Genomic DNA, 113,903 nt, shown 5'->3' with positions numbered 1-113,903 from the left:
CGGCCGGTAGAGCGCCTCGATCTCCCGGCGCAGCGTCGGCGGCACGTCCACCGTCGCGGCCTCGGCCTTGTTGACGGCCTCATAGCTGCGTCGCGCCGTCGAGTAGAGCTTCGGGTAGCGGTGCAGGACGCGCCGCCCGAGCCGCGCGCCGCTCGCCGCTGCGCGCTGCATCACCGGGCTGCGGTACGCCGGAGCGCTGTTGTCGACCGGCACCGCCGCCGGGAGCCGCGCGGGATCGATGCCGAGGCGGCGGCACTGCTCGGCGAGCAGGCCGAGCGGGTCGCGGATCAGGTCGTCGAAGAAGAAGATGTCGCAGCGCCCGTCGTACGCCGACAGCCAGGCGGGCAGCCAGCGGGCGTACTGGCCCCCCCACAGGGCGGTGAAGTTGTTGCCGGCCCGGGTGTCCGCCTCTGCCGGTGACAGCGCCCGGCATCGGTCGACGTAGTCCGGCAACGTCATGTCCGCCGGGATCTGAAGCCTGCCTTGCATGAACTGGAAGAACGAGATCAGTCGGCTCGCCGGCTCCCGCAGGATGATCGCGACCCGCGGATCGCACACTTCCTTGATGGCGGCGGCAGTGCGCTCGCCGCCGTAGAAGTAGTCGGGGGTGCACTCCATGACGACCGGTTGCCCTGTGTAGCGACGGAAGTAGGCCTCGTAGTCGGCCAGCGGGGCTAGGGGCTCGCCGTAGCGAACCGCCTGGAAGTAGCGCGTCTCCTTCGTCGACGAGGCGAGAACCTGCGGGTGCTTCGACAGCGTGTTGAACACCGTCGTCGTCCCGGCGCGACTCACCCCGACCACGACGAAGTTCGGAAGCACTGTGACAGTGTGACGCCATGCGCGAGCGGGTCGTCGTGGTGATCCCCGCGTTCGACGAGGAGCAGCGGATCGGCGCGACGGTCGCCGCCGCGCTGACGATCCCCGGGGTGGCCGCCGTCGTTGTCGCAGACGACGGTTCGCGTGATCGCACGTCCGCCGTTGCCGGCGATGCGGGGGCCAACGTCGTGCGGCTCTCGCGCAACAAGGGCAAGGCTGCGGCGATGGTCGCGGGGGCGGACGCGGCCCGCGCCGCCGGCTACGCGGCCGCGCCGTTGCTGTTTCTCGACGCCGACCTCGAGGACACCGCCGCGGCGGCGGCCCCGCTCGCTGAGCCGGTCATCGCCGACCGCGCCGACATGACCATCGCCGTGCTACCTCCGGCACCCGGCGGAGGCCACGGTTTCGTGGTGCGGCTGGCGAGCACCGGCATCCAGCGGGCGACCGGATGGACGCCCACCCAACCGCTGTCCGGGCAACGCTGCATCAGCCGGGAGCTCTTCGACGCCGTGCAGCCGCTCGCGCGCGGCTTCGGGGTCGAGACCGGGTTGACCATCGACGCGCTGCGCCGAGGTGCTCGGGTCGTGGAGTGTCCGGTCCCGATCGCGCATCGGGTGACCGGCACCAGCCTGCGCCACCAGGTTCATCGGGCGCGGCAGTACCGCGACGTCTGGCTCGCGCTCGCGGCGCGGCGGATTCGGCGGGCCTGAACCGATTCGACCCGCTCGCCGTGATGGCGGGCATGAAGCCAACTCGATGGGCCGCCCTCGCCGCTGGCCTCGTCATCACCGGTACGACCGCTACCACGGTCGTCACCCTCGAATCCACGGCTGCTGCCGCGGGCAACGTCACGGTCAAGACCGCGAAGGTCTCGCCGTACGGCACCGTCCTGACGACCAGCAACGGCCGCACCCTCTACGTCTACAGCCACGACCCGAAGGGCAAGAGCGTCTGCAACGGCACGTGCGCCACGGAATGGCCGCCGCTGACCGTCGCGAAGGGGCACAAGGCCACCGGCGTGTCCGGGCTGAGCACCATCCGGCGCTCCGACGGCCGGCTGCAGGTCGCCTTCGACGGGCACGCGCTGTATCGCTTCGCCGGCGACACTGCCGCGGGCCAGGTGCGCGGTCAGAAGGTCGACGGTGACTGGTTCGTCGAGACGACGTCGGGTCCTAGCCACGCCAGCCCGGCGAAGCCGAAGCCGACTCCGACGGCGACGAAGAGCTCGCCGCCCAGCGGCGGCGGGTACGGCTACTGACGGTCAGGAAGCGGCCGAGTCCGCTCGGCGGGCGAGCCGGCGCCAACCGCGTCGCTCGCGCCGCCGGGTGCGGCTCGCGCCGAACTCGAGGGTGAGCATCGCGACCGCCACCGGCAGCACGTCGCGAAGCCGCAGCATCACGTAGCGCTGCTCGCCGAGGGCGTGGAACTTGCGCAGGTAGCGGTAGAGCGACTCGAGCCGGATCATCGGGTCCAGTCGGTGCGCGGCCCAGTAGCCGACGCGGTCGAGGCCGCGCTCGGGCTTGGCTTCGAAGAGCTCCGGGAACGCCGCGAAACACAGCGAGACCCGCCGCGCGCCGTGCGCCTTCGCCCACTCGATCATGTCGAACGCGATCCGCTCGTCGACGCCGTTCGGCGCCCCGGGCACCCGCCAGGGCAGGTCCTGGGAGATCTCGCGGCCGCGGTCGGCTGTCGCGAACCGCTGGAAGCCGACGACGCGACGGTCGGCGTCGAAGGCGACCACGATCTTGGTCCCGACATGCTGCTCCTCGAGCAACCCGTCGAGGATCATCGAGAACCCGCGGTGGGGGTTGCGCTTGCTGTTCTCGACGAGGTTGAGCAGCGTCGCCCGCAGCTGCGGCGGAAGCTCGGTCTCGTCGTAGATCTCGGTAGTGACACCGAAGTTGTGGGTGCGCTGCACCGCTTGGCGCAGGTTGCGGAAGGCGCGGCCGGTCAGCGTGAACGTCTCCGGGTCGATGACCACGTCGCGGCCGATCGGTACCGCGCGCAATCCTTGCTGCTCGCGCCAGAAGGAGGCCCACGTCTCGCCGGCGCCGAGCACTCCGACCCGCCAGCCGTTGGCGTTGGCCGTCGCGAGGTAGGCCTCGGCCGCCGCACGTTGCGACTGTGCCGGTCCGACCGGGTCCCCGGAGGCAACCGCGACGCCGAGCCGGACCCGGTAGGCGATCGCGGCCTGCCCGTCGTCGGAGAAGATGTAGGACTTGTCGAGCCGTTGCGCGAACGGCGCCAGGCAGTCGTCGGCCGTCCGGTTGACGAGGTCGACGATCCGGCGCCGCTGGTCGGCGGTGCTCGGTGGCGAGGGCGGCGCCCACAACGCGGCGAGCGCGGCCCCGACCAGCATCAGCTGCGCCGCGGCGTGGTCGCCGCGCGAGTCGGTCAGCCAGGCGAGCACGAGCAGCCCGACACCGAGCAACAGGTGCCGAACGACCGGAGGTCGGCCGAGTGCGAGACCGCGACCGACGACCGCGAGCGCGAGGCCCTCGGCGAGCTGGCCGTGGTCGCGGACGTGGTTGCCGTGGACCGCCAGGACCACGCCGACCAGGGCGATGCCGATGCCGACCCAGCTCAGCTGCTCCGGGTACGCCGGAACGGTGCGCACCTCGCGATGCGCGGGTGCCTGTGGTGCGACGGACTTGGGCCGGCCGAACACCGCGATCCCTCCAAGTCCCCTCGAACCGTTGACGAACGGTTTCATCCCCAGGCTAGTCGTGAGTACTGACAATCCCGAGCATTAAGGTGCAGCGATGATCCTGATCTTGGGGCGCGGGCGCGTCCATGCCGACCAGCGCGACGCGGCCCTCGCTGCCGCGGCAGCCATGAGTGCGGCCAGTACGGCGGAGGCCGGCTGTCTCGAGTACAGCTTCTGGGTCTCACCGGAGGACCCGAACTCGATCGGGCTGGTCGAGCGCTGGGAGGACGACGAGGCACTGACGGCGCACATGTCGGCGCCGCACATGGCCACCTTCATCGCAGCGATCGGCCCGGCACTCGACGGCGGCATGGACGTCGTGCGCCACGACGTGTCGAAGTCGGGCCCGCTCTTCTAGCTCGTCGGCACCCAGTTGCCGTGGAACCCCTGCGGCACTCGCGCGGGCAGGTGAACGGACGCGACGTCCTCGAGCGTGGCGGCGTCGAGCAGGACGAGGTCGCTACGGTCTGCTGCGCGGTCGTATACGAACCCCATCAGCACGCCGTCGTCTTCGGCGGCGTCGGCACCTGAAGGCACGAACACGAACTCGCTGGTCTGCCGGCCGTGCCCGAAGTCGCGCGCTCGGGTGGACCCCGACGTGAGGTCGTGCTTGATGACGCGCCCTTCTTCGCCCGGGTCACCGACTCCCACGCTGTACCCGTAACGGTGCCGGCGGCCGGTGAGCCGTTCGTCGATGCGCGGGAACTCCTGCGGCCGGTCGTCCAACCTGGACTCGAGCACCTTGCGGGCAGCGGCGTCGACGGTCCAGCGTTCGAGCGTCGGGACGCCCTCATCCGGCCCGCTGTGGTTGAGGTCGAACATCTTCGGGTGGCGTACGACGTCGAGGACCAGGTCGTGCCCGTCTTCGTAGGCGTTCAGCGCATGGAACACGTAGCAGGGATCGACGTCGTACCAACGAAGGTCGGACCCGTCGCCCTCCCGCGAGAAGACGCCGATCCGCGCGGGGTAGCGCGGGTCCCACCGATACGGGAACGAGGCCGCCGAGTAGCGCGACCCGCTGCCACTCGTGCGCATCATCGTCTTGGCGAGACCTTCGGGAATGGCGTGCCGTCCGACGATCGCCGCCATGCTTGCGCGCGCCGGCAGCCGCATGGGGGCGGGAACTGCGCTCGTGCCGGTCCTGATTTCGAAGCCGACCGGGAGGTCGTAGAGCACCACATAGTGCTCGGTCAGCGAGAAGTCGTGCATCATCGGCGCGCCGTGCACCTCGATGTCGAGACTCTTGCGGACCTTCGCGTCGGTGCCGATCACGGTGTAGCGGACCTTGTTGCCCCAGGCCCAGAAGTAAGACACCGCATGCAGCTCGCCGGTGACCGGGTCTCGGTGCGGATGTGCGGTGTAGCCACCGTCGAGCGTCCCGTCGAAGTCACATGGCCCGACCGTGTCGAGGTCGTCGGTCAGCTCGTACGGTCGCGGCCCCGCCTCGACGAGTGCGAAAGTGCGCCCGGCGTGGCCGATCACGTTGGTGTTCGCTGCCATGTCAAACCCGGCATGCAGCGGGCCCGGCCGACGCGGCTCGCCGAGCGCATCGGCGACGTCGCCGGACCGTACGTAGCGGTTGCGGTACCACTGCGCCTTGCCGTCACGCAGTCGCAGCCCGTGCACCATGCCGTCGCCGAGGAACCAGTGGTAGTTGTCGGGATCGGCGGGGTGAATCGGGTTCGGGCCGATCCGCAGGTAGCGGCCGTCGAGATGCGCGGGAAGCGCACCCGTCACCGGCAGGTCGAAGGCCGTGCTCTCCTCACGAACCGGAGCGAAGTTGGCCTCGAGGTACTGGTTCGACATGCCACGCCTCCCACATCTCCATAACGCCGTTATGGAGAGGTATAACGCTGTTATGGGAAGATGGCAAGTGTGACGCCGAGCACAGCCGCCGAGCCGGACGCCCGCTCCCGCCTGATCGAGGCCGCTGCGCGGCTGCTCGCCGACGGCGGGCCGGCCGCGCTGTCGACCCGTCGGCTCGCGGCGGAGGTTGGCACCTCGACAATGGCCGTCTACACGCACTTCGGCGGGCTGCCCGAGCTGGTTCGCGCAGTGGTGCGGGAGGGTTTCGCCCGCCTTGCAGACCATATGGCCGCGGTGCCCGAGACCGACGACCCGTTGCTCGACCTCGCCGCACTCGGCGAGGCCTACCGCGCGAATGCGCTCGACAACCCGCACCTCTACGCGGTCATGTTCGGTAGCGCGTCACTCGGCGGATACCGGCTGCACGACGACGAGCTCGATGAGGGCCACTACACCTTCGACGTCCTCGTCGCGGCGACCCAGCGCGCGATCGACGCGGGCATCTTCCGAGCCGGTGACGCCGAGGCGTTCGCCGCGCAGCTCTGGAGCGCGACCCACGGTTTCGTGATGCTCGAGCTTGCGGGCTACTTCGCAAGCGATCGCGAACCGGACGCGGTGGACGACATTCTGCACCCGATGCTGGCCGGCATCGTCACCGCGTTCTTCGCCTAGCTCTTCTGTGCGGCCAGTAGCTTGTCGATCTCGTCCTCGATCCAGCGGCAGGTGTCGTCGTAGGTCAACGTCAGTTCGCCGAGGATCGCGGTCGCCGGGTCCTTGTCCTGCTGCATCACCCCGAGCAGCAGATGCTCCGTACCGATGTAGTTGTGACCCATCCGCAGCGCCTGGCGAAGCGCCAGCTCCAGTGTCTTCTTCGCGTCGCGGCCGAAGCGAACGCTGGCGCGGGCCTTTCGGGTACTGCGCTTCTGCGTCGCGAGGATGCGGTCGCGTACCGCGTCGAGCTCGAGGCCGCTGCCGGCCTTGATCGCCAGGGCCGCTATTCCTTGTGGTTCGGTCAGCAATCCGAGCACGAGGTGGGTGTTGGTCACCTCGCTGTGGCCGAGCGTGGCAGCCTGCTGCTTGGCGACCTGTACGACGTTGCGGGCGCGGATCGTGAACCGGGACAGCGGGCCACGGTCGGGAAAGTCGGGATCCTCGGTATCGCGGGGGACGAAGCGCTTCTGGGCTGCCTGCTTCGTGACGCCCATGTGCGCGCCGATCTCGGTCCACGAGGCGCCGGCCCGACGGGCCTGGTCGACGAAGTGGCCGACCAGGTGGTCAGCGACCTCGCCGACGTGTGCGGACGTGGCGGCGGCGTCCTGGAGGTGCTGGAGGGCGTCCCCATCAGGGTGCTGCGCGATCACGTGGTCGATCAGGTCGTCGAGTCGGATCGGCAAGTCGGGCATGCGTCAACCCTAGGTTGACGAGTGGGCCTCGTCAACCCTGAGTTGACGAGAGGCCGCGGGCTCAGTCGATGCGCTCCAGCGCGGCGGTGAAGAACGTGAAGTAGCGCCAGCGCAGCTGTTCCCCGTCGCGCCATCGCCGGATCTCGACGCCGTCGAGGCCCTTCGGCCGCAGGACGAGCACGCTGTCCTCGAAGGAGGCGGCTACCGAGATCCGGGTCGTGAAGTCGGCCTGCATCACGTCGTTCACGCCGTTGTCGTACGTGCCGTCGGTGTACATGTCGTGGATGATGCCGGCCGAGGTGATGACGACCCGGTTGCCGGCCTGCTCGATCCGTTCGACGTACCCCTCGATCGGGTTCGTCGTCAGCTCGACACCGGCGTCGTCCGTGACGCTCACCACCCGCCAGAGCCCGCGCAGGTCGGGGAGCCCGGCCGCGATGGGCTCGTCGCAGCCGGCGAGGATCGGTGGCGGCATCTCGCCGTGCCAGCCGCCGGGCGGGGTAAAGGCCTTGGGGATGTCCGTGACAGCAACCACGTGCCGACCCTCCTTGACACCGCCACCGTAGAAACTGTCATACTTACTGTCAATACTGCGTGAGGAGCAATGTGACCACCTCGTCGGCGGAGCTCGACGGTCGGCGCGCGCGCCGCGGTCGAAACCGCGAGACGGTGGTCGATGCCCTGCTCGAGCTGTTCCGCGAGGGCGACCTGAACCCCTCGGTCGCCACCGTCGCCGAGCGGTCGGGCATCTCGCTGCGTTCGGTGTTCCGCTACTTCGACGACCTCGACGAGATGGGCCGCATCGCCATCCAGCGGCATCTGGACAGCGTGGGCTTCATGTTCGACCTGCCCGAGCTCGGCAAGGGCTCGCGATCCGAGCGGATCGATGCGCTGGTGGGGCAACGGTCGGCGCTCTACGAGCGAGTCGCGCCGGTGGTGCGCGCCGCCATGATCCGGGCGCCGTTCCAGCCGGTGATCTCCGAAGCGCTGGTCGCGCGGCGCGCTCTGCTGCGCGAGCAGCTGCAGCGCCAGTTCGCGCCCGAGCTCGCGACGTTGCCCGACGACGAGCAGGCGCTCGTCGTGTCCGGCGCCGACGGGATCGCCTCGTTCGAGGTGATGGAGCTGTTGCGCGTCGATCAGAAGCTGTCGACGGCCAAGGCCGTCGCCGTGGTCCGCACCTCGCTGGACCGCCTGCTGCCGAAAGGGGAGTAACGGTGAAGGTTGTACGCACGCCCGACGAGGCGTTCGAGGGTCTGCCGGACTACTCGTTCGCTCCGCACTACGCGGAGGTGGCCGACGGCGACGGCGGCACGTTGCGGATGCACTACCTCGATGAGGGCCCGGCCGACGGGCAGGTCGTCGTCCTCATGCACGGCGAGCCGTCGTGGTGCTTCCTTTACCGCACGATGATCCCGGTCCTGGTCGAGCGCGGCTTCCGCTGCATCGCGCCGGACCTGGTCGGGTTCGGGCGTTCCGACAAGCCGACCGAGCGCGACGACTACACCTACGCCCGGCACGTGGAGTGGATCCGCAGCCTGCTGTTCGACCACATCGGCATCAGCAACGCGACGTTCTTCGGCCAGGACTGGGGTGGCCTGATCGGCCTGCGCGTCGTCGCGGAGAACCCGGATCGCTTCGCGCGAGTCGCGATCGGCAACACCGGCCTGCCGACGGGTGACGCCAAGATCACCGAGGCGTTCCTCAACTGGCGTCGCTTCTCGCAGGAGACGCCGAACTTCGACGTCGGCTTCATCATCAGCACCGCGACGGTGAACCCGCCGGCCCCGGAGGTGCTCGCGGCGTACAACGCGCCGTTCCCCGACGACACCTACAAGGCCGGCGCCCGGGTGTTCCCGACGCTCGTGCCGATCACGCCGGACGACCCTGCATCAGCCGCGAACCGCGCCGCGTGGGAGGTCTTCGCGAAGTGGGACAAGCCGATGGTGATGCTGTTCAGCGACAGCGACCCGATCACGAAGGGCAGCGACCGGCTGTTCCTGGAGAAGGTTCCCGGGACGGCGGGCCAGCCGCACCGCACGATCGAGGCGGCCGGCCACTTCCTGCAGGAGGACAAGGGCCCCGAGCTGGCCACGGCGATCGCCGACTTCATCGACGCGAATCCGGCGTGAAGCTACCGGCTGTTGGCGACCGCGCGTAGGAAGTCGCCGAGCTGGGGCTTGAGTACGACGACGTAGCGGTCGGCGTCGGTTGTCGCCGCCTCGGTCGCGGCCCGGATCGCTTCGGCGGACACGTCCGCCGGAAGCAGGTCCCACCGGGCTTCGGCCCAGGTGCGGTCGTCGCCGATGGCTACGCCTTCGACGTCGAAGGTGGCGATCCGGCGGGCACCCGGGATCTCGACCTCGGGGGCGTCGGCGTCCGCGACGAACTGCAGGAGCATCTGCGACTCGGGCGTGGTGTCGGTGTCGACGAGTGAGCGGTCGACGGTGTCCGGCTGCGGGAACGTCGCCGAGACGATCGTGAACTTCATGCCCGCGTCCTTGTGGACGTGGGCCTCCTGGAACTCCGGCGTCATGTTCATCTCGACCAGCGCGTTGCGGTACGGGTAACGGACGATCGCCACCCGGTCCCACTTGTGGTCGGTGCCGGCCGGCTGGTCCACGACGATCGCCACGATCACGAGCTCGGCCCCGATCGCGGCGATCGGACCGAGCGGGCTGTAGAGGTTGTCCGCCTCCCACCCGGTCAGCGTGGTCTCCCGGCCGTCGGCGTACTCCGCCCGCTCGCGGTAGCTCATCAGGTTGAGCGCCCACATCGGCTCGTCCTTCGGGGCGTCGGCCCACGTCGCGATGTAGGGCAGGTTGAGCGTGCCGTACCGCGCGTGTGGCGCGTGAACGACGTCGTTGGGGGCTGCGCCCTCGGCCATCAGACGGACTCCTTCTTCTCAGTTCCGGCGAGCTTGGCGGCGACTTGCCGCAGCATCTCCTGGGCGACCATCGGGCCGGCGTTCTGGTTCTGGCCGGTCACGAGGTTGCCGTCGACCACCCAGTGGTTGGCGAACGGGTCGCGGAAGCGATGAGTGGACTCGAACTCGGCGCCCCGCTTGCGTAGTTCGGTTTCGGGGTGAAACGGCGTCGAGGAGATGCCGAGCTCACGGACCTGCTTGTCGGTGACCGCGCTGATCTTTCGCCCTTGCACCAGTGGTGCACCGTTCGGCGCCAGCGCGTTGACCAGGCCGAGTGGGCCGTGGCAGATCCCGCCGATGACGAGGTCTGCGGCCGCGGCCGCCGTCACCGCGTCGCCGAGCTCCTCCGAGGTCGCGAAGTCGAACGCCGCGCCCCACCCGCCGGCGAGGTAGATCAGGTCGTAGTCGTCGATGGGTACGTCGCCGACCGGCAGCGACTCGTCGACCTTGCGCCGCAGCTCGTCGTCGGCGAGGAACCGGTCGTCGGCCGCGCACCGGATGACCGGTTTCAACGACAGCGGGTCGACCGGGATCGTGCCGCCGCGCGGGCTTGCCACGTCGACGTCCATCCCGGCGTCGAGAAAGGCGTAGTAGGGGACGGTGAGCTCGGAGGCGAACACCCCGGTCGCCTTGCCGACGTCCAGGACACCGTGGTTGGTGGCGACGACGAGCGCGCGACGGCGTGGCAGGTGGAAGTGCTCCGTGGCGCGCAGCTCCGGGTGCATCCCGACACGACGGACGAGTCGGCGCAGCGCCCGGGCCGGCAGTGGTGGCCGCTTGGCAGCCGGGGACGGGTTGCGCGCGACATAAGGCCACGGGTTGTTGCGCTCCGGTACCCGTGCCGCCCGCTCCTCCTTGAGCCGGGTCTGCAGGTGCTCGAAGATCGCCCGGCACTTGTCATCGCCGGCACGGTTCTGCGCCTCGGTCGGATCCTCGTCGAGGTCGTAGAGCTCCCACTCGTCGGGTAGCGGCTCCCGGCGGTAGGCGTTGCCGCCGATCCCGTTTGCGGCCAGGTGGGCGATGCCGGGGCTGGTCCACGTCGCCGGATCGTCGAAGGTCCGCACCAGCTTCCAGAGATGACCGCCGCCGCGCTGGGCGTCGCTGGCGTCGACCCTTGCCACGACGCCTTCGAAGTTCGAGCCGGTGTGGGCGGCGACCTGGATGCGAAGCGGGACGGGCGGGTTCGCCTTGCGGCGAAGCCGCCGCGCCAGGCCGGACAGCCCCGAGTCGCCTTCGAGCATGTTGTCGCGGGTCAACAGGTAGACGGCGCGCTTCGCCGCCTCGCCGGTCGGGGCGCCGTCGACGATGGGCATCAGGTTCGTGCCGGGAAGCTCGTGCACCTCGCTGAAGTCGCGGCGCAGCTTCTTGGCGACCGCCGCTTCGTCGATGCCGGCTGCCGCGAGCAGGGTGGGCACCAGATCGACGTGCGAGCTCGGCGCGGTGACACTTCGCGCGACGGTCGTCTTCTCGCCGCCGACGCGCGCGATGAACATCGGGATCCGCGTCGCCTCGTCGTAGAGGTTGAACCACTTCTGGTGCAGCCCGCCGTGGGCGCCGAGCAGCTCGCCGTGGTCGGCGGTCCGGACGAGGACGGTGTCGCCGGTCAGCTGCTCGTCGATCGCCCGGCGTACCCGCTCGAGCGGTTTGTCGACCTCGGCGTGCAGCCGGTAGTAGAGGTTGCGGTACTCCTGGGCTCCCTTGGTGTAGATCCGCTCGATGGCCGCGGGCGGCCCATACCCGGACGGGTACGCCGCACGGTAGCCGGCCTGCGCGGCCGGTTTGCCGGCCAGGTCCTCGTGCGCAGTGGGCGCCTCCGGCACGTCGGGCGGGTCCAGCGGCGAGGCCTTCAGCGGGCTGCGGCGGCCGCGCCACGCGGGGTACAGCACGATGTCGTGCGGGTTGACGAAGCTCGCGACGAGCAGAAACGGGCGCGCCGCCGCCGCGTCGCCGGACCGGCGGCGGTCGTACCGATCGGTGAGCCACGCGATGACCCGGTCGGCGAGCAGCGGGTCGCGGCGCACGCCCGAGTCGGCGAGACCGGCGCCGTGCGGTTCGGGCCCCACCCAGCCGGAGAACCCGTACGGCGCGAGCGGGTCCTCGTCGAGGTAGCGCTGCACCGCTTCGGGGATGACCCGGCCGTCGGCGCGGTTGGTGGCCAGCGGCTTGCCTCGTTCGAGGATGTCGGCGTGGCTGATGTGCCACTTGCCGTCGTAGTGGGTGTCGTAGCCCGCGGCACGGAACCAGTTGCCGAGCGTCGGCACCTCGCCCGCGGGCAGCCAGCGCATCCGCGAGTCGTCGGCGGCCTTGCCGAGCCCGTCGGTCTGCGTGACGCCGTGCAGGTCGGGATAGTGGCCGGTGAACATCGTGGGGCGGCTCGGGACGCAGGCGAGCGAACCGGTGTAGTGCCGTTCGAAGCTCACCGCGTTCTCGCGGAACCACTTCGTGCTCGGCAGGTGCGCGTCGCGCCAGGCCAGCAGCTCGTCGGTCTCGTACGGCGGGACCGCTCGCTCCTCGTCGGTGAGCAGGATGATGACGTCGGGCTTCGTGCTCACTTCGACCCCTCCTCGACCCGTGCGGCGAGACCGCCGAGCATCTGCTTCGCGGCGCGCGCCAGCTGGCGCGACAGGGCGCGCCCGACGATCCGGCTGACCGGGTTCGGCCGTGACGTGATGACGGTGGAGACCGTCGTCTTGGTCTGCCCGCCGGACTCGGCGAGCTGCCACGTCGTCACGACGCTGCCCGCGATCGGGGGCAGCCCGTCGAGGGTGTAGGACAGCAGCTCGCCGGGGCGCCAGTCCACGACCGTCTCGAGCAGCGTGATCCGCCCGGTCTGGACGCGGCGTACCGCGCCGATCCCTTGCCGGGCCGCGGTGGTGGCTACCGAGTGGTCGACGTTGGGCGCCCACGACGCGATCGCCGGGAAGTCGGCGAGGACCGCCCACACCTCAGCGGCCGGAGCCGCGATCTTCCGTGAGCGCTTCGGCATGTCTACACCTCCACCCGGAGCAGGTCGTCGCCGAGCACGATCCTGCCCGAGAAGTGCGCGGCGGCGCGCCCCCTCCACTCGGGCTCGTCGGCCGGCGTCAGCGCCGGGACGTAGTGGGTGAGCACCAGGGTCGCCGCCCCAGCACGCGCCGCCGTCTGCGCCGCCTGCTCGACGGAGGAGTGATAGTCGGTCACGTCCTTGAGTCGCTGCAACGGAACCGTCTCGATCACGTCGGACCGCACCGCGGTGTGGACGACGGCGTCGGCGCCGGCGCACAACGCGTCGAGTGAGGCGCACGGGACGGTGTCGCCGGCGAGCACCACCGAACGGCCCCCGTGGTCCACCCGGAAGCCGATGCTCGGCTCGACCGGACGATGGTCGGTCGGCGCGGCGCTGACCGTGACCTCGGCAGTGCTGAAGCAGATGCCGTCGGTGGTCTCGCGGACGTCCACCGGCGGCTGCCAGGTCAGGTCGGCGTGGTGGGCGAGCCGGTAGCCGATGTCGTGGCCGAGCATCGCGAGGATCCCGCCGACGACGTCGCGGGTGCCGGGAGGTCCGATCACGGTGAGCGGCGAGGGCGTGAAGCTGGTCACCCACCGAGAGGTGATCACGTCGTTGAGGTCGGTGATGTGGTCGCTGTGCAAATGCGTCAGCAGCACGGCATCGATCACCGCCGCTGAGACGCCAACCGCGGCGGCTCTCATCAGCACGCCGCGGCCGGCGTCGACCAGGAGCCGGGTGTCTCCCGCGACGACCAGCGTCGACGGACCGGCACGTTCGGGGTCGGGCAGCGGGCTGCCGGTCCCCAGAAGCACAACCTCGATGACGTCCCCCTAGCGGAGTGGATGAGAACTAGACGGCGGGCGGTGGCCCGCTGCGTACTGACCGGAACCGGCCCACGCCCATCTCCGTCACCTCGCGGCGGCGGTCGGTGAACGAGAACCAGGCGGTCGCGACGACGAGCGCGACGAGCAGGCCAATCGCGCGGGCTCGCTCTCGTCCGTCGTCCGGCCGGCTCGCGGCCTCGACCACCACAGCGGGTGCCGACGAGGCGATCACCGGCGCCGGCGCGGTCGGGGTGATCGCACCTTGCGACGGCAGCGGGACCGCCGGCGCGGTCACGGCCGGCGGCGGTGACGGCCCCGTTGTGAGGGTCGGGGTCGGCGCCGGTGCAACGGGCGAGGTCGACGACTGCGGCAAAGTGAAGTCGAGCAGGCTGAGGGTGTCCTTGCCGGGCGCCGAGAACACCAGCCGCTCCAGCCCGAGGCTGCCGGGCAGGATGACGACTGAGAGCGTCCGACTGTTCGTCAGCAGCCGACTGATCCCGGGGAAGACGATCGCCTTGCCGCCGTCACCGATCTGACCGACTGTCGATCGATGGTCGCAGTCGTACTTCGGTGCGGCGCTGGCCGGCTGCTGGCCGCCAGGCTTGAACGACGCCGCGGGGCAGGCAATGGGGGTCACCCCGCTCGGCAGATGCGAGTCGATCGCCGCGGTCGAGAACCCGGTCAGATGCAGGGTCAGGCTGCCGGGCGTCGCACCGGCGGGAAGGCGGAACTGCAACGCGGTGTACGCCGTCACCTCACGGAGGGTTGGGATCGGCAGTGAGATCGGCAGGAGCGCAGTGTTGATCGTCAGGCCCTCGACGACCAGGTCGGACTTGCTGACGCCGGGCATCGGCGCGCCGGGGGTGAGTGAGCTCGGTCTCGTGGCGTCGTACCACGCCGCCTTGTCCGGGGCGATCGAGATCGGGAGCGGACCCTGCGGCCTCGTGACCGAGCCGGCGGACAGTGCGCCGGCCGAGACCACACCGAGCAACGAGACCCCGACCGCGACCGCGGCGAGCACGAGGCGCCTCATGTCGCGGCCGCCGCGGCGGGTACGGATCCGGACCGGTTGCGTGTGGCGTCGTTGCTGCCGAGATAGCTCGCGACGACCTGCGGATCGCGCAGCACGTCCTCCGGGCGGCCGCCGGCGATCACCCGCCCCTGCTCGAGGGCGAGCAGGCGGTCGCTGACGGCGCAGATCAACGGCATGTCGTGCTCGATGACGAGCAGCGAGCAGTCCGCCTCGTCGCGGATCCGCAGCAGCATCGGGCCGAGCGCCTCGGTCTCTCGCTGGGCGATGCCACTGCTCGGCTCGTCGAGCAACAGGACGACCGGGTCGTAGGCCAGTGCCATGGCGATGTCGACCATCCGGCGAGTTCCTGTCGAGAGCTCGCGCACCAGCTTGTCGCGGTAGGCGCCGAGAGAGAGCAGCTCGACCAGATCGCTGACCGTCCAGGCGATGTGGCGTTCCAGGTCGGCGACGTCGGGCATGCCGAGCGCGGCGGCGAGGTGGTCGTGGATCTCCAGATGCCGCTCGAGCGACGCGGCGATGTTCTCGGCGACCGAAAGGCTCGGGAAGATCCGCGCGTCCTGGAACGACCGGCCGAGCCCGAGCCGGCCGCGCGCGTCCGGGCCGGTGGCGGTCACGTCTTGGCCGGCGAACCAGACCCGGCCGCTCGTCGGGCGAAGGAAACCGCTGACAAGGTCGAAGCAGGTGGTCTTGCCCGCGCCGTTCGGCCCGATCAGGCCGAGGATCTCGCCCTCGGCGAGGCTGAACGAGACCGAGTCGACGGCGCGTACGCCGCCGAAGGACACCGACAGGTCGGTGACGCGCAACACGTCCGCCTTGGCCTCGGCGCGGACCTTGATCGGCGGCGTGGTCGACGGCCTCGGCTTGGCGGTCGCCGGCCCGTCGTTGGCCGCTGCCAGGAAGACCGATCGCACGATGTCGTCACGCTCGACGAGCTCGGCAGTCGGTCCGCAGAAGCGCACCTCGCCCTTCTCCATGAAGTAGGCGCGTTCGGCAATGGTGAGGGCCACGTTGACCGACTGCTCGACCAGGACCACCGTGGTGCCGCCTTCGTTGACCTCGCGGACCACGTCGAGCAACCGTTCGACGATGGTGGGCGCGAGCCCGAGCGACAGCTCGTCGATGATCAGCAGGCTCGGCCGCGTGATGAACGCCATCCCGACTGCCAGCTGCTGCGCCTCACCGCCGGAAAGGTTCCCGGCGAGGGTGTCCCAGCGGTTGCGCAGGTTGGGGAACCATTCGAGCACCTTCGCCTGCGCCTGGTCGCCGGCCGCCAGGTGCTCCTTGCTGCGGATCCAGCGGGCGGCCCGGAAGTGGTCGGCGACCGTGACGGTCGGGAAGATGCCCTTGCCGCCCGGGACCTGCGAGATGCCGCTTCGCGCTCGGGTGACCGGACTGAGGGTGGTGATGTCGCGACCGTCGAAGGTGATGGTGCCTTGCGAGGGCATGGTCAGCCCGCTGATGGCACGCAACAGCGTCGACTTGCCGGCGCCGTTGGTCCCCAGCAGCGCGAGAATCTCGCCGCGCCTGATGTGCATGTCGACGCCGAAGAGGACCTGGACGCCGTCGTAGCCGACGTCGAGGTCGCGGCAGACCAGCAGTGCGTCCTCGGTCGGCTCGTCCACGTGGAACCGGTGCGCCTCGGCGGAGTGCTCGGCCGCCGCGCGGTCGGCCTGCAGGCTCGGCAGCTCGATGGCCCGGCGGCCCGCCACCCAGCGCAGGTAGCGATCGCGCAACGCCGTACCGGTCGAGGCGATGCCGCCGGGGAAGAACGACAGCACCAGCAGTACGCCGCTGGACAGCCCGAGCTCGTCCATGTAGCTCACCAGCGAGCCGAGCCGGATGTGGTCGAGCCACCCGAACAGCGACCCACCGAAGAAGTTGAGCGACTCGTAGGCGAGGGCGCCGAGCACCGCGCCGTAGGGGCTCGCGATGCCACCGACCGTCGCGAACACGAACACGTCGATCGACAGCTGCATCGGGAACGTGGTCGAGTCGATCGCCGACACCTGATAGGCGAGCAGCGCCCCGCCGACCGCGGCCATCGCACCGGCGATGGCGAACGCGGCGATCTTGGTCCGGGCGGCGTTGACCCCGAGTGCCTGCGCCTCGCGGATGTTGTCGCGCTGCGCGATGAACACCCGCCCGGAGCGGGTGGACCGCAGCCGGACCATGGCGGCGATGAACAACAGCAGGATGCCCAGGCACAGGTAGTAGAAGACGCGGTCGGTCGCAAACGACGTGGCGCTGGTGTCCCACCGGCCGAACAGGACCGGGCGGTCGATGCTTTGGGTGTCGCCGGGCAGCAGCCAGCCGAAGTACCGGGAGTCGAGCACGAGGTACTGCACGCCGGCGGCGAACGCGAGGGTGACAACCGCCAGGAAGAGCCCGGGCAGCCGCAGCGCCGGGATACCGATCAGCGTGGCGATGATCGCTCCGACGGCGGCGGCGACGAACAGCGTGACGAAGAAGTCCGCGTGGGCGTGCGTGGCAAGACCGCCAGCGACGGCCGCGCCGACCCCGGCGATCCCGAACTGCCCCAACGAGAGCTGCCCGGCCCAGCCGGTCAGCGGCGTGAGTGACAGCGCGACGATTGCGTAGATCACGACCTGTTCGAGGTCGCCCAGCCGCGACGATCCGACGATCTCCGGCCCGAGGACGGCCAGTACGGCGGCGGCGACCTTGAGCCCGCGGCCACTCCACATGACCTCGGGCACCCGTCGCAGCTGGAGCGGGACGGGGCGGGACTCCGCGAAGGTCTGGAAGCTCGAGATGCCGCTGTCGAAGGCCCGCGACGCCTGCCGGCGGCCGAGCAGCGCGACGAGCACGATGGGCAGGACGAGCACGGCGGGCAGGTAGGCGTTGTTCGTCGAGTAGAACGCGGCCCGGTCGAGGATGCCGAGGCCGATGCCGGCGATCAGCGCGGTCGGGATGTCGTCGAAGTTCGCGATGACGGCGGCGGCGAGCGGGAACAGCAACAGTTCCGGGTCGATGTCGGCGCCGAGCGACTGCCCCACGACGGCGATCTTCAAAAACGCCGACGCGGCGGACAGCAGACCCGCGATCACCCAGACGAGCACCGCCATTCGCCGTACCGGGATCCCGAGCAGCGAGGCGCGGTCGGCGTTGTCGGCGCTGGCCCGCACTCCCAGTCCGGTCCGGGTGAGCCGGAAGAACAAACCCAGGCCGACCGTCACCGCCAGCGCGACGACGATGATCGCGATGTAGTCCCCGGACAGGACGACCTGCCCGACCGAGAAGTGCCAATGGCTGAACGGCGTCGTCAGCTGCGTGGCACCCAGCACCGTGCTGCCGAACAGCGACGGCAGGACGACCTCGCCGATCGCGAGGATCTGGCCCACCCCGATCGTCGCGACGGTGAGCACCAGGCGGGACTTGTTGTTGAACCGCCGCAGCAGGGTGCGCTGCGCGATCATTCCGAGCAGCCCGCCGGCGCCGAGCGCGGCCACCACCCCGACGAGGTAGGGCAGGTGGGCCTGCTGGATGACGAGCAGCCCGAGCACCGCGGCGCTGCCGCCGAGCGAGGACGCGGCGAAGTTGATGATGCGCTGCGCCCGGTAGACGAGGATCAGTCCGAACGCCGGGAGGGCGAACAGCAATCCGAAGATCGCGCCTTCGACGAGGTTGCCGAACGGCACGCCATGCGGGGCGGGCAGGAAGCCGAGCTCGGTACGCCGGTGGCCCCAGCCGAAGACGAGCTCGGCGGCGAGCGCGATGACCGGGACGGCGAGCACCCGGACCAGCCAGACCTGTGCGGTCTGGCTGCGCGAGTGGGCCGGCGAGCTCAAGAGCGACCGGGGATCTTGAACGTGCCGGTCGGCAGCTGCCCGAGCGCGTATCGCTTGCCGCCGTTGAGCGACACGTAAGTGCCCGCCTTGCCGTTCACGGGGGAGTGCCGGGCGGGATCCCAGTAGATGATGCGGGCATCCGAGACTCCGGTGAAGTCGTCCGGACCGAACTTGATCAGCGCGTGGTTGGGCGAACCACCGAGCGGTGGCAGGCTGAGCACGCCGCTTTCGAAGTTGACCGCGGTCAGGTGCGGACCGGCTTGCTGAAGCCCCGCGGCGAGCACGCTGAAGAAGCCCTGGATGTTGGCGGCGCTGATGAACGGCGCGTCCGAGCCGTGCGTGCTGCGGTAGACCGCGCCTGAGTCGTAGCTGGAGATGGCCGCCATGTTCGGCAGGTCGCCGAGGCCGAACGCGTTCTTCCACTGCTGCGCGTTGTAGAGCTGGGCGAGCGAGTCGAAGTCGAGGTAGGCCGAACCGACGACGACGTTCTCGGGGAAGTAGCCCTGATCGGTGAGCTGCGGCGTCAGGTAGACCGGGAACACCGGATCGGTGAAGTACAGCAGCGTGGTGATGCCGTTCTGCTTCGCCTGTGAGGCGAGCGTCGTGCTCTGCACGACCGCCTCCCCGGTGTCGGGCGAGTAGCTCTTCACCGTGGCGCCGCCGCCGTGGTCGCAGGAGTTGATGATCGCCGCCAGGTGCTCGGCCACTTGCAGGTGCTCGGGGGTGTCCTCGGTGAGGATCTCGGCGGAGCGTGGCTTGTCCCGCAGGCTCGCCTCGCCGGCGTACACCGCGTCGCGGTTGGCCAGCTCCTTGCAGTACCACTCCCCGGTGAGCTCGGCCTGGGTGTCGCCGTCCATGTCGTAGTCGAAGTGGTAGGGCGCCTGGCTGGTGCTGAAGCTCTGCGGCATGTTCATGCCGCCGAGGTTGGTGACGTGGAGCTGGCTCAGCTCGGACTGGAAGCCGGGAGCAGTGATGTTGCGCGGGAAGATCACAGCGAACGGGTGGTACCGGGCGACGATCGTCTGGGCGTCCTGGCGGAAGCACGAGTCGCTCGGCGGTGAGGCCTGGCAGGACTGGCTGACGTAGTCGTCGACGTGGATCCTGCGGCCCCACAGCTCGTACTTGGAGTTGATGAACTGCGTCGCGCGCGCGATGTAGTCGTTGACCTGAGCGACGCTGGGCGCCAAGCCCGCGGGGCCGAGGATGGCGTTGAGCGCCAGGCTCTGCTTGGGCTGGTAGTAGACGATCTCGATCGTGGTGGCGGTGACTCCAGGGGCGGTTGCGCCGCCGTTGTTGCCGCTGAAGGTCGGCTGGCAGGGCGGGGCGGAGGCGAAGCCCGCGACCGCGAACTGCCGGCCGTCGACGCAGTGGGCGGTGCTGCCCGCCGGCGTCGTACCGCTCGCGGTCTGTCCCGGGCTCGGAGTGGCAGTCGTGCCCGGACCGGCAGCGCTGCCCTTGCCGTGGTTGCCGTTGGGCGCCGAGGGGGCGCTTGCCGACGAGGTCGGTACGACGCCGGCGGGCGGGACCGGCACATCGGTGCTCACCGTGCCGGGAGCGGCGCCGTTGTAGGAGACGGTCGAGCTGGACGGGCTCTTCGACGGCGCGACGATGATGAGCAGCAGCAGCGCCGCGGCGACGATCAGTGCCGGTGCGTACCTGCGGATGGGCACTGTTGCTCGATTCACGCCGTGCCTCGATCCACGCTGGCCTCGCTTCGTGCTCGTCGGGTCGGGCGCCCTTGAACTTTTGTCGTTCTTAGTGTCAATATATCGGCGCAGGTGTCAAGGGCCATGGAGGACCACGTGCCGGTTCACGAGGATTTCGACGGGGTGCTCGCCGACACCCACGTGGACTCGACCCCGTCGTACCCGAAGCGGTCGGCCCCCGTCGGGGCGCCGAACGTGGTCATGATCGTGCTCGACGACACCGGCTTCGCACAGCTCGGTTGCTACGGCTCCTCCATCGACACCCCCAACATCGACCGCTTGGCGGCAGGCGGCCTGCGCTACTCGAACTTCCACGTCACCCCGTTGTGCTCGCCGACCCGCGCCGCCCTGCTCACCGGCCGCAACCACCACACCGTCGGCATGCGGTCGGTGGCGAACTTCAACACCGGGTTCCCGCAGATGACGGGCAAGATCTCGCCTCGGGCGGCGACGATCGCCGAGGTGTTGCGCGACGAGGGCTACGCCACGTTCGCGGTCGGCAAGTGGCACCTGTGCCCGGCGCTGGACTGCTCCGCCGCGGGACCGATGGACGCATGGCCGTGCCAGCGGGGCTTCGACCGGTTCTACGGCTTCCTCGAGGGCGAGACCGACCAGTTCAACCCGGACCTGTTCTACGACAACCATCGGGTCAGCCCCCCGGCGACGCCCGACGAGGGCTACCACCTGTCGGAGGACCTGGTCGATCGGGCGTCGGGATTCATCCACGACTCCGTGTCGGTGCGTCCGGACCGGCCGTTCTTCCTCTACCTGGCGTTCGGGGCGACGCACGCGCCGCACCAGGCGCCGCCGGAGTACCTCGCGAAGTACCGCGGCAAGTTCGACGCCGGCTGGGACGTGGCCCGCGACCAATGGTTCGCCCGGCAGCTGGAGATGGGCCTGGTGCCGGCTGGCACCGACCTCGCCCCCCGCAATCCGGGCGTCGAGCCGTGGGACTCCTTGCCGGAGGTCCAGCGGCGGCTCGCGGCGCGAATGCAGGAGGCGTTCGCCGCGTTCCTCGACCACACCGACGTACAGATCGGGCGGCTGCTCGCCGACCTCGACGCGCTCGGGCTGACCGACGACACGCTGATCATGCTGGTGTCCGACAACGGCGCATCCCAGGAGGGCGGACCGTACGGCGTGATGCACGAGATGAAGTTCTTCAACTTCATGCTCGAGACGCCGGAAGAGGCGATCGGTCGCATCGACGACATCGGTGGCCCGAACTCCCACGCCAACTATCCGTGGGGCTGGGCGCAGGCCGGCAACACGCCGTTCAAGTGGTACAAGCAGAACACCCACGAAGGCGGCGTGCACGTTCCGTTCATCGTGAGCTGGCCCGGCCACATCGCCGACCCGGGCGGCATCCGGCAGCAGTTCCATCACGCGGTGGACGTCGCGCCGACGGTGTACGACGCGATCGGGATCACACCGCCTTCGACGTACCGCGGCTACGACCAGCTCCCGATCGCGGGCAGCTCGATGCGCTACTCCTTCGACGCGGCGGACGCGCCCACGCCGCGGACCGCGCAGTACTTCGAGATGAACGGTCATCGCGGCATCTGGCAGGGCGAGTGGAAGGCGGTCACCCGCCACACCCAGAACGTGCCCTACGACGAGGACCCGTGGGAGCTCTACAAGGTGTGCGACGACTTCTCCGAGTGCCACGATCTCGCGGGTACCGAGCCGGACAAGCTCGCCGAGATGGTGTCGCTGTGGTGGGACCAGGCACGCGAGCACGGCGTGCTGCCCCTCGACGACCGCACGATCGAGCTGTTCATGACCAGGTACGACGACAACTCTCCGCACCCGACGTCGCGGCGCTACGTCTACCGGCCGCCGATGTCCCCGCTGCCGGCCCAGGCCGGCGCGACGCTGGCCGGCAACCGGTTCGCGATGACGGCGACGATCACCCGAGCCGCCGGGGACGACGGGGTGCTCCTTGCGACGGGGACCGCGAACGCCGGGCTGTCGTGGTTCGTCGAAGACGATCGACTCGTCCTCGACTACAACGGTTTCGGCGACCACACGGTCTGCGTCTCCGACACGCAGCTGCCGGTGGGTGACTGCCAGGTCGGGCTGCGCTTCACCCGTGACGGCGGGGCGGGAGACTTCGAGCTGCTGATCGGCGACATCGTGGCGGGAAGCTGCCACGTGCCGATGGCGATGCGGATCATGTCGAGCATCGGTCACAGCATCGGCTTCGACCACGGCTCGCCGGTGAGCCCGCGCTACGCCAGTCCGAACGCGTTCGCAGGAACCATCCACCGGATCGAGATCGAGACCGGCAAGCTCAGCAGGTTCGACGCCGAGGTCGCCGCCGCGGAGGCGATGTCGCGCCAGTAGTGCGATGCGGATGGCACATGCGAGCTACAGCGGCACCGAAGGCACATGCGCTCTACGGTTCGTCGTAGCCGTCGACGACGTACATGTTGGCCTCGGCGGCGCCTTCGCGAACCTTGCGGGCCGCCGCGTACGCCGCACCGTGGTACCAGTCGACCGCCGCCTGGCGAGTGGGGAACTCGATGACCACCGTGCGACTCGGCGGCGCGTTCCCTTCGAGTACCTCGGACTCGCCCCCACGCACGATCAGCCGGCCGCCGGCGGCGGAGATGCTCGCCGCTGACAGAGGCTTGTACTTGTCGTACTGCTCCGGATCGGTCACGCGACCCTGGTAGATGACGTAAGCGGGCATGCCCGCATCCTGTCAGGCGCGACAGCGGACAGCCGAGCTGCGGGTCGGGCCGTACGTCGCGCTGTCGGCCGCGTCGATCGAGCGGGATCCGCCGACAAGTCACCCGTGATCTGCGTCCTGCCCGGAAACGGTGGGTACGGAAGAACTCATGGACCGCATCAAAGGAACCGTGAAGCAGGTAGTCGGGGCGGTGACCGGCAACGCTCAGCTCGAGCACGAAGGCCGGTTGCATCGCGAGAAGGCCGACGCGGCAGCGGAGGCGGCACGGCGTAGCGAACAAGCCGAGCGCGCCAGCGCAGCTGCAGAGCTTGCCGAACGCGAGCAGGCGCTCGACGCGGAGCGCAAGCGACTGGCCGCGGAGACCGCTGCGGACCGGCGCGAGCAGGCCGCCGAGCAGGAGCGGCGCGACGCTGAGCGAAGCGCCGACGAGGCGGCGCAGCGGCAGGCGGCGGCAGCCGAGCGCTCCGCTCAGGCCCAGCAGCAAGCTGCCGCGGCTGAGCAGCAGCAGGCGGCCCGCGAGCGCGCCGCCGAGGAACGTCGAGCCGCAAACCTTGCCGCGAAGGCCGACGAGGCCGAACGCGTCGCGAACTCGCTGGACGCTCTCAACGACGAGGAGACCTCATGACCCTCATGAACCACGCCAAGCACGTTCCCGGCGCGCTGTCACGCGCGTACTTCACTGCACTGCGGCTGCCGCTGCACCTCGCCGAGCGCGCCGCAGGGCAGGCCGGCAACGACCAGTGGCCACCGTCGATGGCGGTGGAGGGACTGCAGGCCAAGGTGGAGTCGATCGTGGGGGCCATCACTCGCGACGAGTCACTGAGCCGCAGCGCCGACCTTCGTTACGCGAAGCTCGCGAAGCTGCGCGACGCGGCCGTCCTCGAGACCGAAGCAGAGCTGACCCGGGAACGCGCGGCTGACAAGCTGGAGCAGCGCCGGGAGGATGCGGCGAGACGCCGGTCGGCCGCCGCCCAGCAGGCCGAGAAGCAGAAGGCCGCCGCGCAACGCCGGGCTGAGCAACGCAAACAGGAGGCGAGCCGGAAGGCCGCGGACAAGGTCGCCGCGTCACGCGCCGCAAAGGTGAAGGGCGACGAGGTGATTGAGCGACAGGAGCGGGCGGCCAAGCTGCAAGTGCTCGCGAACGAGGAGCAGGCGCTCCAGCGCGAGAAGGAGGCAGTCGACGCCGAGGCGGCCGTCGAGCGGATCGATGAGGCCATCGATGCCAGCAGGGAGTCACGCGCCGCGGGCTCCTAGCGGGCCACGGACGGCGCCCGGGTGATGCCCGGGACGGTCACTCGTGCCTGGGGTGAGGCAGGCTGTACGTCGTGGCGGTCCGACTTCGTGACGCGATGGGTCGGCTGCCGGCCTATGTCGCGGGTCGCAAGGCGCCGGGCGCGGTCGTCCTTGCCAGCAACGAGTCGCCGTACGGGCTGCTGCCGGCGGTTGCCGCGACGATCGACGGGATCACCGCTGGCGTCAGTCGCTACCCGGACATGTCGGCGACCGCCCTGGTCGACGCCATCGCCGGCTATCACGGCGTCTCACCCGATCAGGTCGCGGTAGGGGCGGGCAGCGTGGAGGTGGTCGGCCAGATCGCCTCCGCCGTCGTCGACCCGGGGGACGAAGTCGTGTACGGCTGGCGCGCGTTCGAGGCCTACCCGATCATCACCACGATCGCCGGCGGGCAGTCGGTGCAGATCCCGCTTCGTGCGCACGTCCACGACCTCGACGCCATGTCCGAGGCGATCACGGATCGCACCAAGCTGGTCATCGTCTGCAATCCGAACAACCCGACGGGCACCGCGGTCGGCACCGAGCTGACGGCGTTCGTCGACCGGGTTCCGGACGACGTGCTCGTGGTGGTCGACGAGGCCTACCACCATTACACCGATCCGGATGTCGTGCCTGATGCGCTCGTCGTCTTGCGTGACCGGCCCAACGTGGTCGTCACGCGCACCTTCTCCAAGGCGTTCGCCCTCGCCGGGCTGCGGGTCGGCTATTGCATCGGTGCAGCGGACGTCGTGCAGGCGGTGCGCAAGACCCAGATCCCGTTCAGTGTCAGCGCACTCGCCCAGCAGTGCGCGATCGCGGCGCTCGGCGATGAGGCCGTCGTCGCCCGGCGGGCCGCCATGACCATCGCCGAACGCGACCGGGTCGCCGCCTCGCTGCGCGACGCCGGCTTCGACGTGCCGCCGTCCCAAGCGAACTTCGTGTGGCTCCCCATCACGAACGCCGCCGCAGCCTTCGCGGAGCACTGTGCGGGCGGGGGAGTGCTGGTACGCCCGTTCGCCGGTGACGGGGTGCGGGTCACCATCGGTCTTCCCGAGGAAAACGACCGCTTCCTGGCGCTCGCCGGCACGTGGGCGCAGGCCCACCCGTCCTGATCGGCGCCTCGATGCGGGTTCGGTCCGGCGGGCTGGTCGGCGCCGTCGCAGCGTTGGCCGGCGTCGGGCTGCTGCTCACCGTGCCCACCATCGTGGTGAGTGGTGTGGACGCCGGAGCTCGAGCGGTCGCGGCCGTCGCGGCGGTGGCGCTCACCGGCCTGCTGGGTCGGATCTTCTTCGTCGGGCTGCGCCTCGACCCGACGAAGATGACGGTGTACGAGGTGTTGTCGACCCACCGGTTCGAGCGCGCCGACGTGCTCGGCCTCGCCGTGGAGCGGGTTGCCAGAGGCCGGTGGCAACGGATCGTCCTGGTGTGCGCCGACGGCCGCATCGTCCCGGCCAGCTGGACGATCGCCGGCGTGCGCGACGACGCGTGGGTGGCTCGCGCGGTGCCGCTCGGGTACGGCTTCGGCGAGACCCAACAACGGGTCGCCGCGACGCTCGCCGAGCAGAACCGGCTCGCCGCGGAGGCCGGCCTGCCGTTGGCCACCCGTGACCCGGGACTGACGCCGGCGACGGTGTCCCCGGTCGCGGACGGCCCGGCGCGGCAGTGGCTCGGGTGGGAGACCGGATTCGTCGTCGCCGCCATGGCGCTGCCGGGCATCGCGGCGGCGGTGACGATCCTCGCCCAGCACATCGGGGGAGTCAGCGATCTCGACGAGTTCGACCTGCCCCTCGCGCACCACCCCGGCATCAGCCTCGTGCTGCTCATCTTCGGATACCTCACGACGGGCCTCGTGGTGCCGATCGCGCTGTTGCAGCTCGCGCGTAGCGGCCAGCCGCCCGCGACGCTCGGCCTGCAACGCAGCGGTCTGGGGCGTGACGCGGTCAACGCGGTCGGGCTGCTGGCCGCGTCGTGGATCCTCACCGGCATCGTCGTGGCGCTGCTCTCGATCGGCGGCAGCGGCAAGTTCACCAACACCGCGTCCGACTCGCACGTCCCGGCGTACTACTTGGTCTACGCCGTCCTGCTGTCGGCCACCACGGCGATCAACGAGGAAGTCATCGTCAACGGCTACTTCCTGACGCGGCTGTCACAGCTCGGATGGAGTCGTTGGCCGGCGTTCGCACTGAGCTTCGCAGTGCGCGAGTCCTACCACGTGTACTACGGGGTCGCGTTCCTTGCGACGATGCCACTCGGCTACCTCGTGACCCGCTCGTTCCAGAAGCGAGGTCGGCTCGGGCGAGCGATCTTCACGCACTTCGGCTTCGACGTGGTCTCGCTCTCGATCGCCGTACTGACCTCGTAGTAGCGCGTCAGCTCACCTTCGCCAACGCGGTGAGGTAGACCTCGCTGCCCACGTCCAGCGCGAGCTCGTGCACCTGGTTGCGGGTGAGCTGGACCGTGATCGGCTCGCCGCCGTCCGACGGCGAGGCGACGACACGAGTCTCGAACCCCAGTGAGATCACCCGCTCCAGCCTGGCTCGCTGGCCGCCCGCTTCCGCCTTGGTAGACACATGGATGTCGTGGGGGCGGACCAGCCGCCCGCCGAGGGTCGTGACCGGTCCGAGGAAGCCCATGACGAAGTCGTTGGCCGGCCGGTCGTAGAGGTCTTCCGGCGTCCCCGCCTGCTCGATCCGGCCGTGGTTGACGACGATGATCCGGTCGGCGATCTCCATCGCCTCCTCTTGGTCGTGCGTGACGAAGATCGTGGTCGTGTGCACCTCGTCGTGGAGCCGGCGCAGCCAGTCTCGCAGCTCCTGGCGCACCTTCACGTCGAGCGCGCCGAACGGCTCGTCCAGCAGCAGCAGGCCGGGCTCGACGGCGAGCGCGCGGGCGAGAGCCATGCGCTGCCGTTGCCCGCCGGACAGCTCAGAGGGGTAGCGCGCGGCGAACCCGTCGAGGTGCACCAGCGCGAGCAGCTCGGCGACGCGTGCCTTGATCCGATCCTTGGGCGCCTTCTGGATCTTCAGCCCGAACGCCACGTTCTCCCACACCGTCATGTGGGTGAACGCCGCGTAGTGCTGGAAGACGAAACCGATCCCGCGCTGCCGGGCCGGCACGTTCGTGACGTCGACGTCGTCGATCTCGACGTGGCCGCTGTCCGCGGTCTCGAGCCCGGCGATGATCCGAAGCAGCGTCGACTTGCCGCCGCCGGATGGGCCCAGCACCGCCGTCAGATGGCCCGGCTCGATCTGGACGCTGACGTGGTCGAGCGCATGAAAGTCCCCGAAGGACTTGCTGACGTCGCTGACCTTGATGCTCATGAAGCGTCCTCCGACGTGCGGTGTCGGCGCGCGCTGAGCGTGGTCATGCCGACGAGGATGAGAAGCGAGATCACCGCGAGCAGCAGGCCCGCGCTGTACGCCGCTTGCGGGTCGAGCTGGTTGACCCGGTTGTTCACGTAGAGCGGCAGCGTGAGGCTTCGTCCCACGATGTTGCTCGAGACGATGTTGACCGCGCCGTACTCGCCGAGCGAGCGGGCAACCGTCAGGATCGTGCCGTAGACGACCGCCCAGCGGATGGCCGGCAGCGTCACGCGGAAGAACGCCTGTAGCTGCGAGGCGCCGAGCACCGCCGCCGCTTGTTCCTGCTCGGTGCCGAGCTCCTCGAGGACCGGCACCACTTCCCGTACCACGAACGGCAGGCTCACGAAGATCGTGGCGATCGTCATTGCCTTCCAGGTGAACAGCACCGGGATGCCGTGCGAGAACAGGTAGGTCCCGATCCAGCCAGTCCGGCTGTAGAGGACGAAGACCGCGAGCCCGACGACCACCGGGGACATCGCGAAGGGCAGGTTGATCAGTGCGTCGACCAGCCAAGGCAGCGGCATCCGGCGTCGGGCGAGCAGCCAGCCCGTGGCGACCCCGAACACGATGTTGACGGGGACGGCGATCAGCGTGATCAGCAGCGAGAGCTTCAGTGCGGAGGTCGCGTCCGGGCTCGACAGCGCGTCCCACACCGGAGACACGCCGTGCTGGAAGGTGCGGTAGCCGACCATGACGACGGGCGCGACCAGCAGTGCGGCGAGGTAGAGCAGCACCGAGTAGCGCAGCAGGTACTTAGCCATGCCGGGCCGCGTTCCGTCTCGTGACCAGGCCCGTCACGACGAAGATCACCAACGCCATTGCCAGCAGTACGACGCCGATCGCGGCGGCTTGTTGCGGCACGCCGTTCTCGACGTCTTGGAAGATGACCTGCGAGGCGATCTCGCTGCGCGGCAGGTTGCCGGAGATCAGCACGACCGAGCCGAACTCGCCGAGCGCTCGGGCGAACGCCAGCGAGGCTCCGGTCAGGGTTGCCGGCAGGATCGCCGGAAGGATGATGCGCCGGAACACGGTCCACGGCTTCGCGCCCAGACACGCAGCGGCGTCCTCGACGTCGCGCTCCAGTGTCAGCAGGACGGGCTGCACCGCGCGCGTGACGAACGGCAAGGTGACGAACAACAGCGCGAAGAGCACCGCGATCCGGGTGCCCTCGACGTTGACGCCGACCGGGCTGTCGGGCCCGTAGAGGCTCAGCAGCACCAGTCCGGCGACGATCGTGGGAAGAGCGAACGGCAGGTCGATCAGCGCGTTCACGACCCGCTTGCCCGGGAAGTCGTCTCGCACGAGCACCCAGGCCAGCGCGACGCCCGTCACCGCATCCACCGCGGCCGCGGCGAGTGCGACGAGCACCGTGAACTCCAGCACCGATCGGGTGTGCGCCTGCGTGATGCTCGACCAGAAGGTGTGGTGCGCCGACTGGCTGATGACGGCCGCGACGGGCAGGCCGACGAGCAGTGACAGGTACAGCATCGACAGCCCGGGGCCCACCCCCGCCGCGACCGGTCGCAGGAGCGAACGGCGGCGGGGATGGGCCTTCGCGCTGAAGGAGTTGCCCGGAAGTGCGGCCTCAGCCACTCGCGCCGTCACCGAGATCGTTGAGAATCTTGGTGATCGAGCCGTCGGTCGAGTCGAAGAACTGGTCGTTCACCTTTGTCCAGCCCCCCAGCGAGTCGATGGTGAACAGGCCGGGCGGGGTCGGGAACGTCTTCTTGTCGAGGTCGGCGGCCACCACCGGGCGGTAGCCCTCGGAGGCGAAGATCTTCTGGCCGGCGTCGGAGTAGAGGAAGTCGACGAACGCCTTGTCCAGCGTCGGGTTCTTGGCCTCGCTGGTCACCGCGATCGGGTTCTCGATCAGGATCGTGTCCGGCGGCGTCACGTACTGCACCGCGTCGCCCGCCTGCTCTGCCTCGATGGCCTCGTTCTCGTAGCCGATCAGCACGTCACCCGTCCCGCCGACGAATGCTGCCGTCGCGTCGGAGCCACTGTCCGGCAGCGAAACGGTGTGCTGGAGCAGCTCCTTGACGAAGGCGAGCGCCTGGTCCGGCGTCTTGCCCTCCTTGAGCTCCGCGCCGTACGCGGCCATCAGGTTCCAGCACGCGCTGCCCGAGCTCAGCGGGTTCGGCGTGACGACCTTGACGCCGGGCTTGATGAGGTCGTCCCAGTTGGTGATGTGCAGGGGGTTGCCCTTGCGCACGATCAGCGTGGCGACCGAGTCGGTGATGATGCCCTTGTACTGGTTCGCGTCCCAGTCCGCAGGCACCAGGCCTGCGGCCACCAGCTTGTCCATGTCCGAGCTGCGGGAGAACTCCACGACGTCGGCCGGCTGGCCGCTTTCCACGGCACGCTCCTGGGTGCCCGACGCGCCGTAGGAGCCGTTGAGCTTGACTCCGGCACCGGCCCCCGTGGCGTTGAACGCCGGGAGCAGCTTGTCGTACGCCTTCTGCGGCGTCGAGTACGCGACCAGGTTGATGGTGCCGCCGCCACTCGAGGAGCTCGTACCGCCCGATGAGGAGCTGCCGCACGCCGCGGTCAAGCCCAGTGCGGCGACCGTTGCGAGACTGGCGGCGATCCGCTTGTTTGTGGTCACGTTGTGCCGTTGCCTTCCAGTGAGTCTGAATAGAGACGACTTATCCAATAAACACAACCATCTTGATCAAGAAAAAATCGGTTGTCAAGTCGAGTGCGGCGTACGGCGTGCCGCGCGGCCGGGGATAATCGCCCGGCCATGCGCTTTCGGGTCGTTGCCGCGCTCGTCACCGTCGGGTTGGTGGCCGCGTCGCCCCTCTATGCCAACGCGTGGCCTGCCGCGAAGCACGAGCGCGTTCCGCACGTCGGCCGGCTCACCACGGGCGCTCAGCTCGTCCGGCTGGCGAACGTCTTCGCCGGAACCGACACCACCCTCGCCGACCAGCACACGGGAGGCAGCGCCGGCAACATGAGCCCGGCCGCGACCGCTCCGTTCGGGATGCTGTCGTGGGGCCCGCGGACCAGTCCGGACTCGGTCGCGTTCGGCGCCGGATACACCTACTCCGACACCAAGATCGTCGGCTTCGACCTGAACCGGTTTCAAGGCGGCGGGTGCACCGGCTTCGGTGACGTCCCGATCATGCCGACGACGGCGACGATCTCCTCCAGCCCGGCGCGCCTGCTCAGCGCGGCGACGGATCCGGTCCTGACGGCGTCGTTCGACCACGCCCACGAGTCAGCGTCACCGGGGCGCTACTCGGTCACGTTGAACCCGGGCACCACCAAGGCCATCCGCGTCGACCTGGGAGCGGCAACGAGGGCCGGGGCGGGCAGGTTCAGCTTCCCGCGATCGGCATCGACCGGCACGCTCGTCGTCAACGCCGGCGGCAGTCAGACCCCGGACACCGCGGCCGCCGTCCGCATCCTGCCGGCCCGCCACAGCGTGGACATCACGGTGCGTGGGGGACGCTTCTGCGAGCAGCCCGTCGGCGACACCCTGCATGTCGTGCTCCGGTTCGACCGAGCGTTCGGGTCGTTCGGCGTGTGGCAACGGCAAGGCTTCCGGGAGGGCGGCACCCACGCCAGCAGCCGCGCTGCCACCGGCCTCGGCGACGTGCCCGGCGCCGGCATCCCGCCGCTGCCCGACTCACTCAGCGCGACGGCGCAGGCCGGCGCGGTGCTGCGGTTCCCGCTTCGCGCCGACCGCAGCGTCGGCGTTCGGGTCGGCATGTCCTACGTCGGCATGGCCGGGGCGCGCGCGGCACTCACCCGAGAAGTCGCCGGCCGGTCGGTCGCCGACGTGCAGGCCGCGACCGCGCGCCACTGGGCTGAGCTCATGAACCGGATCCGGGTCGCCGGCGGCGCACCCGTCGACCGCCGGATGCTTGCCACAACGCTGTACCAGTCGCTGCTTTCGCCGCAGGTCATCAGCGACGTCGACGGCCGCTACCCGGGGATCGACGGCCTGGTCCATCGCGCGCACGGCTGGACCGCGTTCAGCCAGATGAGCCTGTGGGACGAGTACCGCACCCATGCTCAGCTGCTCGCCGTCCTCGCCCCGCGCCAGGCCGCCGGCATGGCGCGGACGTTGATCGCCGACTGGCGCAGCGCCGGCTTCCTGCCGCGATGGCCGGTCGTCGGCGGCAGCCCGGACATCATGGTCGGTGACCCGGCCGTGCCGTTCCTCGCCGACCTCGAGGCGTACGGGGTGACCGGCTTCAGCCGGCGTGCCGCCGTGGCCGCCGCCGTACACGGCGCAGCGAGCAACGGTGTCGACGACGAGTCACCGCGGATGCTCGCCGGCGTCCTGGACCCGGAAACCCTCGCGGGTGGCTACTACGCCGAGCGCCCGGCGAACCCCGCCTACCTCGCGCTGCACTACGTGCCGGCCGAGCTCGACGCCTCGACCAACACGACCGGCGGCATCGAGTTCCTCGCCAGTCCCGACCTGGTGTGGGGGAGCGCTTCGACCTCGTTGGAGTACGCCACCGCCGACTTCGCCACGTCCCGGCTTGCGCGCGCGGCGCACGAGCCGGGGATCGCCGGCCGGTTCCAGTCACGAGCCGGCTGGTGGCGCGAGGACTTCGACCGGGCGGACGGCTACGTCGAGCCACGCAGCCTGTCCGGGGTGTTCCTGCCCATCGGCAAGACCGGACCGGCGCCCGGCTTCGTCGAGGGAGACGCCAGCCAGTACACCTTCATGGTCCCGTTCGACGTGGCAGGCGTGGAGCAGGCGCTCGGCGGGCCCGCCGCGATGGTGAACCGGCTCGACGCGCTGTTCACGAAGCTCAACGCAGGACCGAGCTCGCCGTACGCGTTCCTCGGCAACGAACCGGGCCTCGACACTCCGTACGAATACCTCTGGGCCGGCCGCCCGGATCTCGCCGAGTCGGTCGTGCACCGTGCGATGGACGAGATGTACGCGCCCACGCCGGACGGCTACCCGGGCAACACCGACGGCGGCACCATGACCTCCTGGTGGGTCTGGAACGCGATCGGGCTCTACCCCGTCATACCCGGCGACGACGTGATGACGGTCGGTGCGCCTCGCTTCTCGCGGGTCGTCATCGTGCTGCCGCGCGGCCGGTCGCTGACGGTCCTCGCGCCGGGCGCCAGCCGGAACACGCCGTACGTCGCATCCGCTGAGCTGGACGGTTCCGCTCTGCGCCGGGCGTGGCTGCACTTCGCGGCGATCCGCCGAGGGGCGACCCTTCGGATCGCGACGGCGACCGCTCCCGGCACCTGGGCCGACCGGCCGGCCGACGCGCCCCCGTCGTACTCCTAGCGGCTTGCCGGGGTGGGCGGGCCGCGATGGGTCGCCCAGGCGAAAACCTGGGCAACACCCATAAAATGGGATCACTCGGTTGAGCCTCCAGCCGGTCGGTCCAGTCCAAGCCAAGCCGTCGTCGGCGGCGTGTTCCAGGCGGAGTGTGGGGTGAGCAACGCAGCAGGGCTGCCGCCCGTGGCGGGCCGGGCCGTGCTCCTCGTCGAGGACGACCTCGGCGACGCGGTGCTGGTGAAGGAGCTGCTCTCCGACACCGACCCGGCCATCCACATCGAGAGCGTCGCCAAGCTCGAAGCGGCCTTGGCGGCGCTGCCCGGCGACTTCGACTGTGTGCTGTTCGACCTCGGGCTGCCCGACGCGACCGGGCTGGGTGCCTTGCGTGCCGTGCTCGACGCCGCGCCGGACCTGCCGGTGATCGTGCTGACCGGGCTGGCCCAGGAAGACAGCGGGCTGGCCGCGGTGTCGATCGGTGCGCAGGACTACCTGATCAAAGGGCAGGTCGACGGTCAGCTGCTGCGGCGGTCGATCCAGTACTCCGTCGAGCGCAAGCGCGCCGAGCAGCAGCTGCGCCGGCTGCACGCCTCGGAGCTGCGCGCCGCCGAGAACGAGCGGCTGCAGTGGGGGTTGCTGCCGCTGCCGATCGTCGACGACAAGCGACTCATGGTCGTGACGCGCTACCAGCCCGGCCATGAAGGGGTGCTCGGCGGTGACTTCTTCGACGTGGTCGAGACCGAGGACGGCCGGCTGCACATCATGGTCGGCGATGTCTCGGGTCACGACATCGACGAGGCCGCCCTCGGGGTCGCGTTGCGCATCGCCTGGCGCACACTCGTGCTGGCTGCGACGAGCGACGCCGACGTCCTGCCGATCCTCGACGCGGTGGTGGCGAGTGAACGCCGCAATGACGAGACGTTCGCGACCTTGTGCACGGCGGTGATCGAACCGGACCGCCGCCACGGTTCGTTCCACCTCGCCGGTCATCCGGCGCCGTTGATGCTCGGTTCGCCCGTCTCGCAGCTACCCGCGGACCGCGTCGGCGCGCCCCTGGGGCTGATCCCGGACTCGCGATGGGAGCGGCGCACGTTCGAGCTGCCCGAGAACTGGCGGCTGATGCTGTTCACCGACGGGCTGGTCGAAGGCCGGACCGGTGAGGGCAGCGACCGGCTCGGCGTCGAACGCCTGCTCACCGTCGCCGAGGAGTGTCACGACTTCGACAGCACGCCCCTGCTGGTCGACCACATGATCGCCAGTGCCCAGCGACTCAACGGCGCCCCGCTCGTCGACGACGTCGCGGTCGTGGTGGTCGAGTGCCGAGCCTGAGCACCTGGTCGCTGCGACGTCGCCTCGCCGTCGCAAGCGTTACCGGAGCGCTCGTGCTCCTCGTCGTCGTGGCGATCGCCGCCGCGCTACTCGTCGCCGTCCGGTCCCAGCAGCGTCTGGTGATCGATCGCTATTTCCGGGCGGTGACCCTCACCAACGCGCGCTTCGTCGACCAGGTCGACGCGGAGACCGCCGTACGCGGTTACGCGCTGACCCACGACCCCGCCACCTTGCAGCCGCTGGACAGCCTGCGGTCCGCGTCGTACGCCGCCGACGAGCGCACGGTCACCAGGCTGGTCCATGGCGACGGCGCCACGATCAGGGCGCTGGGGGCATGGGATGCGGCCAGCAACCGCTGGTACGACGAGTGGGCCGAGCCGGCCATCAGCCAGATCGGCACCGACCCTGGTGCCGTTCTCTCGCGGGCGACCGTGCTGCGCGGGAAGCAGCTCTTCGACATCGTCAGGTCGGCGTACCGCACCTTCTCCGACCGGCTGGTGGCGAAGCGGCAAGCCGCCAGCCACCGGCTGACGACGCTGACCACTCTGCTGTTCGTCGCGGTGGCGTTCGCGGTCGTGATGGTGCTGCTCGCAGCGGGGGCAGCGTGGATTGCGCTGCGGCGCTGGGTGCTCGACCCGCTGTCCGGACTTGCCGGGGAGACCCGGCTGGTCCAGGCCGGCGAGCTCGACCACGAGGTCCGCGTCAGCGGCCCGCGCGAGATCCTCGCCGTGGCCGGCGACGTCGAGAACATGCGGCGCGAGCTCGTCGCGCACCTGGCACAGGTCGAGCAAGCGAGGGTCGAGCTCGAACGCGCCGGCGCCGAGCTGGTGACGCGCGCCGAGGAGCTGGCGCGCTCCAACCGGGATCTCGAACAGTTCGCCTACGTCGCCTCTCACGACCTCCAGGAGCCGCTGCGCAAGGTCGCGAGCTTCTGCCAGCTGCTCGAGCAGCGCTACCAGGGCCAGCTCGACGAGCGCGCCCACTCCTACATCGCATTCGCAGTCGACGGCGCGAAGCGGATGCAGCAGCTCATCAACGACCTGCTCGCGTTCTCCCGAGTGGGCCGATCCAGCGCACCGTTCGCCGACGTGGACCTGGGCTGGGCTCTCGACACCGCTGTGCAGAACCTGTCGGAGACGATCGCCGAGGCCAACGCCGAGATCGTGCGCGAGCCGCTGCCCACCGTCCCGGGTGATCCCGCGCTGCTGACGCAGCTGTTCGCGAACCTGATCGGCAACTCGGTGAAGTTCCGCGGCGAGGTGCCGCTTCGGATCACCATCACCGCGACGCGCCGCAGGCAGGTGTGGGAGCTGTGCTGTGCCGACAACGGGATCGGGATCGATCCGCAGTACGCCGATCGCATCTTCGTGATCTTCCAGCGGTTGCACGGCAAGGACGAGTACGCCGGCACCGGCATCGGGTTGTCGCTGTGCAAGCGCATCGTCGAACACCACGGCGGCACCATCTGGCTCGACCGCGACCACGTCGGGGGCGCGGCGTTCCGCTGGACGCTGCCTGTCGTCGACCGTCGCGTCGCACCCGCACCCCTGTACACCCCGTCCCACCCGGAGGCATCGTGATTCGCGAGGTGCTCGGCACCATCGACGTCCTGCTCGTCGAGGACGATCCCGGCGACGTCGCGATCACCCGCGAGGCGTTCGAGGAGAACAAGGTTCAAAACCGGCTCCACGTCGTCACCAACGGCGTCGAGGCGATGGCGTTCCTGCGCAAGGAGGGCCGCCACGCCGATGCGCCGACGCCGGATCTCGTGCTGCTCGACCTCAACCTGCCGAGGATGGACGGGCGCGAGGTGCTCGCCGCGATCAAGGCGGACGAGGGCTTGCGGAGCATTCCGGTCGTTGTGCTGACGACGTCGGAGAGCGCCGAAGACGTCTCGACGAGCTACTCGCTGCACGCCAACGCCTACGTGACGAAGCCGGTCGACTTCGAGCGGTTCCTCGCGGTGGTCCGCCAGATCGACGACTTCTTCGTGTCCGTGGTGCGGCTGCCGGGCCGCTGACCGGACGGGTGTGCGGGGCGGCGGCCGTCTGCTCGACCGCCGTCCCTTCGCCCGCCCGGCGAGCGGGCAGGCAACGGCTAGTTTTCCCGCTTGCCGCCGTTTGACTCGGCGATCGAGCGGGCGAGATCCCGCAGCTTGATGTTCATCCGCTGTGAGGCCGTCCGGAGCTGGTCGAAGGCTTCGTCGGCGGTGAGGTCGGACTGCGCCATGAGGATCCCCATCGCCTGTCCGATCAGCCCACGGGTCTCGAGGGCGGCGGTCAGCTGGGCCTCGCGCTGTGAGGCGTCGAGCAGTACACCGGTGACCGCGGAGAGCAGCATGGCGACCTGCATGTCGGCGCCGTCGAACGCGTCCGGTCCTGCGGCGTACATGTTCAGCGCGCCGAGTGCACGCGGCGGATCACCGACGACGAGCCGGCAGGCGAGCAGGCTGAAGATGCCCACTTCCGCCGCCGTCCGGCGGGAGAACTCGGGCCAGCGCGGGTCCTTCGAGGTGTCCGCGGTGTAGACCAGCGGCTCGCGCTCGGTCGCGGCGACCCAGCATGGACCCTGCTGGGTGTCGTACTGGATCCGGTCCACCTGCTCTGCTCGCGGGTCGTTCGCTCCGCGAGTGCGGATGCCGGAAGCGACCAGCTCCGACACGCTGCAGAACTCGCAGCCGTCGATCATCGTGCACGCGACGGCGGCGACGCGGCGCATCGTCTCGTCGACGTCGTCGGAGACCTCGAGCAACGCGACGCTCTCCTGGAACGCCGCATCGATCTCGCTCGGCGCCGCGGCTGTGCTGGGGTCGGTCACTGATCGCCTCTCGCAGGTGAGTACGAGGGCCGACGGCTTGACCCGGGTTGCGCTGTCATGACTCGCCGCTCCTGACGAATCGCTGCCGAGACTAATCGAGCCCCTCAGTCATTCCCGGCTGTAGCGCAGATACAGCAATCCGTTGCGGGTGAGCACGTGCCGCAGCTCCAACCGGGTGGGTGCCGTCAAGGACGACGTCGGCTGCGGCGTCGTCGGCTGCAGCCCGGTGAGGAAGGGCGAGACGGTCAGGCACATGTCGCCCACGAGCTCGGCATCGATCAGTGTCGAGAGCAGGAACGGGCCGCCTTCGCAGAGCACCCGCGGGAGGCCCGCCTCGCGGAGCCCGTCGATGATCCGTGCGGGCTCGATCGCCGTGTCGCCCGCGACGAGCACGTCGCCGAGCTCGCCCAGCGCCGGCTGTGCGGTGGCGGTCTGCTCGGTGGTGATGATCACCGGCCGGGCCTCGCCCGCGAAGATGCGCAGCTCCGGTGACAGGGCGCCGCGGGCGGTCACGACCGCGAGCCGGGGCAGCGGATCGTGGCCGGCGGCCCGGCGCTTCGCCTGGAGCTCCTCGGACAGCTTCACCGGGCCGTAGTGCTCGGCGGCCACCGTCGCCGACCCGACCAGAACGACGTCGGCGTATGAACGCAGGTGGCCGAGCAGCACCTGGTCGGCGGGGTCGGTGACCGGCTTCGTGCGGCCGTTGAACGCGGCACCACCGTCGAGTGTGGTGATCATGTTCGCCCGCACCCCGACGTACGGCTCGCCGTAGTAGCGATCGAGCTCGTCGACGTCCTCCGGCAGCAGCGGGATCGCCACGAGCTCGCTCATGCGCCGGGCACCAGCGTCGCGCTCACTCTGCGACGGTAACCGACCCGCTGGATGGGGATGACTAGGGCAAACCCACCCGAGTTGGCCATGGCTCTCGCCGAGGGTGGGGCTGAATACTGGGCAGGTGATGACGACGCGCGCTCGGTTGTGCCTGCTGCTCGGCGTGCTGGCGGCGACGGTCGCGGTGGTGCCGGAGTCCTTCGCTTCGACGCCGACCGCATCGGCCGCTACCCCCGATGTGCTGGTGATCGACGGGCCCGGCGGGGTCGGGGAGAAGGTCGTCGGCGCGCCAGGGGTGAGCGCGGTGTTGCCGCGGCTGAACACGCCGTACGGAATCGCAGCCGATCGCGGCGGCGACGTGTTCGTCGCCGACATGGGCAACAGCCGCATCGTGGAGATCGCGGCCACGGGGGCCGAGTCGGTCATCTCACCGACCGTCGACGGCAAAAATCTCGACCAGCCGTGCGGCGTTGCGGTCGACGCCGCAGGGGACCTGTTCATCGCGGACACGTTCAACAGTCGGGTGGTCGAGGTGCCGGCACACGGGGTGCCGTCAGCGCTCGACCCGAAGGTCGCCGGCAAGCGGCTGCGCAGGCCGCGCGGGGTTGCGGTGGACGGCGCCGGCGACTTGTTCGTCGCCGACACGGCCCACAGCCGGGTGGTCGAGGTGCCGCGGCACGGCAAGCCGAAGGTGATCGACACCACGGTGGCCGGCGCAGGCTTGCTTCACCCGGCAGGTGTGGTCGTTGCGCGCGACGGGACCCTGTATGTCTCGGACCAGGGTCACCAGCGCGTCGTGGCGGTGACGGGTGGCGCGGCGGTCGCCGCGTACGACCCCACGGTTCACGGCAACTCGCTGCTGCGCCCGCTCGGCCTCGCTCTCGATTCGGCCGGGGACCTGTTCATCGCCGACTCCGGCCACAGCCGGGTCGTCGAGCTGCCCGTGTCAGGCCAGCCGCGTGCGATACACGCCACGGTCGCCGGCTCCCGGCTGCTCGACGACGAAGGCGTCGCCGTGGACGGCGGGGGAGACGTGTACGTCGCCCAACCGGCCATCGTCAACTACACGCAGCTGGACGTCGGCCGCATCGTCGAGATCCCTTCCCATGGCACGCCGCACGCGATCGGCCCAGCGGTCGCCGGCTTCGGGGTGTACCCGGACGGAGTCGCGGTTGACGCGGCCGGCGCCCTGTTCGTCGCTGACGCGTATCGCGCCCGGGTCGTCGAACTACCCGCCAGTGGTGGCGCGCCGGCGGTTGTGTACCCGACCTCGGACAGCGACCCGGTCGTCAGCCGCGACATCGCCGTCGACTCGTCCGGCAACTTGTTCGTCGCCGACCCGCCCGACAAGGGCGTGCTGGAGGTGCCGGTCGGCGGCGGGTCGCCGAAGCTGATCGCACCCAGAGTCGACGGCGCCGCTCTCAACGATCCGGAGGAAGCGGCGGTCGACGCCGCAGGCGACGTCTTCATCTCCGAGTACCGCCACGCCCGCGTCATCGAGGTCCCCGTCGGTGGTGCACCGCGGGTGATCGAGCCGACAGTGAACGGCGAACCGATCGGCAAGCCCTACAGCATCGCGTCGGACGCGGCCGGTGACCTCTATCTCGCCGACACCTCGCACCACCGGGTCGTGGAGGTGGCCTCCGACGGCGTCGCCAGGGCGATCGACCCCGTCGTGAACGGCAAGCGGTTCGACTTCGTGGCCGGACTTGCCGTCGACGCGCACGGCAACGTCTTCGTGGCCGACACTCGCGACTACCAGGGCAAAGGCAACGACCGCGTCGTGGAGATCCCCGCGCACGGCAGCGCGACGGTCGTCGCCGCCGGGTCGGACGCCGCCGCGTGGACCACTCCGTACGACCTCGCGGTGCTACCCGCCGGATAGCCGGCCCAGCGTCGGACGATCACAACGACAGGCGCGCCACGATCTCGTCCCAGAGCTGCTGGTAGGCCGCGGTCGCCGGGGAGCTCGCGGCGTACGACGCAACTGGGCGCCGACGCTGGCCCATCCGCTCGATCGTGGCGCTCAGCGGAACGACGGTCTCCGCGATGTCGCCATAGCTGCCGTGGACCAGCTCGATCACGTCACGGTGCAAGGCTCTGCGGCGGTCGACCATCGACAGGAACGCGAGGATTCGTGCACTGCCGCCGCATTCGGAGACCAGGTCGACGAGCTGGTCGAGGGTGCGCATCGACAGCGGTGAGGGCACGATCGGCGTCAGGACCAGATCCGCGGCGCGGACGACGTTGGTCGACAGCAGGGTCAACCCGGGCGGGCAGTCGAGGACCGCGACGTCGTAGGCGTCTCGGACCTCAGCCAGCGCCTTGCTGACCCGCTGCTCACTCTTCTTCGCGGCCGCGAGGTCGAGATCCGTCGCGGCGTAGGAGCCGCTGGCCGGCAGCACGTCGAGGAGGTCGTCTGCCGTCGCCCGGATCGCCGCGGCCACCTCGCTCTTGCCTTGGAGCAGCTTCCGGCTGCCGCCTTTCACCTTCGGCTTGGTGCGCAGCAGGTAGCTGGCCGCCGCCTGCGGATCGAGGTCCCACAGCAGGGTGCGCCGACCGCTGCCGGCGGCGAGCCAGGCGAGGTTGACGGCCGCCGACGTCTTGCCGACCCCGCCCTTCACCGAATAGCTCGCGATGACCTTCACGACGGGGGATGGTCGCACGGCTGGGTTAACGATCTTGCCGGTTCGGCCGTCTGAGAGGGTGTCGCCCGTGTCCGAGCGCGAACCCGCTGTCCTTGCCCATGCGCGCGCCACGGTGCTCCCGACCGGCGCCGGCCTCGACGCGGACGGTGTCCTCGCGTGCCTGCGGCTGCCGGATGAACAGGTCCCGGCACTGCTCGAGCTCGCCCACGAGGTGCGGCAGCGCTGGTGCGGCGAGGCCGTCGAGGTCGAGGGCATCGTCAGCGTCAAGACCGGTGGTTGTCCCGAGGACTGCCACTTCTGCTCGCAGTCGGGTCGCTTCGAGACCCCGGTTCGGGCGGCGCGGCTCGACGTGACGGAGCTGGTTCGCGCGGCGCGCGAGACCCGCGACACCGGTGCGACCGAGTTCTGCATCGTCGCCGCGGTGCGCGGCCCCGACCAGCGGCTGCTCGACGACGTGCAGGCCGCGATCGAGGCCATCCGTGCGGACGGCAACGACGTACAGATCGCGTGCTCGCTCGGCATCCTGACCAGCGACGACGTCGACCGTCTGGTCGGGATGGGAGTGCATCGCTACAACCACAACCTGGAGACCGCTCGGTCGTTCTTCGGCTCGGTCGTGACGACCCACACGTGGGAGGAGCGGCGGGCCACCCTCGAGCTGGTGCGTGGCGCCGGGATGGAGGTCTGCTGCGGCGCGATCGTCGGGATGGGCGAGTCGCTCGAGCAGCGGGCGGAGCTGGCGAGCCAGCTGGCCGATGTGGCGCCCGACGAGGTGCCGTTGAACTTCCTCGACCCGCGACCGGGCACCCCGTTCGCCGACCTGCCGGTGCTCTCGGCGACGGACGCGCTGCGAGCGGTCGGCGCGTTCCGGCTGGCCCTGCCGTCGACGATCCTTCGGTTCGCCGGTGGCCGTGAGGTCACGCTCGGTGACCTCGGCACCCGCGACGGGCTGCTCGGTGGGGTCAACGCGGTCATCGTCGGCAACTACCTGACGACGCTCGGCCGGCCCCCCGCCGCCGACCTCGCGCTGCTCGAGGAGCTGCGGATGCCGATCAAGACCCTCACCTCCGCCCTGTAGCGCTCGCTGGTCCGGGATGCGCTGCACCGGCTGCGGGAAGGAGCTCGCCGACGACGTCCACGATCGTTGCCGGCGCCGAGCGCCGTACGAACCGCCGCGGTTCTGCGCGTTGTGCGGCCGGCGGATGGTGGTCCAGGTGACGCCGTTGTCCTACACCGCGACCTGCTCGGTCCACGGGGAGACCAGCCCTGACCCTCGGCGCGACAGGCCGGACTGAGTCCCCCGAACGGTCCCCGACATCCGCCGCCGTACGTGCCATGATGCGGCCACCGGCGCAGGCACCCACGCTGCTCCCGACGCCGGACCTGCGCAGGGCATGCTGCCGCTTCCCCCGGTGGTGGACGGGAGGGTGCGGTGAAGCGTCGACCGCTACGCGCCGCTTCGCTGTGGGGTGGCTTCGCGGCCTTGCTCCTGGCGCTTCCGGCGCCCGCGGCCGCTGCACCGGCCAGGCCGCTGCACCTGCCGCCCCGGATCTCGATCGAGCTGCCCGGCCGGCTCGGGACCATCACCGTGCCGCTCGGTCATCACGCGGCGCCGCAAGCGCGTCGGGACGGCTCGGCTGCCGCGCCGAAGGGTGTAAGGACCGCGGCATCGCCCGGACGTGTGCGACGGCAGCCGCGAGCCCTCACCGGTCCGGTTGCGGTCACCGCACCCGGACTGATCTCGGTGGTGCCGGTCGGTCCGTTGCCGTCGGCGCTTCGCCCGCGGGTTGCCGCGGCGGCACCACGTCCCGTCGCGCGCAGCGCCGGTGGCTCGCCGTCGCCCGACACGCCGGCGCCGCCACTCGGCTTCTGGTTCGCGGTGGTGCTGGTGGTGTTGGTCTTCGGGTCGACGTCGTACCTGATCGGCGACCGCCGGCGCTACAACGTCGCGGTGTCGATCACGAACCGGTAGCGCACGTTGCTGTCCACGACGCGGTCGTAGGCCTCGTCGATCCGATCGGCCGAGATCGTCTCGATCTGCGCGCCGATCCCGTGGTCGCCGCAGAAGTCGAGCATCTCCTGGGTCTCGCGCATGCCGCCGATGCCTGATCCGGCGAGCCGGCGCCGGTTGGTCATCAGGTTGTAGAACCGCACCGGCATCGGTTCCGGCGGTGCGCCGACATTGACCATCGTGCCGTCGAGACGCAGCAGTGACAGATAGGCGTCGAGCGGCAGCGGCGCGGAGACCGTGTTGACGATCAGATCGAAGCTCTTCTCGAGGTCCTTCAGTGCCGAGAGGTCTCGGGTCGCTACGTAGTCGCTCGCGCCGAACGCCAGACCGTCGGCTTTCTTCGCGTCGGTCTGCGAGAGGACGGTCACGTCGGCGCCGAGGGCACTGGCGATCTTCACCCCCATGTGGCCGAGACCGCCGAGGCCGACGATCGCGACCCGCTTGCCCGGCCCGGCCTCCCAGTGCCGAAGCGGCGAGTAGAGCGTGATGCCGGCGCACAGCAGCGGCGCGGCGACGTCCAGCTCGAGGGAGTCCGGGATCTTGGCGACGAAGTGCTCGTCGACCACGATGTGGCTCGAGTACCCGCCCGCGGTGGGTCGGCCGTAGCGGTCGATGGCGTTGTAGGTGCCGGTGTTGCCGGGCACGCAGTACTGCTCTTCGCCGACCCGGCAGTTCTCGCACTCGCGGCAGGAGTCGACCATGCAGCCGACGCCGACGCGATCGCCGACCGCGTGCTTGGTCACCTGGTCGCCGACGGCGTCGACGACTCCGGCGATCTCGTGCCCCGGCACGAGCGGGAACGTGATCTTGCCCCACTCCTCGCGCGCCGTGTGGATGTCGGAGTGGCAGATGCCGGCGTACGCGATCGCGATCACCACGTCGTGGGGGCCGGGATCACGCCGCTCGATCGTCGTACGTTCGAACGGAGCTTTCGGTCCGGGCGTCGCCCACGCCGTCACAGTGCTCATGCTGGTTACGCTACGCGCGATGACCGGACCGTTCGACGGCGTACGCGTCGTTGAAGTCGCCGCCTGGACGTTCGTGCCGGGAGCGGGGGCAATCATGGCCGACCTCGGTGCCGACGTGATCAAGGTCGAGCCGCCGGCCGGTGATCCGCAGCGCGGACTGATGAACCTGTTGAACACCGCCGAGGGCGGGCCCAACCCCTTCATCGAGATCCCCAACCGAGGCAAGCGCAGCGTCACGCTGGACCTGCAGAGCGAGGGCGGACGCGAGCTGCTCTACCGGCTGGTCGAGACCGCCGATGTCTTCCTGACCAGCTACCTGCCCAAGCTGCGTGAGCGCCTGCAGATCGACGTCGACGACCTGCGCGCCGTCAACCCTCGGCTGGTCTACGTGCGCGGGTCGGGGTGGGGGAGCACCGGGCCCAAGGTCGACGTCGGTGGGTACGACGCGGCGGCGGCGTGGGCCGGCGGCGGCGCGATGTACAAGCTGACCGAGGCAAATGCCGAAAGCCCCGCCATGCAACCGGCCGCGTTCTACGACCTACAGGGCTCCAGCTACATCGCGGGCGCGGTCGCGATGGCGTTGTTCAAGCGCGAACGCACCGGCGGAGGAGCGGTGGTCGACGTGTCGCTGCTCAACACGGGAATGTGGTCGATGAGCCCGGACATCGTCGCCGCGCCCTACACCGGCGAGCTGTTCCGCGCCGACCGCAAGAACGCCGCCAACCCGATCGCGAGCTTCTACCGGACCTCCGACGACCGCTGGATCTCGCTGGTCTGTCTACAGGCGGATCGGTTCTGGGCAGAGCTGTGCGGGCTGATGGGACGCTCGGACCTCGCAGACGACCCGCGGTACGTCGACATGGCCGCGCGCTACCGCAACCGTCGCGAATGTGTCGCCGAGCTCGACGCGATCTTCGCCGGCAAGACCGTCGAGGAGTGGCGTGAGGCGCTCGCGAACTTCAGCGGCGTGTGGTCGGCGGCACAGACGTTCGAGGAGCTTCACGCCGACGAACAGGTCGCCGCCAACCAGTACCTCTCGGAGCTCACCGCCTCAGACGGCCGGACGTTTCGCGTGGTGGCGCCGCCGTACCAGTTCGACGGCCAACCGTCGTCGTCCGGGCGTGCCGCCCCCGAGCTCGGCCAGCACACCGAAGAGGTCCTCCTGGACGCCGGCCTCGACTGGGACCAGATCACGACCTACCGGGATTCCGGCGCCCTCGGCTGAGGCGACGCGCGTCAGTCGGCTACCGCGAGGGCCAGTGTCGCTGCAGCCTCCAAGAGCGGGCCGAAGTGATTCATCCCTCGACAGAGCCGAACTTCGGCCTGCGGCATGCGCTCGAGGATTCGCCTGAGGTTCGGCAGCGGCTCCCAGTCGTCGGCCGTGCCGTGCATCGCAACGACGGGACAGGCGATCGATCGCGGATCGACCTCGAGCGGGGTCGGCCAGCTCAACAGGTCGTCGACCAGCCCCTCGGCGCTGATCCGCAGCCCCTCCGCGATTTCGGCGATGAGTGCTCCGCTGAGCCATGGCTGCGCCACGAATGCGCGCTCGGCCTCCGACAGCGTCGCGAGCGACGGCCAGAACCGACCGACGACGTCGTCGAGCATTGCCCTTCGGTAGGCCTCGCAGCCGGCAACCAGTTCGGCGGTGCGCCCGAGGCGCGCCACCGGGACGAGCGCGAGCTGGTCGGGCTGCATCGTCGCGATCGCGGCATCGTCGTCGTAGGGGAGCTGCGCGGAAACGAGCAGCACGCGGGTGACCCGCTCGGGTGCTGACGCCGCGAGTGTGAGGCCGTAGGTGCCTCCGGCCGACACCGCCATCAGCGAGAACTGGGCGAGGCCGAAATGGTCCGCGACGGCGAGCGCATCGCGACTGCGGGCGATCCGGTCTCCTGGAACGGCGTCGGTCCGGCCCCATCCGGGCCGATCGAAACTGATGAGGCGTATCCCGGCTTGCGCGAGGGCGTCATCGGGAAACAGTCGTTGCTCGAGGCGGCTGCTCGGCATCCCGTGCAGGTAGAGGACGGCACGTCCGTCCGCGGGACCACGCGCCAGGTACGTGACCTGCCGGCCGTCCCCGGCCTCGATCGTGCCTTCGACCTCTGCGCTCACGCAGTCTCCGACGTTGGCCCAGACGCTAGCGTGGCTGGCGTGGGCGGTCGGCGGGTTTCCGGCGGTGTGGTGCACCCGCTACCCGCCGATCTGCGCACTGCGTTGCTCGCCAATCCCGCGGCGCTCGAACTGTGGAATGCGTGTACGCCGCTCGGCCGCAACGAGTTCATTTGCTGGGTCGAGGAGGCCAAGCAGCAGAAGACCCGGGAGCGCCGGATCCGCCGTACCCAGGAAGAGCTCGAGGACGGCATGAAGCGCCCGTGCTGCTGGCCGGGCTGCAAGCACCGGGTGCATAACGGCAAGGCCGATCCGCTAGCGATCGTCGGCGAGTAGCTCGCGGAGGGTTTCGATCAGCGCCATCGGCTGGTCGAACATCGCGTGGTGGCCGGCGCCGGGCAGCTCGACGACGGTGATGCCGTCCGGGTGCAACTCGTCGATCCGCTTCGCCATCGCCGCGTCGCACATGCCGTGCTCGCAGCGGACCAGCGTCAACGGCGCCTTCAGCTGCGGGATCAAATCGCGCACCCAACCGCGCTGGCCGAACAGCCCCGGGTCGAACTTCCAGGTCCAGCCACCGTCGACCTGATGCAGCGACTCGAGCGCGACGTGCTGCTCGACGTAGGGAAGGTTCCCGTCCTGCGCGGGGACGGTCCGGAACTTCGAAACCGCGACCTCGAGGGACGGGTAGATCTTCGTCGGCGGGCGCGCCGCGATGGGCGCTTCTTCGGGAGGCGCTTCAGTCAGCGGCGAGTCGATGGCGATGATCGCCCGCACCGCGTCCGGCTCGAGGACGCCGGCAAACACCGACACCCACCCGCCCATGCTGTGGCCGATGAACAGCGCCGGGTCGAGCCCTTCGGCGCGGACCGCCCCGACCACCTCGCGCGCCCAGTCCGAGCGGTCGTACTCCGCCTTCCACGCGCTGTCGCCGTGTCCGCTGAGGTCGGCCGCGATGACCCGGTAGCCGTCGGCGAGCTGCGGCGCGACGTGGTCCCACCACCCGGAGTGCGCCGCGCCGCCGTGCAGCAGGGCGATGCCGGGTGCGCCCTTCGGGCCCCACGCCCGGTAGTGGATCCGGGCGCCCTTGACCTCGACGTCGTGGTGCTCCGGCCGCTGAGCGATCGCGTCGGTGAACCAGCGTGGCGCAGTCACTGAGGAGCTAGTCGCTCGACGGCAGCGGCTTCGACTCTTTGGTGACGAGGGGTACGCCGTTGCCGGTTAGGGTCCCGTCGCCGCCCTTGGTCACCAGCAGTTCGAGGGTGCCGTCGGCGTCGTCGGTCGTGTAGCGCTTGCCGAGCAGGGTGCCTTCGTCGAGGCCGGGGGCCGGCGTAGCGCCCTCGGGTACGTCGGTGCCCAGCTCGACCATCGGCGAGCCACCGCAGGAGAGCTCGAGGTCGTCGGCGGGCACGCGTACGACGATGACCTCGGTGGTGCAGACCTGGCTGCGCAGCCGCTGTCCTGACTTGAGTGGCACTTGCTGCTCCTCATGGGTGACCGCCGCGGTGGCGGTACTACGGGCTCGTAGTGAATCGGTGTCTGTGTGATGATGCCATCTGATGACTGCTACTGATACCCCCGCCCGGATCCCGCTCGTCGACTACCTCGTGCTGGATCCGCAGCCGCATCTCGTCGCGCAGGAGTGCACCCACTGCGGCGCTCGGTACTTCGACCATCGCGACGCCTGTGCGAGCTGCTTCGAGGCCGACTTCACGGTTGTCGACGTGGCGACGACAGGCGAGGTCACGGCTTTCACGATCGTGTCCTACGCCCCGCCCGGGGTGGAGGCGCCGTTCGTCGCCGCGGTGATCGACTGCGACGGCACCCCGGTCCGCGGCAACCTGCGTGACGTACCACCTGACCCCGAGCACGTGACGCTCGGCATGAAGGTCGCGCTCACGACGTACTCACTCGGCACCGACAGCGCGGGAACCGAGGCAGTCGGCTTCGGGTTCGCGCCCGCGTAAGGAGACAACGATGGCTAGCGGCGACGTCTGGATCCTCGGGATCACGATGACCAAGTTCGGCAAGCACCCCGAGATCGACTCGGTCGGGCTTGCCGCGCAGGCGGCGCGCGGCGCGCTGGCTGACGGCGGGGTGTCGATGCGCGACATCGGCGTGCTCGCCGCCGGCAACCTGATGGGCGGCGGCGCCCTCGGCCAGCAGCTGCAGAAGCAGATCGGTCAGACCGGCATGCCCGTCTACAACGTCGCGAACGCCTGCGCGACCGGCGCGACCGCGCTGCGCACCGCGATCATGGCGATCAAGGCGGGCGAGGTGGAGATGGGTCTCGCGGTGGGCGTCGAGAAGCTGTCGGGCGCCGGCCTGCTCGGCGTACGCGGCGGCAAGGAGCAGGGCGACACCTGGCAGCCGTCCGGTCGGCAGGGCGCGATCATGGGTCTCGACGGCCGGGTCGGCACCGAGAACATGCCCGGCACCTTCGCCCAGATCGGGATGGAGTACGGCCACAAGTACGGCGGCGTCAGCTTCGAGCTCTTCGCGCGCATCAGCGAGAAGAACCACATGCACTCGACGCTGAACCCGCTCGCCGCCTACAACAAGGCGATGTCGCTCGAGCAGATCATGGGCGACATGATGATCGCCTACCCGAACACCCGACCGATGTGCTCGGCGAACTGTGACGGGGCGGCGGCGGCGGTCGTGGTCAGCGACGAGAAGCTGAAGACGCTGTCGAGCGAGCAGCAGGCGCGGGCGATCCGGATCGCGGCGTCCGTCCTCACGACCGATCCGTACGAGTCCGGCTGCCAGGTGCTGCCGAACGTCAACACACTGACCCGCAACGCAGCGAAGCAGGCGTATGAAAAGGCCGGCATCGGGCCGGAGGACCTCGACCTGGTCGAGCTCCACGACTGCTTCGCGACCGCAGAGCTGGTGCACTACGACAACCTGATGCTCTGTAGCGAAGGCAACGCGGTCGACTTCTTCGAATCGGGCGCCGCGCACCGTACCGGCTCGACGCCGGTCAACGTGTCGGGCGGGCTGCAGTCGAAGGGTCACCCGATTGCTGCGACCGGGATCGCCAACGTGTGGGAGATCTGCCATCACCTGCGCGGTGAGGCCGGCGATCGCCAGATCGAAGGTGCCCGGCTCGGGCTGGCGCACGTCATCGGACTCGGTTCGGCGTGCGGCGTACACATCCTCGAGAAGGTCGCCGCCTGACCCGCGGCGCTGCGCCTTTCAACCGACATGGAGCTCGCCCTCTCGCCGGATGACCGTGCCTTCCAGCAGGCCGCGCGCGAGTGGGTGACGGCGAACTACCCGCGCGAGCCCCGCCCGAACGACGGTCCGGCGATGCGCGAGTTCGACCTCGAGTGGCAGCGCCGGCAGTGGGCCGGAGGCTGGGCCGGCGTCGCCTGGCCGACGGAGTACCAGGGCCGTGGCCTGCCGCTGCTCCACCAGCTGATCTGGTTGGAGGAGTGCGCGCGCATCGGCGCGCCCGACATCGACTCGCGGTTCGTCGCCATCAACCACGCCGGGCCGACGCTGATTGCCAACGGCACCGACGAGCAGAGGGCGTTCCACCTGCCGAAGATCCTGCGCGGTGAGGTGCTGTGGTGCCAGGGGTTCTCGGAGCCGCAGGCCGGATCCGACCTCGCTTCGCTGCGCACCACCGCCGTCGTAGACGGCGATGACCTGGTCGTCAACGGCCAGAAGCTCTGGACCAGCTTCGCCGACCTCGCGGACTTCCAGGAGCTGCTGGTCCGCACCGACCCGGCGGCGCCGAAGCACCGCGGCCTGACCTGGGTGATCTGCGACATGCGACTACCCGGCATCACGATCCGGCCCATCAAGACCCTCGACGGGCTCAGCCACTTCTGCGAGGTCTTCTACGACGACGTACGGATCCCGTTGCGAAACGTCGTCGGTGCGGTCAACGACGGGTGGCGGGTCGCGATGTCGACGCTGTCGTTCGAGCGGGGTACGGCGTTCACCCATGGCCAGGTCCAGCTCGCCTCGATCGCCGCGCTGCTCGCGTCCTACCTTGCCCGCTCCGACGCCGCGACTGCCCGTCCGGAGCTGGCCGAGCAGCTGGTAACGGCGCGGGCCGAGATCGCGGCGCTGCGGGCGCTGACCTATCTCAACGCGATGCGCAACGCGGATCAGCCGGTCCCGGGTCCGGAAGGGTCGTTGGTGAAGCTCGCCTACACCGAGCTGCGGCAGCGGCTGATGCGGCTCGCGTTGGAGATCGTCGGTCCAGGGTCTCAGCTGCCCGGCATCACCACCGCGACGTGGGACGAGGACTATCTGTTCTCCTACACCGAGACGATTGCCGGCGGGACGTCGGACATCCAGCGCAACATCATCGGCGAGCGCGTGCTCGGTCTGCCGAGGTCGTAGCCGTGGATCTGTTGCTGTCGGACGACCAACGTTCGATCGTTGCCTCGGTCGCCGAGATGCTCGACGACCTGATGCCGCTCGCCGCGGTGCGCAAGGTGCTCGACGGCGACCAGGCGCCGCTCGATGCACTCTGGCGCGCCGCCGCCGACGCGGGGTGGTTCGGGCTGGGTCTCGCGGAGGAGTACGGCGGGGCCGGCTTCGACCTGGTCGACGAGGCGCTGTTGTTCAAGGAGCTCGGTCGGCGCGTCGTACCCGGCCCGTTCCTCGCCACCGTCCTGGCCGCGCGGGCCGCCGCGATCGGCGGGTCGGTCGACCTCGCCGCCGCGCTGCTGTCCGGCGAGCGTCGAGCGGGCCTCGCGATCGGGCGCGACGCGGAGGTCAGGTTGGTAGGTGCCTGCGACGTCGACTACTTGTTGCACGTCGACGCCCATGAGGTCGCGCTGTTTCCCGCGGCCGCGGCTGAGGAGCGGGCGCCGGTCGCCGGTCTCGACGAGCTGACCCCGCGCGAGACGGCACGACTGACGGGCGCTGCGAGCGTGTCGGTCACCGGCGCCGTCGATCCCGTCGCGAGTCGCGGGGCGGTCCTGGTCAGCGCGATGCTGTCCGGGATCGCAGATGCCGCACGCGACCTCTCGGTCGGGTACGCGAAGACGCGTGAGCAGTTCGGCGCGCCGATCGGCTCCTTCCAGGCCGTGAAGCATCGTTGCGCCGACTTGGCAGTCGCCGCGGCCCTGGCCGACTCTCAGCTGACCTTCGCCGCGCTGAGCGTCACCGAATCGGCGCCCGATGCGGCGTACCAGGTCGCTGCGGCGCGGGTCGTCGCCGAGCGAGCCGCACTCGGCAACATCCGCGAGGCGATCCAGATCTACGGCGGCATCGGAGTCACCTGGGAGTGCGACGCGCACCTCTACTTGAAGCGGGTGCACGCGTTGCGTGAGCTCTACGGCGGTGAGGCCGGCCAACGCGCCGCGCTCCTCGCGAGCGCGAATCCGCCGGAGGGCGAACCTGAGAGCCACCTGTGACAACGCCACCACGCCGACGCGTAGCGTGGCGGGGTGAGCGAGGAGGTCGTCGAGGCGGAAGAAGCGCCTGCTCCTGAGAAGGCGGACAAGCACCGTCCGTTCTGGAAGGAGCTGCCGGTCCTCGTCGTGATCGCGCTGGGCCTCGCGCTGCTGATCAAGTCCTTCTTCTTCCAGGCGTTCTACATCCCGTCGGCGTCAATGGAGAACACGCTTCAGGGCGGCACGCCGACGTGCAACGACTGTGGGACCAGTCCAGGCCACCCGTTCGACCGCGTGCTGGTCGACAAGCTCATTTACGACTTCCGGTCTCCGCACCGCGGCGAGATCATTGTCTTCAAAGGTCCGCCCGGCTGGCCGCCGGAGACGACGTCGACGTCGTCGAGCAACCCGATCCTGCGGGCGTTCCGCGACGTCGGGACTTGGATCGGATTGACCCCGTCGAGCAGCGACAACGACTTCATCAAGCGCGTCATCGGGGTAGGTGGCGACACCGTCGCCTGTTACGGCGGCCAGCTCACCGTCAACGGCCACACCCTCGACGAGCCGTACCTGTTCCCCGGGTCCAACGAGTGCAGCGGGGACGAGTTCAACGGGCGCAGCGTGGTGGTCCCCAAAGGCCAGCTGTTCGTCATGGGTGACCACCGCGACGACTCCTCCGACTCGCGGGTGAACGGCACGGTGCCGGTGAGCGACGTGGTCGGCAAGGCGTCGTTCGTGATCTGGCCGATCTCGGACTGGAAGCACCTCGGCGTACCGTCGACCTTCCACCAGGCCGGCCTCGACGCCGGAGCCGCGACGGCGCTGTCCGGCGCCCTGCTCGTGCCGCGGCGGCGCCGCCGGCGCCCGCGCAACTAGCCGCCCGCTGCACGAAGTAGCACACAACGCGCTTCGTTTTGCGCGAGTTCTGCCGCGGTGTCCGGTTCCGGTGGGTAGTTGTGTGCTACTTCGAACACCGTGGGGGCTAGGTGGGGGGTGGGCGGAAGCCGCGCGACAGGGCGCGCAGCGCCTCGTCGAGGTACGTCGTCAAGTCGGCGTCGGCACGTGCCAGCCACACGTCGTACGCCGCGCGGCAGGCGGCCAGCGTCGCCCGTCCGACCGCGAGGGGTTGCAGCGAGTCCGGGGGCAAGCCCAGCCGGAGCGCCGCGAACTCGCAGACCGCGCGCTCCCAGGCGTCGTAGTGCACGGCGGCGCTCGCCTGCAGGTCGGGGTCCGATCCGATCAGCCGCATCCGGGTGCGCAGCTCGGGCACGTCCTCGGCGCGGTAGCGGTTGACGCTGATCACGACCTGGCGGATCGCCGTCATGAGCGGCGTCTTCGCGGGCAGCCGAGCGAAAGCCTCGCGCAACGCGTCGACCTCGTTGTCGAAGTCGTGCCACAACACCGCGGTCTTGGACTCGAAGTAGCGGAAGAACGTTCGTTTGCTGACTCCCGCGCCCGCCGCGATCTGCTCCACGGAGGTCTGCGCGTAGCCGTGCGTCGCGAACAGCTCCAGGGCGACCAGCTCGAGCTCTCGCGCACTGGTCGCGCTCGGCCGGCCGGCGGGCATGCGGTTGATTCTGACACCGAGTGCCGATATTGTCCCGGCACCGACGAAGAGAGGGCGAAGCCATGACGCCGACCGCGACCGACACCGCAGCCAACGAGACCGTCGAGACCGATTCCGCAGCGGAGCAGGTCGTCACCGAGGACGTGCTCGTCGAAGACGTCTCGATCGACGGCATGTGCGGTGTCTACTAAGCCGTTCGACCTCGACGCGGCCTGGGAGCTCCATCCCAGCGTCGCCGTCAGGCCGGAGCGCTTCGGCGCGCTGCTCTACCACTTCGGCACCCGTCGGCTGTCCTTCCTGAAGACGCCGACCCTGCTCGACGCGGTCCAGCGCCTCGACGCCGCCGAGACCGCGCGTGCCGCGCTGGCCGGGGCCGGGGTGAGCGCCGAGCAGCGCCCGGCGTACGAACGCGCGCTCGCCGGCCTTGCCTCGACCGACATGATCCGTGAACGGTCGCGCGCGTGACGATGACGCTGCTCGACGAGTTCGAGCTCGGCTTGGATGCGCCGATCTGCCTGACGTGGGAGCTGACCTACGCCTGCAACCTCGCGTGCACGCACTGCCTGTCCAGCTCAGGGCGGCGCGATCCGCGGGAGCTGAGTACGGCGGAGTGCAAGGCGCTGATCGACACCTTCGAGCAGATGCAGATCTTCTACGTCAACATCGGCGGGGGCGAGCCGACCGTCCGCAGTGACTTCTGGGAGCTCGTCGACTACGCCACCGCGCATCACGTCGGCGTGAAGTTCTCGACCAACGGGATCAAGATCACGCCGGCGATCGCCCGGCGGTTGGCTGCCAGCGACTACGTCGACGTACAGATCTCCATCGATGGCGCAACGGCGGAGGTCAACGACGCGGTGCGCGGCCCGGGTTCGTTCGCCACCGCGATGCGGGCGATGGACAACCTCCACGCCGCCGGCATGCGTGGCTTCAAGATCTCGGTCGTGATGACCCGGCACAACGTCGGACAGCTCGACGCCTTCAAGGCGATCGCCGACCGGTACGACGCGCAGCTGCGGATCACGCGGCTGCGTCCGGCCGGCCGCGGCGCCGACACCTGGCACGAGCTGCACCCGCTGCCCGAGCAGCAGCGCGAGCTCTACGACTGGCTCGTGGCCAACGGTGAAGGCGTGCTGACCGGCGACTCGTTCTTCCACCTCAGTGCGTACGGCGAGGCGCTGCCGGGGCTCAACCTCTGTGGCGCCGGTCGCGTCGTCTGCCTGGTGGATCCGGTCGGCGACGTCTACGCCTGCCCGTTTGCCATCCACGAGCAGTTCCGCGCCGGCAACATCCGCGACGACGGCGGGTTCGCCGCCATCTGGCGCGGCTCCGACCTGTTCCGTGAGCTGCGCAGCCCGCAGACCGGCGGGGCGTGCACCAAGTGCTCGTCGTACGACGCGTGTCGCGGCGGCTGCATGGCGGCGAAGTTCTTCACCGGCCTGCCCCTCGACGGACCTGACCCCGAGTGCGTCAAGGGACACGGCGCGCTGCCGCTGGCTGCGGTGGTGGCGGGCAGCACACCGCGGCCGTCGCCGGACCACTCTCGCCCGGTGCCGATCTCGATCGGTCGCCGTCCTGATCGGGCCTGCGACACCAGCCCACTCGGCTGACGATGAACCGCCTTGCCGACCTGACCTGGCCGGAGCTCGACGCCTCGCGTCGCCTGCTCGTGGTGCCGGTCGGTTCCACCGAGCAACACGGCCCGCACCTGCCGTTCGGCACCGACACCGAGATCGCGATTGCGCTCAGCGATCGGCTCGCCGCTCGCCGCGTCGATGCCGTCGTCGCCCCCGCCCTGCCCTACGGCTCGAGCGGTGAGCACGCCGGCTTCCCGGGAACGCTGTCGATCGGCCAGGCGACGCTCGAAGCGGTCATCGTCGAACTGGTCCGCTCGGCCGCTCTGACCTTCGACGCGATCGTCTTCGTCTGCGGACACGGCGGGAACGCGGAGGCGTTGACCAGGGCCGTCGCCCGGATGCGCGATGAGGGCCACGACCTGCTCGTCTTCTTCCCCCGATGGGAGGGCGACGCGCACGCCGGCCGTACCGAGACCTCGCTCATGCTCGCCGTCGCTCACGAGTCGGTGCGGGGAGAGCGGGCCGAACCGGGCGACACCCGAGACCTCGCCGCGTTGCTGCCCTCGCTGCGATCGGGCGGGGTGCGCGCTGTCAGCCCGAACGGCGTGCTCGGCGACCCTCGGGGTGCAACGGCGTCAGCCGGTCACGCGCTGCTCGACGCGGCGCTCGCCGACCTGGTCGAGCAGGTCGATCGGTGGCGCTCGTGAGCCCGGACCCGCGCGTCGCGCTCGTCACCGGCGCCGCCCGGGGAATCGGCGCCGCCACCACCCGCGCGCTGCTGGCCGCGGGATGGTCGGTCGTCGCCGTCGACGTCACGGAGGACATTGCCGGGCTGCCGTATCAGCTGGCCCGCGCAGCAGATCTGGCCGCGGTGGTCGACGCCGGCCCGGCCGACCGGGTTGCGTCCTGCGTCGCCGACGTCCGGGACCCGACTGCGCTGGCTGCCGCGGTGGCGTTCGCCGAGCAGCGGTACGGCGGGCTCGACGCCGCGATCGCCTGTGCCGGCGCGATCGCCGGCGGCGTCGAGCAGCGCGACCTGGCGATCGAGGCAGAGCGGGCGCTGATCGAGGTCAACCTGGGCGGCGTGCTCAACCTGGCTCGCGTCGCGGTTCCCGCGTTGTTGCGCCGACCCGAGCCACGCGCCGGCCGCTTCGTGGCGGTCGCCTCGGCGGCCGCGACCGAAGGGCTCGAGAAGCTCGCGGCGTACTGCGCGTCGAAGGCCGGGGTGACCGGGTTGATCCGCTCGCTCGCCAGCGAGCTCGGACCCCGCGGCATCACGGTCAACGGGGTGAGTCCGGGATCGACCCGGACCGCCATGCTCGACGAGAGCGCGCGGCTCTACGACCTCATCGACGTGGAGGTGTTCGCGAATCAGCAGCCGCTGCGTCGGCTCATCGAGCCCGAGGAGGTCGCCGCGGTGATCGCGTTCCTCGCGAGCACCGCCAGCAGCGCCGTCACGGGCGCGGTGATCCCGGTCGACGGCGGGTTCGCCCTGTGAGCAGCGCGCCGATCCCGGCGTCGGTCGGCGTCGCGCTGGATCGCGACACCCACGAGCTCGCCGGCGGCCGGCTGGTCGGCGGTACGCCGCGGCGGTTGTTGCGGCTGTCGGCGTCGGGCCAGCTCGCCCTCGCCGAGCTCCGTAGCGGGGTCGTCAGCTCGCCGAGCGCCGGCCAGCTCGCCAGACGGCTCACCGACGCCGGCCTGGCCCACCCTCGTCCGGGCACGCACGTGGGCACGCGCGACGTCACCGTCGTCGTCCCGGTACGCGACCGCCACGAGCAGCTGGCGCGCTGCCTTCGATCCCTCGCAGGCGCGACGTGCGTCGTCGTCGACGACGGCTCCAGCGATCCCGCCTTGATCGCCGACCTCGCGGGCCAGTACGGCGCGCGGCTGGTGCGGCGGGCCTCGGCCGGCGGCCCGTCCGCCGCGCGCAACGACGGCATCGCGGGTGTCGAGACCGATCTGGTGGCCTTCCTCGACAGCGACTGCGTCGCGAGCACCGGGTGGCTCGACCGGCTCGCCGGGCACTTCGCGGACCCGCTTGTCGGTGCGGTCGCGCCGCGCGTCCTGCCGGCGAGCAGAGGTACGTCGAGGCGCTACCGCGACGCGGTCGGCCTGCACGATCTCGGGTCGCGGGAGGCGCGAGTGCGCCCGCTCGGCCGGGTGGGTTTCGTGCCCACCGCGGCGCTCGTGGTGCGCCGCGCCGCGCTGGCGGCGATCGGCGGATTCGATTCGGCGCTGCGTTACGGCGAGGACGTGGACCTGGTGTGGCGCCTCGACGAGGCGGGCTGGCGGGTCCGCTACGACCCGGCCGTCGAAATCGCCCATGACGAGCCCGCGGGCTGGGCGGGACGGTTGGCGCGCCGCTTCCGCTACGGCACCGCCGCCGCGCCGCTGGCCAAGCGACACCCGGACGTCGCCGGCCATCTGGTCGTCGCGCCGTGGCCCCTCGCCGCCGTCGCGGGGACGCTCGCCGGCCGTCCGGTGGTTGCAGCGGCGGCTGGGGCGGTCACGCTGCGAACGACGCGGCGGGCGCTGGCCCGCGCCGGCGCAAAAGAGCTCTCGGCGACCGGGCAGGCGGCGAGCGCGCTCGCCGGCACCTGGCGCGGGGTGAGCCGCTACTGCGCTCAGTTCGGCGTACCGCTCATCGCCGTCGCGGCGTGGCGGTCCGGCTCGCGGCAGCGCGCCGCGCTGGCTGCGCTCGTCGTTGCCGCTCCGGTCGCCGACTGGTTCACCAGCCGGCCGGGCGTGGGAGTCGGGCGCTACGTGGCCGGGCGCGTCGCCGACGACGCGGCGTACGGCGTCGGCGTCTACGCGGGATGCCTCGAGGAACGGACGGCGGCACCGTTGCGCGTCGTCAGGGCACGACGAGCAGGGGAGCGGGGCGCACGATGAGCAACACCTGGTTCGAGACCGTCGCGGAGGCTCAGCGCCGGGCGAAGAAGCGACTGCCACCGTCGGTCTACGGTGCACTGGTCGCCGGCTCCGAGCGTGGCGTGACGCTGTTCGACAACGAAGCGGCCTTCGCCGAGCTCGGCTTCGCGCCGCACGTCGCCGGCCTGCAGGCCGAACGTGACCTGTCCACCACGGTGCAAGGGCAGCCGATCTCGTTCCCGGTGATGATCTCGCCGACCGGGGTTCAGGCGGTCCACCCCGACGGCGAGGTCGCGGTGGCGCGCGCCGCGGCGGCACGCGGGACCGCGATGGGGCTGAGCTCGTTCGCCAGCAAGCCGATCGAGGAGGTTGTCGCCGCCAACCCGCAGACCTTCTTCCAGATGTACTGGTCGGGGTCCAAGGACCAGATGCTGGCGCGGCTCGACCGGGCGCGGTCCGCCGGCGCGGTCGGGGTGATCGTGACGTTGGACTGGTCGTTCTCCAACGGCCGTGACTGGGGCAGTCCGGCAATCCCGGAGAAGGTCGACTTCCGCACCGCGCTGCGCCACGGTCCAGAGTCGCTGCGCCATCCGCGCTGGCTGTGGTCGTTCGTGAAGGCACGAAAGCTGCCGGACCTCAGTGTGCCCAACCTCGCCGAGCGTCCGGGCGAGCCCGGACCGACGTTCTTCGGCGCGTACGGCGAGTGGATGCAGACCCCGCTGCCCACCTGGGACGACGTCGCCTGGCTGGCCCGGGAATGGGGCGGGCAGTTCCTGCTCAAGGGCGTCGGGAGGCTGGACGACGCACGTCGCGCGGTGGACGCCGGCGTCACCGGCATCTCGGTGTCCAACCACGGCGGCAACAACCTGGACAGCACGCCGGCGAGCATCCGGCTGCTTCCGGCAATCGCGCAAGCCGTCGGCAAGGACGTCGAGGTCGTCCTCGACGGCGGGGTACGGCGCGGCAGCGACGTCGTCAAGGCGCTGGCACTCGGCGCCCGCGCGGTGATGATCGGCCGCGCCTACCTGTGGGGTCTCGCCGCCAACGGGCAGGCCGGCGTGGAGAACGTGCTCGACATCCTGCGCGGCGGTGTCGACTCCGCCCTACTCGGCCTCGGCCACCGGTCGGTGCGCGACCTCAGCCGTGACGACGTGGTCATGCCCGACGGCTTCACACGCACCGCCGGGTCGTCAAACCCTCGCTGAGCAACGGCGAGCGCATCCTGATGTTCAGATCGGTGCGTGCGAACCACCATCGCCCTTGACCCTGACGTGATGGCGGCGCTGGACAACATCCGTCGTTCGACCGGCGAGGGCATCAGCGAGGCGGTCAACCGGTTGGTCCGGGCCGGGCTCACGCGGCCGGCGTCGACCGAGTCGTACCAGCATCGGGCAAGCGACATCGGGCTGAAGGTCAATGTCCACAACGTCGGCGAGGTGCTCGCGCTGCTCGACGAGGCCTCGTCGTGACGTCGGACACCGACTTTGCGCGCTTTCCCGGCCTGTCGACCTACAACCCACTCGCGTGAGCGGCGGTCCTACTTGGGGGCGAAACGTTGCCCCGCGTCGAGGCGGATCGTCCCGGCGTTGAGCATTGGGTTCTCGACGATCGCGACGGCAAGCCGGCCGTACTCCTCGGGTCGACCCATCCGCTTCGGGAACGCCGCGTCCTTGGTCAGCACGTCGGCGAACTCGTCGGGGATGCCCGCGGTGATGCCGGTCGAGAACAGGCTCGGCGCGATGGCGGTCACCCGGATGCCCTGGCTGCCGAGGTCGCGCGCCATGGTGAACGTCATGCCGACGATGCCCGACTTGGCCGCGGCGTAGGCGACCTGGCCGATCTGGCCTTCGAAGGCCGCGATCGACGCGGTGTTGATGATCACCCCTCGCTCGCCGTCCTCGGGCTCGTTCGTCGACATGTACCGGGCCTGCAACCGGTTCAGGTTGAACGTGGCGATCAGGTTCAGCTCGATCACGTGACGGAAGTCCGCCAGCGGGTGCGGACCGTCCTTGCCGAGCGTGCGCTTGGCGATGCCACCGCCTGCGGTGTTGACCGAGATGTGCAAGCCGCCGAGCGCCTCATGCGCGGCGGCGAGGGCCTGCTCGACGTTGTTCTCGTCCATCACGTCAACCGCGTGGAAGGTGCCCCCGAGACTGTCGGCGACTTCCTGGCCGGCTGAGGTGGGCAGGTCGAGGATCGCGACGGACGCGCCCTTCGCCTTGAGCTGCTCCGCCGAAGCGCGGGCCATGCCCGACGCGCCACCGACGATGACGGCCTTCTTGCCGCTGATCTCCACGAGTGTTTCCCGTCCCCTTCGACTTCGTATCGAGCTCGGTTGGTTACTTGATGAGCGGGTCGCGCGGCAGGCCGAGGATGCGCTCGGCGATCTGGTTGCGCTTGATCTCGGAGGTGCCGCCCGCGATGGTCATCGCGCGCTGCATCAACACCATGTACGCCGGGATGCGCCGCGGCTCGTCCATGAACAGCAGATCCGGGCCGGACAGCTCCCCGAGGATGCCGGCCGCGTCGAGGCCGAGCTCGGAGAGCACCAGCTTCGTGACGGCGCCTTCTGGGCCGGGTCCGCCGCCGGCGACCGCGCGGCTGGCGCTGCGCAGGTTCAGCTGGCTCATCGCGGTCTGGGTGGCGATGTAGCGGCCGATCCGCTGGGTGCCGCCGGGCAGCTTGTCGGGCTTCGCGTCGTAGGCGGGGATCAGCGCTTCGCCCGGGAACGTCATCGCGCCCGTGCCGCCGCCGATGCTCACACTCTCGTTGCCGAGCGTGGCGCGAGCGACGGTCCAGCCGCCGTTGATCGGCCCGACGACGTCGGCGTCGGGCACGAAGACGTCGTTGAAGAAGACCTCGTTGAACTCCGACTCGCCGGGGATCATCCGCAGCGGCCGGACCTCGACGCCCGGCGCGTGCATGTCGATCACCATCGTCGTGATGCCGTCGTGCTTGGGCACGTCCGGATCGGTGCGCACGGTCGCCAGACCGAACGCCGCCAGGTGCGCGCCGGACGTCCAGACCTTCTGCCCGTTGACGATCCAGCCGCCCTCCGCCCGAGTGGCCTTCGTGCGTACGCCGGCGGCATCCGAGCCGGCACCCGGCTCACTGAACAGCTGGCACCAGATCAGGTCCTGGCGCAGCGCGGGTGGGACCCAGCGCGCGACCTGCTCCTCGGTGGCGTGCTGGATCAACGTGAGGATGACCCACGCCGTGATGCCGTAGTTCGGTCGCTGGATCCTGGCTGCACCGAACTCCTGCTCGATGACGATCTGCTCGACCGCGCCGGCGTCGAGGCCCCACGGCTTGGGCCAGTGCGGCATGAGGTAGCCGGTCTCGATGAGGCGCGCCAGCTGCTCTTTGGTGTCGAGGCCCTTGATCGAGTCGGCGACGGCTCGCACGTCGGCGCGGATCTGCTCCGCCTCCGGTGGCAGCGCGATGGTGCGCTCGCGCTTGACGCCGTCGCGAGTCAGCGCGACGGCGTCGGCGGCCGCGTCGTCGGCGGACAGGAACGCCCCGATCGCGGTGCCGCGGCGCAGGAACAAATGCAGGTCGTGCTCCCAGGTGAACCCGATCCCGCCGTGGACCTGGATGCTGAGGTTGGCGCACAGGTACGCCGCCGGTGCTGCCAGCGTCGCCGCCGCTGCGGCAGCGATCCGCGCCTGGTCGCCGCCAGTGGCAGCCGCGCGCGCGGCGTCCCACACCGCAGCGGTGGCGAGCTCGGTTGCGACGAGCATGTTCGCGCAGTGGTGCTTGACGCCTTGGAATGTCGCGATGGGACGGCCGAACTGCTCGCGCACCTTGGCGTACTCCGCACCGAGCTCGGTGCAGGTCCGCGCGACGCCGACCGCCTCTGCCGACAGGATCACGCGGGCCAGCTCGAGCAACGTCCTCGCGGCCCCGGGCAGCACGGTCGCCTCGGCGCCGTCCAACGTGGCGACCGCCGAGCGACGGGAAGGGTCGAGGTTGCGCGGGAACTCCAGCGAGACGCCAGGGCCGGACGCGTCGAGCACCAGAACGTCCTCGCCGGCGCTGACCAGGAGCACTCCGGGCGTGCCGCCGGCGAGCACCGCCGCGACCGTTCCGGAGGCTTTGCCGTCGTCGTCGACCGTCACCTCACTCGACAGCGCGATCGCCGCCGTGCGTGACCCGTCGGCGAGACCGGGAAGCAGGGACTGCGTCAGCTCACCGCCCCCTGCGGCGGCGATCAGGGCGCTGGCGACCACCGTCGGCACGAACGGGCCGGGCGTGACCGCCGCGCCGAGCTCCTCGACGACGACGACGAGCTCTTCGAGGGTGTAGCCGGCTCCGCCGTACTCCTCCGGCAGGTGCAGCCCGAGCCAGCCGAGAGCGGCGAGCTCGGACCAGAACGCCGGGAGCGGTTCCGCGTCCGCTTCCAGCAGGGCGCGGGCGGCGCCTCGCGCGTCGCTCTTGCGCAGGAAGTCCGCAGCGGTCTCGGCGAGCGCGCGGTGGTCGTCGGTGACGGCAATCGACATGCCGAGAACATTAGCGCCAGCAGAAAGGCCAGTTACCTGCGCCTGCGCAGGTAACTGGCCTTTGCCAGAACGGGAGGAGCTCAGTAGCGGATCAGGCCTCGCAGGTTCACGCCGTCGCGCATGTCCTGGTAGCCCTGGTTGACGTCGTCGAGCTTGTACTCGTTGGTGATCAGCTCGTCGAGCTTGAGCTTGCCCTCCTTGTACAGGCGCAGTAGCCGCGGGATGTCGCGACGCGGGTTCGAACCGCCGAAGATCGACCCGACGAGCTCCTTCTGCATGAGGGTCAGCTCGAACAGGCTCATCGTCACGTCCGTCGCCTCGATCGAGGCAACCGCGGTGACGACGCAGCGGCCGCCCTTCGACACCAGCGAGAGCACCGAGGCGATCATCGAGCCCTCGGCGACGCCGGTGGTGATGATCGCCTTCTCCGCCATCGCGCCCCACGTGATCTCGCCGACCAGCGCGAAGGCCTCCTCGACGCTCGAGGCGGTGTGGGTCGCGCCGAACTTCAGCGCCTCGTCGCGCTTGAACTGCACCGGGTCGACCGCCACGATGTGGCGCGCTCCGGCCATCGCGGCGCCCTGGATGGCGTTGATCCCGATGCCGCCGATGCCGACGATGACGACGGTCTCGCCGGGCTGGACGTTGGCGCGGTAGACCGCGGAGCCCCAGCCGGTCGTGACGCCGCAGCCGACGAGCGCGGCCTTGTCGACCGGGATGTCGTCGTCGAGCTTCACGCAGGAGGCCTCGTTGACGATCGTGTGCGTTGCGAAGGTGCCGAGGCAACACATCGTGCCGATGTCGGTGCCGTCCTTCGCGAGGTGGTGACGGGCGACCAGCCCGTCGATCTGGCGGCCGACGATGAGGTACTGACCGAGGTCACACAGGCTCTGCTTGCCCGTGGAGCACGACGGGCAGCGCCCGCACGACGGGATGAAGGAGAACACGACGCTGTCACCGGGCTTCACGCTCTGGACGTTCTTGCCCACCTCGAGCACCGTGCCGGCGCCCTCGTGACCGCCGATGATCGGGTACTGCGGGAAGCCGAGGAGCTCGTTCATCTCCTTGGGCATCTTCATGTCACCGGTGACGAGGTGCTCGTCGGAGTGGCACAGGCCGCTGGCTACCAGCTCGACCACGACCTCGTTGGGGCCCGGGTCGTCGAGGGTGATGTCCTCGATCTGCCACGGCTGGTGGGTGTCCCACAGAACGGCTGCTCTGGCGTCCATGGATCGGGCCTCTTTCTGTCGATGAGCCGGTCGCTTCGCCGAGCCTAACGCTCGACCGGAAGCGGCGTAAGGGGGTCTCCGGGCGGAATCGACCCGCAGTTGCCCTTGAACGGAATGCCGTTGAACCGGCCCTGGAAGAACGCGGCGCTCTGCGGGTCGAAGTAGATGCCCGCGGCCTCGTGGCCGGCGCCGTATCGCCGGAACTCGACCGCCACCCCATCGCGGCAGTACTCGCGGGCGAGCGTCTCCACGTCCGCGGTGCGCATCACGCCGTCACCGAAGCCGTCGATGTCGCCGATCCCCATCAGCAGCGGCACCAGCGGATGTCCCGGAGCGCGGCCCATGATCTGGTCGTTGAAGATCCGGGCGAGGCCAGGGACGGCGAACGGGTCGCGGTAGCGGGCCCGGAACAGCTTGGCCATCGTCAGCCCGGGGTAGCGGCCGAAGTCCTCGGTGATGCACGTGTCGCTTTCGGCGTGCACGAGCTTCTTGCCGTACGGCGACAGGTAGCGCTGCAACGGATAGTGGTACGCCCGCGCCAGGCCGAGCAGGATGCCCGGCATCGATGCGCCGAACACTGCGTCGCCGCTGACGTAGGAGAACAGGTGCGCGTAGTCGACCGGGATGCCGCCTTCGGCCACCGCCGACAGCGTGAGCTCCGGGGCGTAGCTCGGCGCGAGCTCGCTTGCCCAGTCTGCGGCGACGGCGCCGCCGGAGTAGCCGGAGAGCGCGACCTGTGTCGTTGTGCCGAGCCCGAGCACCGACTCGGTCGCGCGTATCGCGTCGAGGGTCGACTGACCGGACTCGCGCCCCGCCATCCAGTGCAGGTGAGGTCCTTCGAAGTCGGGCACGGTGACGATCCAGCCGTTCGCGACGTAGAAGGCGATGAGCAGCTCTTCCTCGGTGGCCTGGCTGTCGGTGGCGGGACCGGCGTCACCGCCGGTGAGCGTGTTGCTCGGGTCGCACTTCGCGCCGAGCCCGTCGTAGAAGGACAGGTAGCCGACGATGCGCGGCAGCACTCCGGACAGCGGCGACGGCGCGATGACGGTCGTGACGTCGGCCTCGGGGTGACCGAGCTGGTCGGTCGTTCGATACGTCACCCGGGTCGCGGTGACCGGCGTCGCCGCCGGTCCGAGGGACACGTGAACCGGTTCGGTCGCGAGGACCGCGCCCGGCGCGAGGTCGGCCGGCGGCGCGCCCTGCGCCGATGCGCCGCTGGGGCCGAAGACCGCCAGCGCGACGACCAGGAAGACGCCGACCGCCTTCCGGCCCGTGCTCACCTCCGCGATCATGCACGAATCAACCGTGCCGCGGCCGAGAACCGTCGTTTTCTGACTTGGTGAAGCGCTCCCGCCCGCGCCTTTCGCTGGTTGTGGATGTCCCGTCGCGGCGAAGCCGATCGAAGCGCAGGCTTTCCTACCGTGCGCAAGATTCCGCAGTCGCTGGCGCGTGCGCCCTTCACCTCGGCGATGGCGCGACGGGAAGGCGTGACCGCGCGTCAGCTTCAGGCGGCGCGGTTCCGCCGACTGTTCCACGGCGTGTACGTCGACGCCCGACTCACTGTCACGCAACAGGTCTTGGCGCAGGCTGTGTCGCTCGTGCTACCGGCCGGTGCCGTCGTCGCAGGAACGACGGCGGCGCTGCTGCATGGCGCGGACGTTCGTCGTTGCGGATACGACAGCGTCGAGGTCGTCGTACCTCGGGACGACCAAGTGCGACGGGTGGGCGTCAGGGCTCGCGCGGCGCTACTCGAAGCGGGCGACGTCACGACGGTGCGCGGGATCGCATGTCTTTCGCCGGTGCGCGTGGCGTTCGACCTTGCGCGGCAGCGCCGTCTCGTCGATGCGGTCGTCGGAGTGGACGCCATGTGCAATCGCGGTGGATGCGCACTGCCTGAGCTCGAGGCATATGTGGCGGGTCGTTCGGGCTGGCGTGGCGTCCGGTATGCGCGCGAGGCGCTGCTGTACGCCGAGCCGCTGAGTGAGTCCGTGATGGAGACGAAGCAGCGGATGGCTCTCGTGCAGGCTGGGTTGCCTCGACCGCGCGCACAGGTCGACCTCTTCGATGACGACGGGTTCCGCGTCGCTCGCCTCGACCACGGCTATGAGCGGTGGAAGGTCGGACTCGACTACGACGGCGAGGTTCACCGCGAGCGATGGCGCTACGACCTGGAGCGGCAGGAACGAATCCGAGACCTGGGCTGGTGGCATCGCCGCTACACATCGATCCACGCAGCTGCCGACTGGCGCCAGTTGATCAGACAGGTCGGCGAGGCTCTCGTGGCCGCGGGCTGGCGGCCCTGACGAGTGCCCAAACGGTCACAGATCAACCAGTTGGGTTCGGTCGACCGGTTGATTCGCGACTGGTCGCGGCGGCACTGGTAGGACCTGATAGGCAGTAGCTGTGCCGCCTTCTGAGCCGTCGGGTTTCCTCGCCCGTCCCGACTACCGCGTCGACCTGCTCCGCCGTCGAAACCTCGTGACCGTGCGCTCGGGCGATCGGGTCATCGCACGCACGACCGAACCGCTGCTGGTCGACGAGCAGGACCACGGCGTCGTGTTCTACATCCCGGACGCCGACGTGGACTTCACGCAGCTCACGGCGACCGACGACACCTCCCGGTGCCCCTACAAGGGGCAGGCGTCGTACTGGCGGCTGACCGACGGCGACGAGCCGGTCGCCTGGGCCTATCGCGACCCGTACCCGCAGGTGGCGTTGATCGCCGGTTACGTCGCGTTCTACCAGGACCGGCTCAGCGTCGAGATCGGTGTCGCGACGCCGGCGGTGGTGGGCTACCCGTCCTAGCTGACCTAGCCGCGGGCCGCAGCGCTAGCGCTTCGAGCGGACCGCGCGCCAGATGCTCAGCGCCCCGAGCGCGACGAGCGCGACCGGCGGAAGCCACCATGTGGCTTTGCCCGCGTGGCCGAGCAGGTAGGTGACGGCGATGGTGACGACGATGCCCAGCGCCAGCGGCACGTCGTCGCCAGCGACGAACTCCACGACCGCGGCGCCGAACGCACGCAGCCGCCTCAACCGGTCGCTCCAGCGGTACGGCGGGAGGCGGACGCCGGCAGCGATCGCAGGGCAGCGACCGCGACCGCCGACACCGCCAGCACCAGGGGGACCATGACCAGCACGGCGGCGTCGCCGCCCGGCCATGATCCGTGTGCGCCTTCGGTGGCCCAGAACAGCCCGAAGCTCGTGAGCATCACGCCAACGGCGAACTTCATCGTGTTCTCGGGCACCCGGGTCAGCGGGCCTCGCACCGCCGCTCCGGTCGCCGCGACGACCGCGACGGCCACCGCTGCCGAGACTCCGGCGAGGGGTGTGTCGTGGTCGTTCGCGCCGAAGGTCAGCACGATGACGACGATCTCGAGGCCTTCGAGCAGGACGCCTTTGAAGGACAACGTGAACGCCGCCCAGTCCTCGATTCCCCAACGGGCCGTCGTCGACAGCGTCGAGGCGGTGGCGAGCTCCCGCTCGTAGATCGCCGCCTCGTCGTGCAGGTCCATGAAGCCGCCCGCTCGCAGGATCGCCTTGCGCAGCCACTGCACGCCGAACAGGAGCAGCGCGGTGCCGACGAACAGGCGCAGCCCGCTCAGCGGGATGCGCGAGACCGCCGGACCGAGCGCCGCGATCGTCGCCGCGAGCCCTGCCACCGCGACCCCGGCTCCGGTCAGCGAGGACCGCCAGTCGCGTGCCACGCCGGCGGCCAGCACGATGGTGGTCGCCTCGACTGCCTCGACCGACGTCGCCAGGAAGACCGAGCCGAACAGGGGCGCCGGGTTCACGAGGACCTGTCTACCGCGCGGCGCACCTTGCGGCGCGGCTCACGCCGCGATGTCGGCGAACGCCGGCAGGTCGATGGCAGGTCGAAGCGGCGGCAGCGCCTCGAGCCGGCGACGGCGCACCCGTCGGCCGATCTGATGCGTGGCGTAGGCCGTGGCGCCGAGCGGGATCGGCATCCAGTACGCGATCGCGCGCCACGTCAGCACCCCGAGCGCGACGGCCACCCGCGAAGATCCGCCCGCGATCATCGCCGGGATCATCAGCCCCTCGCTGAGGCCCAGCCCGCTCGGCGTGATCGGCAGCCAGGTGCCGAAGCACGCGATGCCGAAGGCGACGGCGAGTGCCTCCAAGCCGACGTGGGCGCCGCAGGCCCGCAGCGAAGCCCACAGCGCCAGCGCGTCGAGCGACCAGTTCGCCGCCGACCAGCCCGCTACCGACAGCAGCCGTCGAGGCTCGCGGGTGGCGTTGCGCACCGGTGCTTCCAGGTGCGCGCCGTAGAAGCTGCCGGCCCGGTCCGCGACCGCAGCTCCCAGCCAGGGCAGGCGTCGTACGCCGCGGTCGAGCCGGCGTCGTGCTCCTGGTCGGCGGATCGCGACGCAGGCCAGGAACATGGCGGTGACCAGCGTTGCGGCGAGGCTGATCAGCGGAACGCTCCACGGTGTGAAACCGCTGACCACTCCGCCCGCGACGAGCCCGCCGAGAAGCAGCGTGTAGAGCGTCACGGCCGAGGCGAGTCCTTGGGCGAACTTGGTGAACGCGGCGTCGCCGCCGGGCACTCCCTCGTCGACGAGCATCCGCCAGGCCAGCGCCGTGCCCGCGGCCCCGCCGTCGGGCACACAGTGGCCCAACGCGATCGCGCTGAGGTCGACGCACACGATCTTCGGGTACGCCGGCCGGACCGAGCGCGCGAGCATCGTGCGGGTGGCGAAGGTGTACGCCGCGAGCGACCCGAGCTCGGCGCACAGCGCGACCGGCAGCCAGGAGTTGTCGACGTCGAGCAGCTGCCGTAGCGATCCGGCGGAGCCGCGCAGCTGAGGCACCACCAGGAGCCAGACCGCGACCGCGAGCGCGGCGAGCTGGGCGGCGGTGCGGATCGGTCGGCTGCGCATCGGCCCTGCCTAGTCGGTGGCGGTCTCGACCGCCGCCACACCCGGAAGGTGTGGATGCGGCAGGTGCGGATGCGGCGCGTGCGGATGGGCGTGGTGTGGCCGGCTCGTGACCGCGTCGCGTTCGCGGCGGGCGAGGACGGCAACCAGCGTCGTCATCACGACGGCGAGCACCATCCAGACCGGCCAGGTGCCGAAACCCAGCCCGCCGGCGCTCTTGGGATAGTCGGCCCAGTCGGCGAACGAGGCGCCGAGCGGGCGGGTGATCACGTACGCGGACCAGAACGTGAAGATCGGGTTCGCGCCGAACCGGTAGGCGATGGCGGGAATCGCGATCACGCCGAGGAACATCAGGCCGGAGGAGAAGAACCCGAGCTTGAGATCGGTCGCGGTCCAGTCGCCGGTGGCGGTGCCGAGCGCGAAGGTGGCGAGCACCGTCGCCCAGTAGAAGCGCTCCCGCCGCCGGCTGTCGATCGTGTGGATCGACAGGGTGTGCTCGTTCACCCACCACCGCCAGAACACCAGCGCCAGCACGACCGCGTAGAACGCCGTCGTGTAGCCGTAGGGGATCCCCAGGAACTGGTGCAGCGAGTCGGCCCCCATCGTGCCGAACGTGGCGACCATCGCGATCGCGAACCAGTACGCCGCCGTCTGGTAGGCCCTGGTGCGGAACTGGATGCGCAGCGCGACGATCAGCGCCGCCAGCGAGGCGATGGCCCCCAGCGCCGGCCAGACCAGGCCGTTGCCGCCGTCGAGCCAGTCGGCGAGGGCCTCACCCATCGCGGTGCTCGTCACCTTGATCACCCAGAACAGCACTGTGATCTGCGGGACCTTCACGGCGAGCGGTGCCGGCGCGTCGCCTTCGAACACGGCGGACAGGGCGTGGGTCAGGCGGCGGCGCATCAGTGCGATTCCTCTCGGTGGTCGCTGCGTCGGGTCGGCCTCACTTGCCAGCCCCCAGTGCAGCAGTCGAATGGGCGGTCCAGTCGACGCCTACGTGAAGCACAAGAAAACCTGTGGTGACAGCGATCCCCGCGGTGAGCCCGATGACGGCGAGGCGAAGGGCTCCACCGGGCACGTGCTGACGGCCGCCGACGCGGCTCACGTGGCGCAACGCCGGAAGCACCCGCGCGAGCAGGTGCGGCCCGGCCAGCGAGATCCAGGCGATGGCGGCGATCTGGTGAAGGGTGAGCGGGCTGATGCCGAAACCCGCGACCGCCGTGAAAGGCTGGTGCGCCCCGCGGCCGATGAAGGCAAGGGCCAGGCCGGTCCCGAGCAGCGCGAGACTGCTGACGATGACGAGCGGCGCCAGGAGCCGAAGCGCCAGGGGTGGCTTCCCTGCCGAGACGTACGGGTGGCAGCCGCGGTAGAAGCGCGTCATGCGCCACCCGGTGGTCGCGAGCTTCAACAGCACCAGCGGCACGAGGACGCCGCCGACGAACAGGTGGACGCTGATCAGGCTGCCCAGGGCCAGCAGCGTGACGCCCTGCAGCGCCACCAGGCCGAGAATCAGCAAGCCGGTCCAGGCGGTCAGCCGCGCGTTGCCCGCCGGGTTCGCGTCCACGTTGTGACGCTAGGGACCGACCGGGCGGATCGTCGTCGGCCTCCCGGCGTATCTGGAGCACGCCGCCTACATCGCAGGTCTCATTCGCCGCTGGCCCGCAATGCCTACCGTTGATGCGTGGCGGGGAAGGACGATCAGGCGTCGATCGAGCGCGCCTGGCCGCTGGATGAGATGTGGGCGCCGCTCGCCCTCGTGCTGCGCTTCGCCGCCCGGCACCCGCTGCTGAGCAACCTCGCCGAGGTCCTCATCATCGACCTCGCCAGCGCGATCCCGCTCTTCGACGGCGACGAGAACCGCTGGTGGGTGTGGGTGCTCGACCAGCTGCTGATCGTGCCGCTGCTGGCGCGCCGGCGGGCGCCGAACTCCGTCTTCCTGGTGCTGAGCGCGCTCGCGTTCGTGCAGTGGCTCGCGCACGTGCCGCTCGCGGCGGACGTCAGTCTGCTCGTCGCGCTCTACACGGTTGCCGCTCGACGCAGCCGGCGGGAGGCCCTGGCCGCCTCCGCGATCCTCGAGGTCGGTGTCGTGTTGGCCTCGACCCGGTTCGTGCCCGCCAGCGACGGTCTCGCTGGCTCCTTGATCTTCCTTACCGGCCTGGTGACGGCGGCCCTGTTCGGCGGGGTGGCGTGGCGTAGCCACGTCGCTCACCTCGACGCGGTCGTGGACCGCGCGGCGCAGCTGGAGCGGGAACGCGATCAGCAGGCGCGCCTCGCGGTCATCGCGGAGCGCACCCGGATCGCCCGCGAGATGCACGACATCGTCGCGCACAGCCTGTCGGTCGTGGTCGCGCTCTCGGATGGCGCGGCGCTGACCAACCAGAGCGATCCGGCGGAGGCGACCGAGGCGATGCGGCAAGCCTCCGAGGTGGGCCGGCAGGCGCTGTCCGAGATGCGGCGCCTGCTCGGCGTGCTGCGCGACGACAGCGACGACGCGCCGTTGGCGCCGCAGCCCGGCCTGGCCGAGATCGGTGGTCTCATCGACCAGGTCCGCGCGGTCGGGCTGTCGGCCGACATCAGTACGGCGGGCGACCCGCGCCCGCTGCCGCCGACCGAGGACGCTGCGGCGTACCGGATCGTGCAGGAGAGCCTGACCAACGCGCTCAAGCATGCGAGGGAGGCCACCCGGGTCGACGTCGCGCTCGAGTGGACGGCCGGCCTGCTGCGGGTCGAGGTGTGTGACGACGGCAGGGGCAGTGAGCCCACCGGCGGCGCCGGTCACGGCCTGGTCGGGATGTCGGAACGCGTCGCGATCTTCGGCGGCGGGATCGAGGCGGGTCCGCTGCCCGGCCGGGGCTGGCGGGTGTCGGCGTGGCTTCCGCTGCCGGCCACGGCGCCGTGACGATCCGGGTCCTGATTGCCGACGACCAGCCGCTGATGCGGACCGGGTTCCGGATGATCCTGCACGCCACGGACGACATACGCGTCGTCGGCGAGGCCAGCGACGGCAGCGCGGCCGCGACGGCGGCGGCGGAGCTCGAGCCGGACGTCGTCTTGATGGACGTCCGCATGCCGGGGACGGACGGGATCGAAGGCACCCGCCGGATCGTCGCCGAGGTGCCGGGCAGTCGGGTCCTGATCCTCACGACGTTCGACCTCGACGAGTACGCCTTCACCGCGTTGCGCGCCGGGGCGAGCGGCTTCCTGCTCAAGGACGTCCCGCCGGACCAGCTGGTGGAGGCGATCCGGGCAGTGGCGTCCGGGGACGCGGTCGTCTCGCCGCGCGTCACGCGCCAGCTGTTGGACCGCTACGCCCCGTCGTTGCCGGCTGGCGCGGATGGGGGGCCGATGGTCCACCCGTTGCTGGCGAAGCTGACCGATCGCGAGGGAGAGGTACTGCTCGCGCTCGCGCGTGGCCTGTCCAACGCGGAGATCGCGGATCTGCTCGTGCTGTCGGAGAAGACCGTCAAGACGCACGTGACGCGGATCCTCGCCAAGCTCGGCCTGCGCGACCGGGTGCAAGCGGTGGTGCTGGCGTACGAGCAGAGGCTGGTGTTGCCGGGGATGCAGGAGGGGTGACGCGCCGGGGACGTTTTTCGGCTTACATTTGCCGCCCGGCTCCCGCGCTGGAGATGATGGGGCTCTTCCCCCCTATTGGCTGGGCCAAACGGCCACGCAGGAGGAGGTTCGGGGCGGTGCGTGAGTCAGCGATTCGCTTGAGCGACGCGCATCAGGTGGACGGCCCGATGTGGCGGATGCGCACCGAGGACGACGTCCGGGCCGCGGCGGTGATCGCCTGCATCACCGGTCCGGGTCACGACTGGATGTCCCGCTTCATGCGCCGGTCGCGTTGCCGCCGTTGTGGGGTCAGCAAGTAGCACTGCCGCGAGGGGTGGCGTGCTCAGCACACCAGGTCGTGGTCGACGCCGCGGCTGATCCACTGCGCCAGCAGTGCCCGGCCCCCGGTGATGGAGTGCGCCAGGCAGTTCTCGCTGGCGTGAGCGCGGCTGCCGGCTCCGCCGCCCCACACGGGGATCGTCGAGAACGACCGGGTGTCACCGGTGATCTCCCACCACCACACCGTCTCGGTGTAGATGCCGACCGCGACGTGTGGCTTCGAACGAAGTGCACGCAGCGCGCCCCTGATCACCGCGATGTTGGCGGCCACCCCCTTCGCGCCGTACCCCCAGGTGTTGTCGACCTCGACGTCGAGCCACCACCGGCCCGCCCCTGAGGCGCCGATCGACCGTACGTAGTCCCAGGCGTTCGCGGCCGCCTCGAACCCGTAGTCGTAGGCGCAGCCGACGTTGTACTTCGCGTGAGGCAGGCAGGTCTTCGGTCCGCCGAGGTTCCAGTGCGAGCTGCGGTGACCCGGGTCGGCGAGGTTCATGTAGTACTCGGGGCGGTAGGCCAGGCTGCTCGCCCAGGCGTACTCGGCGGCCAGGCAGGGCGAGGCGTAGTACGGCCGGCCCGCCGTGGTCGCGATGACTCCGAAGGCGGCGTTCGTCCCGAGCGTCGACGCGCACGAGGCGTCACCGACGTCGCGCCCGACGGCCCCGCTGACCGGGCCTCCTGACGGCACGCGGGCGAGTGTCGGTACGCCGGGCCCCGACCCGACCACACCGCCGATCAGAGCCGCCGCGATGACCCGCAGGATCGTCGACCACAACGTGAGCACGCCATCCGACGCTACCGCCGGCTACCGGGAGCACCCGGGGATGAGGTCGGTGGTGAGCAGGACGTGTCCGAGCGCGTTCCACGCATCGCCGTAGTACGTCGGGTATGCGGCGGCGACGCGGGCCGCGTCGTCCAGCAGGGCGTCGGCGGCGGTCTGCTGCCCCGCGGAGATCGCCGCCGCCGCCGCGGCGACCAGGCTCAGCGGCGAACGGTCGGAGTCCGCTGGCGCGCCGTCGAGGTTGCGGCTCAGTGCTCCGCTGTGTGCCGTGGGCGCGATCAGCCGCCACCATCGGGCGTCGAGGGCGTGGGTGGTTGTCGAGCATGCCGCCCACACGACGGCGCGCAACCCGTCGTCACCGGAGGCCGGTGGTGAGCCGGTCTGCGGTGCCGGCTCATCCGTCGCCGCGGTGCCGCCGCCGAGCCGTGCCCAGTCGGGCGGTAGCCGCCGGCCGCCGTCGGCGAGCTGCGCGAGGTGGGTGGCATCCGCGGCAGGCAGATCGTCCCAGCGATGGTCGTGGGTGAGGGCGGCGAGCGCGACGTCAGCGGGAAACGTCCAGTAGCCGGGTTCGACCCGGACTGGTGACCCAGGACGCATCGCCCACGGCCCCGCGGCGAGGGTCGGTCGGCCCTCGTCGTCGTAGCCGATCTCGGAGTTCGCAACCGCCGTCGCGACCCGGCGCGCCGCCGTCACGTCGCCGGGGACCGACCAGTGCTCACCGGCGAGGTCCAGCGCCCATGCGATCTGGGTGTCGGCGTCGGCCGCCGGTTCGCGGTCCGCGAGGTGTCCGCCCTGCCAGTGGTAGCCGAACAGGCCGTCGGGCTGCTGGAGGTGGATGCGGGTCCAGTGCCAGATCCGGGCGAACGTGGCGCGCTCGTCCGTCGCGAAGGCGAGCAGCAACGCATAACCCTGCCCTTCGCTGACCGTGTCGCCGCCCTGGTCGCGGCGGATGACCCGACCGGCCGGGTCGACGTAGTCGCTGAGGAACCGCTCGGCGTATCGGGTCGCTGCGGACTGCGCCGCCGACCCGTGCGCCTGCGCCGTACCGCCGCAGCCCGACAACACGGCCGCACCGGCGAGCGCGGCTGCGCCGGCTGCCGCGAGCAGCCCGGTGTGGCGGCGCCGCATCAGCTCGGGGCGTCGACCGTCGGCCGCTGGAACGCGCGGGTCGCCGTCTGGTCCGGGTCGCTGGGCTCGGCGGCGGCGGCTTCGACGACCTCCGCGGGAAGCACGTGGTCGGCAAGTCCGAGGGTGGCCAGCACTTCCTGCACCCGCCGCAGCTCGGCGACCACGGCGTCGCGACGCGTGGTCATGTCGGCGAGCTCCCGTTCGCAGCTGTCCCGTTCGGCCTCGCGGTGCCGGCCCGCTTCGGCCACCATCGCTTCGGCCTCCGAACGTGCTTGCGCTCGAACCGAGTCCGCCTCCTCGGTGGCCAGCCGCAGGATCTCGCTGATTCGCTCGCCGAGACCCTCGTACGGCTCGCCGGAGCGGCGCTGGTTGCGCCGGTCGATCGCCAGCCGCAGCTCGTCGGTGACGCGTTCGTTGCGTTCGATGAGGTCTGCCATCGCCGCTTCCGCGCGCTGAGCACGCTGTTCGGCGTCGGCAAGGAAGTCCCCGAGCCGGGCGACGTAGTCGTCGACCTGGCCACGGTCGTAGCCACGCATCGCCGGAGCGAACTCGGGAGACCCGGGGTTCGGTCCGTGAACGTCGAGCTTGGGCAGGACGGGGGTCGTCATGTGGCTCTCCTCGCTGTCGGAGTCGTCGCTGGGAGGACGCGGTAGATGGCGATCCGATCCGGGCCGGTGCCGAAGCTCGCGACCTGTCGGGAGTGCGCGAGCGCGCGGCGCGCCAGTTCGTATCGCGGCGCCGGGCTCTGCCGGAGCCCGGCGCGGATGATGGGGCTGGACACGACGTAGCCGAAGTCGCGGTAGTCGTGGATTCGCCGGCGTACCGACGGATCGAGGTTGTCGACGTAGTCGAGCTTGTAGAACCAGATGACCTGGTTCTGCGGGAAGTCGTGGGTCACCAGGTCGGCCCACATCGTGTCGTCGACGAGCACGTCACTGCCGAAGCCGCCCGTTCTGGCGTCGATCGCGGGCCGGGCGTTCGTCTCGAGCCAGTGCTCCGCGTCGACGGTCGGGGTGGTCTGGTCGACCGCCGCGAGCGCCGAGTCGCCGTGCAGCCACTGCGGCACGGTCGTCGCGGCGAGCGCGACCGAGGCCGCGATCACGACGCCACGCCCCGCGAGCCGCAGGCGCCGCTCCCGCCCCGCGTTGGGACGGATCGGGACCGGTGGCCGGTCGCGCAACGCCGTCCAGCCCGCATCCGCGGCTGCGGCGGCGGCAAGCGCGGCGAACGGCAGCAGCGCGATGACGTACGGCTGGGGCAGATAGCCCGGGCGAAGACCCGCCACGAGCAGCACCACCACCACGGCGCCGACCGCTCGCAGCCGTCGCACCGCAAGACAACCGGCCGCGCCGATCACGCCCAGCAGCAGCAGCCAGCCGTCGAGGGACAGCCACTGGTCGAGCAGGATCCGCGAGGCGCTGCCCGCACTCAGTGCGCTGCCGGTCGAAGGGCGGGACAAGAACTGCCATTTCAGCGCTTGGACCAGCGAGACGTGGCCAGGGCCGGGCAGCAGCTCGCCGCGCAGCACTGCCATCAGCGGGTAGAGCAGCGCGACCAGGATCCCCGACGCGCACAACCCGACGAGGCAGAAGGATCGGGTCCGCCGGTCGGTGTGCTGCCAGGCGAGCAGCAGCATGCCGGGCAGGAGCAGGATCATCGTCTCCTTGCTCAGCACGCCGACCGCGAACAGTGCGCCGGCCGCGGTGTGAGCCCACAGGGAACGCCGCGGCGTCGCGACGAGGACGAAGGCGGCAAGCACCCAGGGGAGCGCGATGTTGTCGAGGTAGACCATCCGCGAGTACCCGACGGCAAGGGGCGAGAGCGCCCACATCCCGACGGCGACGGCCGACCACAGTCGGCGTACCTCGAGCCGTCGGGCCAGCACGTAGATGAGCCCGGCGTCGACGACCGCGTACCCGACCATCATCTTGCGGACCGCGATGACGTGCAGGCCGGCGGAGTGGAAGGTCCCCGTGAGCCAGGTGTAGGCGGCGATCTGGATCCAGCCGAACGGCGGATGGTCGTACCAGTAGGTGTACGGCGCGAGGCTGTGCTTGACCTGGACCGCCCAGGCCTCCGCGACGTAGGTCCCCTCGTCGTCGGCCAGAGCCGGGCCGTGCGCCAGCCCCCACAGCCGGACCGCCGCGACGACGACCAGGAGCGGTACGACGATCGCCAGGCTCTTGCGATGGCGCCACAGCCACGCCTGCAATCGGGCGCGGCTGCTGCGCCAGCTGCCGATCGGGTCGCGCGGCGGATCGACCGGAAGCGCGAGCTTGCGGCGCTGTTCGGGTGAGAAAGCGAGCAGGTCGGCGCTCATGACGCGGCTGCGGCCGAGCTGGCCAGGTGGGCGCCGCTGTGGGCGGTTTTCTCCCAGCCACGGTCGCCGGTCGACTCGCGGACGACCGCACGCAACGCGGCGTAGCCGAGCAGCAGTTGGTAGACCGGCGTCCCGACGACGAGCGTCAGATAGTCACGGATCCGGGCGCGCACGTAGTACGCGCGGCAGAACTCGCGGAGCCCGGCGATCTCGAAGCAGATCATGGCGACGGTCGGGATCGCGGGGACGAAGGTCGTGAGCGCCACGACCAACGGCACCCGGGCGAACAGCGCGAAGGCGATGGACGCCGGCACGCAGATCCCCGCGAACGCCTGCAAGAACGGCTGGGCCAGCGTGAAGCGCGCGAGCAGGCGCTGCCGGCCGGTTGGCAGCTCGCGCCAGATGCCCTTGCGCAGCACCTGAAGGAAACCCTGGTTCCAGCGGGTGCGCTGCTTCACGAGGGCGGTCATCGAGTGCGGCGTCTCTTCCCGGGTCACCAGGTGCGGGTCGTACGCAACCGCGATCCGGGCGCCGAGCGCCGACAGCCGCACGCCGAGCTCACAGTCCTCGGCGAGGCAGTCCTCGTCCCAGCCGCCCACCGCCTTCAGCAGGTCCGCGCGGACGAACACCGTGTTGCCGCCCAGCGGGATGAACCCATGACGGGCGTGCAGGTGCAGACGAGAGCGGAACCAGAAGAAGTACTCGAGGCAGTTGCGCAGCGAGAACCACGACGAGCGGAAGTCGAGCAGCTGGACGCCGCCCTGTACGACGTGGGCGTCCTCCCGGCGGAAGGCCGTGTCCACCACGCGCAGCAGCCGCGGGTCGACGTCGTCCTCTGCGTCGAACACGCCGATCACGCTGCCCCGGCAGTGGGGCAGCGCCGTGTTGAGCGCCTTCGGCTTGTTCTTCGGCTCGTTGTGGTCGACGACGACGCTGATCAGACCGCCGGAGCGCGCCGCCGCCGCTCGCGCGACCTGCTCCGTCGCCGGGTCGTCGTGGCCGACGATGGCGATCACCTCGAAGTCCGGATGAGCGAGCTGGGTCAGCCGGTTCAGCGTGTTCGCGAGCACGGCTTCCTCGTGGCGAGCCGGCACGAGCAACGAGAACGACAGCCGCGGCGGGTCCGGGCGTCTTTCGAACTCGGTGTCGCTCATGGCCAGCGGCGTACGCCAGGCGTGCAGCATCCACCAGACCGTCGCCGCCGCGACGCTGGTGAGGGTGGCGGAGATGACAAGGAGCAGCGCCGAGAGCAGAAGGGGCACGATTCCTAGGTCGCCCCGAGGCGCCAGCCGAAACGCGCGCCGTCGGCGGCGGTAACCCGAGTGACGAACCAAGTCACCGGGTCACCGCTCACCCTCGGATGGGTCAACCCGGCCCGGGACCGCCGTGCTTCTTGGCTTGTCCGGGCGGCACGTGAGCCGGCGGGGGCGGTGCGGGCTGGGGATGGCCGGCCGGCGCCTGCGGCTTGGCCGCGACGTGCCTGGCCGGCGCCGGCGTGCGGGAGACCTCGACCGTCACCTTTGTGCCGCGCGGTACGTGACCGGTGGGGGCGAGCCCGACGACGGTCTGCCGGGCGCCGTGGCCGGCGAAGTGCGGGACTGGTACCAGCCCGAGCCGGTGGAGTTCGCGGCGCACCTTGGCCCAGTCGTGGCCGAGGTACCGGAACGGTCGGACGTCGGGTCCGCTCGCTGCGATGTGGTGGGCGGTGTCGGTCGCGGCGGGAGCGCCCGTGACCGACGCGGCGGTGGGCGGCGCGCCGTTCGGACCGCCTACGATCGCCGCCACGATGAGGAGCAGGGCCGCCAGGCCGCCGGCGGGCAGCAGCACGCCGGGCCGGATGGCCGCGGACCGGCTGTCCCGGAAGTCGTGGCCGCGCACCCAGTCGTGGCGGGTGAGCACCCGGGTCCTGATCGGCCTGGTGATGCCGGGGTCCGCCGCGGCGGCGGCCACGACGGGCATCGGCGCCGTCTCCGGCAGGGGACCGTTGTCGGACAGTGCCGCGACGACCTCCGCAGCGCGCGGCCGGTCCGCAGGCGCCTTGGCGAGCATGCGCGTGACCAGGCTTGCCAGCGCCGAAGGGACCGTCGGCGGCAGCGGCGGCACGGGTTCGCGCAGGTGGGCGAGCGCCACGGCGACATCGGACGCGGCGTCGAACGGCACGGCGCCGGACAGGCACTGGAAGGCGACGACGCCGAGGGAGTACACGTCGCTCGCGGCTGTTGCACCCCGGCCGTCGGCCTGTTCCGGGGAGATGTAGCGCGCCGTACCGAGGATGAGGTCGGTCGCGGTCAACGCGACGGCGTCAGCGGCGCGCGCGATCCCGAAGTCGAGCACGGTGACCGCCCCGGCCCCGTCGACCATCAGGTTCGCCGGCTTGATGTCGCGGTGAATGATGCCCTGCTCGTGCGCGGCGGCTAGGGCTGACGCGGTCTGCTGGATGATCGAGGTCGTCAGCGCCACTGACAGCGGGCCATCGTTCAGCACGCTGGACAGCGGCCGACCCTCGACGAGCTCCATCACGATGAACGCGTCACACCCGCCGTCCGGCGCCGGTGACTCGCAGACGTCGTGCAGCCGGACGACGTGCGGACTGCGGATCGCGGCGGTGGCGCGCGCTTCCAGGCGCAGCCGCTGGCGAAACGTCGGGTCGTCGGCGTACTCAGGGCGAATGAGCTTGATGGCGACGTCTCGCCCGAGCCGCTCGTCACGGGCACGCCAGACCACGCCCATGCCACCGGTCGCGATGCGCTCGGTGAGCTGGTAGCGATCCGCGAGCCGATCCCGCGTTGCCGAAGTCACGAAACTCCTTCTGCTGGCTGGCGCAATGCCTACCCGGCTGACTGGCTGGCTAACGATTCGGTGTCGGTGAAGTCGGGCAAATCCCCTGACGTGACGGCGGGGACTCTCAGAACGCAGTCGGGCGCCGAGGCGGAGCTGCGCGACGGTCTCACGGTGGGGCGCGCCGCTGACGCGGCGCTGCGCATCGAGGACGACTCGGTCAGCCGCGAGCACGCCGTCGTCCGCCGCGCCCAGACGTCGTGGACGATCAGCGACTGCGGCAGCCGCAACGGGACGATGCTCAACGGGACTCGGATCCCGATGTTCGTCGACTGCCCGTTGCGCGACGGCGACCGGCTGGAGTTCGGGGCTGTGGCGGCCACCGTCGTGCTGACGGCTGACGAGGTCGTCGACGAGACGAAGGCGATGTCGCTGAGCAGTGTCCGCGATGCGGTCGCCGCCGCGGACAGCCTCTCGCCCTACCAGCTCCAGGTGGTCCGCTGCCTTGCCGAGCCGTGGGTGCGCGGCAGTGAGCCGGCGACGAATGCCGAGATCGCGGCGGCGTTGGGAACGCCGCTCGCGGTCGACGCCATCAAGGCGGCGCTTCGCCGCGCGTACGTCAAGACCGGGCTGGCCGACGTGCCGACACACACCAAACGCCGGGAGCTGTGCCGGGTGGCTCAGGACCGCCGTTGGCTCTAGGGCGAACCGGCCGTGGTCAGGCCTCGGATCGGCGTGCCATCGCCGCCGCCGCGCCGACAAGGACGACCGTCCCCGCGATCTCCACGACCGTGGTCCACTGCGTCTCCCACGAGCTGAAGCCGGGGATGGCGAAGCCGAACAACCCGCCGTGGTGGTACTTCGCGATGAGGAAGCCGATGAACGTGCCGGCCAGCAGGGCGGCGTTCGCGAGGACGGCAAGGAGGTTGCGCATCACCAGCAGCGCCACGGCGCCGACGAAGCACAGGATCCACTGGACGAGGAACAAGGCGTTCATGTGGCCGGTCGTGATGTGCCGGTAGAAGTGGTCCCAGAGGTAGAGGTGGATCGCTCCTGAGGCGACGGTCAACCCGGCGGCGAGTGCGCAGAGCGCGAGGACCGGCGTCGAGCGGTGGGCAGCGAACACGTCAGCTCCCTGATGGGATTCGAAGGAACGGCTGGATGAGCTGGTTGCCGACCAGCCGGAAGTAGCGGGGGTGGTCGGTTGCTTGTTCGACCGCGACCGGGCGCCCGGCCAGCCCCGTCGGGGGGACCGGCGCGTCCAGGTCAGGGAAGATCGCGCGTCCGGACATCCGATCCCACCAGGTGAAGATGGTGCCGAGGTTGACGTCGAGCCGGCCCGACGTGCGGTGGTGCACGCGGTGGTAGGTCGGGCTGATGATCGCGCTTCCCAGCCGTCCGTAGCTCCAGCGCACGTTGGCGTGGGGGAGCGCCCCGAAGCAGGCGAACGCGGTGAGCAGCTCCGCCGGGGTGGCGGCGTTGCCGGCGAGGACGAGGACGGGGACAGCGGTGATGATGAAGCCGAAGTGGACCAGCGGACTCGTCCGGAACGTCGTCAGGATCGACAGCTCCTCCTGCGAGTGGTGCACCTCGTGCAGCCGCCACAGCGCGTTGAGGCGATGGCTTCCGTAGTGGGCGAGCCAGTCGAAGGCGTCGATGCCGATGATGGCGAGAACCACGAACAGCGCCCGCGGCACCGCGGGCACCCGCGGGATGACCAGCCACGGTGCGTGCCGCGCCAGCAACGAGGAGAAGCCGGTACCCGCCAGGACCATGATCGGCACGCCGATCAGAGCGTGTACGCCGAAATACATCGCGTCGACGACGTGGCCGCGGGCCAGTGCAGCCCGCGGCTGGGCGGGCCAGCGCCGTTCGATGGCGAAGACGACGAGCACGAAGCCGAGGACCACCGGACCGGCGAGCTGGAACTCCGCCGTACGCACCTGGCGCAGCGGGCCCCAGGGGGCGAGGGCCCGCCAGCCTTCGTGGCACAGCCAGGCGGTGAGGGCGGCCACGACGACGGTCGGCAGGTAGATGCCGCGCAGCCAGGTCGCCCGGGGCAAGCCGAGCGCGCGGGGCGCGACCAGCTGCTCCGTTGCCATACCCGACCTCACGTCGACGACGGCCTGCCGGTTCACCTGAACCGCGACGCGGCTGCGTCGCGAAGCGGGACGCCCGTCAGGCGGCGCGGAACAGCCGCACGTCTCCGCTGACCGTCTTGCCGCGTACGACGACGGTCGGGCCGGTCGCCGCGCCACGGGATCCGGACAGCGGCACCTCGGAGCTGAGGGTCCCGGACGCGGTGACCGCGTCGACGTCCACGTTCGTCCCGTGAGCGATGCCGACCTCCACGTCGCCGGAGACGCTCTGCACGTCCACGCGGCCGTCGCGCACCGACCCGATGCTGACGTGGCCGGAGACCGACTTGGCGGACACGGATCCGCCGACGGCCTCTGCGATGACGTTGCCCGACACGCTGTGGGCGGTCAGGTCGCCACCGACCTTCGCCAGCCGCACGTGGCTGCTGACCGTCTTGACGGTGGCGTCGCCGACGATCTCCCCGCCGGCTCGGAACTCGCCGGCCGCCGACTGGGCGCTGACCCGGTCGAACGTTCCGTCCAGAACCGTCTCGCCCGCTGCGCTGGCCAGCTCCAGCCGGCTGCGGTGCGGCACGGTCACTCGCACCCGCACCGGTTCGCCGTGGCGATGGCTGAAGCCGCCGAACAGCTTGCGTTGCATCTGGACCGCGATCCGGTCGCCGTCCTGCTCGATGCTCATCGCGTCGAGCACACGTTGCGGGCCCGCGATCTCGACCGTGGACTCGGCGGCGTCGACGCTGGTGACCTCGATGTCGCCGTAGTGCAGTCGCACCGTCAGCCGCACCGGGCCGGTCGTGGAAAACGTCTTGTCGATCATGGATTCGCCTTTCAGGTCTAGGCGCGGCCGTAGCCGGTCAGCCGCCGGCTGCCGGTGGCTGCGGGTCTGGGTTCCACGGCCTTCGTGAGGGTCTGGACGAGCCAGGTGTTGACGGAGACGCCGGCCCCCGACGCCGCCTCGTCGAGCTGCGCTTTCAGCCGCTCCGGCAGTCGCAGGGTGATGCGGGCGTCGAAGGCCTCGTCGGTCGCCGGCTCCGCGGTGGTGATCGCCGGTACGTAGACGAGCTCTGGTTCGCTGCCGACGATGCGGACTTCCACCCCACCGTCGGGCAGCTGCCCCGACAGCTCGAGGGCGGCCTCGCCCAGCGCCTCTTGCAGCCGCCGAGCCAGCGCGGGCTCGAGGGCGAACCCGAGAAGCTCAGCGGCTCGCACCATGGCCTCGTCGCCGCCGACCGCGGCGATGCGGTCGAGATCCTCCCGGATCAGCTGGACATAGCCGTCGATCTGCATGACGACACTTTGACATCAAAGTGATGTCATCGTCAAGTCACACTGGCGTCAACGGCGTCACATCGTCAACCGAGGCCGGTGGTTCCTGGCGAAGGTAACGACGGCGGCGGCGACGGGTGCCGCTCGTTGCCGAACACGTCGGAGCCGAACGGCCACAGCCCGGGCTGTGCCGCGAAGCCCAGGTGGCCCTTGCCGTCGAGACCGCCCGACACCGATCCCGCGGTGAGCGGCGTCGTGTCATTGCCGGCGGCAACGTCGAAGATGTCCTCCATCGTGCGCAGCCAGCTGTAGTGGTTGTAGTGGACCGTGCTGCTCGTGTTGGCCTTGACCGCCGGACCGATCAACAGGCTGCCGACGCGTCCTCCGCCCGGCGTCGGGTTGAACGGGTCGAACAGCGGGTCGGCGGTCCTGCCGTCGGCGACGGCGCCGGGGGCGAGGCCGCCCTGCTCGCCCGAGAGGATGATCTGGGTTGCGCGACCGGTGAGCACGATCGGCTTACCGGTCGAGTCGACGAGCTGGAACGAGCCCTGGACGACCGGACCGGCCGGCGACGTGGGAAACAGCGGCCCGGTGTCGGTGACCGGACCGACGAAGGCAGTCGTGGTGCCCAACGGGCTGGGCGAGTCGACGGTGTCGGTCACGACGCGGCCGACATCCTTCGCGGTGATCGCGTCGTCGCTGATCGTCGACGATCCGGGCTCGCCGTCGACGGAGTGCGTCGCCGGCCCGGGCGAGGTGGTGCGGTCGATGAACGCGTTGTCGCCCGGGCCCGGGTAGAGCTGGTAGCCGGTGGCCGGGTCACGCGCCAGCGGGGTCATCGGTCCGGTCGGTTCGTAGCGGTGGTTGCGCCCGGCGATGTTCTCCCCGGCCAGGTCTGCCGCTTCGCCTTGCGAGTAGTTGGGCTGGTCGCCCGCGGTGCGCTTGAAGGCGTTCGCGTTGTTGAAGCTGTTCCCGCTGTAGGTGAACGGCGGGGTCGCTTCGTCGAAGGTGATGTCGATCAGCCCGCCGTCGGCAAAGGCGGGCGATGCCTCGATGAGCGGGATGTAGTACTCGAGGAACAGGTCGGTGGCGAACAGTCCGCCGGTGTAGTTCACCGGGGTGGTCGTCTCCGGTTGGTACTGCGAGGCGCCTGCGGGCGCGTAGTTCGGCGCCCCGTCGATCGTGAAGGCGCCCGAGAGGTTGTTGCCCTGGCAGACCTGGTCGTGGCCGTCGCTGCACGCGTCCGGGCTGATCCACGAGAACGCCGGGGTCGTCGACTCCTGCTGCAGGTCGTGTTCGAGGCCGGAGCTGGGACTGTCCAGATTGGCGATGTGGTTGCCGTCGCAGTTGGTGCCGCCGTTGGACGGTTCGTTGAGCGGTGGGTACGACGTACCGCCTGCGGTCCCACCGGTCAGCGAGTGGAACCAGGGGAACGGGAAGTGGCTTGCGACGTACTCGTCGTTCGGCTGCGCGGCCGTGAAGCTCGTGACGTCCCCGGAAGGGGCGGCGAGATCGGTCGGATCGGTGTCGGGGTTGTTCGAAGCGCCGCCGGGGTAGCCGCACCCGGTCACCTGCTCGCGGTCCGCGACGTTGCCGAGGTCCTGCGCGTAGCCCTTCCAGGTCACGCCGGCCGCGTTCAGCTGGTTGAACAGCGTGGGCACGTCGAGGGGATAGACGCAGCCGTTCGTGGTGGCGGCCGCGGACGTCTCTGGCGCGTTCGGCCCGGGCTTGGAGATCACTTGGCCGTAGTTGACCCCTGGGGTGGTCACGATGCCGTCGCGCCCCGAGTCGTCGATCCCGTTGTCCGACCCGATGTCGCTCGCCGGGCCGGCACAGTCGTTCTGGGTGTCCGGTTGCGGTGCCTGGCCGGACACCAGCGAGATGTAGTCATCCATCGCGAAGTGACCGGTGGCGTAGTAGTCCTTCACGAGGACGCCCTGCGCCCGCAGCGTCTTGGACAGGTAGGTGTTGTCGTTCAGTCCGGTGAACGCCGCAGCGAAGGACTTGTCGGAGAGCACGATCATCCAGACGTGCTTGATCTCTCCCGGTGACAGGCCGGTGGTCGTGACGGTCGCCGCCGCGTCCGACGCCGGGACGACGGCGAGCGAGGTGGCGAGCGCGCCGGCGAGGACGGCGAGCGCGGCAATCACACGCCGAAGCGCGGGGCGATGCATCTGGGATCTTCCCGTCCTACGTCAGGTGAACAGACCTCTGGCGTACCAGTCTCGCCGGTCGGCGACGCCGGGGAGTGCGAAGAAGTAGCCGCCACCCACCGGGGACACGTAGTCGACCATCGGCTCGCCCACCAGACGCGCCTGTACCGCTTCGAACTGGGTGCGGACGTTGCGCTGGAAGCAGTTGAACACCAACCCGACGTCGAGGTTGCCGTTGAGGTCGACGCCGCGGTCGTAGTTGTACCCGCGTCGCAGGATGCGGGAGTACTCGGTCGCCGCCGTCCGCGGGTTCGCCAGCCGGATGTGGGCGTCGAGCGGGATCACTGCGCCGTTCGGGTCATCCCGGTAGTTGGGGACGTCCGTCTCCGATGTGCCGTCCAGCGGCGCGCCACTGATCCGGTTGCGCCCGATCATTCCTTGCTGTTCTTCGAGGCCGACGCGGTCCCAGAACTCGATGAACTGCTTGATGATCCGGATGACGTGATAGCTGCCGCCGGCCGCCCAAGCCGGCTCGTTGCCGTCGGCTTGCGTCCAGAGCAACGCCTTTGCGACTGCCGCGTCCGCGACGTCCGGGTTGGCGATTCCGTCTTTGAACCCGAAGTGGTTGCGCGGTACGCCGGAGGGCCGCGGCGGTGAGATGAAGCCGTCGATCCGCCACCGCAGCTGCATGCCGCCACGGGTGTGCTTGGCGATGTCGCGCAGTGCGTGCAGCGCGGTGTCCTGGCTTCCCGCGCAGATCTGCAGGAGCAGGTCGCCGCCGGTCTGGGCGGGGTCCAGGTCGTCGTTCGGGAACGGACGCATCGGGGTGAGGTGCACCGGCTTGCGGCCCGCGATGCCGTAACGGCTGTCGAACAGCGAGGGGCCGAACCCGACGGTGACCGTGAGACCGTCAGCGGGCAGCTTCGGTCCGAGCGTGCCGCTGTCGGATGGCGGAGCGTTCCTGCCCAGGTTGTGCGGACGACCCCCGGTGGTGAGCAGCCGGGCCCGGTCGGTCAGCGTCTTCAGCAGGTCGACGAGATCCGCCCGGCGCTCGGCCGTCACGTCGAAGGCGGCGAAGCACGCGGCCGGCGGCGGCGGTGTGGTGATGCCGGCCTGGTGGGGTCCGTGGAACGGCACCGCGGCCATCGTCGCGGCCGGGCCACCCAGCCGGTTGTAGTCGGGCGTGCCGTCGCTTTCCAGGTTCGGGCCACCGATCGGCAGCGGGTTCGCCGAGCCTTCCCGCCTGAGGTTGAAGCCCGCAGCGAGCGCTCCGAGCCCGGATCCGGCGAGGAAGTGGCGTCGGTCGAGCGCCATCAGCCCTCCAGCAGCTCGGGGATGACCGCCAACGTCTCATCGGCGGCGCCCGCGGCGGAGTTCACCCGTTCGCGCTCCGAGCGAGGGAGCGCGCGAATCGCGACCCAGTGCCCGCCGCGTTTCCCGTGCGCGGCAACGGTGGCGAGCCGGTTCAGCTGCCGGCGCGCCCTTGCGACCAGGCCGGGCGAGCGCGCGTCGATCTTCGGCGCCAGCAGCGTCAGTACTTCGCGGGTGGCGTCGACGTCAGCAATGACGCTCGCCAGAGCGGTGCCGCTGCCGTACTCGTCGTCACCGCTGAGGGTGTCGCGCACCGCGTCTTCGACGATTTCGTGGCTGCGCAGCACGAAGTCGTTCACCCCAGTCGGGTCGGAAGCGATCGCACGGGCGAGCGAAAGTCGCGAAAGCTGCCGGACGTAGCCCTCGAGGCGAACCGCGTCGGCGTGTGCCGCGCTCACGTTGTGGCCGCGCCACAGGTCGACCTCGATGCGATGAAAGCCCGTGAAGGAGGGGTCGTGGACGCCACGGGCATGACCGGCCGCCGTACCGTCGATGTGCTGACCGAGCTCGCCGAACACTCCGTAGGCGCTGTCGTCCTGTCCGATCCGAAGCCAGGTGAGCCGCGCGGTCAGCCAAGCGTCCTTCGCGGCGGCGGCGTCGTGCCCGGCCAGATCGCCGGCCAGCCGCGCGACCTCCGGGACGAGCTCGTCGATCCGCGCGTGGACGTAACGCCGGTATTTCGCGAGCGCCGGAAACAGCTGGTTCGCCGGCAGCGGTGCGTACGGGTGCTTGGCGGCAGTGTGGTCCGCGCCGGGACCGGCCGACGCCAGCGGCGCGCCAACGGCGGCGAAGGTCGTACTGAAGGTCGCGCTCGCCGTGAGGACAACTGCGGCCAAACGCGCCTTCACGAGCGCTGACCATACGACACAATCCGAGGCCGTGAAGGCGATCCGGCTGGCCGTCCTCGTCGCGCTCGCAGCCGCCGTCGGACTGGCTCCCCGTGCGGTCGCCGGCCCGGAAGCGACCGCGGCCGGTCCCGCGAACGCGATCCGAGCCGGCCACGCCCGGTTCGAGGTGCTGACCCCCACGATGGTGCGGCTCGAGTACTCGCCGGACGGCCGCTTCGAGAACGCCCCGACGATGGTCGCGCAGGACCGGACGCCGATCGGCGCCTACACCTCCTCGGTCTCGGGTGGCGTCCTCACCATCCGGACGGCCGCGCTCGTCCTGCGCTACCGCATCGCCGGTGGCCAGCTGTCCCCGTCCGACCTGTCCATCGTCCCGAAAGCCGGCGGTTGGGCTGCCCGACCGTCCTGGTCGGACCCGGCCGGCCGCGGCAACCTCGGCGGCTGGGTCCGCGGTCTGGACGACGACGCCGGGCCGGTGCCGCTCCATCCGGGTCTGCTCACCCGCGCCGGCTGGTACCTGCTCGACGACACCACCGATGCGCTGCTCACCGCGAGGCCACCGGGCTACGCGACGCGACCGCTCCAGGCGGACTACCAGGACGGCTACTTCTTCGGCTACGGGCACGACTATGCCCGCGGCCTGTCGGACCTACGGACGCTGAGCGGGCCGGCGCCCTTGCTGCCGCGCTCGGCGTTCGGCGTCTGGTTCTCGCGCTACTTCCCTTACTCCGCCGCCGACTACAAGACGCTGCTCGCGCAGTTCCGCCGGAACCGGGTCCCGCTCGACACGCTGTCGATCGACACCGACTGGAAGCGGCAGCTCAGCCCGCTGGCGCCGGTCCTGGCGGGCGCGGTCGTGGGCAGTGGCCGGGCGTTCTCCTGGAACGGCTGGGAGTGGAACCGGTCGCTGTTCCCGCATCCCGCGCAGTTCCTTCGGTGGCTGCACCGGCAAGGCGTCGACGTGGCGCTCAACATCCATCCGTCGATCGACAGCACCGACCCGAAGTACGCCGCGACGGTGGCACGGACCGGTCCGCTGAAGATCGATCCCGGCTGCACGCTCACCCAGATCGACCCGCTCGGGCAGTGCCACGTGTTCGACCTGACCCAGCAGCGCCAGATCGCCGCCTACCTCGGGTTGCAGGCCGCTGTGCTCGCCGACGGTGTCGACGAGTGGTGGCTGGACTGGTGCTGCGACGCGACCGTGGCCGGCGTCGGCGGCCTGACGCCGGACACCTGGTTCAACTCCCTCGAAACCGGCCAGCTGGGCAAGCGTGGCGACCGGTGGCTGGTGCTGTCGCGGGTGGGCGGATCGCATCAAGGCGATGATCCGGTCGCCGGCCCGGGGCCCGGCATCTTCGCCGAGCACCGTTACGCCATCCACTTCACGGGTGACACCTGTGCCACCTGGGCGATGCTCGGGTTCGAAGCGAAGTTGACCACTGAAGAGGGCAACGTCGGTCTGCCGTACGTGTCCGACGACATCGGCAGCTTCAACGGCGCGCCGGTGCACAAGATGTGCGGAGCGACCGCCGGCGGATCCGGAGCCGTCGACAACCCGACGATGTACGCGCGCTGGGTGCAGCTCGGAGCGTTCCAGCCGATCCTGCGGCTGCACTCGAACCACGGCGCCCGGCTGCCGTGGGAGTACCCGCAGCCGGCCCGCCGCGCCGCCGCCGACGCGTTGCGGCTGCGCGAGCAGCTGGTCCCGTACCTCTATACCGTCGCGCGCGAGGCCTATGACAGCGGGTTGCCGATCGACCGGGCGCTCTATCTGAGCTGGCCGAACGCCCCCGCCGCCTACCGGCACCCGGGCGAGTACACGGTCGGCAGCGACGTCCTGGTCCGTCCGGTGAGCGCCGCGGGTGACCCGGCGCAGGCGACGGTCTGGTTCCCGCCCGGCAGGTGGGTCGACTACTTCAGCGGGCGGACGTTCACCGGACCGTCGACCCGCCGCCTGTCGGTGCCGCTCGACCGGATCCCGATCTTCGTCCGCGACGGCGCGACGATCGTCACTCAACCGCCCGCGACGCACACCCCGGAGGGTCCGCGCGACCGTCTCGTGCTGACGACGTACGGCGGTGCGGAGTGGTCCACGTCGCTCTACGACGACGCCGGGTCCGGCTTCGGCTACCAGCACGGCGCCTACACCTGGACGCCGGTCACGCACGACGTCGTCGGCCGCCGGCAGTCGTTGACGATCGGCCCGGCCGAGGGTGGCTTCACGGGCGAGCTCGGCCATCGGGCGTGGACCGTCGAGTTCCGCGACATCGCGCCGCCGAGCCGGGTGACGGTCGACGGCCAACTGGTGCCGTGGCGCTACGTGCCGGTCACTCGCACTCTCACGCTTCGTACGGGGGAGCACAGCACGTCGCAACCGCTGCGGGTGGTGGTGACCCCTAGGCGGGGGCGCTCGTCCTGACCGAGTCGGCCGGCTCGTAGGCCAGGATCGAATGGTCGTAACCGCGCAGCGTCACCTCGGCCGCGACCTTCCAGCAGCTGCGTTCGGTCCCGGCGCGGGTGATGACTTCCTCGCTGGCGAGCACCCGGCCGAGTCGCTGCTTGGCCTCGGTGGTCAGGCGCGACGCTTCGTTGACCGGCGAGCCCATCACCGTGTACTCGTAACGCTGCTCGGCGCCGACGTTGCCCGCGACCGCGGTCCCCGCGGACACCCCGATTGCGGCGTCGAGCGCGGGCTCGACCATGGACAGTGCCAGCAGCTCGCGGCGCAAGGTGCGTGCCGCACGAAGCGCATGTTGGGCGTAGTCGTCGGTCGACGCCGGAGCGCCGAAGACGCACAGCGCGCCGTCGCCTTCGAACTTGTTGACCCAGCCGCCCTCGTCGCTGACCACTCTGACGATCGTGGCGAACAGCCGGTTCAGGATCGCGACGACCTGTTCCGGGGCGCGGGTCTGGGCGAGCTGCGTCGATCCGATCACGTCGACGAACACCACGCCGACCTCGCGCCGCTCGCCACCGAGCGCGACGGTTCCCTGTGCCAACGCGCGGCGAGCGACCTCGTCCCCGACGTGACGGCCGAACAGGTCGTGCAAGGTCGCGCGCTCGCGAAGCCCGGCGACCATGCGGTTGAAGCCCGCCTGCACCATGCCGACCTCGCCGCCGTCGTTGACCGGAAGGCTGACATCGAGCTGCCCGCGCCCGACCCGGTCGACCGCGTCGCGCAGGTCGAGCAGCGGCGTCATGAGCGATCGGCTCACCTCATAGAGCATCAAGGTGCCGACCGCGAAGCCGGCGGCGATGATGAAGCCGATGTCGAGGCGGCTCGGCGGTTGGTTGCCGGGCCGGCCGAGCACGGTGAGCGCGATCAGGAGCAGGAAGACGTCGGCGCCGACCATCCAGGCGAGGACCAGCTTGGTTCGTACGCCGGGCCCGATCGGTCGCTCGGGGGCGTCGCCGGCCAGGGCGAGCGCAACCGCAGGCCGCATCGTCCACTCGACGATCAGATAGGTCAGCCCACAGGTCGTGAACCCGCCGAGCAGGATCGACAGCGACAGGCACACCGTGAAGCGCCACGGGTGGTGGCCGGACGCGGCAAGCGCGCCCCACACCACGGCCGCGGTCACCCAGACGTACAAGCTGCCGCGAGCGACTCGCCAGGGGAACCACAGCACCATCCGCTGGTCCCGCACGGTTGCCTGCCGGCCGGACATGAGCCAGTCCAGCGACCGGCGCAATCCCTCCTTGCACTGCGAGTAGCCCAGCGGGGTGCTCACCGCGAAGAAAAGCGCGAACACGATGAAGTCGCTGGGCTGGACGCCGCGCTGACCGCGGATGCCCGCGGCGGTGAGCGCGCCGGAGACGAACGCGAGTACCGCGCCGATGAGGTTCGCCAGTGGCACGCGGACCCGCAACCGCTGGATCAGGCTGTGCTTCAGCTCACCGGCAGACGTGCTCGGCACCGTCATGGGTGAAGCGTAGGAACGCGGTGACCCGCTGCGCTACGAGATGTGAGCGGGCTCACGTTGTCCCGCGGCGATCGCGGTGCAGTTGCGGCCGCGGCCTTTCGCGGCGTACAGCGCCTGGTCGGCCTGCCGGGCGGCCTCGACGCCGCCGCCGTCACCGACCCCTGCGATACCCGCCGAGAAGGTGACCCCGGGATGGTGCACGGCCCAGCGGTCGCGCAGCCGTTGTACGACGACGGCGGCATCGGCCGGGGTGGTTGCCGGGAGCAGCACCAGGATCTCCTCGCCGCCGTAGCGGACCGCCACGTCCTGGACGCGCAGCGACGCGCGGACCGCCTGGCCCAGGTCGGCAAGGGTCCGGTCGCCTGCGGCGTGACCCCGGTCGTCGTTGAGCTGCTTGAAGTGGTCGATGTCGAGGAACGCGATCGCATCGCCGGCCCGGGCGCCGCCGAGCAGGTCGTCGAGGCCGTGCCGGTTGAGCAGCCCGGTGAGCGCGTCACGCGTCGCCTGCACGGCGAGCAGACCCTTGTCGCGATCCCGTTCGGCGCTGAACCGGCTCAACAGCTCGGCGAGCAGGATCCACAAGCTCACGGCGACCGGCAATCGGGCGACGACGTCGTGGGTGATGGGCCGGTTCAGCTCGAGCCAGCCCGCGGCGGCCAGCGGCACGAGCGCGAGTCCGGTCCACGGCGGTTGGGTGAGCCCGATGTAGACGAAGGCGAGCACGAACAGCCCGCCGAGTGCAGGAGCGAGTCCGGTCGTGAGGATGCCAGCGATCCCGAGCCCCACCAGTCCCGCGATCACCGGCCAGAGCTGGGCGAACCGTGATCTGGTGCCGAACGCGACGACGCCGCCGAGCGTCAAGGCGGTGCACACGGCAGCGGACGCGACCAACCTCCCGATCTCGTGGACGCCCGGAGCGAGGATGCCGAGGGAGACGGCGGAGATGACGACGCCGGCGGCGAAGAACTCGAACCACAGCCGCAGATGGCGCGCCGACCGCCACAGCTCCTTCACCCTTCGAGTGTCGGCTGTTCGCGACCGTCGCTGGACGCGGCACCCGGCGTCAGATTTCGGGTGATTCCCGGACAACCCCGCGCCGACGGGCATCGGCGGGCCGCTGTCTAGCTCCGGAAGTGGCCGACCACCTCGCCGGCCACGAGCTGGAGGGTGTCGGTGCTGGCGCGGTCGTGGGTCATGAACACGAACGACGAGAACCCCCGGTCGACGAGCTGACCGACGCGATCGACGATCGCGTCCGGTGTGCCGATGAACCCGCCGTCGTCGAGTCCGAACCCGGGGCCGCCGAAGCGGCGTCGCCCGACCTCGATCGCGGCGTCCAGGCCGTCGGCGGCGGCGGTGACCAGGACCGCCTCGACCGATCGCGTGATCTCGGCGGGATCCCGGCCGATCCGCTCGCACTCGGCGTCGAGGACGGCGCTGAGCTCGTCGAGCTTGTCGAGGGCGTACGTCGGGACGTTCCACACGTCGGCGTAGCGGGCGACCAGGGGCAGCGTCAGCTTCGGTCCGGCACCGCCGATGTGGATCGGTGGCCGCGGCTGCTGGACCGCAGCGGGCAGGTTCGGCAGGTCGTCGACGGTGTAGTGCTTGCCGGCGAACGAGGTGCGCGGCGAGGCGAACATCCGGGTGATGATCTCCAGCGCCTCGCCGAGCCGTTCCGAGCGCTCCGCGGTCGTACCCCAGGCCAGGCCCGCCTGGTGATGCTCTGCTTCGTACGAGCCGCTGCCGATCCCGAACTCGACCCGTCCCCCCGAGAGCACGTCGAGGCTGGTCGCCATCTTGGCGAGCACAGCGGGGTGGCGGAAGTTGTTGCAGCTGACCAGATGCCCGACCCGCAGTGTCGTCGTCTTGGCGAGCAGCACGCTGGCGAGGGTCCAGGCCTCGTAGGCATCGGCATCCGGGAAGCCTGGCCCGTAGAGATGGTCGAACAGCCACAGCGCGTGGAAGCCGAGCCGCTCGCAGTCCAGGGCTCGCTCAACCAAGTCGTCGGGGCTCATCGCCAGCTGGGGGACGTAGATCCCGAACGTCACGGTGCTGATGACGGCCATCCTTGCGCCGTAGGCATCGGCTGTGCCGTCGGGTCCAGGTCCGGGTCCAGCTCCACGCCGAGTCCGTTGAACACCATGGCGAGGCAGGAGTAGGTCCCGACGACGAACAGCAGCTCGATCACGGCTCTCGCGTCCAGCGCCTCAGTCAGCCGTTGCCAGGTCGCATCGTCGACCCGATGAGTGGTCAGCAGCAGCTCGGTCGCCTCCAGGACGTCGGCTTCGAGGCTCGACCATCCGGGGTCGGTCCCGTCGACGATGGCCTCGACCTCCCGCTCGGTCACGCCGTAGCGCTGCGAGAGCTTCACGTGCTGGACCCACTCATAAGGGGCTCGGGTGTGCCACGCCACCCGGAGCACGGCGAGCTCGCGAAGCCGCGGGTCGAGGACCGGCTCCCAGAGCAGCTGACCGTTGAAGTTGAGGAAGGCCGCCGCGAGCTGCGGATGGTGCAGCATGCTGCTGATCCCGTTGGCCAGCCGCGGCGCGTCGGGTTCGGCTGACAGGAAGCGTTCCGCCGCGGCCGCCGGCATCGCGGCGCGCACCGCGGCGGCCTCGGCCTCGCCCCACTGGTCCTTGGGGACCGGCTCGAGCCGGGGCATCAGAGGTACCAGCCGCCGTTGACGTTGAGGGCTTGGCCGGTGATGTAGCCGGCCTCCTCGGAGCACAGGAAGACCGCTGCCGCGGCGATGTCCTGCGGCGTGCCGGCGCGGCGTACCGGCGTCTGCTTCGCAATCAGGTTCACGTCGGGCAGGTCGCCCTTGTCCTCGGCGCGGCGCACCATCGGGGTGTCGATGAAGCCGGGCGGGATCGTGTTGACGGTGATGCCTTCAGGGGCGAGCTCGACCGCCAGGGCCTTCGTGATGCCGATGACCCCACCCTTCGAGGCGACGTAGTGGGCCATCCGTTTCGCCCCGCTCTGCGCGCTCGACGAGGAGATCGTCACGATGCGGCCCCACTGACCGGCGAGCATGTCCGGGACCGCCGCCTGGAGGCAGTGAAACGTGCCGGTGAGGTTGACCGCGATCATGCGCTCCCACTGCGCGGCGCTGATGTCGGTGAACGAGCAGAACTCGTCCAGGCCCGCGCTCGTCACGAGGATCTCGATGGGGCCGAGCTGGTCGCGGACCGACTGGTAGGCCGCGTCGACCGCGGCCCGGTCGGCGACGTCGGCGGCAAGCCCGATCGCTCGGCCGCCGTCGGCCACGATCGCGGCGGCTGCGGCTTGCGCCGCCTCGCCCGAGAGGTCGACGACCGCCACCCGGTCCCCACGCGCGGCCAGCTGCCGGGAGATCTCCAAGCCCATGCCGGACGCGCCGCCCGTAACCACCGCAACCCTGCTCAACGACGTTCCTTCCGTTCGAGTGCGCAGCCGAGTATCGCCTAGACCCGGCGGTCTGCAATAGCGACTCTCGCTACTGAGAACGCGATTACCGCAACCGCCGTGATGGCGATATAACTGGGCCGGTGCGCATCGGTCTGATGGTCGGTCCAGATCCGGGGCGATACCGCGAGGCCGTCGCAAAGATCGAGTCGGATGCGATTGCCGCCGAGCAGGCCGGGTTCGCGTCTGCGTGGGTGGCCCAGCCGCCCGATGACTTCGACGCGCTGACCGCGGTGACGCTGATGGGCAGGGTCACCACCCGGATCGAGCTCGGGACGGCGGTGCTGCCGATCCAGACCCGCCACCCGATTGCGATGGCACACCAGGCGCTGTCTACCCAGGCGGTCTGTGAAGGCCGGCTCACGTTGGGTATCGGGCCCTCACATCACTGGGTCATCGAGGACATGCTCGGGCTGTCCTACGACAAGCCCGCCCGGCTCGTCCGTAGTTATCTCGAGGTGCTCGACGTCGCCTTTGCCGGTCCCGGACCGGTCGACGTGGAGAACGAGCACTTCAGGGTGCACAACCCGTTGGCGGTCAGCGACATCACGCCGACCCCGATCCTGCTCGCCGCCCTTGCGCCGGTGATGCTGAAGATCGCCGGTGAGCGCACCGACGGCACGATCCTGTGGATGGCCGACGACCGCACCATCGGCGATCACATCGCGCCGACCATCACCACAGCGGCGGAGCAGGCCGGCCGGCCGGCGCCGCGGATCGTCGCCGGCGTGCCGGTCACCCTGTGCCGGACCGACGAGGTCGAGGGCGCTCGCGAATGGGCGCGGCGTGCGATGAGCCACTCCGAGTACTCGCCCAACTACGAGCGCTTGCTCGAGCACGGCGATGCGAAGGACGCGGGTGAGTTCCTCGTCGCGGGCGACGAAGGCGCGATCCGCAAGCGGCTCGAGCAGTACCGGGACGCCGGGGTCACCGACTTCTCGGTGCGGCTGCTGCCGTACGGCAAGACCCGAGAGGCCCGCATCGAGTCGCGCGACCGGACGACGGCGTTCCTCGCGTCGCTGTGCCCCGAGCTCTGAGGCGGCGACGATGCATCTCGACCACGTCGTCGTCTTCGTCGCGGACGCCTCGCGGAGCCTGGCGTTCTACCGCGACGGGCTCGGCCTGCAGACGGTCCTCGACCGGGAGTTCGACGGCCCGTGGCCGGAGATGTTCGGCGGCGTCAGCTCGCGGCGTCTGCACGCGATGATCCTCGGTGATCCCGAGCACCCGGACCGCGGCCAGGTCGAGCTGCTGACTCTCGCCGACCCGGTCGCGCCGGGGCCCGGGCCTGCGCCGATCGCGACCGGCACCGTCATGCTCTCCTTCATGGTCGACCTCGCAGCTGTCCTGCCACGGCTGGAAGCCGCCGGCGGGACCGACGTACGACATGCGACGTTGCGCAACGGCGTCAAGGTCGTCACTGTGCGCGACCCGGACGGTGTCGTAGTGGAGCTGCTGAACGTCCCGGCGCCGTGAACGGTCCGCTCGCCGGGCTGCGGGTCATCGAGGTCGGCCACGTGCTCGCCGGCCCGTACGCGACGATGCTGCTCGCCGATCTGGGCGCCGACGTCATCAAGGTCGAGACCGACTCGGGTGATGTCTCCCGCGGGGTGGGCTCGCAGTACGTGGACGGCCACAACGTCTACTTCGCGAGCATCAACCGCAACAAGCGCAGCGTGCATATCGACCTCACGACCCCAGCCGGCAACCGTCAGCTGCATCGGTTGGTGGGCAAGGCGGATGCTGTGCTGGCCAACCTTCGCCCGTCTGCGATTCGCAAGCTCGGGCTCACCTTCGACGATCTGCGCGAGACGAACCCGAAGATCGTGTGCGTCGCGCTGACCGGCTACGGCCTCGACGGACCGGAGGCGGACTGGCCGGTCTTCGACTACCTCGTGCAGGCAGGCGTCGGTCTCGCGGCGATGAGCGGGGAGCCGGACGGGCCGCCGATGCTTCCCGGCTACACCGCTGCGGACAACTCCTCGGCGATCATGGCGGCGCTCGGCCTGCTCGCGAAGGTGCGTGAGGCTGACGTCAGCGGCGTCGGTGGGCAGGTCGACGTCTCGATGTTCGAGACGATGTTGAGTCAGCTCAACTACAAGGCGGCGGCGTACCTCAATGGCGGGGTGGTGCCGACCAGGCAGCCGTCGGGTGGCCACAACTTCTACGTGCCGGCGCAGCTGTTCCCGACTGCGCACGGCTACCTTGCGATGTTCGTCACCCACGACGAGTTCTGGCGGCGAGTGTGTGCCGAGCTCGGTCGCCCGGAGTGGGCGACCGACGCCCGGTTCGCCACGATGCACGCGCGGCACGAGAACCGGGCGGAGCTGGTCGGTCTGCTCACCGCTCGGCTGGCGGCGGCGAGCGCGGCCGATTGGGAGGCGCGGCTGCGGCCGAGCGGACTGCCGGTCGCCGCTGTGGTCGGCCTCGATGTCGCCCTCGACAGCGAGCACGTCGCGCGGCGCGGGATGATCGTCGAGATCCCGGCCGGGGAAAGCTCGCTGCGCCTGGTACGCAGCCCGATTCACACCGACTCGGCTCGGGCGGCCTACTTGCCGCCGCCTCGGCTGCACGAGCACACCGACGAGCTGCTGGGGGAGTGATGAGCCGACGACTGCGAGTGGTGCAGTGGGCGACCGGCAACATCGGCACGCGGGCCGCGCTACAGGTGCTGCGGGACCCGCGACTGGAGCTGGTCGGGATGCTGGTCTACGACCCGTCGAAGGCGGGCCGAGACGTCGGTGAGATCTGCGGCCAGGAGCCGACCGGCGTTGCGGCCACCGCCGACAAGCGCGCGGTCATCGAGCTGGACGCCGACTGCGTGCTCTACATGCCGCGGGCGGCCGAGCTCGACGACGTCGTCGCGATGCTCGAGCGGGGCACGAACGTCGTCACGACGTGCGGCGACTTCCAGGCCGGCGGCCGTGCGCTTTCCGTGGAGGCGCGACAACGAATCGATGCGGCCTGCGCGCGGGGCAACACCTCGATCTACGCGACCGGGAGCAGTCCGGGCTTCATCACTGACGCGCTGCCGCTCGCGTTGCTGTCGCTGCAGTGCCGGGTCGATCGGATCGAGATCGAGGAGTACGCGAACCTCTCCGAGCGGAACTCGCCGCACCTGCTGTTCGAGCAGATGGGCTACGCCCGGCCGATGACGACGCCGGACCCGCGTCGCGCGGCCCACCTGTTGACGCAGTTCGGACCGCCACTCGAGGAGCTAGCCGAGCATGCCGGGAAGCGGGTCGACGACTGGTCGGCGTACGGCGAGCTGGCCGCAGCCACCCGCGATCTGACGATCGCGGCGGGGCCGATCCCGGCCGGCACCGTGGCGGCGCAGCGGACCGTGATTTCGGGGTCGAGCGCGGGCGAGGAGGTCGTGCGCTTCACCGCGACCTGGTACTGCTCGACCGACCTCGATCCCCGTTGGGACCTGCTCGCGACCGGGTGGCGGGTGCGGACGTACGGCGACGCCCCGCTGAACGTCAGCCTCGAGTTCCCGTTCGCCGTCGAAGACCTCGGCGCGCACACGCCCGGGTACACCGCCAACCGCCCGGTCAACGCGATCCCCTACGTGGTCGCGGCGGTCCCGGGGATCCTCGAGACCACAGACCTCCCACCGCTGACCCCCGCAGGAGATTGAGAGAAACGGCGGTCGAGTGGATCAGCCGTACATGCTTCCGGACAGGAAGCCGACCACCGGGGCTGCCGGCTCGAACGACTCGACGACGCCGGAGGCGAAGTAGCCCGCGTCGGTCACCATCGTGATGCCGGTGACGCCGGCCGCCGCGTCGCTGCACAGGAAGACCAGCGGGTAGGCCTGCTCGAGGGGAGTCGACGCTGCGATGCCGGTCTCGTCGCGGTAGTCCTGGCCGAAACCGAGCCACATGTCGGCGTTGGCGCGCGCCAGCGGAGTGTCCGTCGGGCCGGGCATGATCGCGTTGATCCGGATGCCCTTCTTGAGCATCGGGAAGGCCTGCTGCGCGACGTAGGTGTTGATCGCGAGCTTCGAGAACATGTAGTCGGCCTTGCCGTTGTCCTGCGCCCACTTCGTCGCCTCGTCGAAGTCGGTGATCGCCAGGAACTCCTTGGTGATGGCGAGGTTGTTCTGCCAGCCGAAGCCGGCGGCCGAGGAGATGAAGCCGATGGCGGCGCCCTTGCCGACGTAGCCCTTGTCGATCGCGCGGTCGACCAGGTGACGGTGGCCGATGAAGTTGATCCGCTCGATGCCGGGCGTGCCGTCGGCCACGCCGGCGCACTCGAACAGCGCGTGCAGCGGTCCGCCGCACTCGTCGATGGCGGACTCGATCGAGGCCTTGTCGGACAGGTCGAGGCGGATGAACTTCACGCCGTCGACGTCGACGTCGGCGCGGTCCATGACCACGACCTCAGCACCGGCGTCCTTGACGACCTGTACGACGGCGGCACCCATGCCGGTCGCACCACCCACGACGAGCACCCGCTTGCCGTCGTACCGGAAGGCGTCGAACAGTCCCATCTCTTCCTGCTTCCTGAGTCGGTTGGTGGTTGTGAGGTTAGGAGGTGATCACCGGCAGGGTCTCCCAACCACGGACCGTCGAGGTCCGAGCCTGGACCGCCCGGTCGTAGTCGACGTCCCACGTCGGGAACCGCTTGAGCACCTCGTCGAGCGCGATGCGTCCTTCGAGGCGGGCGAGGGAGGCCCCGAGGCAGAAGTGCACGCCGTAGCCGAAGGTGAGGTGCCGCTCGATCTTGCGGTGGATGTCGAAGGCGTCGGCGTGGGGGAACTTGCGCTCGTCGCGGTTCGCCGAGGCGGTGAGCAGAAGTACGACGTTGCCCGCCGGCACGGTCTGGCCGTAGTGCTCGACGTCCTTCGTGACGTATCGCGCCTGCACCGGTGACGGCGCCTCGTAGCGCAGCAGCTCCTCGATCGCGTTGGGGATGAGGTCAGGGTTCGCGACCAGCTCGGCGCGCTGATCCGGGTGCTCGGCGAGCACCTTCCCGGTCCACCCGATCAGCCGGGTGGTGGTCTCGTTGCCGGCCGCCGCGATCAGGTTGATGTAGCCGAGCAGCTCGTCGCGGTTCAGCTTGCGCATCGTGCCGTCGACGTCTTCGAACTCTGCGTTCAGCATCTCGGTCATCAGGTCGTCGGAGGGGTTCTTGGCCCGCCACTCGACGTAGTCCTCGAACATCTTCGCCATCGCCATCGGGTCGATCGCGTCGGCGCTGGGCTTGCCGTCCTCACTGATGCGCAGGCTCGCGTCGATGGCTTCGCGGATGGCCACCTGGTCCTGCTCCGGGATGCCGAGCAGGTATCCGATCGTGCGCATCGGCATCTCCGCGCCGAGGTTCGCGATGAAGTCGAACCCGCCGGCGCCGACCATCGGATCGAGCGCCCGGGCGCAGAACTCACGGATCTTCGGCTCGAGCTCGGCGATCTTCTTGGGACGGAAGACCCGAGACAGCATCGCGCGGTGCACGTCGTGGTCCGGCGGGTCTTCGAAGATGATCGATCCCGGCGGGATCGGGAAGTCCATCTTGATCAGCTCGAGCAGCGTGCCCTTGCTGGAGATGTAGGTCTTCCAGTCCGACGAGCAGCTCTCGACGTCAGCCCAGCGGCTGAGCGCGTAGAAGTCGTGCTTGTCGTTGTAGTACAGCGGCTTCTCGTCGCGCAGCCGCTTCCATACCGGGTACGGATCGGTGTCGATGTCGAAGTCGTACGGGTCGTAGTAGACGTCGGAGTCGGCGAGCGTCATCTGACCTCTTCAAAGGGTTGCTGCGGTTGGCATTTCGTACGGGCTCGAAGCATTCTTGCGCGAGTCATTCTTACACCGTGTGAGAGGAACATTCTCACAGACGGTAAGACTGATCTCCGGTGAGACGGTGCCGGACCTACGGCGGAGTGCGGAGCACATGACGATTCCTGAGCTGCTGGCGAGGACGGCCGAGCGGTACGGCGACGCGACCGCGGTGGTCGACGCTGACGAGACCCTCACTTATCACGAGCTGCGCCAGCAGTCGCAGGCGTTCGCGGCGGCACTGGTGGGCGCCGGTTTCGCGCCGGGGGAGCGCGCCGCGATCTGGATGCCGAACAGCGCCCGCTGGATCGTCGCGGTGCTCGGGATCTGGCAAGCCGGCGGAGTGCTGGTGCCGATCAACACCCGCTTCAAGGGCGGCGAGGCCGCTGATATCCTCACGCGCAGCGAAGCGAAGGCGTTGGTCACCGTCACCGACTTTCTCGGCACCGACTACCTGGCGATGCTCGACGACGCGGGGTTCGCCTCGGCCCACCTCGGTCATCGCATCGTGGCGAGCGGTGAGGTGCCGAGTGCTGCGCTCGCCTGGGCGGAGTTCCACGCGGGTGGCGACGGGGCGTCGAGCGCCGAGGTGGGCCGCCGTTGCGCTGCCCTCACCGACGACGACCCGTCGGACATCCTGTTCACGTCGGGCACGACCGGGCGGGCGAAGGGCGTGGTGCAGACCCACGGCCGGACGCTGCGGGTCGCCGCGGACTGGGTGGACATGACCGGGCTGTCGGCCGGTGACCGCTACCTCATGGTCAACCCGTACTTCCACATGTTCGGCCTGAAGGCCGGCATTCTCGCGAGCATCACCGCAGGCGCGACGATGTACCCCGAACCGGTCTTCGACGTCGACCGGGTGCTGTCCCGGGTGGCACGCGAGCAGATCACGGTGCTCCCCGGCGCGCCGACGATCTACCAGTCGCTGCTCGACCACCCGGACCGGGCTACGCATGACCTGTCCTCGCTGCGAGTGGCGGTGACCGGCTCTGCCGACATCCCGGTCAAGCTCATCGAGCGGATCTACGACGAGCTGCCGTTCCGGATCGTCGTGTCGGGATACGGCCTGACGGAGGCCGGCACGGCCAGCGGCACGGGTCCCGACGACAGCCCCGAGGTCGTGGCCACGACCGTCGGGCGGGCGAGGCCGGGGTTCGAGATCCGGCTGGTCGACGCGACCGGTTCCGACGTGCCGGTCGGCGAGTCCGGCGAGATCCTGCTGCGAGGTCCGAGCGTGATGTCGCACTACCTCGACGACCCGGCGGCGACGTCCGCGGCGCTGTCAGCCGACGGCTGGCTGCGGACCGGCGACGTCGGGACGATGGACGCCGACGGGCTGCTTCGCATCGTTGGCCGGGCGAAGGACATGTTCATCGTCGGCGGCTTCAACGCCTACCCGGCCGAGATCGAGAACCTGATACTGGCCCATCCCGCCATCCACTCGGTCGCCGTGATCGGCATCCCTGACGAGCGGCTCGGCGAGGTCGGCATGGCCTTCGTCGTACTTCACGAAGGCGCGTCGGTGACGCCGGACGAGCTCATCGCCTGGAGCCGCGACCACATGGCGAACTACAAGGCGCCGCGTCGCGTCGAGATCCTCGACGCGCTGCCGCTGAACGCCACCGGCAAGGTGATGAAGGAGGACCTCCGGGCTCGTGCCGCCGGCAGCTGACGGTGCTCACCTTCAGCCGGGACGGGCGGTCAGGATCCGGGCGGCTTGCTCGGTGATGGCGATCGTGTGCTCGGAGTGCGCCGTGTTGGAACCGTCGGCCGAACGCAGCGTCCAGCCGTCGGGGTCGACGACCAGCTCATCGGTGCCGCGGGCCCACCACGGTTCGAGGGCGAACGTCATGCCGGGCCGAAGCACCAAGCCGCGGCCGGGCCGTCCGTCGTTCGGGACGTGCGGATCCTCGTGCATGGTCTGCCCGAGCCCATGACCGCCGAAGTCGAGGTTGACGCGGTATCCCGCGGCGGCGGCAACGGCGCCGATTGCGGCCGAGATGTCCCCGAGGCGGTTGCCGGGCACGGCGGCGGCGATGCCGGCATCGAGCGCTCGCTGCGTCGAGTCGATCAGCGCCAGGTCGGCCGGGTCGCCGGCCCCGCCGACGACGACGGTCAGGGCTGAGTCCGCCACCCAGCCGTCGATCGAGACCGCGAAGTCCAGGCTGAGCAGATCCCCGGCGCGGAGCACGTAGTCGCGCGGCAGGCCGTGCAGCACCGCGTCGTTGACCGACAGGCAGATCACGTTGCGAAACGGGCCGCGCCCGAACGACGGGGCGTAGTCCCAGTAGCAGGACACCGCGCCCCGATCGGCGATCAGTCGCCGGGCGTGGTGCTCGAGATCCATCAGGTTCACCCCGGGCTCGGCCTGGTCGGCGAGCGTCTGGAGCGTTTCGCCGACGAAGCGTCCGGTAACCGCCATCTTGTCGATCTCGGCGGCGGTCTTGCACTCGATCATCGGGACCCCTGTCGGTACTCGGCCGGTCGAAGGCGAGCGTAGGGTCGAAACCCGTGGCGAGCGCGCCGGGTGTGTGGCCAGCGGATGCGCCGTGTCCCGACGCCGACTACCGCGACACCTTCGTCGCGCCGTGCGCCAACGCCGCCGACCGCACCGGCGAGCAGTGGATGCGCGAGTGTCTGGAAGGCGCGCCGTTGCTGCTCCGGAGCTTCGTCGCGATCGGCTGGCGGCTGGTCCTCGGGTTCGAGCCGAGCCGCAGTGACGCCATCTTGGGCTGGCCCATCGTGGGCTCGGCGCCGGAGTACGTCCTGCTCGAGCAACAGTCCCGGCTGTTCCACGCCGCGCTCCTGCTCGACGTGGGCCAGGACCGGCTGGTCTGGGCGACGAGAGTCGTTTACCGGGCCAGAGCGGCCAAACCGATGTGGGCCGTCGTCAAGATCGTGCACCGCAGCATCTCGCCGTACCTGCTGAAACGGGCAGCCCGGCGGCACGCTCGCTGAACCGCCTGCTCCCGGAGCTGCGTAATGGATCTTGTGACGGTGGCGACGCGTGACCCGGTGGTCGCCGGCAGCGCCGACTACACGGACGTGTTCACCGCGGTTGCACTCGATGCGTTGAGCCGGAGCCCGCAGGACTGGGCACGGCTCGTGCTCGAAGGCGCGTCACTGCCGATGCGGGTGTTCCTTCGCGTGGGCTGGCGCTGGGGGCTCGGCTTCCCGTTGACGGGAACCGACTCGATCCTCGGCTGGCCGGTGGTCGCCGAGCTTCCGGGGCAGGTGACGCTGGCACAGCAGTCGTGGTTGTTCGGTGTCGCGCTGTTGATGTGCACGACCGACGGCGAGCTCAGCTGGACGACGAGCGTCACCTACCGATCACGAATCTCTCCGGTGGTGTGGGGGATGGTCGGCCCGATCCACCGCCGCTTCGCACCCCGCGCACTGCGCCGCGCGGCCTGCTAGTCCCGGCCCTCGCCGCGGGCACGGGCCAGGATGCCGCGGGCGATCACGATGCGCTGGATCTCGTTCGTGCCCTCACCGATGATCATGAGCGGAGCGTCACGGTAGTAGCGCTCGACGGGCAGCTCGGTGGTGTAGCCCACGCCACCATGGATGCGCATCGCCTCGGTCGCCAGCTCGAACGCCGTCTCACTCGCGAACAGCTTCGCCATGCCGGCCTCGACGTCCGTGCGGAGCCCGGCCATCCGTCGTTCGGCCGCGCTCCTCGTCAACAGCCGCGACGCCTCGAGCTTGGTCGCCATGTCGGCGATCTTGAGCTGGATCGCCTGGTGCTCGCCGATCGGCTTGCCCATCGTCGTACGCAGCTGGGCATAGGAGACGGCCGCGTCGAACGCGGCTCGGGCGACGCCGACGGCTCGGGCGGCGATGTTGATGCGACCGACCTCGAGGACACCGAGCATCTGCGGCAGGCCACGGCCGGGCGTGCCGACCAGGTTCGCGGCCGGGATCCGATGGTCGGCGTAGGACATCTCGACCGTTTCGATGCCCTTGTAGCCGAGCTTGCCGACGTGCTTGCTCACCGAGATGCCCTGGTAGGAGGCACCCGGCTCCTTCTCGACGATGAACGAGCTGATGCCCTCCGGGGTGCGCGCGGCGAGGATGACCAGCGAGGCGCGCTCGCCGTTCGTCACCCACGCCTTCGTCCCGTTGATGACGTAGTCGTCGCCGTCGGGCTCGGCGCGACAGGTCAAGGACCTGGTGTCGGTGCCGGCGTCCGGCTCGGACAGGGACAGCGCCCCTCGCTTCTCACCGCTTGCCAGGGCCGGCAGCCACTTCTGCCGCTGCTCGTCGTTGCCGTGCACCACGAGCATCGTGGCGAGCATGGTGTGGGTGTTGATGACCCCCGACAGGCTCATCCAGCCGTAGGAGAGCTCCTCGATCACGCCGATGTAGGTCAGCAGGTCGAGGCCGAGTCCGCCGTACTCCTCCGGGATCGTGATCCCGAACAGCCCGAGCTCGCGCATCTGGTCGACGATCGCCGCGGGGTACTCGTCGGCATGCTCGAGCGCCGAGGCGTGCGGGGTCACCTCACGCGCGACGAACCGCCGGACGTTGTCGACGATCTCCCGGCGTACGTCTTCAGGCGTCTCGTTCACGGGCGGAACGATAGCGCCGACGGGTGTGATCGAACCCCGGCGTTGACCGCGATTCCGTTTTTGAGAACAATGTTTCCGTGCCGACGTCGTCCCTGTTGCACGACGGCCTGCGGGCAGCCGCGACGAGGTACGGAGACCGCGACGCGCTGCTTGCCGGCGACCTTCGCTTCTCCTATCGCGATCTCGAGGAGACCAGCGACGCGCTGGCGGCTGGTTACGCGCTGCGCATCGCGCCCGGCGACCGCGTCGCGCTGATGATGACGAACCGTCCTGAGTTCGTGGTCGTCTGCAACGCCGTCAGCAAGCTCGGTGCCGCCTGCGTGCTGCTCAGCCCGGCGTGGAAGCAGCGCGAGGTCGACCACGCGCTTGCGATCACCGGTGCCCGGCTCGCGTTCGCGGACGGCCCCGCCATCGAGCTGTTGCGCGGTCGGCTGGCGGCAGACGCCGTGGTCGACGTCGACGGCGCCGACTACGCCGCGGCGCTCGCCGCGAAGGCGACGCGCCCGCTGGTCGCCGTCGACCCGAGTGACGAGGCGGTGCTCGTGTTCAGCTCCGGCACGACCGGGCTACCGAAGGCGGTCCGCCACACCCACGCCTCGATGACCCACGCGATCGATCACTGGATCGAGGCGCTCGGCCTCACCGAGGCGGACCGGTTCCAGGTGGCGACCCCGCCGTCACACATCCTCGGTCTGCTCAATCTCGTGACGGCGGCGGCGGCCGGTGCCACGGTGCGGTTGCATCCGCGGTTCGACCTCGACGAGATTCTTCATCGCATCGAGCGCGAACGGATGACTCTGGAGATGGCGGTTGCACCGATCGCTCTCGCGATGGCCAACCACCCGACGATCGAGGACTACGACCTGTCGTCGTTGCGCTACATCATGTGGGGCGCAACGCCGGTCACCCCGAGCGTCGCGGAGGCGGTCACCAAGCGCACCGGCGTGCGGTGGCTGCCGGCGTACGGCGCAAGCGAGCTGCCGGTCATCACCTGCAACCCGGTCGGGCGCCCCGAGGACTGGCGTCTGGACTCGGCGGGGCTGCCGCCGAAGGGCGTCGAGCTGCGGGTGGTCGACCTCGACAGCGGCGCGCCGCTGCCGGCCGGCGAGACCGGCGAGATCCAGGTGCGTAGCGCATCGGTGATGGCCGGCTACCTGCCCGACGAGGACTCCGCGGCCGCCTTCGACGGCGAGTGGTATCGCACCGGGGACGTCGGATGGCTCGAGGCCGACGGGTGGGTGCACTTGACGGATCGCTCCAAGGAGATGATCAAGGTCAACGGCTTCCAGGTCGCGCCGGCCGAGCTCGAGGCGGTACTGCACGGCCACGCGGCTGTGCTCGACTGCGCGGTCTTCGGCGTCACGGACGCGGCCGCCGGGGAGCGTCCGGTTGCCGCCGTCGTCCTCGACCCGTCGGCGAGTGTGACGACGGAGGAGCTGCGTCAGCTGGTCGTCGCCTCGCTCGCCACCTACAAGCACCCGAGAACGGTGATCGAGGTCGACGCGATCCCGAGGTTGCCATCGGGAAAGGTGCTGCGTCGTGCCCTCGCCGCCCGGTGGGACGACGCCACCGACGCGCTGCGATCCGAATGACGGCGGACCGGTAACGCATGGACGTCCGCCTCTCCGACGAGCAGCGCGCGCTGCGCGACGCCGCTGCCTCGGTCGTCACCAGGCTCGGTCCTGGTTCCGTCGCCGACCTCGACGACCGAACCCGCGTGGAGCGCCTCGACGCCGCGATCGCCGCCGCCGGGTGGCGCGAGCTGCGGGCGGCCGAAGCGGACGGGTCGCCGGTCGCGTCGGCGGTCGAGGTCGCTCTCGTCGCCGAGGAGCTCGCACGTGGCCCGGCGGACGTCGCCTACCTCGGTCCGGTGCTCGCCGCCGAGCTGCGGCGGCTGGCGGGTGCGCCCGCGGCCACCGCTGCCGAGACGATCGCGTTGCGACCGGACCTCGCCGAGCTCGCCCGGGCGGGCGGCGGCGCGACGGCGATCGACACGGCCGGTGCGCGCCGGGTCCTCCTGGTCGAACCGGATGTGTCGGATACCGGACAGCTTCGAGTCGTTGCGCTTCCCCTCGCCGGTGATGCGCCAGACGCTGTGGATCTCAGCCGCAAAGCCCAGGCGGTTGACCCAGTAGATGGCGAGACCGAGCCGGCCGGGGGGGTAACGGACGACGCCCTTGTCCGTTTTGCCGCGCTCGGTCTCGCCATGACAGCTGCCGACCTGGTCGGTGCGATGCGAGGCGCGATCGACCTCGCATGCGGCTACGCCGCCACTCGGCGCCAGTACGACGTCGCGGTCGGTTCCTTCCAGGCGGTGCAGCACCTGCTCGCAGACGCCTACGTCGCGATGGAGGGCTCGCGCAGCGCCGCGTTGCACGCGGCCTGGGCGGTCGATGCGCTCGAGCCCGGGGCGGCGCTCGCCGCGGCAGCATCGGCCAAGGCGTACTGCGCGCGAGCGGCGCGTGCGGCGTGCGAGACCGCGATCCAGGTGCACGGCGGCATCGGCAACACCTGGGAGTGCAAGGCGCACCTGTATCTGCGCCGGGCGCTGCTGTCGAGCGAGCTGTTCGGCGGGGTGGGTCTGAGCTTGCAACGGGTTCTCGACCACGAACTGGGGGCCGGCGTTGGACTTCGGTGACTCGCCGGCCGAGGCGGCGTTTCGTGCTCGGCTGCGCGCCTGGCTGGTCGACAACACACCGGACCTTCCCGCCTCGTCGACGTCGGACGAGTACTGGGCGGGGCAGGCGGACTGGCACCGCGCGCTCTACGTGGCCGGGTTCTTCGGCCTGTCGTGGCCGAAGGAGATCGGTGGCCACGAGCTCCCTACGACCTACGACGTCATCGTCGACGACGAGCTGGCGGCGGCCGGTGCGCCGCCGCGTCCGAGCCTGGGCTACCTCGTGCAGGGGATCTGGCATCACGGCAGCGAGGACATCCGCCGGCGGCTGCTGCCCGGCATCGTGGACGGCTCCGACCGCTGGTGCCAGGGCTTCAGCGAGCCCGAAGCGGGCTCGGACCTGGCCTCGCTGCGTACGACGGCGACGCCCGGCGAGGACGGCGACTACGTCATCAACGGCCACAAGGTCTGGACCAGCTACTCCGACGTGGCCGACTGGTGTCTCGTGCTCGCGCGCACCGACGCGAGCGTTGCGAAGCACAAAGGGATCTCGGCGTTCCGCGTCTCGATGCGCCAGCCGGGTGTGCAACAGCGGCCGTTGAAGATGATCAACGGCATCACCCGCGAGTTCGGTGAGGTCCACTTCGACAACGCCCATGCCGCCGCCGCCGACATGATCGGCGCCCCCGGCGAGGGCTGGCGTCTGGCCATGACGGTCGTGAGCCACGAGCGCGAGCCCGGCGAGCTCGGCTACGTCGCGCGCTACCGCAAGTCGGTGCGACAGCTGGCACAACGGGCCGCCGAAGCTCCGGATCGCGTTCGCAGCGACCAGCTCGAGCAGCTCGCATGGGCAATCGTCGAGTCGCAGATGCTGCGATCGCACGTCTGCCGCCGGCTCTCGGACCGGCTGGACGGAATCACCCACGGGCCGGAAGGGTCGGTCGACAAGCTGCTGATGACGCAGGTCGAGCAGACTGTCGGTCACGCGGCGCTCGCGCTCGGTGGCAGTGATGACACCTGGCTCAAGCTCTACCTTTACAGCCGCGCCCAGAGCGTCATGGGCGGGACCGCACAGATCCAGCGCAACCTCGTCGCGACCAGAATCCTGGGGCTACCGGCATCGTGAAAGTGGACAAGGCATGAGCAGCAGCTACTCGGTACCCGAGGCGATCCAGGTCGAGCTCGATGGTCCGATCCGCGTCGTACGCCTCAACCGGCCGGACCACCTCAACGCCACCAACCACGAGCTGCACGAGGGCCTCGCGCACCTCTGGCCGCAGATCGACGCCGACGCCGACGCGCGCGCGGTCGTGCTCACCGGCAACGGCCGGGCGTTCTCGGCGGGCGGCGACTTCGGCTACATCGACGAGCTCGTCCGCGACGAGGCGCTGCGCAAGATCAGCCTCACCCACGGCCGGATGATCGTCACCGGCATGGCGGGCTGCCGGGTCCCGATCATCGCGGCGGTCAATGGCCCGGCGGTCGGCCTGGGATGCAGCCTGGTCGCGTTGTCCGACGTCGCGTTCATGGCGCGCAGCGCGCACCTCGCGGACCCGCACGTGCTGCTCGGTCTGGTTGCGGCTGACGGCGGACCGATCACCTGGCCGCTGATGACGAGCCTCATGCTCGCCAAGGAGTACGCGCTCACCGGGGAGCGCATCCCGTCCGAGCGTGCTGCCGCGATCGGCCTGGTCAACCACGTCGTCGACGACGACGCCGTCATGACCGAGGCGATGGCGTGCGCCAAGAAGATCGCCAAGCTGCCCAAGCAGGCCGTCGAGGACACCCGCAAGGTGATCAACCTGCACCTCCAGCGCGCCGTGTTGGCGACGATCGACTACGCACTCACCGCCGAGCACCGCTCCTTCGACAGCCCGGAGCTGCGTGCGAATCTTGACCGCATGCGCGACAAGCCCACGCCGCAGTGAGCCGATGGAACCTGCGCAGCGTCCCGACGGACCTGCGCGCCCACTACCTCGAGCAGGGCCTGTGGACCAACGACAGCCTGGGCCAGCTGGTCGAGCGTGGCTTGTCCCGGTCAGCCACCGCTCATTTCAAGGTGCGGTCGCAGGTCAGGCAGTGGGACGGGACGTTCGCTGACGTCGACCGCGCCGCTCGGGCCATGGCGACCTCGTTGCGCTCGCGGGGGGTCGGCGCGGGTGACGTCGTCGTCTTCCAGCTGCCCAACTGGGTCGAAGCCGGCATCGCCTACTGGGCGACCGCCTACCTCGGTGCCGCAGTCGTGCCGATCGTCCACTTCTACGGCGCCAAGGAAGTCGACTACATCCTGCGCGTGACGAAGCCCGACGCGGTCATCACCGCCGACCGGTTCGGCGCGGCGAGCTTCCTCGACACCTACGAGGCGTTGTTGCCCGACCATGGGGCGCCGCCGTGGTTCGTCGTGCAGTCCGACGAGTCCACGGCGTTGCCGACCGCAGCGACCGGATTCGACGAGCTGCTCGACGCCGAGCCGATCGCCGGACCGGCGCCGGTCGACCCGGACTCGCCCGCGGTGATCGCCTTCACCTCGGGTACGACGAAAGACCCCAAGGGCGTCATTCACAGCCACCGCACGATCGGATGCGAAGCGGTTCACCTCGCCGGCATGGGCCCGCAGACCAGCCCGCCGCAGATCACCGCCGCGCCGGTGGGCCACTTCATCGGCATGGTCAACGCGTTCCTCACACCGTTGATCAAGACGATGCCGGTCTGCCTCGTCGACGTGTTCGACCCGGGCCGCATCCTGCGGCTGATGCTCGACGAGCAGCTGATGATGGCGGGCGGTGCGACGTACTTCCTGATGAGCCTGCTCGACCATCCGGACTTCACCGCCGAGCACCTCGCGCTGATGCCGTTCGCCGGCCTCGGCGGGTCGACGGTGCCGGCGTCGGTCACCGAGCGCGCCGAGAAGCTGGGCATCAAGTGCTTCCGGTCCTACGGGAGCACCGAGCACCCCTCGATCACGGGCTCGATGATCGACGAGCCTCAGCTCAAGCGGAATCGCACCGACGGCCATGTCCTGCCCGGCGTGGAGATTCGGCTCTCGGAGGACGGTGAGATCTTCAGTCGCGGGCCGGAGCTGTGTCTCGGTTACACCGACCCGGCGCTGACGGCCGCGGCCTTCGACGCCGACGGCTGGTACCGCACCGGCGACGTCGGCGTGCTCGACGAGGACGGCTACCTCTCGATCACCGACCGGGTGTCCGACATCATCATCCGCGGCGGGGAGAACATCAGCGCCCAGGAGGTCGAGGACGTCCTGCTGGGAATGGACGCAGTCCTCGAGATCGCTGTAGTCGGAGTGCCCGACGAGAAGTTCGGCGAGCGGGCCGCGGCCGTGGTGCGAGTCCGTGACGGCGCGGCGCCGCCGACCATCCCTGCGATGCAGCAGCACCTGTCCGCGGCGGGTCTGGCGAAGCAGAAGTGGCCCGAGTTCGTCTACCAGGTCGCCGACCTGCCGCGTACCCCATCCGGCAAGGTCCAGAAGTTCCGGCTGCGAGAAGATCTTCGCAGCGGTCGAATCAACTAAAGGAGATCCACCCGTGCGCAACAACGTCATCGTCGCCGGCGCTCGTACGCCGATCGCCCGCGGCCGCAAGGGCGGGCTCGTGTCCGTCGATGCGTTCGAGCTCGCCCGGGTGGTGGTCCCCGAGGTGATCGCCCGCAGCGGCGTCGACGCGGCTGACATCGACGACATCGTCATCGCCGAGAACATGCAGGGCGGCGGCGTCATCGCCCGCCACACGGCAGTCAGCCTCGGCCTCACCAACGTCCCCGGGATGTCGGTCAACCGGCACTGCGCGGCAGGTCAGGTAGCGGTGCAGACCGCGGTCGGCCAGATCCGATCCGGCGTCGCCGACGTCGTCGTCGCGGGCGGCACGGAGAGCATGAGCACGATGCCGTTCGGGGTGAAGATGAACGCCGACGGCACCACTTCGCAGTGGATGCCGCCGAGCCACCCCACCTCGGACGAGGCGCCGGCCTTCGACATGTCGATCACGGTCGGTGAGAACACCGCGCGGCTGGCCGGCCTGACGCGCCGTGACGTCGACGAGTGGGCCGCCTACACGCACGGCCAGGCCGTTGCCAGCCAGGACAACGGCTGGTTCGACGCGGAGATCGTCCCGGTGACCGTCACCAACGCCGACGGCACCACCACCGTGGTCTCGATCGACGAGCACCCGCGTCGCGGCGTCACCGTCGAGTCGCTCGGTGAGCTCAAGCTGCTGCACCCGGAGATCGAGAACGCCACCGTCACCGCCGGCAACGCGGCGGGCGTCAACGACGCGGCGGCCGCCGTCATGGTGACCAGTGAGGACTACGCGAAGGCACACGGGCTGCGCCCACTCGGAACCGTCGTCAGCTGGGCCAACGTCGGGGTGGACCCGGTCGAGACCGGGCTGGCCCCGATCAGCGCGATCGAGAAGGCGCTCGCCCGGGCGGGGCTGTCGATCGGCGACGTCGACCTGTGGGAGATCAACGAGGCATTCTGCGCCGTACCGGTCGCGGTGACCCGCAAGCTCGGGATCGACCAGTCGATCACCAACGTCAACGGCAGCGGCGCAAGCCTCGGTCACCCGATCGCCGCCACCGGCGCGCGGATGATCGTGACGATGCTGAACGAGCTCGCTCGCCGCGACAAGTCGATCGGGGTCGTGTCGATGTGTGCCGGCGGCGGGATGGGCGCCGCGATGGTCCTGCAGCGGGCGTAAGCGTTTGCTGCCACTGGAGGGCATCCTCGTCGTCGGTCTCGAGCAGGCCGTGTCGGCGCCGCACTGCACCCGCCAGCTGGTCGACCTCGGTGCTCGCGTCGTCAAGGTCGAGTCGGCCGGCGGCGACGCCGCTCGCTTCTACGACGACGCGGTGGGCGAGGTCTCGGCGTACTTCGCCTGGACCAGTCGCGGCAAGGAGTCCGTGGTCTTCGACCTGAAGTCCGCCGAAGGCCGTGACCTCATGGAGCGACTGCTGGCAAGAGCCGACGTACTGGTCCAGAACCTGGCTCCCGGGTCGGCGCACCGGCTGGGTCTCGACGCCGAGTCGGCCGTCGCCCGCCATCCCCGACTCGTGGCGGTCGACGTCAGCGGCTACGGCAAGGGCGGGCCGCGGGAGGCCTCCCGCGCCTACGACCTGCTGGTCCAGTCCGAGGGTGGGTCCTGTGCAGTGACCGGCACTGCGGGCCATCCGGCCAAGCCGGGCATCACGATCGCCGACGTCGGTACCGGGATGATCGCGGCCAACGCGGTCCTCGCCGCGCTGTTCGCCCGTGAGCGGACCGGCACGGGTGCGGCGATCTCGGTCGGCATGTTCGACGTGGTGACCGACTGGATGAGCTGGGCGCTGCACCAGGCGCGAGCGACCGGCCGCGATCCGGTGCCCATCGGCATGTCGAGCCCGGTGGTGTCGCCGTACGGCGCCTACCCGACCGCCGACGGCCAGACGATCGTGATCGGTACGACGAACGACGGCGAGTGGCAGCGGTTGGCGACCCAGGTGCTCGGACGACCGGACCTTGCGGCGGACGCCCGCTACGCGACCAACCCCCTGCGCATCGAGCGCCGGGCGGAGCTCGACGCGACGATCGCCGCGTGGGCCGCCGCAACGAGCTTCCGGGAGGCGAGCGAGAGCGCCGAGGCGGCCGGCATCGGCTGGGCACGCTTCAACACCCCGCTCGAGGTCCTCGACCATCCGCAGCTCGCGGAGCGCGGCCGTTGGGTGACCACGCAGGCGCCGGGCAGGAGCTTCCAGAGCCTGCGGCCGCCGGCGGACGTGAGCACGTGGGACTGGCAGCCGGGCGTGGTGCCGGCGCTGGGCGAGCACACCGACGCGGTGCGCGCCGAGCTCGAGCGGGAGTGACGTTCTCGCTTCTGAGAGTAATCTTCCGTCGTGACCCCACCCGCTTCCCGCAAGTCGGTCTCACGGCGCGAGCTGGCGGTCGCGCGCGTGCTGGATCCGGCTCGGGAGCGCGCCGAAGGCAAGGTGAAGGCCTTCCTCGAGGCTGCCCAGGAGCTCGTCAACGGCGAGTCCGGCCAGGACTTCACCGTGCAGGAGGTCATCGAACGCTCCGGCCAGTCGTTGCGCAGCTTCTATCAGCACTTCGACGGCAAGTACGAGCTCCTGCTGGCGCTGTTCGAGGACGCGATCCACACCTCCGCCGAGCAGATGCGCGCGGTCGTCGAGGACGGTCAGTCGCCGCTGGACTCGTTGCGGCGCTTCGCCGTCGAGTACTACCACCTGTGCCAGCCCCCGGCGAGGGGCCGCGGCGCGAAGAAAGGGTTCGCGCCGGCGTTCGCGACCTTCGCTCAGCAGCTGCTCACCGAGCACCCGGTGGAGGCCTCGCACGCCTTCACGCCCTTGACCGAGATCGTCGTCGGCCTGCTCGACGCGGCGGAGGCGGACGGGTCGATCCGCGCCGGCCTGCCGCACGCGCGCATCGCCGGCGTGATGCTCCAGGCGACGATGTTCAACGCCTTTGCGGCGACGATCGGCGGGGTCCCGGTCCAGGCGGACGGCAGCGACCCGGCGGAAGATCTGTGGGACCTGCTGCTCCACGGAATCCAGAGATGAGAGGTACGCGATGCGCGACGCCGTGATCTGTTCCGCCGTACGCACTCCCATTGGCAAGCGCAATGGCGGTCTCGCCGACGTGCATCCGGTCGATCTCTCAGCCGACATCCTGAACGCGATCGTCGCGCGGACCGGGCTCGACCCGGAGGTCGTCGACGACGTCGTGTGGGGGTGCGTGTCGCAGGTGGGCGACCAGTCCAGCAACGTCGGGCGGTGGGCGGTGCTCGCCGCGGGGTGGCCGGACCACATTGCCGGCGTGACGATCAACCGGGCGTGCGGGTCGAGCCAGCAGGCGATCGAGTACGCCGCACAGGCGGTCCTGTCCGGGCAGCGGGAGCTGCTGGTTGCCGGCGGCGTGGAGTCGATGAGCCGGGTGCCCCTCGGCGCGGCGCGGGCGACCGGCTTCCCTTACGGTCCCCGGGTGCTGGAGCGCTACGACAACTTCGAGTTCAACCAGGGCATCTCGGCCGAGCTCATCGCCGAGCAGTGGGGCTTCTCGCGCCAGCGGGTCGACGAGTACGCTGCTCGCTCCCATGAGCTCGCTGCCGCCGCGATCGACGCCGGTGCCTTCTCCGAGCAGATCGTGCCGATCCGGACCGAAGCCGGGACGGTCGACACCGACGAAGGGGTACGCCGAGGGACGAGCGTCGAGAGCCTCGCGAAGCTGAAGCCGTCCTTCAAAGAGGACGGCGTGATCCACGCGGGCAACGCTTCACAGATCTCCGACGGCGCGGCGGCCATGATCGTCACCACGAGTGAGCGGGCGGCCGAGCTGGGCCTGACACCGCTGGTGCGCTTCCACACCGGCACGGTCAGCGGCGCCGACGCGAAGATGATGCTGACCGGTCCGATCCCCGCGACCGAGAAGCTGCTCAAGCGCACCGGGCTGGCGATCGGCGACATCGACGTCTTCGAGGTCAACGAGGCGTTCGCGCCGGTCCCGCTGGCGTGGCTGGCGGAGACCGGCGCCGACCTCGAGCGGGTGAACCCGCTCGGTGGGGCGATCGCGCTCGGCCATCCGCTCGGCGCGTCCGGCGCCGCGCTGATGACGCG

The 113,903-nt window shown here is 70.3% G+C and carries 113 protein-coding genes and 1 pseudogene (2 of these 114 cut by a window edge); 57 read left to right on the top strand and 57 right to left on the bottom strand.

Annotation, left to right across the window (positions count from 1 at the left end):
- Nucleotides 1-819, bottom strand: the 5' portion of a protein-coding gene (locus VG899_01175) for a sulfotransferase (GenBank protein ID HWA64965.1). It extends 81 nt beyond the left edge of the window; only the first 819 of its 900 coding nucleotides appear in the window; it begins with the start codon at nucleotides 817-819; its stop codon lies off the left edge, out of view.
- 17 nt (nucleotides 820-836) lie between these two features.
- Here VG899_01175 and VG899_01170 point away from each other — a divergent pair, with 17 nt between their 5' ends.
- Together VG899_01170 and VG899_01165 are read left to right on the top strand one after the other, a co-directional pair.
- Complete coding sequence (locus VG899_01170) at nucleotides 837-1,526, top strand: glycosyltransferase (protein HWA64964.1); 690 nt, start codon at nucleotides 837-839, stop codon at nucleotides 1,524-1,526.
- A gap of 32 nt (nucleotides 1,527-1,558) precedes the next feature.
- A complete protein-coding gene (locus tag VG899_01165) occupies nucleotides 1,559-2,074 on the top strand; it encodes a hypothetical protein (protein ID HWA64963.1) in 516 nt (171 codons plus the stop codon).
- Nucleotides 2,075-2,077: 3 nt separating this feature from the next.
- On the opposite strand, the gene VG899_01160 is transcribed toward VG899_01165, so the two are convergent.
- The gene (locus VG899_01160; GenBank protein HWA64962.1) at nucleotides 2,078-3,529 is read right to left on the bottom strand and encodes a phosphatidylglycerol lysyltransferase domain-containing protein; all 1,452 of its coding nucleotides are present in this window, start codon (nucleotides 3,527-3,529) and stop codon (nucleotides 2,078-2,080) included.
- Nucleotides 3,530-3,578: 49 nt separating this feature from the next.
- On the opposite strand from VG899_01160, the gene VG899_01155 reads away from it, so the two are divergent.
- Nucleotides 3,579-3,881 (top strand): putative quinol monooxygenase, encoded by a 303-nt coding sequence (locus VG899_01155; protein ID HWA64961.1) that lies wholly within the window; start codon nucleotides 3,579-3,581, stop codon nucleotides 3,879-3,881.
- Here the strand turns inward: VG899_01155 and VG899_01150 are convergent.
- Complete coding sequence (locus tag VG899_01150) at nucleotides 3,878-5,329, bottom strand: carotenoid oxygenase family protein (GenBank protein HWA64960.1); 1,452 nt, start codon at nucleotides 5,327-5,329, stop codon at nucleotides 3,878-3,880. The genes VG899_01155 and VG899_01150 overlap by 4 nt on opposite strands.
- Nucleotides 5,330-5,398: 69 nt before the next feature.
- On the opposite strand from VG899_01150, the gene VG899_01145 reads away from it, so the two are divergent.
- Complete coding sequence (locus VG899_01145) at nucleotides 5,399-6,001, top strand: TetR/AcrR family transcriptional regulator (protein ID HWA64959.1); 603 nt, start codon at nucleotides 5,399-5,401, stop codon at nucleotides 5,999-6,001.
- Here the strand turns inward: VG899_01145 and VG899_01140 are convergent.
- Both VG899_01140 and VG899_01135 read right to left on the bottom strand, forming a co-directional pair.
- Nucleotides 5,998-6,732, bottom strand: coding sequence for a Clp protease N-terminal domain-containing protein (locus VG899_01140; GenBank protein HWA64958.1), 735 nt, complete (start codon nucleotides 6,730-6,732; stop codon nucleotides 5,998-6,000). The genes VG899_01145 and VG899_01140 overlap by 4 nt on opposite strands.
- A gap of 61 nt (nucleotides 6,733-6,793) precedes the next feature.
- Entirely contained in the window at nucleotides 6,794-7,267 is a 474-nt protein-coding gene (locus VG899_01135; protein ID HWA64957.1) for a hypothetical protein, read from the bottom strand.
- A 71-nt stretch (nucleotides 7,268-7,338) separates the two neighbouring features.
- On the opposite strand from VG899_01135, the gene VG899_01130 reads away from it, so the two are divergent.
- Nucleotides 7,339-7,944, top strand: a complete 606-nt coding sequence (locus tag VG899_01130) for a TetR/AcrR family transcriptional regulator (protein ID HWA64956.1) — start codon at nucleotides 7,339-7,341, stop codon at nucleotides 7,942-7,944.
- Between the two features lie 2 nt (nucleotides 7,945-7,946).
- A complete protein-coding gene (locus tag VG899_01125) occupies nucleotides 7,947-8,861 on the top strand; it encodes a haloalkane dehalogenase (protein HWA64955.1) in 915 nt (304 codons plus the stop codon).
- A 2-nt stretch (nucleotides 8,862-8,863) separates the two neighbouring features.
- On the opposite strand, the gene VG899_01120 is transcribed toward VG899_01125, so the two are convergent.
- The 8 genes and pseudogenes from VG899_01120 to VG899_01085 form a co-directional block, all read right to left on the bottom strand.
- Complete coding sequence (locus tag VG899_01120) at nucleotides 8,864-9,616, bottom strand: hypothetical protein (GenBank protein HWA64954.1); 753 nt, start codon at nucleotides 9,614-9,616, stop codon at nucleotides 8,864-8,866.
- The gene (locus VG899_01115) at nucleotides 9,616-10,380 is read right to left on the bottom strand and encodes a type 1 glutamine amidotransferase domain-containing protein (protein ID HWA64953.1); all 765 of its coding nucleotides are present in this window, start codon (nucleotides 10,378-10,380) and stop codon (nucleotides 9,616-9,618) included. Before VG899_01115 ends, VG899_01120 begins: the two co-directional genes overlap by 1 nt.
- Nucleotides 10,381-10,392: 12 nt before the next feature.
- Nucleotides 10,393-12,207, bottom strand: a pseudogene (locus VG899_01110) (sulfatase-like hydrolase/transferase).
- Nucleotides 12,204-12,641 (bottom strand): SRPBCC family protein, encoded by a 438-nt coding sequence (locus VG899_01105; protein HWA64952.1) that lies wholly within the window; start codon nucleotides 12,639-12,641, stop codon nucleotides 12,204-12,206. Before VG899_01105 ends, VG899_01110 begins: the two are co-directional and overlap by 4 nt.
- A 2-nt stretch (nucleotides 12,642-12,643) precedes the next feature.
- A complete protein-coding gene (locus tag VG899_01100; GenBank protein HWA64951.1) occupies nucleotides 12,644-13,465 on the bottom strand; it encodes a ribonuclease Z in 822 nt (273 codons plus the stop codon).
- A 28-nt stretch (nucleotides 13,466-13,493) separates the two neighbouring features.
- The gene (locus VG899_01095) at nucleotides 13,494-14,501 is read right to left on the bottom strand and encodes a hypothetical protein (protein HWA64950.1); all 1,008 of its coding nucleotides are present in this window, start codon (nucleotides 14,499-14,501) and stop codon (nucleotides 13,494-13,496) included.
- A complete protein-coding gene (locus VG899_01090) occupies nucleotides 14,498-18,307 on the bottom strand; it encodes an ATP-binding cassette domain-containing protein (protein HWA64949.1) in 3,810 nt (1,269 codons plus the stop codon). Before VG899_01090 ends, VG899_01095 begins: the two co-directional genes overlap by 4 nt.
- Entirely contained in the window at nucleotides 18,304-19,977 is a 1,674-nt protein-coding gene (locus tag VG899_01085; GenBank protein HWA64948.1) for a hypothetical protein, read from the bottom strand. The genes VG899_01090 and VG899_01085 overlap by 4 nt, the downstream gene beginning before the upstream one ends.
- A gap of 132 nt (nucleotides 19,978-20,109) precedes the next feature.
- On the opposite strand from VG899_01085, the gene VG899_01080 reads away from it, so the two are divergent.
- Nucleotides 20,110-22,359 carry an arylsulfatase gene (locus VG899_01080; GenBank protein ID HWA64947.1) on the top strand — a complete coding sequence of 750 codons (2,250 nt, stop codon included), beginning with the start codon at nucleotides 20,110-20,112 and terminating at the stop codon, nucleotides 22,357-22,359.
- Between the two features lie 52 nt (nucleotides 22,360-22,411).
- On the opposite strand, the gene VG899_01075 is transcribed toward VG899_01080, so the two are convergent.
- Complete coding sequence (locus VG899_01075; protein HWA64946.1) at nucleotides 22,412-22,708, bottom strand: DUF1330 domain-containing protein; 297 nt, start codon at nucleotides 22,706-22,708, stop codon at nucleotides 22,412-22,414.
- 148 nt (nucleotides 22,709-22,856) lie between these two features.
- Between VG899_01075 and VG899_01070 the strand changes: the two genes are divergently transcribed.
- The 4 genes from VG899_01070 to VG899_01055 all read left to right on the top strand — a co-directional run bounded on the left by VG899_01070 (nucleotide 22,857) and on the right by VG899_01055 (nucleotide 26,342).
- Nucleotides 22,857-23,333, top strand: a complete 477-nt coding sequence (locus tag VG899_01070; protein HWA64945.1) for a hypothetical protein — start codon at nucleotides 22,857-22,859, stop codon at nucleotides 23,331-23,333.
- Nucleotides 23,330-23,962: a hypothetical protein gene (locus VG899_01065; GenBank protein HWA64944.1), complete on the top strand. Its 633-nt coding sequence runs from the start codon at nucleotides 23,330-23,332 to the stop codon at nucleotides 23,960-23,962. Before VG899_01070 ends, VG899_01065 begins: the two co-directional genes overlap by 4 nt.
- 71 nt (nucleotides 23,963-24,033) lie before the next feature.
- Nucleotides 24,034-25,092 carry a histidinol-phosphate transaminase gene (gene hisC / locus VG899_01060; protein HWA64943.1) on the top strand — a complete coding sequence of 353 codons (1,059 nt, stop codon included), beginning with the start codon at nucleotides 24,034-24,036 and terminating at the stop codon, nucleotides 25,090-25,092.
- Between the two features lie 11 nt (nucleotides 25,093-25,103).
- Nucleotides 25,104-26,342: a CPBP family intramembrane glutamic endopeptidase gene (locus tag VG899_01055; GenBank protein ID HWA64942.1), complete on the top strand. Its 1,239-nt coding sequence runs from the start codon at nucleotides 25,104-25,106 to the stop codon at nucleotides 26,340-26,342.
- A 7-nt stretch (nucleotides 26,343-26,349) separates the two neighbouring features.
- On the opposite strand, the gene VG899_01050 is transcribed toward VG899_01055, so the two are convergent.
- From VG899_01050 to VG899_01035, 4 genes are read right to left on the bottom strand one after another with little or no spacing between them, the layout of a single operon-like run.
- Nucleotides 26,350-27,300 (bottom strand): TOBE-like domain-containing protein, encoded by a 951-nt coding sequence (locus tag VG899_01050; protein HWA64941.1) that lies wholly within the window; start codon nucleotides 27,298-27,300, stop codon nucleotides 26,350-26,352.
- Nucleotides 27,297-28,103, bottom strand: coding sequence for a sulfate ABC transporter permease subunit (locus VG899_01045; GenBank protein HWA64940.1), 807 nt, complete (start codon nucleotides 28,101-28,103; stop codon nucleotides 27,297-27,299). Before VG899_01045 ends, VG899_01050 begins: the two co-directional genes overlap by 4 nt.
- Nucleotides 28,096-28,935: a sulfate ABC transporter permease subunit CysT gene (gene cysT / locus VG899_01040; GenBank protein HWA64939.1), complete on the bottom strand. Its 840-nt coding sequence runs from the start codon at nucleotides 28,933-28,935 to the stop codon at nucleotides 28,096-28,098. Before cysT ends, VG899_01045 begins: the two co-directional genes overlap by 8 nt.
- Complete coding sequence (locus tag VG899_01035; GenBank protein ID HWA64938.1) at nucleotides 28,928-29,947, bottom strand: sulfate ABC transporter substrate-binding protein; 1,020 nt, start codon at nucleotides 29,945-29,947, stop codon at nucleotides 28,928-28,930. The genes cysT and VG899_01035 overlap by 8 nt, the downstream gene beginning before the upstream one ends.
- A 138-nt stretch (nucleotides 29,948-30,085) precedes the next feature.
- On the opposite strand from VG899_01035, the gene VG899_01030 reads away from it, so the two are divergent.
- The 4 genes from VG899_01030 (at nucleotide 30,086) to VG899_01015 (ending at nucleotide 35,951) form a co-directional block, all read left to right on the top strand.
- Nucleotides 30,086-32,611, top strand: a complete 2,526-nt coding sequence (locus tag VG899_01030) for a GH92 family glycosyl hydrolase (protein ID HWA64937.1) — start codon at nucleotides 30,086-30,088, stop codon at nucleotides 32,609-32,611.
- Nucleotides 32,612-32,761: 150 nt separating this feature from the next.
- On the top strand, nucleotides 32,762-33,931 hold the full coding sequence (locus VG899_01025) for a SpoIIE family protein phosphatase (protein HWA64936.1): 1,170 nt from the start codon (nucleotides 32,762-32,764) through the stop codon (nucleotides 33,929-33,931).
- A complete protein-coding gene (locus VG899_01020; protein HWA64935.1) occupies nucleotides 33,919-35,511 on the top strand; it encodes an ATP-binding protein in 1,593 nt (530 codons plus the stop codon). Before VG899_01025 ends, VG899_01020 begins: the two co-directional genes overlap by 13 nt.
- Nucleotides 35,511-35,951, top strand: a complete 441-nt coding sequence (locus VG899_01015; GenBank protein ID HWA64934.1) for a response regulator — start codon at nucleotides 35,511-35,513, stop codon at nucleotides 35,949-35,951. The genes VG899_01020 and VG899_01015 overlap by 1 nt, the downstream gene beginning before the upstream one ends.
- Nucleotides 35,952-36,028: 77 nt before the next feature.
- Here VG899_01015 and VG899_01010 read toward each other — a convergent pair whose 3' ends face one another.
- Both VG899_01010 and VG899_01005 read right to left on the bottom strand, forming a co-directional pair.
- The gene (locus tag VG899_01010; GenBank protein HWA64933.1) at nucleotides 36,029-36,748 is read right to left on the bottom strand and encodes a GAF and ANTAR domain-containing protein; all 720 of its coding nucleotides are present in this window, start codon (nucleotides 36,746-36,748) and stop codon (nucleotides 36,029-36,031) included.
- Nucleotides 36,749-36,856: 108 nt separating this feature from the next.
- A complete protein-coding gene (locus VG899_01005) occupies nucleotides 36,857-37,579 on the bottom strand; it encodes a pyrimidine reductase family protein (protein ID HWA64932.1) in 723 nt (240 codons plus the stop codon).
- A gap of 127 nt (nucleotides 37,580-37,706) precedes the next feature.
- Here VG899_01005 and VG899_01000 point away from each other — a divergent pair, with 127 nt between their 5' ends.
- Entirely contained in the window at nucleotides 37,707-39,464 is a 1,758-nt protein-coding gene (locus VG899_01000) for an NHL repeat-containing protein (GenBank protein HWA64931.1), read from the top strand.
- A gap of 19 nt (nucleotides 39,465-39,483) precedes the next feature.
- Here VG899_01000 and VG899_00995 read toward each other — a convergent pair whose 3' ends face one another.
- Nucleotides 39,484-40,227: a ParA family protein gene (locus VG899_00995; protein HWA64930.1), complete on the bottom strand. Its 744-nt coding sequence runs from the start codon at nucleotides 40,225-40,227 to the stop codon at nucleotides 39,484-39,486.
- 67 nt (nucleotides 40,228-40,294) lie between these two features.
- Between VG899_00995 and bioB the strand changes: the two genes are divergently transcribed.
- From bioB to VG899_00980, 3 genes are all read left to right on the top strand, one after another.
- Nucleotides 40,295-41,305, top strand: a complete 1,011-nt coding sequence (gene bioB / locus VG899_00990) for a biotin synthase BioB (protein ID HWA64929.1) — start codon at nucleotides 40,295-40,297, stop codon at nucleotides 41,303-41,305.
- A gap of 16 nt (nucleotides 41,306-41,321) precedes the next feature.
- Nucleotides 41,322-41,522 (top strand): hypothetical protein, encoded by a 201-nt coding sequence (locus VG899_00985; protein HWA64928.1) that lies wholly within the window; start codon nucleotides 41,322-41,324, stop codon nucleotides 41,520-41,522.
- A gap of 137 nt (nucleotides 41,523-41,659) precedes the next feature.
- Nucleotides 41,660-42,199 (top strand): hypothetical protein, encoded by a 540-nt coding sequence (locus VG899_00980; protein HWA64927.1) that lies wholly within the window; start codon nucleotides 41,660-41,662, stop codon nucleotides 42,197-42,199.
- On the opposite strand, the gene VG899_00975 is transcribed toward VG899_00980, so the two are convergent.
- Nucleotides 42,166-43,206 carry an NAD(P)-dependent alcohol dehydrogenase gene (locus VG899_00975; GenBank protein HWA64926.1) on the bottom strand — a complete coding sequence of 347 codons (1,041 nt, stop codon included), beginning with the start codon at nucleotides 43,204-43,206 and terminating at the stop codon, nucleotides 42,166-42,168. The genes VG899_00980 and VG899_00975 overlap by 34 nt on opposite strands.
- Before the next feature lie 19 nt (nucleotides 43,207-43,225).
- On the opposite strand from VG899_00975, the gene VG899_00970 reads away from it, so the two are divergent.
- Nucleotides 43,226-44,431, top strand: a complete 1,206-nt coding sequence (locus tag VG899_00970; protein ID HWA64925.1) for a CoA transferase — start codon at nucleotides 43,226-43,228, stop codon at nucleotides 44,429-44,431.
- 11 nt (nucleotides 44,432-44,442) lie between these two features.
- On the opposite strand, the gene VG899_00965 is transcribed toward VG899_00970, so the two are convergent.
- Nucleotides 44,443-45,318, bottom strand: a complete 876-nt coding sequence (locus VG899_00965) for an alpha/beta hydrolase (protein ID HWA64924.1) — start codon at nucleotides 45,316-45,318, stop codon at nucleotides 44,443-44,445.
- Between the two features lie 39 nt (nucleotides 45,319-45,357).
- Here VG899_00965 and VG899_00960 point away from each other — a divergent pair, with 39 nt between their 5' ends.
- Nucleotides 45,358-45,651, top strand: a complete 294-nt coding sequence (locus tag VG899_00960; GenBank protein ID HWA64923.1) for a YdeI/OmpD-associated family protein — start codon at nucleotides 45,358-45,360, stop codon at nucleotides 45,649-45,651.
- Here VG899_00960 and VG899_00955 read toward each other — a convergent pair.
- Entirely contained in the window at nucleotides 45,631-46,470 is an 840-nt protein-coding gene (locus VG899_00955) for an alpha/beta hydrolase (protein HWA64922.1), read from the bottom strand. The two genes, VG899_00960 and VG899_00955, sit on opposite strands and share 21 nt — an antisense overlap.
- Before the next feature lie 7 nt (nucleotides 46,471-46,477).
- Nucleotides 46,478-46,792, bottom strand: coding sequence for a hypothetical protein (locus VG899_00950; GenBank protein HWA64921.1), 315 nt, complete (start codon nucleotides 46,790-46,792; stop codon nucleotides 46,478-46,480).
- 82 nt (nucleotides 46,793-46,874) lie between these two features.
- Here VG899_00950 and VG899_00945 point away from each other — a divergent pair, with 82 nt between their 5' ends.
- Genes VG899_00945 through lepB form a run of 5 tightly spaced genes read left to right on the top strand, consistent with a single transcriptional unit; the run spans nucleotide 46,875 to nucleotide 51,551 of the window.
- The gene (locus tag VG899_00945; protein ID HWA64920.1) at nucleotides 46,875-47,282 is read left to right on the top strand and encodes an OB-fold domain-containing protein; all 408 of its coding nucleotides are present in this window, start codon (nucleotides 46,875-46,877) and stop codon (nucleotides 47,280-47,282) included.
- A gap of 10 nt (nucleotides 47,283-47,292) precedes the next feature.
- Complete coding sequence (locus VG899_00940) at nucleotides 47,293-48,495, top strand: thiolase family protein (GenBank protein HWA64919.1); 1,203 nt, start codon at nucleotides 47,293-47,295, stop codon at nucleotides 48,493-48,495.
- 27 nt (nucleotides 48,496-48,522) lie between these two features.
- Nucleotides 48,523-49,674, top strand: a complete 1,152-nt coding sequence (locus VG899_00935; protein ID HWA64918.1) for an acyl-CoA dehydrogenase family protein — start codon at nucleotides 48,523-48,525, stop codon at nucleotides 49,672-49,674.
- Nucleotides 49,675-49,676: 2 nt separating this feature from the next.
- Nucleotides 49,677-50,696 (top strand): acyl-CoA dehydrogenase family protein, encoded by a 1,020-nt coding sequence (locus VG899_00930; GenBank protein HWA64917.1) that lies wholly within the window; start codon nucleotides 49,677-49,679, stop codon nucleotides 50,694-50,696.
- 33 nt (nucleotides 50,697-50,729) lie between these two features.
- Nucleotides 50,730-51,551, top strand: coding sequence for a signal peptidase I (gene lepB / locus VG899_00925; protein ID HWA64916.1), 822 nt, complete (start codon nucleotides 50,730-50,732; stop codon nucleotides 51,549-51,551).
- 106 nt (nucleotides 51,552-51,657) lie between these two features.
- Here lepB and mftR read toward each other — a convergent pair whose 3' ends face one another.
- Nucleotides 51,658-52,242, bottom strand: a complete 585-nt coding sequence (gene mftR, locus VG899_00920) for a mycofactocin system transcriptional regulator (GenBank protein ID HWA64915.1) — start codon at nucleotides 52,240-52,242, stop codon at nucleotides 51,658-51,660.
- 62 nt (nucleotides 52,243-52,304) lie between these two features.
- Between mftR and mftA the strand changes: the two genes are divergently transcribed.
- Genes mftA through VG899_00880 form a run of 8 tightly spaced genes read left to right on the top strand, consistent with a single transcriptional unit; the run spans nucleotide 52,305 to nucleotide 58,162 of the window.
- Nucleotides 52,305-52,433 carry a mycofactocin precursor MftA gene (mftA, locus tag VG899_00915; protein HWA64914.1) on the top strand — a complete coding sequence of 43 codons (129 nt, stop codon included), beginning with the start codon at nucleotides 52,305-52,307 and terminating at the stop codon, nucleotides 52,431-52,433.
- Nucleotides 52,423-52,707: a mycofactocin biosynthesis chaperone MftB gene (mftB, locus tag VG899_00910; GenBank protein HWA64913.1), complete on the top strand. Its 285-nt coding sequence runs from the start codon at nucleotides 52,423-52,425 to the stop codon at nucleotides 52,705-52,707. Before mftA ends, mftB begins: the two co-directional genes overlap by 11 nt.
- A 2-nt stretch (nucleotides 52,708-52,709) precedes the next feature.
- Complete coding sequence (gene mftC / locus VG899_00905) at nucleotides 52,710-53,852, top strand: mycofactocin radical SAM maturase (GenBank protein ID HWA64912.1); 1,143 nt, start codon at nucleotides 52,710-52,712, stop codon at nucleotides 53,850-53,852.
- A 2-nt stretch (nucleotides 53,853-53,854) separates the two neighbouring features.
- Nucleotides 53,855-54,526 (top strand): mycofactocin biosynthesis peptidyl-dipeptidase MftE, encoded by a 672-nt coding sequence (gene mftE / locus VG899_00900; protein ID HWA64911.1) that lies wholly within the window; start codon nucleotides 53,855-53,857, stop codon nucleotides 54,524-54,526.
- Nucleotides 54,514-55,317 carry a mycofactocin-coupled SDR family oxidoreductase gene (locus tag VG899_00895; protein ID HWA64910.1) on the top strand — a complete coding sequence of 268 codons (804 nt, stop codon included), beginning with the start codon at nucleotides 54,514-54,516 and terminating at the stop codon, nucleotides 55,315-55,317. Before mftE ends, VG899_00895 begins: the two co-directional genes overlap by 13 nt.
- A complete protein-coding gene (gene mftF, locus VG899_00890) occupies nucleotides 55,314-56,714 on the top strand; it encodes a mycofactocin biosynthesis glycosyltransferase MftF (GenBank protein ID HWA64909.1) in 1,401 nt (466 codons plus the stop codon). The genes VG899_00895 and mftF overlap by 4 nt, the downstream gene beginning before the upstream one ends.
- Complete coding sequence (gene mftD, locus VG899_00885) at nucleotides 56,711-57,898, top strand: pre-mycofactocin synthase MftD (GenBank protein ID HWA64908.1); 1,188 nt, start codon at nucleotides 56,711-56,713, stop codon at nucleotides 57,896-57,898. Before mftF ends, mftD begins: the two co-directional genes overlap by 4 nt.
- Before the next feature lie 36 nt (nucleotides 57,899-57,934).
- Entirely contained in the window at nucleotides 57,935-58,162 is a 228-nt protein-coding gene (locus VG899_00880) for a ribbon-helix-helix domain-containing protein (GenBank protein ID HWA64907.1), read from the top strand.
- A gap of 68 nt (nucleotides 58,163-58,230) precedes the next feature.
- Here VG899_00880 and VG899_00875 read toward each other — a convergent pair whose 3' ends face one another.
- The 4 genes from VG899_00875 to VG899_00860 all read right to left on the bottom strand — a co-directional run bounded on the left by VG899_00875 (nucleotide 58,231) and on the right by VG899_00860 (nucleotide 63,701).
- Complete coding sequence (locus tag VG899_00875) at nucleotides 58,231-58,989, bottom strand: SDR family NAD(P)-dependent oxidoreductase (protein HWA64906.1); 759 nt, start codon at nucleotides 58,987-58,989, stop codon at nucleotides 58,231-58,233.
- A 43-nt stretch (nucleotides 58,990-59,032) separates the two neighbouring features.
- On the bottom strand, nucleotides 59,033-61,192 hold the full coding sequence (locus VG899_00870; protein HWA64905.1) for an acyl-CoA dehydrogenase: 2,160 nt from the start codon (nucleotides 61,190-61,192) through the stop codon (nucleotides 59,033-59,035).
- An 80-nt stretch (nucleotides 61,193-61,272) separates the two neighbouring features.
- Entirely contained in the window at nucleotides 61,273-62,421 is a 1,149-nt protein-coding gene (locus tag VG899_00865) for an NDMA-dependent alcohol dehydrogenase (protein HWA64904.1), read from the bottom strand.
- A gap of 44 nt (nucleotides 62,422-62,465) precedes the next feature.
- Nucleotides 62,466-63,701: a lipase family protein gene (locus tag VG899_00860; protein ID HWA64903.1), complete on the bottom strand. Its 1,236-nt coding sequence runs from the start codon at nucleotides 63,699-63,701 to the stop codon at nucleotides 62,466-62,468.
- 141 nt (nucleotides 63,702-63,842) lie between these two features.
- On the opposite strand from VG899_00860, the gene VG899_00855 reads away from it, so the two are divergent.
- Nucleotides 63,843-64,724 (top strand): type IV toxin-antitoxin system AbiEi family antitoxin, encoded by an 882-nt coding sequence (locus tag VG899_00855; protein ID HWA64902.1) that lies wholly within the window; start codon nucleotides 63,843-63,845, stop codon nucleotides 64,722-64,724.
- A gap of 100 nt (nucleotides 64,725-64,824) precedes the next feature.
- The gene (locus VG899_00850; protein ID HWA64901.1) at nucleotides 64,825-65,226 is read left to right on the top strand and encodes a DUF427 domain-containing protein; all 402 of its coding nucleotides are present in this window, start codon (nucleotides 64,825-64,827) and stop codon (nucleotides 65,224-65,226) included.
- 24 nt (nucleotides 65,227-65,250) lie between these two features.
- Here VG899_00850 and VG899_00845 read toward each other — a convergent pair whose 3' ends face one another.
- The 5 genes from VG899_00845 to VG899_00825 are packed head-to-tail and all read right to left on the bottom strand — an operon-like array spanning nucleotide 65,251 to nucleotide 68,880.
- Entirely contained in the window at nucleotides 65,251-65,454 is a 204-nt protein-coding gene (locus tag VG899_00845; protein ID HWA64900.1) for a hypothetical protein, read from the bottom strand.
- The gene (locus VG899_00840) at nucleotides 65,451-66,212 is read right to left on the bottom strand and encodes an FTR1 family protein (GenBank protein ID HWA64899.1); all 762 of its coding nucleotides are present in this window, start codon (nucleotides 66,210-66,212) and stop codon (nucleotides 65,451-65,453) included. Before VG899_00840 ends, VG899_00845 begins: the two co-directional genes overlap by 4 nt.
- Nucleotides 66,213-66,251: 39 nt before the next feature.
- Entirely contained in the window at nucleotides 66,252-67,319 is a 1,068-nt protein-coding gene (locus VG899_00835) for a lysylphosphatidylglycerol synthase transmembrane domain-containing protein (protein ID HWA64898.1), read from the bottom strand.
- Between the two features lie 9 nt (nucleotides 67,320-67,328).
- Nucleotides 67,329-68,219, bottom strand: a complete 891-nt coding sequence (locus VG899_00830; GenBank protein ID HWA64897.1) for a hypothetical protein — start codon at nucleotides 68,217-68,219, stop codon at nucleotides 67,329-67,331.
- Between the two features lie 40 nt (nucleotides 68,220-68,259).
- Nucleotides 68,260-68,880, bottom strand: a complete 621-nt coding sequence (locus VG899_00825; GenBank protein HWA64896.1) for a hypothetical protein — start codon at nucleotides 68,878-68,880, stop codon at nucleotides 68,260-68,262.
- A gap of 117 nt (nucleotides 68,881-68,997) precedes the next feature.
- Here VG899_00825 and VG899_00820 point away from each other — a divergent pair, with 117 nt between their 5' ends.
- The 3 genes from VG899_00820 to VG899_00810 all read left to right on the top strand — a co-directional run bounded on the left by VG899_00820 (nucleotide 68,998) and on the right by VG899_00810 (nucleotide 71,191).
- Nucleotides 68,998-70,215 (top strand): sensor histidine kinase, encoded by a 1,218-nt coding sequence (locus VG899_00820; GenBank protein ID HWA64895.1) that lies wholly within the window; start codon nucleotides 68,998-69,000, stop codon nucleotides 70,213-70,215.
- On the top strand, nucleotides 70,212-70,892 hold the full coding sequence (locus tag VG899_00815) for a response regulator transcription factor (protein ID HWA64894.1): 681 nt from the start codon (nucleotides 70,212-70,214) through the stop codon (nucleotides 70,890-70,892). Before VG899_00820 ends, VG899_00815 begins: the two co-directional genes overlap by 4 nt.
- Before the next feature lie 137 nt (nucleotides 70,893-71,029).
- Nucleotides 71,030-71,191, top strand: coding sequence for a hypothetical protein (locus tag VG899_00810; protein ID HWA64893.1), 162 nt, complete (start codon nucleotides 71,030-71,032; stop codon nucleotides 71,189-71,191).
- Between the two features lie 23 nt (nucleotides 71,192-71,214).
- Here the strand turns inward: VG899_00810 and VG899_00805 are convergent, their stop codons facing one another.
- The 6 genes from VG899_00805 to VG899_00780 form a co-directional block, all read right to left on the bottom strand.
- Nucleotides 71,215-71,991, bottom strand: a complete 777-nt coding sequence (locus VG899_00805; protein HWA64892.1) for a hypothetical protein — start codon at nucleotides 71,989-71,991, stop codon at nucleotides 71,215-71,217.
- A 21-nt stretch (nucleotides 71,992-72,012) separates the two neighbouring features.
- Nucleotides 72,013-73,116: a glycosyl hydrolase family 8 gene (locus VG899_00800; GenBank protein HWA64891.1), complete on the bottom strand. Its 1,104-nt coding sequence runs from the start codon at nucleotides 73,114-73,116 to the stop codon at nucleotides 72,013-72,015.
- Complete coding sequence (locus VG899_00795) at nucleotides 73,116-73,724, bottom strand: DivIVA domain-containing protein (GenBank protein HWA64890.1); 609 nt, start codon at nucleotides 73,722-73,724, stop codon at nucleotides 73,116-73,118. Before VG899_00795 ends, VG899_00800 begins: the two co-directional genes overlap by 1 nt.
- On the bottom strand, nucleotides 73,721-75,436 hold the full coding sequence (locus tag VG899_00790) for a glycosyltransferase family 39 protein (protein HWA64889.1): 1,716 nt from the start codon (nucleotides 75,434-75,436) through the stop codon (nucleotides 73,721-73,723). Before VG899_00790 ends, VG899_00795 begins: the two co-directional genes overlap by 4 nt.
- On the bottom strand, nucleotides 75,433-76,698 hold the full coding sequence (locus tag VG899_00785) for a glycosyltransferase (GenBank protein HWA64888.1): 1,266 nt from the start codon (nucleotides 76,696-76,698) through the stop codon (nucleotides 75,433-75,435). The genes VG899_00790 and VG899_00785 overlap by 4 nt, the downstream gene beginning before the upstream one ends.
- A gap of 103 nt (nucleotides 76,699-76,801) precedes the next feature.
- Nucleotides 76,802-78,235, bottom strand: coding sequence for a serine/threonine-protein kinase (locus VG899_00780; GenBank protein ID HWA64887.1), 1,434 nt, complete (start codon nucleotides 78,233-78,235; stop codon nucleotides 76,802-76,804).
- 90 nt (nucleotides 78,236-78,325) lie between these two features.
- Here VG899_00780 and VG899_00775 point away from each other — a divergent pair, with 90 nt between their 5' ends.
- Nucleotides 78,326-78,916, top strand: coding sequence for an FHA domain-containing protein (locus VG899_00775; protein ID HWA64886.1), 591 nt, complete (start codon nucleotides 78,326-78,328; stop codon nucleotides 78,914-78,916).
- Between the two features lie 16 nt (nucleotides 78,917-78,932).
- Here the strand turns inward: VG899_00775 and VG899_00770 are convergent, their stop codons facing one another.
- From VG899_00770 to VG899_00740, 7 genes are all read right to left on the bottom strand, one after another.
- Entirely contained in the window at nucleotides 78,933-79,340 is a 408-nt protein-coding gene (locus VG899_00770) for a hypothetical protein (GenBank protein HWA64885.1), read from the bottom strand.
- Between the two features lies 1 nt (nucleotide 79,341).
- Nucleotides 79,342-80,316 carry a sterol desaturase family protein gene (locus VG899_00765; protein ID HWA64884.1) on the bottom strand — a complete coding sequence of 325 codons (975 nt, stop codon included), beginning with the start codon at nucleotides 80,314-80,316 and terminating at the stop codon, nucleotides 79,342-79,344.
- A 76-nt stretch (nucleotides 80,317-80,392) separates the two neighbouring features.
- Nucleotides 80,393-81,130: a DUF4097 family beta strand repeat-containing protein gene (locus VG899_00760; GenBank protein HWA64883.1), complete on the bottom strand. Its 738-nt coding sequence runs from the start codon at nucleotides 81,128-81,130 to the stop codon at nucleotides 80,393-80,395.
- Nucleotides 81,131-81,147: 17 nt separating this feature from the next.
- Entirely contained in the window at nucleotides 81,148-81,600 is a 453-nt protein-coding gene (locus VG899_00755; GenBank protein HWA64882.1) for a toxin-antitoxin system HicB family antitoxin, read from the bottom strand.
- Nucleotides 81,601-81,665: 65 nt separating this feature from the next.
- A complete protein-coding gene (locus VG899_00750) occupies nucleotides 81,666-83,753 on the bottom strand; it encodes a hypothetical protein (GenBank protein HWA64881.1) in 2,088 nt (695 codons plus the stop codon).
- Nucleotides 83,754-83,774: 21 nt separating this feature from the next.
- On the bottom strand, nucleotides 83,775-85,046 hold the full coding sequence (locus VG899_00745; GenBank protein ID HWA64880.1) for a Dyp-type peroxidase: 1,272 nt from the start codon (nucleotides 85,044-85,046) through the stop codon (nucleotides 83,775-83,777).
- Complete coding sequence (locus tag VG899_00740; GenBank protein ID HWA64879.1) at nucleotides 85,046-85,951, bottom strand: EfeM/EfeO family lipoprotein; 906 nt, start codon at nucleotides 85,949-85,951, stop codon at nucleotides 85,046-85,048. Before VG899_00740 ends, VG899_00745 begins: the two co-directional genes overlap by 1 nt.
- Nucleotides 85,952-85,982: 31 nt before the next feature.
- Here VG899_00740 and VG899_00735 point away from each other — a divergent pair, with 31 nt between their 5' ends.
- Nucleotides 85,983-88,373, top strand: coding sequence for a TIM-barrel domain-containing protein (locus VG899_00735; GenBank protein ID HWA64878.1), 2,391 nt, complete (start codon nucleotides 85,983-85,985; stop codon nucleotides 88,371-88,373).
- On the opposite strand, the gene VG899_00730 is transcribed toward VG899_00735, so the two are convergent.
- The 5 genes from VG899_00730 to VG899_00710 form a co-directional block, all read right to left on the bottom strand.
- Complete coding sequence (locus VG899_00730) at nucleotides 88,351-89,877, bottom strand: adenylate/guanylate cyclase domain-containing protein (GenBank protein HWA64877.1); 1,527 nt, start codon at nucleotides 89,875-89,877, stop codon at nucleotides 88,351-88,353. The genes VG899_00735 and VG899_00730 overlap by 23 nt on opposite strands.
- Before the next feature lie 33 nt (nucleotides 89,878-89,910).
- The gene (locus VG899_00725) at nucleotides 89,911-90,891 is read right to left on the bottom strand and encodes a GGDEF domain-containing protein (protein HWA64876.1); all 981 of its coding nucleotides are present in this window, start codon (nucleotides 90,889-90,891) and stop codon (nucleotides 89,911-89,913) included.
- Nucleotides 90,892-90,998: 107 nt separating this feature from the next.
- Entirely contained in the window at nucleotides 90,999-91,943 is a 945-nt protein-coding gene (locus VG899_00720) for an LLM class flavin-dependent oxidoreductase (GenBank protein HWA64875.1), read from the bottom strand.
- Nucleotides 91,922-92,539 carry a carboxymuconolactone decarboxylase family protein gene (locus tag VG899_00715; protein HWA64874.1) on the bottom strand — a complete coding sequence of 206 codons (618 nt, stop codon included), beginning with the start codon at nucleotides 92,537-92,539 and terminating at the stop codon, nucleotides 91,922-91,924. Before VG899_00715 ends, VG899_00720 begins: the two co-directional genes overlap by 22 nt.
- Nucleotides 92,539-93,282 carry an SDR family NAD(P)-dependent oxidoreductase gene (locus VG899_00710; GenBank protein HWA64873.1) on the bottom strand — a complete coding sequence of 248 codons (744 nt, stop codon included), beginning with the start codon at nucleotides 93,280-93,282 and terminating at the stop codon, nucleotides 92,539-92,541. The genes VG899_00715 and VG899_00710 overlap by 1 nt, the downstream gene beginning before the upstream one ends.
- A 122-nt stretch (nucleotides 93,283-93,404) precedes the next feature.
- Between VG899_00710 and VG899_00705 the strand changes: the two genes are divergently transcribed.
- Genes VG899_00705 through VG899_00690 form a run of 4 tightly spaced genes read left to right on the top strand, consistent with a single transcriptional unit; the run spans nucleotide 93,405 to nucleotide 96,961 of the window.
- Nucleotides 93,405-94,358, top strand: coding sequence for an LLM class F420-dependent oxidoreductase (locus tag VG899_00705; GenBank protein ID HWA64872.1), 954 nt, complete (start codon nucleotides 93,405-93,407; stop codon nucleotides 94,356-94,358).
- A gap of 10 nt (nucleotides 94,359-94,368) precedes the next feature.
- Complete coding sequence (locus VG899_00700; GenBank protein ID HWA64871.1) at nucleotides 94,369-94,797, top strand: VOC family protein; 429 nt, start codon at nucleotides 94,369-94,371, stop codon at nucleotides 94,795-94,797.
- Nucleotides 94,794-95,924, top strand: coding sequence for a CoA transferase (locus tag VG899_00695; GenBank protein HWA64870.1), 1,131 nt, complete (start codon nucleotides 94,794-94,796; stop codon nucleotides 95,922-95,924). The genes VG899_00700 and VG899_00695 overlap by 4 nt, the downstream gene beginning before the upstream one ends.
- A complete protein-coding gene (locus VG899_00690; protein HWA64869.1) occupies nucleotides 95,924-96,961 on the top strand; it encodes a dihydrodipicolinate reductase in 1,038 nt (345 codons plus the stop codon). The genes VG899_00695 and VG899_00690 overlap by 1 nt, the downstream gene beginning before the upstream one ends.
- A gap of 21 nt (nucleotides 96,962-96,982) precedes the next feature.
- On the opposite strand, the gene VG899_00685 is transcribed toward VG899_00690, so the two are convergent.
- Together VG899_00685 and VG899_00680 are read right to left on the bottom strand one after the other, a co-directional pair.
- Nucleotides 96,983-97,816, bottom strand: coding sequence for an SDR family oxidoreductase (locus VG899_00685; protein HWA64868.1), 834 nt, complete (start codon nucleotides 97,814-97,816; stop codon nucleotides 96,983-96,985).
- Nucleotides 97,817-97,853: 37 nt separating this feature from the next.
- The gene (locus VG899_00680) at nucleotides 97,854-99,053 is read right to left on the bottom strand and encodes a cytochrome P450 (protein HWA64867.1); all 1,200 of its coding nucleotides are present in this window, start codon (nucleotides 99,051-99,053) and stop codon (nucleotides 97,854-97,856) included.
- Between the two features lie 157 nt (nucleotides 99,054-99,210).
- On the opposite strand from VG899_00680, the gene VG899_00675 reads away from it, so the two are divergent.
- Nucleotides 99,211-100,770: a FadD3 family acyl-CoA ligase gene (locus tag VG899_00675; protein HWA64866.1), complete on the top strand. Its 1,560-nt coding sequence runs from the start codon at nucleotides 99,211-99,213 to the stop codon at nucleotides 100,768-100,770.
- Nucleotides 100,771-100,782: 12 nt separating this feature from the next.
- Here VG899_00675 and map read toward each other — a convergent pair whose 3' ends face one another.
- Nucleotides 100,783-101,556, bottom strand: coding sequence for a type I methionyl aminopeptidase (gene map / locus VG899_00670; GenBank protein ID HWA64865.1), 774 nt, complete (start codon nucleotides 101,554-101,556; stop codon nucleotides 100,783-100,785).
- A gap of 53 nt (nucleotides 101,557-101,609) precedes the next feature.
- Here map and VG899_00665 point away from each other — a divergent pair, with 53 nt between their 5' ends.
- Together VG899_00665 and VG899_00660 are read left to right on the top strand one after the other, a co-directional pair.
- A complete protein-coding gene (locus VG899_00665) occupies nucleotides 101,610-102,056 on the top strand; it encodes a hypothetical protein (protein HWA64864.1) in 447 nt (148 codons plus the stop codon).
- A 39-nt stretch (nucleotides 102,057-102,095) separates the two neighbouring features.
- The gene (locus VG899_00660; GenBank protein HWA64863.1) at nucleotides 102,096-102,515 is read left to right on the top strand and encodes a hypothetical protein; all 420 of its coding nucleotides are present in this window, start codon (nucleotides 102,096-102,098) and stop codon (nucleotides 102,513-102,515) included.
- Here the strand turns inward: VG899_00660 and VG899_00655 are convergent.
- Nucleotides 102,512-103,669 carry an acyl-CoA dehydrogenase family protein gene (locus VG899_00655; protein HWA64862.1) on the bottom strand — a complete coding sequence of 386 codons (1,158 nt, stop codon included), beginning with the start codon at nucleotides 103,667-103,669 and terminating at the stop codon, nucleotides 102,512-102,514. The two genes, VG899_00660 and VG899_00655, sit on opposite strands and share 4 nt — an antisense overlap.
- 107 nt (nucleotides 103,670-103,776) lie before the next feature.
- Between VG899_00655 and VG899_00650 the strand changes: the two genes are divergently transcribed.
- The 9 genes in view from VG899_00650 to VG899_00610 are tightly spaced (at most 30 nt apart) and all read left to right on the top strand, a layout consistent with a single transcriptional unit that may run on beyond the window.
- Nucleotides 103,777-105,261: an AMP-binding protein gene (locus tag VG899_00650; GenBank protein HWA64861.1), complete on the top strand. Its 1,485-nt coding sequence runs from the start codon at nucleotides 103,777-103,779 to the stop codon at nucleotides 105,259-105,261.
- Nucleotides 105,262-105,278: 17 nt separating this feature from the next.
- On the top strand, nucleotides 105,279-106,307 hold the full coding sequence (locus VG899_00645) for an acyl-CoA dehydrogenase (GenBank protein HWA64860.1): 1,029 nt from the start codon (nucleotides 105,279-105,281) through the stop codon (nucleotides 106,305-106,307).
- Nucleotides 106,294-107,412: an acyl-CoA dehydrogenase family protein gene (locus VG899_00640; GenBank protein HWA64859.1), complete on the top strand. Its 1,119-nt coding sequence runs from the start codon at nucleotides 106,294-106,296 to the stop codon at nucleotides 107,410-107,412. Before VG899_00645 ends, VG899_00640 begins: the two co-directional genes overlap by 14 nt.
- Nucleotides 107,413-107,425: 13 nt before the next feature.
- Entirely contained in the window at nucleotides 107,426-108,214 is a 789-nt protein-coding gene (locus VG899_00635) for an enoyl-CoA hydratase-related protein (GenBank protein HWA64858.1), read from the top strand.
- Nucleotides 108,211-109,815 (top strand): AMP-binding protein, encoded by a 1,605-nt coding sequence (locus VG899_00630; GenBank protein ID HWA64857.1) that lies wholly within the window; start codon nucleotides 108,211-108,213, stop codon nucleotides 109,813-109,815. The genes VG899_00635 and VG899_00630 overlap by 4 nt, the downstream gene beginning before the upstream one ends.
- Before the next feature lie 13 nt (nucleotides 109,816-109,828).
- On the top strand, nucleotides 109,829-110,998 hold the full coding sequence (locus tag VG899_00625) for a thiolase family protein (GenBank protein HWA64856.1): 1,170 nt from the start codon (nucleotides 109,829-109,831) through the stop codon (nucleotides 110,996-110,998).
- 4 nt (nucleotides 110,999-111,002) lie between these two features.
- Complete coding sequence (locus VG899_00620; protein ID HWA64855.1) at nucleotides 111,003-112,139, top strand: CoA transferase; 1,137 nt, start codon at nucleotides 111,003-111,005, stop codon at nucleotides 112,137-112,139.
- Nucleotides 112,140-112,169: 30 nt separating this feature from the next.
- A complete protein-coding gene (locus tag VG899_00615) occupies nucleotides 112,170-112,850 on the top strand; it encodes a TetR/AcrR family transcriptional regulator (GenBank protein HWA64854.1) in 681 nt (226 codons plus the stop codon).
- A gap of 10 nt (nucleotides 112,851-112,860) precedes the next feature.
- Nucleotides 112,861-113,903, top strand: the 5' portion of a protein-coding gene (locus tag VG899_00610) for a thiolase family protein (protein ID HWA64853.1). 103 nt of this gene lie beyond the right edge of the window; the window shows 1,043 of its 1,146 coding nt (coding positions 1-1,043); its start codon is at nucleotides 112,861-112,863; its stop codon lies beyond the right edge, outside the window.

The organism is Mycobacteriales bacterium (assembly GCA_035550055.1).
Lineage (GTDB): Bacteria > Actinomycetota > Actinomycetes > JAFAQI01 > JAFAQI01 > DASZTV01.
This window is presented reverse-complemented; position numbering and strand designations above follow the sequence as displayed.

What these genes read in the sequence shown, in the direction of transcription:
- mftE (HWA64911.1), top strand. Translation starts at nt 53,855, where the DNA reads ATGAACCGCCTTGCCGACCTGACCTGGCCGGAGCTCGACGCCTCGCGT.
- VG899_00715 (HWA64874.1), bottom strand. Translation starts at nt 92,539, where the DNA reads ATGCCCCGGCTCGAGCCGGTCCCCAAGGACCAGTGGGGCGAGGCCGAG.
- VG899_00685 (HWA64868.1), bottom strand. Translation starts at nt 97,816, where the DNA reads ATGGGACTGTTCGACGCCTTCCGGTACGACGGCAAGCGGGTGCTCGTC.
- VG899_00760 (HWA64883.1), bottom strand. Translation starts at nt 81,130, where the DNA reads ATGATCGACAAGACGTTTTCCACGACCGGCCCGGTGCGGCTGACGGTG.
- VG899_00940 (HWA64919.1), top strand. Translation starts at nt 47,293, where the DNA reads ATGGCTAGCGGCGACGTCTGGATCCTCGGGATCACGATGACCAAGTTC.
- mftD (HWA64908.1), top strand. Translation starts at nt 56,711, where the DNA reads ATGAGCAACACCTGGTTCGAGACCGTCGCGGAGGCTCAGCGCCGGGCG.
- VG899_01075 (HWA64946.1), bottom strand. Translation starts at nt 22,708, where the DNA reads ATGCCCGCTTACGTCATCTACCAGGGTCGCGTGACCGATCCGGAGCAG.
- VG899_00690 (HWA64869.1), top strand. Translation starts at nt 95,924, where the DNA reads ATGAGCCGACGACTGCGAGTGGTGCAGTGGGCGACCGGCAACATCGGC.
- VG899_01140 (HWA64958.1), bottom strand. Translation starts at nt 6,732, where the DNA reads ATGCCCGACTTGCCGATCCGACTCGACGACCTGATCGACCACGTGATC.
- VG899_00720 (HWA64875.1), bottom strand. Translation starts at nt 91,943, where the DNA reads ATGGCCGTCATCAGCACCGTGACGTTCGGGATCTACGTCCCCCAGCTG.
- VG899_01000 (HWA64931.1), top strand. Translation starts at nt 37,707, where the DNA reads ATGACGACGCGCGCTCGGTTGTGCCTGCTGCTCGGCGTGCTGGCGGCG.
- VG899_00645 (HWA64860.1), top strand. Translation starts at nt 105,279, where the DNA reads ATGGACGTCCGCCTCTCCGACGAGCAGCGCGCGCTGCGCGACGCCGCT.
- VG899_01005 (HWA64932.1), bottom strand. Translation starts at nt 37,579, where the DNA reads ATGAGCGAGCTCGTGGCGATCCCGCTGCTGCCGGAGGACGTCGACGAG.
- VG899_01120 (HWA64954.1), bottom strand. Translation starts at nt 9,616, where the DNA reads ATGGCCGAGGGCGCAGCCCCCAACGACGTCGTTCACGCGCCACACGCG.
- VG899_01150 (HWA64960.1), bottom strand. Translation starts at nt 5,329, where the DNA reads ATGTCGAACCAGTACCTCGAGGCCAACTTCGCTCCGGTTCGTGAGGAG.
- VG899_01160 (HWA64962.1), bottom strand. Translation starts at nt 3,529, where the DNA reads ATGAAACCGTTCGTCAACGGTTCGAGGGGACTTGGAGGGATCGCGGTG.
- VG899_00935 (HWA64918.1), top strand. Translation starts at nt 48,523, where the DNA reads ATGGAGCTCGCCCTCTCGCCGGATGACCGTGCCTTCCAGCAGGCCGCG.
- VG899_01155 (HWA64961.1), top strand. Translation starts at nt 3,579, where the DNA reads ATGATCCTGATCTTGGGGCGCGGGCGCGTCCATGCCGACCAGCGCGAC.
- VG899_01095 (HWA64950.1), bottom strand. Translation starts at nt 14,501, where the DNA reads ATGAGGCGCCTCGTGCTCGCCGCGGTCGCGGTCGGGGTCTCGTTGCTC.
- VG899_00765 (HWA64884.1), bottom strand. Translation starts at nt 80,316, where the DNA reads ATGGCAACGGAGCAGCTGGTCGCGCCCCGCGCGCTCGGCTTGCCCCGG.
- VG899_00835 (HWA64898.1), bottom strand. Translation starts at nt 67,319, where the DNA reads ATGCGCAGCCGACCGATCCGCACCGCCGCCCAGCTCGCCGCGCTCGCG.
- VG899_00865 (HWA64904.1), bottom strand. Translation starts at nt 62,421, where the DNA reads ATGGACGCCAGAGCAGCCGTTCTGTGGGACACCCACCAGCCGTGGCAG.
- VG899_00750 (HWA64881.1), bottom strand. Translation starts at nt 83,753, where the DNA reads ATGCATCGCCCCGCGCTTCGGCGTGTGATTGCCGCGCTCGCCGTCCTC.
- VG899_00985 (HWA64928.1), top strand. Translation starts at nt 41,322, where the DNA reads ATGCGCTGCACCGGCTGCGGGAAGGAGCTCGCCGACGACGTCCACGAT.
- VG899_01165 (HWA64963.1), top strand. Translation starts at nt 1,559, where the DNA reads ATGAAGCCAACTCGATGGGCCGCCCTCGCCGCTGGCCTCGTCATCACC.
- VG899_00700 (HWA64871.1), top strand. Translation starts at nt 94,369, where the DNA reads ATGCATCTCGACCACGTCGTCGTCTTCGTCGCGGACGCCTCGCGGAGC.
- VG899_00675 (HWA64866.1), top strand. Translation starts at nt 99,211, where the DNA reads ATGACGATTCCTGAGCTGCTGGCGAGGACGGCCGAGCGGTACGGCGAC.
- VG899_00635 (HWA64858.1), top strand. Translation starts at nt 107,426, where the DNA reads ATGAGCAGCAGCTACTCGGTACCCGAGGCGATCCAGGTCGAGCTCGAT.
- VG899_00795 (HWA64890.1), bottom strand. Translation starts at nt 73,724, where the DNA reads ATGACGACCCCCGTCCTGCCCAAGCTCGACGTTCACGGACCGAACCCC.
- VG899_00680 (HWA64867.1), bottom strand. Translation starts at nt 99,053, where the DNA reads ATGACGCTCGCCGACTCCGACGTCTACTACGACCCGTACGACTTCGAC.
- VG899_01105 (HWA64952.1), bottom strand. Translation starts at nt 12,641, where the DNA reads ATGCCGAAGCGCTCACGGAAGATCGCGGCTCCGGCCGCTGAGGTGTGG.
- VG899_00790 (HWA64889.1), bottom strand. Translation starts at nt 75,436, where the DNA reads ATGAGCGCCGACCTGCTCGCTTTCTCACCCGAACAGCGCCGCAAGCTC.
- mftR (HWA64915.1), bottom strand. Translation starts at nt 52,242, where the DNA reads ATGCCCGCCGGCCGGCCGAGCGCGACCAGTGCGCGAGAGCTCGAGCTG.
- VG899_00975 (HWA64926.1), bottom strand. Translation starts at nt 43,206, where the DNA reads ATGAGCACTGTGACGGCGTGGGCGACGCCCGGACCGAAAGCTCCGTTC.
- VG899_01045 (HWA64940.1), bottom strand. Translation starts at nt 28,103, where the DNA reads ATGGCTAAGTACCTGCTGCGCTACTCGGTGCTGCTCTACCTCGCCGCA.
- VG899_00870 (HWA64905.1), bottom strand. Translation starts at nt 61,192, where the DNA reads ATGTCGATTGCCGTCACCGACGACCACCGCGCGCTCGCCGAGACCGCT.
- VG899_01115 (HWA64953.1), bottom strand. Translation starts at nt 10,380, where the DNA reads ATGCACCCGGAGCTGCGCGCCACGGAGCACTTCCACCTGCCACGCCGT.
- VG899_00755 (HWA64882.1), bottom strand. Translation starts at nt 81,600, where the DNA reads ATGCAGATCGACGGCTATGTCCAGCTGATCCGGGAGGATCTCGACCGC.
- VG899_01055 (HWA64942.1), top strand. Translation starts at nt 25,104, where the DNA reads ATGCGGGTTCGGTCCGGCGGGCTGGTCGGCGCCGTCGCAGCGTTGGCC.
- VG899_00945 (HWA64920.1), top strand. Translation starts at nt 46,875, where the DNA reads ATGACTGCTACTGATACCCCCGCCCGGATCCCGCTCGTCGACTACCTC.
- mftA (HWA64914.1), top strand. Translation starts at nt 52,305, where the DNA reads ATGACGCCGACCGCGACCGACACCGCAGCCAACGAGACCGTCGAGACC.
- VG899_00830 (HWA64897.1), bottom strand. Translation starts at nt 68,219, where the DNA reads ATGCGCCGCCGCCTGACCCACGCCCTGTCCGCCGTGTTCGAAGGCGAC.
- VG899_01050 (HWA64941.1), bottom strand. Translation starts at nt 27,300, where the DNA reads ATGAGCATCAAGGTCAGCGACGTCAGCAAGTCCTTCGGGGACTTTCAT.
- VG899_00800 (HWA64891.1), bottom strand. Translation starts at nt 73,116, where the DNA reads ATGCGGCGCCGCCACACCGGGCTGCTCGCGGCAGCCGGCGCAGCCGCG.
- VG899_01065 (HWA64944.1), top strand. Translation starts at nt 23,330, where the DNA reads ATGACCCTCATGAACCACGCCAAGCACGTTCCCGGCGCGCTGTCACGC.
- map (HWA64865.1), bottom strand. Translation starts at nt 101,556, where the DNA reads ATGATCGAGTGCAAGACCGCCGCCGAGATCGACAAGATGGCGGTTACC.
- VG899_01070 (HWA64945.1), top strand. Translation starts at nt 22,857, where the DNA reads ATGGACCGCATCAAAGGAACCGTGAAGCAGGTAGTCGGGGCGGTGACC.
- VG899_01030 (HWA64937.1), top strand. Translation starts at nt 30,086, where the DNA reads ATGCGCTTTCGGGTCGTTGCCGCGCTCGTCACCGTCGGGTTGGTGGCC.
- VG899_00970 (HWA64925.1), top strand. Translation starts at nt 43,226, where the DNA reads ATGACCGGACCGTTCGACGGCGTACGCGTCGTTGAAGTCGCCGCCTGG.
- VG899_00745 (HWA64880.1), bottom strand. Translation starts at nt 85,046, where the DNA reads ATGGCGCTCGACCGACGCCACTTCCTCGCCGGATCCGGGCTCGGAGCG.
- mftC (HWA64912.1), top strand. Translation starts at nt 52,710, where the DNA reads ATGACGCTGCTCGACGAGTTCGAGCTCGGCTTGGATGCGCCGATCTGC.
- VG899_00730 (HWA64877.1), bottom strand. Translation starts at nt 89,877, where the DNA reads ATGACGGTGCCGAGCACGTCTGCCGGTGAGCTGAAGCACAGCCTGATC.
- VG899_01170 (HWA64964.1), top strand. Translation starts at nt 837, where the DNA reads ATGCGCGAGCGGGTCGTCGTGGTGATCCCCGCGTTCGACGAGGAGCAG.